Raw genomic sequence first — 114692 nt, forward strand, 5'->3', positions numbered from 1 at the left:
CTCTTGTAGCGCGTGTAGAAGCGCACGCCCTCTTCGCCATAGGCATGGTGGTCGCCGAACAGCGAGCGCTTCCAGCCGCCGAACGAATGCCACGCCATCGGCACCGGGATCGGCACGTTGATGCCGACCATGCCCACCTGGATCTGCCGCGCGAACGCGCGCGCGATGCCGCCGTCGCTGGTGTAGCACGACACGCCGTTGCCGTACTCGTGCGCGTTGATCAGCGCCACCGCCTCGGCAAAGTCATGCACCCGCACCACCGACAGCACCGGGCCGAAGATCTCTTCCTTGTAGATCGTCATCTCCGGCGTCACATGGTCGAACAGCGTGCCGCCGACATAGAAGCCGTTCTCGTGCCCGTCGACGCGGTGGCCGCGGCCATCGGTCACCAGGGTTGCGCCTTCCGCCACACCCTTGGCGATATAGCCTTCGACCTTGGCCTTGTGCGCGCCGGTCACCAGCGGTCCCATCTCGGCATCGGCCTCCATGCCGTTGCGGATCTTCAGCGCACGCGCGCGTTCGGCCAGGCGCGGCACCAGCTGGTCGGCCACCTCGCCGACCGCCACCGCCACCGAGATCGCCATGCAGCGCTCGCCGGCCGAGCCATAGGCCGCGCCGATCAGCGCGTCGACGGCCTGGTCCAGGTCCGCGTCGGGCATCACCACCAGGTGGTTCTTGGCGCCGCCCAGGGCCTGCACGCGCTTGCCGTGCCGGGTCCCTTCCGTATAGATGTACTCGGCGATCGGGGTCGAGCCGACGAACGACAGCGCCTGCACGTCCGGATGCGCAAGCAGCGCGTCGACCGCCTCCTTGTCGCCCTGCACCACGTTGAACACGCCGTCGGGCAGGCCGGCCTGGCGCAGCAAATCCGCAATCAGCAGGCTCGGCGACGGGTCGCGCTCGGACGGCTTGAGCACGAAGGTATTGCCGCACGCCAGCGCCACCGGGAACATCCACATCGGCACCATCACCGGGAAGTTGAACGGCGTGATGCCGGCCACCACGCCCAGCGGCTGGCGCAGGTTCCAGTTGTCGATGCCGCCGCCGATGTTGTCGGTGAAATCGGTCTTGAGCAGGTTGGGGATGCCGCAGGCGAACTCCACCACCTCGATGCCGCGCGTGACCTCGCCCTTGGCGTCCGAGAACACCTTGCCGTGCTCGCGCGTGATCAGCGCGGCGAGGTCGTCGTGGTGCTGGTCCAGCAGTTCCTTGAACTTGAACAGGATGCGCGCGCGGCGCAGCGGCGGAGTGTCGGCCCACGCCGGGAAAGCGGCCTTGGCGGCGGCGACGGCATCGGCCACGTCCTGGGCGGTGCCCAGCGCGACGCGTGAGGCGACTTCGCCGGTGGCGGGGTTGAATACGTCGGCAAGGCGCTGCGAGGCGCCGCGTGTCTGCCGGCCCGCGATGTTATGGCCGATGATGGCCTGCACCGCGCTGGCCTCTGCAAGGATGTCTTCCACTTCCGCTCCTGAATGCTGGTTCTCCGGGCGCTGCGGCCCGCTCGGTCAGCCCGGTCCATCTTTGCGTCCGGTGAAGACGCTGCCGCGCAGCGTCGCGCACCGGCCGCCCCACGTATGCCGTGCGGCACAAGACTTCGGGCCATGGTTGAGCGCAAGCTTGGTGCAGTTGCGCGGCCCCGTCCAATGATTTATCGTCAATCGCAATATAAGCCGCGCAAAATATTGCGGCGCAACACCATACTGCTTCCGCCCCTTGGACCTCCACCACCTGCGCGCCTTCGTCGCCGTCGCGCGCGAAGGCAACCTGACCCGCGCCGCACAGCGCCTGCACCTGACCCAGCCAGCGGTCAGCCTGCAGCTGAAAGCGCTGCAGTCGGCGTGGCGCATCCGGCTGTTCGAGCGCACCGCGGCGGGCCTGACGCTGACCGCCGATGGCGCCGCGCTGTTGCCGCTGGCCGAGCGCATCCTCGATGGCGTGGGCGACCTGCAGCACACCGTCAACGCCATGCATCACACCGTACGCGGGCGGCTGGCGATCGGCACCATCCTCGATCCGGAATTCACGCGGCTGGGCCCGATGCTGCGCACGCTGGTCGAGCGCCATCCGCAGATCGGCACGGAGCTGCGCCACGGCATGTCGGGCTGGGTGCTGCAGCAGATACGCAGCGGCGCGCTCGATGTGGGCTTCTACCTGGGCCAGCCATCCGAAGCAGGCTTCCATGCGCTGACGCTGACGCCGTTCTCGTACTACGTGGTCGCGCCCAAAGGCTGGAAGGAGCGCACCGCGCTGCGCTCGTGGGCGCAACTGGCGACGCTGCCATGGATCTGGACCCCGCCCGAGTCGGCGCACAACCGGCTGCTGTCGGCGCATTTCGCACAGGCAGGCGTGGATCCGGCCACTGTGCCCAAGGTGGCGCACGTCGACCAGGAGGCGTCGATGCGCGACCTGGTACGCTCCGGCGTGGGGCTGTCACTGGTGCGCGATGCGATCGCGCTGCGCGAGTCGCATGCGCACGGGCTGGTGATTGTCGAGGGGGTCTCGGTGCAGACCGAGCTGACGCTGGTCTGCCTGGCCGCGCGCCGCGACGACCCGGTGGTCGCGGCGGTGTTCGGCGTGGCCGAGTCCGTATTCCGTACCTAGCGCTGCGGGCGGTCCAGCCGGCGCTGCAGCCAGCCTGTCAGTGCCGCGAACACTTCGCCGCGCAGCGGCTGCGCTTCATTGAAGATCTCGTGGTAGCCCTGGTCGAACCAGACTTGTTCGCGCAGGTCGGGCGGCGCGCTGTCGAAGAAGGCGCGGCTGCCGGCCGGGTCGACCACGCGATCGGCGCCGCCGACCAGCATCAGCATGGGCGCCTCCAGCAGCGCTGCGTCGGCCTGCGCCTGCGCCATGCCGCGGATAAATCCTTCGAGCACGCCGGCGGTGATGGTGGTCTGCACGAGCGGATCGGCGCGGTAGGCGGCGACCACCGCCGGGTCATGCGACAGGTGCCGCGCATCGATCGGATTGGGCACGCGCAGCCGCGGCGCCAGCGTCAGCAGCACGCGGTGCAGCGCCAGCGCCGGCCGCGACAGCCGCAGTGCCAGCGCCGGCGACGACAGCACCAGCGCGCGCACCGGCCGCACCCGCGCGGTGGCAAAGCGCGCCGCGATCAGCCCGCCCATGCTGTGGCCGAGCAGGATCGGCAATTCATGCCAGCCCGGCACCGCGGCATCGTAGATCTCGGCGAGGTCGTTCAGGTACGCGTCCGGATGGTCCGCGACCATGCGCGCGCCGCCGCTGGCGCCGTGGCCGCGCAGGTCGAAGGCGCGCACGCGCAGCCCCAGGCCGCACAGCAGATCGGCGACATGCTGGTAGCGGCCGGCGTGTTCGGCAAGTCCGTGCACCAGCAGCACCGAGCCGAGCGGTTCGGCAAAGCGTGCCGGGTCGGGTTGCCAGGTACGGAGCAAGAGTTCGGTGCCGTCGCGCATGCGCTGGCGGCTCTGCACCGGCGCATGGGTCCCCGCCGGCCTCGCGGCGGGCTTGCTGGCAACGCCGGCCAGGGCCGGCTCGTCCGTCATCGGCTGTTCCATTTGCACAGGTCTCCTGCGGGCGCGCGCGGGCCAGGCGCAACGCCAGCTATCGTTGTTGTTATGGAGTCCGCTGCGCCGGCGCGTGCCGGCCCTGCCATGGCTACAACCGGGGCTTAAACCCTCGCTTGACCATCGCCTAGCCGTGGCAGGCCGGCACGTCAGGCTGCGCCATGTCGGCCAGGATCGGGCAGTCCGGCCGGTCGTCGCCACTGCAGTGCTGCGCCAGTTCGCGCAGCGTGTCGCGCATCGCCGCCAGTTCGGCGATGCGCTGCTCCAGGTCGGCCACGTGCCGCAGCGTCAGCGCCTTGACGTCGGCGCTGGCGCGGTCGCGGTCGTGCCACAGCGACAGCAGGTTGCGGATCTCGTCGAGCGAAAATCCCAGATTACGGGCCCGCCGCACGAAGCGCAAGGTATGCACCGCGCGTTCGTCGTAGCGGCGGTAGCCGCCTTCGGTACGCGGCGGCGCCGCCACCAGTCCGATCGATTCATAGTGGCGGATCATCTTGGCCGATACGCCCGAGGCCTGTGCCGCTTCGCCGATATTCATTTCTCGGCTCCTTGCGCAGTGCCGGACGTGCCCGCGGCGGCGGTGCCGGCCTGGGCATGCCAGCGGCGCAGCAGCAGCGCATTGCCGACCACGCTGACGCTGGAGAACGCCATCGCCGCGCCCGCCACCACCGGATTGAGCATGCCGGCCGCGGCCAGCGGGATCCCCACCACGTTATAGAAAAAGGCCCAGAACAGGTTCTGGCGGATCTTGCGCACGGTGCGGTGCGAGACCGCCAGCGCATCGGCCACCAGCGCCGGGTCGCCACGCATCAGCGTGATGCCGGCGGCGTGCATGGCGACGTCGGTGCCGGTCGACATGGCAATGCCGACATCGGCCGCGGCCAGCGCCGGCGCATCGTTGATGCCGTCGCCCACCATCGCCACCACCGCGCCATCGCGGCCCAGCGCCTGCACCCGCGCCGCCTTGTCTTCGGGCAGGACCTCGGCCTGCACGTCGTCCAGCCCCAGCGCCTGCGCCACGCGCGCCGCGGCGCCGGCGTTGTCGCCGGTCAGCATCACCGTGCGCACGCCGGCGGCGCGCAGCCTGGCGATCGCCGCCGGTGCGCCCGGCTTGATGGCATCGCCGAACGCAACCAGCCCGGCCACGCGCGGCGGCGTGGTCTGCACCAGCCACGACACGGTGCGGCCTTCCGACTGCAGCTGATCCGCGATCGCGGCCAGGGCGCCGGCCGGCGCGCCCAGCGACTCGCGCAGGCGCTCGCTGCCCAGTTGCAGGGCCTGGCCGTCGACCACGCCGGCAATGCCGCGGCCCGGCAGGGCCTGCACGCCGCTGGCCGGTGGCACGGCGATGCCGCGCGCCTGCGCCGCAGCCAGCACGGCCCGCGCCAGCGGATGCTCGCTGCCGGCCTGCAGCGCGGCCAGCTGCGCCAGCAACGCGCTGCCGTCGGCGTCGGCAGCATCTGCCGCATGCAGCGCCACCACTTCGGGCTTGCCGACCGTCAGCGTGCCGGTCTTGTCGAACGCCACCACCCCCACCCGGTGCGCCACTTCCAGCGCCTCGGCGTCCTTGATCAGGATGCCGGCGCGCGCGCCGGCGCCAGTGCCGGCCATGATCGCGGTGGGCGTGGCCAGCCCCAGCGCGCACGGGCAGGCGATCACCAGCACCGCCACGGCATTGAGCAGCGCCGCCTCCCAGTCGCCGGCAAAGAGGCCCCAGCCCAGCACGGTCATCAGCGCAATCGCCAGCACCACCGGCACGAACACCGCGCTGACCCGGTCGACCAGGCGCTGGATCGGTGCCTTGGCCGCCTGCGCGTGCTCGACCATGCGGATAATGCGCGCGAGCACGGTCTCGGCACCCACCGCCACGGTGCGCGCCACCAGCAGGCCTTCGAAATTGATGGCGCCGCCGGTGATGCGGTCGCCGGGCTGCTTCGGCACCGGCAGGCTTTCGCCGGTCAGCATCGATTCGTCGGCATGGCTGGTGCCTTCGACCACTTCGGCGTCCACCGGGATGCGCTCGCCGGGGCGCACCACGATTTCATCGCCGACGGTCACGACGGACAGCGGCACGCTCTGCTCGACGCCGCCGCGCCGCACCCGCGCGGTGTCGGGACGCAACGCCGCCAGCGCGCGGATGGCATCGGCGGTCTGGCGCTTGGCGCGCGTTTCCAGCCACTTGCCCAGGCGCACCAGCGTGATCACCACGGCCGCGCTCTCGAAGTACAGGTGCGGCATGGCATCGGCCGGCGTGCGCCACATCAGCCACAGCGACAACCCATAGGCGGCCGTGGTGCCCAGCGCCACCAGCAGGTCCATGTTGCCCGCGCCGGCGCGCACTGCCTTCCAGCCGGCCTTGTAGAAGCGCCAGCCGAACACGAACTGCACCGGCGTGGCCAGCAGCCACTGCACCCACGCCGGCAGCATCCAGTGCACGCCGAACCATTCCAGCACCATCGGCGCCACCAGCGGCAACGACAGCGCCGCCGAGATCGCCACCGGCCAGGGGCCATCCCAGAAGGCCGGGCGCGTAGCCTGCCCCGGCTGGCCGGGCCGGGCCCCGGCGCCCGCCTGCGCCGCATCCGCCACCGGCGTCGCGCCATAGCCGGCGCGCACGACCGCGCCCGCCAGCGCCGCGGCATCGGCGGCGCCGCGCAGCAGCGTCACGCTGGCGCGCTCGGTCGCCAGGTTGACGGTGGCCTCGACCACGCCCGGCACGGCGCGCAGCGCCTTTTCGACCCGCGCCACGCACGAGGCGCAGGTCATGTCAGTGATATGCAGTGCGATCGCGTCGTGGGGCACGGCGTAGCCGGCGTCGGCCACGGCCCGCGCGGCGGCCGGCAGCACCGCGGCGGACGCCGCGCGCAGCGTGGCGGCCTCGGTGGCCAGGTTGACGGCCACGTCGCGCACCCCCGGCACCTTGGCCAGGGCCTTTTCGACGCGTCCCACACAGGAGGCGCAGGTCATGCCTTCGACCGGCAGCCGCCACTCCGGCATGGCGTCGGCGGGCGGGTTGCGGTCGGTGCGGACCGGTTGGGAAGCGAGCACAGCGCTGGAATCTGGCATGGTTCTGAGTCATCCACAGTGTCGATGTCAGCATCATGGACCTTACCATCATTGGCAGGTCAAGCCCTCCTGCAAATGCCGCCGGCACCACCTCAACACCACAAATTTCCCCTTGCGCTTCCCATCGTGGCAAGGTTCACACTGTGTCTGTCGCGGCCCGATGCCGCGTTTCCATCCCGTTCAGGAGCGTTCCAACATGATCCAGTTCCAGGTAGAAGGCATGACGTGCAACCACTGCGTCGGCGCCATCACGCGCGCGGTGCTCGCCGTCGACCCCGCCGCGCGCGTCAGCGCGGACGTGCCGGCCCAGGCCGTGCGCGTCGACAGCGGCGTCGACGCGCAGGCGTTGCGCGAGGCGATCGAAGAAGCCGGCTATCCGGTCAGGTCGGTGGCCTGAGCCGTCGCCTCGCCAGCAAAAAGGGCGCCCCCGGGCGCCCTTTTCTTCAGCCTGCCGTATGCCGCGCTCAGAAGCGGTAGCCCACGTTCAGGTACGTCACCACCGGATCGATCTTGATCTTGGTGTGCGACTGGATCGTCACCGGTCCCGCCTGGGTGGTAAACGACGCCCGGGTCGACAGCGGCACGTAGGACACCGACAGCCCGACGAACCAGTTGTCGTTGATGGCATAGTTGGCGCCGATATTGAAAACCGGATTCCACGACGGCTTGGCGCTGGCGGTCATGCGCGCGCCGGGCGCGAACTCGTGGTTGACGAAGTTCTGGTTGGTAATGGTTTCGTCGGTAAACCAGGTGTAGTTCACGCCGATGCCGACATAGGGTCGGAATTTGGTCTTGGCGTCGAAGAAGTGGTACTTGACCACCAGCGCCGGGCTCCACTGCTTGACCGAGCCGAGCTTGCCGTACTGGGCATAGTTGCCGGTGCCCTTGACATCATGCTTGGGCGGAATGCCCGCGACGATCTCGCCGGAAATGTTGTCGGTAAAGAAATGGGTGAAGGCCAGTCCCAGGGTGTCGGCGGACTCGATTTCCGCGCCGGTGTTCGGCCGGGTCATGCCAACCGGGCGGCCGCCGATGCTGTCCACGGTCAGCGGATCGGCGGAGCTGTTCGGCATCACGCGGAACCAGCCCATGCTGACGATATTGCTGCCCGCGGACTGCGCGTGTGCGGCTCCGGTCAGCGCCATCACGGCGCCCGCGGCCAGCATCTTCTTATAGGTCGATTTCATAATCCTCTTACTCCTCTTTCGGTAACTGCCGCGTGCATTATCCGGCGAGCCCGCGCGGGGTTGTTTCATCAATGACACGGATTCGTAGAGGCAGCCCCCTAAAGGAAGGGTTAACCATGAAAAAAAGAGGTGGCAGCGGCTCCCCGGACCACCGTCCGCAGCATCCACGCAACGGTTTATGCCACACGCCGGAAAAAACCCTCACATGGAAGCGGTTTTAGGCGCGAGGCGCGCAACAGCGGCCGCGCGCCTGGCCTGCGCGCAACCCGTCAGGGCGTGACGATGGCGAAGTTCGGCTCAGCCTTGTCCATCAGCCCCGCCCACGCCGCCAGCGCCTGCGGGTCGCCCTCGACGCGCGCGCGGCCGGCCTGGGTCTCGGCCTGCAGCGTGGTCTGGCCGCCCAGCACGCCCATCAGCACGGCGCGCGGCATGGTCAGCATGGCCTGCGGCGCGGCATGCTGCGCGTCGGCCTTGTAGCGGAACACGCCGTTTTCGACGGTCAGCGCGAAACGCTTGCCGGTGTCCGGCTGTACCCAGTTCAGCGCCAGCGTCTTGCCGGCGGCGCGGTCGCCGTTCAGGCTGATCGCCAGGTAGTCCAGGAACATGGTGTCGGTCATCGCGCGCAGCACGTCCGGGCTGCCGGCCCGGCGGCCGGTCCGGGGCGGGCCGCTGCGCAGCTCGGCGGCGCCGCTCAGGTAGGCGTTGCGCCAGGTCGACGATTCCGCCTGGTAGCCGAGCTGCTCCAGCGCATCGGCCTCGAGCTGGCGCGCCGCCTGGTTGGACGGGTCGGCAAAGACCACGTGCTTGACCACCTCGGCCACCCAGCGATACTCGCCGCGCGCGTAGGCGGTGCGGGCCTGCTCCAGCACGCGCGCCGCGCCGCCCATGAATTCGACATAGCGCTTGCCCGCCTCTTCCGGAGGAAGCGGGTTCAGGTTGGCCGGGTTGGCGTCATACCAGCCCAGGTAGCGCTGGTACACCGCCTTGGCGTTGTGGCTGACGGTGCCGTAGTAGTCGCGCAGGTGCCACTCGCTCGCCAGCGACGACGGCAGCTTCACGCGCTCGGCAATCTCGGCCGGCACATAGCCCAGGTTGGCCAGCCGCAGCGACTGGTCGTGGATGTACTTGTAGCCGTCGCGCTGCTTGCCCAGGTAGGTGACGATTTCCTGGCGGCCCCAGGTCGGCCAGTGGTGCTGCGCGAACAGCACCTCGGTGCGGGCGCCGAAGCGGTCGATGGTCTCGTCCAGCGCGCGCCACCACTGGTTGGCGTCGCGCACCTGGGCGCCGCGGATGGTGTAGAGGTTGTGCAGGTTGTGGGTGGCGTCCTCGGCCGCGCACAAGGCCTTCCATTGGGGGAAGTACATCAGCATCTCGGCCGGGGCCTCGGTGCCCGGCGCCATCAGGAACTCGATCTGCACGCCGTCGATGGTGCGGGTCTCGCCGGTCTTGTGGATCAGGTCGGTCGGCGGGATCAGCGTCAGCGTGCCATGCGCGACGGCCTTGCCCAGGCCGGCATCGACCTGGCCGGTGGCCGAGCGCGGCAGGTTGATGCCATACATGTACTGCGCGCGCCGGCTCATGGCGGTGCCGGCGAAGACGTTCTCGCTGACGGCTTCCTCCATGAAGCCATCCGGCGCCAGCACCCTGACCCGGCCGGCCTTGACGTCGTCCTCGCTGATAACGCCCTTGACGCCGCCGAAGTGGTCGCCATGGCTGTGGGTGTAGATCACCGCCACCACCGGCTTCTTCGGCCGGTGCCGGAAGTAAAGCTCGAGGCCGGCGCGCGCGGTTTCCGTCGCGGTCAGCGGGTCGATCACGATCAGTCCGGACTCGCCTTCGATGATGGTCATGTTGGCGATATCGAAGCCGCGCACCTGGTAGATGCGGTCCGTGACCTGGAACAGGCCGTGGTGCAGGTTGAGCCGGGCCTGGCGCCAGAGGCTGGGATTGACCGTGGCCGGCGCGGTTTCCGGCTTGAGGAAATCGTAGGGGGCCAGCGCCCACACCACGTTGCCTTTGGCGTCGCGGATCTCGGTGGTGTCGAGCGTGCCGATAAAGCCGCGGCGCGCCGCGTCGAAGTCGCGCCGGTCCTGGAACGGCAGCTGCTGCAGCACCGCGGCGTTGGCGCGGGCGGTGGCATCGGTGGCGGGCTTGCCGGCGCCGGGCGCGGCGGTGGCGGCAGCGGCGCTCCCGGCAAGGCTGAAGGTGGCGGCGGCCAGCGCGGTGGCGGCGGCGGCAAAGGCGGTCGGATACGGCATCCTGGTCTCCTGGTTCATGCGCCGGGACGCTGTTGTGCGGCCGGCAACACTCACAAATTGTGCTGAACGTTCAGTACAATTCCAGAGTTTGCTGGCAGACCTCGTCTACTGTCAAATAGAGCCCTGCCGCGGATCCCGCCTGCCGTCGTTGGCCGGGTCCCGCTCCACTTGCCGCCCCCGCCCATGCCTTCGATCCGCCAGTCCTCCGAGCTCGCCGCTCCCACCCCTTCCGCGCCGGTCGCCAAGAACCGCCGCGGGCTGGAAACCCGCGAACGGGTACTCGCGGTCACGCGCGGTCTGATCAGCGCGCACGGCTATGCCGAGGTAACGCTCGACCAGATTTCCGCCGAGGCCGGCGTGGCCAAGAGCAGCCTGCTCTGGCATTTCGGCAGCAAGGAGATGCTGCTGGCGGAGGCCGCCACCAGCCTGTTCCGACAGATCGGCGAAGCGCTGGGCGCCGAACCGCACCAGGGCAGGACCGCGGCACGCCGGCTCGAAAACAGCTTCGACCGGGTCGCCGACTACCTCACCGCCAATCCCGAAGCCAAGGGCGTGGTGCTGGCGCTGCTTTTCTCAGGCAGCGTGCCGGCCAGCGTGCGCGAGGAAATCCGCCGCAGCTGGGACAGCCACGTGCAAGACCTGGTGGCGGCGCTGTCGGCCCCCGGCCGACCGCTGCCTGCGTCGATGGCGCGCCTGATGATCGCCACCATCCACGGCTGCTACTGCCACTGGTATGCCAGCGACCGCAGCGAACCGATCGCCGCCTTCCTGGCGCCGGCGCGCGAACTGTTCGGCGACTGGCTGCGCGAGCGCGACCGCGAGCGTTGATCAGGCGCGGCTGGCGAGCACGCACGCGGCCAGGTCCCACAGCGCATAGCCTACGCTCTTGAACACCAGCGGGCTGCCGGTGCGCGCGCGGATCGCGTCGGCCTGGAGGATCGCACTCTCGAACGGCTGCACCTCTGCCCAGTCGATGCCGGCCTGCAGCAGGTCGCCGGCCTCGTCCTCGATGCCAAACAGGGTATCGGCCAGCAAACGGCCATGGTCCGCGGCGGCATGGCAAAGCGCCGGCGGCAGCTCGCACATGTCCGGCCGGAACGCACCAACCGCGGCGATGAAGTGATGGTCACGCCAGAGCCCGCTGTCCAGGTCCGGCAGCACCGGGCTGCGGCTGGACGTCACCGTGACCACCATCGACACGCGCGGCAACACCGCCGCGACCGATTCGGCCACCTGCGCTTCCGCCCCCAGCGTGCGTGCATGCGCGGCCAGTGCCTCGGCCTTGTCGCGCGTGCGCGAATGCAGCCACAGCCGGCGCACGCCCAGCCCGGCGACGAAGGCCTCCAGGTGCGTCAGCGCCTGCACCCCTGCGCCGACGATCAGCAGCTCGCCGTCCGGGCGCGCGGCAAAGCGCTGCGCCGCCAGCAGCGACACCGCCGCGGTGCGCCGCCCCGTCACGGTGGGACCGTCGAGCATGGCGATGCGCGCGCCGCTATGCGCGTCGGCCACCACCACTTCGCCGAGGATGCTGGGCAAGCCGCGCTGCGGGTTGCCGGGATGCACGGTGATGTTCTTGGTCATCACCAGCTCGCGGTTGCGCGCTGGCATCACCAGCAGCGTGCCCGCGCCCTGCTGCGCATCGCCGACCGGCAGCGCGATGCGCGGCGGCGCCATGGCGCTGCCGTCGCGCAGCTCGGCCAGCATGTCGGCGATGGCTTGCGCCAGTTCGGGATACGGCAGGCGCGCCGCGGTGGCGGCGGCATCGAGGGCAACGAGGGACATGCGCGGGCTCCTGCGGGATATAACGAAGCGCCATTATTGCCCACGGCCAGCGGCGTTGGCCGCGGCACCGGGTCCGAACACTTCGATACCGGTCTCAGCGCCTGGCCGCGGGCGCGCGCACCGAAGCGCCGCGCACTTCGATGCCGATGCGGTCCACCACCTTGCCGGCGGCATCGAGCAGCTCCACCTGGTGCCGGCCCGGCCAGGGCAGCCACGCCACCTCGCCGCCACGCCCGAGCGGCTTGCCGTCCATGCGCCAGCTGACCGCGCGCGCCGACTGGCCGGCCACGCCCTGCGCATGGAACCACACCCGCTGCGCGGCCGGCGGCATGTCGGGATCGAGCGCAAACACGGTGCCGTCGGCCGGCGTGGCGATCACGGGCGCGCCCGGGCGCGCGGCGGGCGCCGCCATGCTGACGTGCCGGACCGCGGTGCCTGCCAGGAACACTTCATCGCGCGCGGGCTCCAGCCCGTCGTCGAAGCGCAGCGCCATGCGCTCCACGCCGGCAGGCATGGCCGGCGCCTGGCTTGGTTGCGCGCGGTGCAGGACTTCCATCACGTCGTGCCACACCGGGGCCGCGCCCGACACCCCGGACACGTCGCGCATGCTGGCGCCGCTGGCGTTGCCGACCCACACGCCCACGGTGTAGTGCTGCGACCAGCCGATGCACCAGTTGTCGCGCATGTCCTTGCTGGTGCCGGTCTTGACCGCGGTCCAGAAGCGCGTGGTGAGCGGGCTGTCGAGGCCGAAGGTGCGGGCGCGGGCGTGGCGGTCGGACAGGATGTCGGCGATCAGGTAGCTGGCCCCGGGCTGCATCACGACCTTTGCCGGCACGGCCGGCGCGCCTTGCCGCAAGCGCGGCGGCGCGTAGCTGCCGCCATTGGCGAGCGCGCGGTAGGCATTGGTCAGCGCCAGCAGCGACACATCGGCGCTGCCCAGCGCCAGGCTGTAGCCGTAGTAGTCGCCCGCCTCGGTCAGCGGCAGCCCCAGCGCCACCAGGCGCTTGTGGAAGCGGTGCGGGGTCACCATCACCAGCGTGCGCACCGCCGGCACGTTCAGCGATGCCGCCAGCGACGCGCGCAGGCTGACCCAGCCGGCATAGCGGTGGTCGTAGTTCTGCGGCACGTAGAGCCCGCCGCCGACCGGCAGGTTCACCGGCCGGTCATCGAGCAGCGAGGCCGCGGTCAGCCGCTTCTCTTCGAGCGCCTGCTCGTACAGGAACGGCTTGAGCGTCGATCCCGCCTGGCGCAGCGCCGCCGCGTGGTCCACCTGTGCGGCGCCGGACAGCGTGCCGGACGAGCCCACGTAGGCCAGCACGTCGCCGCTGGCGTTGTCGATCACCACCACCGCGCCGTCCTCGACATTGCGTCCGGCCAGTTCGCGCAGGTGGCGGTCCAGGCTGGCCACGGCAGCGCGCTGCAGGCGGGCGTCGAGCGTCGACGCGATGCGCGCCGGCATGGCGGCGCCGGCCGGCAGCTGGGCGCGGGTCTCGCCGACCAGGTGCCGCGACAGGTGCGGCGCCAGCTGCCGGAACCCCGCCGACGGCGCGGCCGCCGCGGCGCGCTGCGCCACCGGGCCGGTGCGCAGCAGCGCCAGTTGCGCAAAGCCTTCCAGGCCGTCGCACTCGCGCGGCAGGCGCATCTCGCGCAGGATGCCGCAGGCGCGGCTGGCCACCTGCGCGGCGCGCGCATTGGGCGCGCGCACCAGCGCCACCGCCAGCGCCGATTCGCGCGCATCGAGGCCCTCAGGGAATTTGCCGAACAGCACCTGCGACATCGCCGACAGGCCCACCAGTTCGCCGCGGAACGGCACCAGGTTCAGGTAAGCCTCGAGGATCTGGTCCTTGCTCCAGCTGCGTTCCAGCACCGCGGCACCGGCGGCCTGCCCCAGCTTCTGCGTCAGGCTGCGCCCCTGCCCCGGCGCGCCGGGCCGGCGCAGGTCCTCGTCGAGCAGTCCGGCCAGCTGCATCGTCAGCGTGGAAGCCCCGCGCGTGCGCGTGTTCCACAGGTTGGCCCAGGCCGCAGCGGCCACGCCGTGCCAGTCGACGCCGCTGTGCGCATAGAAGCGCCGGTCCTCCGACAGCACGATGGCCGTGCGCAGCGCGGGCGAGGTCTCGGCCAGCGCCACCCAGTCGCCGCGGCGGGCGCGGAAGTCGTCGCGCACACGGCCCACCGGCTCGCCGTCGCGGTCCAGCACCACCACGTCGGCGCTGCGCCAGTCGGCGCGCACCTGCGCGAAGGTGGGCAAGGCCGCGGCCAGCGCCGGCCAGGCCAGCGCCGTCGCCATCGCAACCAGGGCCAGGCGCCGCGTCATGGCTGCGTGCGTCCCGACACCAGCCCGGCCACCAGCAGCACCTGCGCCGCGGCGTAGGTCCACCAGATGCCGAGCTGGAACGATTCGAACGGCACCAAAAAGCGCGCGATGCCGATCATCAGGTCCGACGCGGCAAAGCACAGCGCGCCCAGCGCCGCCAGCGGCGTGGGCAGGCGCGCCACCAGCGCGCTGCACACCATGGCGGCCAGCACGCCCACGTACAGTGTCACCGGCACGGCGAGCGTGCCGAGGTTGGGCCAGAAGCGGCCCAGCATGGTGCCCGCCACGCCGAGCATGGCACCGCAGGCAATCAGCCGGTGCGGGCGGGTGTCGCCCGCCAGCGGCACCAGCAGGCGCAGGTAGGCCAGGTGCGCCAGCAGGAAGGCGCCGAGCCCGCCGACGAACGAAAACGACAGCGTCGGCACCGCCAGCAGGAAATCGCCCAGCGCCGAGCACAGCAGCGCCGTGACCAGCCAGCGGCGCTCGCCGGGCACGCGATGGAACCACGCGGCGCGCGCCAGCAGCACCGCCATCGCCGTCTTCCATGCCGGCTGCATGGCGATATGCCCGGTCAGCGGCGCGCCGTCGGGCAGGTCCAGCGCCACCTGCACCAGCAGCGCACCGTAGATGAGGCCGGCCATTGCGCCCGCGAGCCACCACTCGCGCACGCGCGCCGGCATCATCGCGGAAAGCCAGCTCATGGGCGCGCCCCGACCGCCAGCCGCGCATTGGGCGCCACGCCGAACACGTCGGGCGCGTACATCGCTTCGACCCGCGTTGGCGGCAGCGCGAAGTCGCCGGCGTTGTTCAGCCGCACCGTGTATTCGACCGAGACCTTGCCCTTGGGCAAGTAGCCGAAGTACTCGCGGTAGGCCTGCGGCGTGCGTTCGACATAGGCCGGCCAGGCCGCGCCCTGGCGCCGCTCGCCGCGCGTGGCGATGGCCGAGTCGCGGCCCAGGCCGCTGCCGAGGATGGTGGCGCCGGCGGGTACCGGATCGCTGACCACCACCCAGGTCATGTCGGCCTGCGCATCGATCTCCAGCTTGACGCGATAGACGTCACCGCGCGACCACTTGCCCGGCACCGCCTGCTCCAGCGCCGTCACGGTGCGCTGGATGCGGTAGCCCGCGGCCAGCGGCGCGGTCACCGGCACCGCCGCCATGGCGCGCACCGTGGCCCACGGCTGGCCGGCGCCGGCCTGTTCCACCTGCAGCGTGCCGCCCTCGGCACCAGCCGGCCACGGCAGCTCGACGCTGCCCTGCGCCACGCCGTCGCTGCGCTGTGCGCGCGCCCAATCGAAACTGCGCGCGGCGTCGCCGGCATGGCTGATGCTGGCGCGCGTGGTGCCGGCCACCGGCGTCTTCTCGAACGCCTGCGCAAAGCGCGTCACCGCCAGCATGCCCCAGGCATTGGCGGTGGTGGTGCCCCAGGCGCCATGCACCTGGCGTCCCAGCAGCCCGGTGGCCAGTTGCGGCGCATCGTCCTTCCAGCCCGGCAGTTCCGACGCCAGCGCCAGCAGGCGCGCGGCGTTGACGTCGCCGCCGGCCATCATCCACCACCAGTTGTCGTTGCGCTCGGTGGAGAACGCCAGGCGCGTGCCCTGCACCGTCAGGCGCGAGCGCAGCAGCTGCTGCGCCTCGGCCAGGCGCTGTTCGCGCTGCGGGATGTCCTGCACGCGCGTCAGCAGCAGGGTCCAGTCCAGCAGCGCAGAGGTCGGCCATTGCGCCGGCAGGATCTGGATCGATCCGAGCATGCGCGCCTGCGCGTGGCCGGTGCGCGACAGCGCCTCGAGCGCGGCCAGCTTGCGCACCTCGAGGTACTGCGTGCCGCCTGCCGGCGACCAGCTGTCGCGGCGGATGCGGCCCTCGACGAAGTCGGCCAGGCCGCGCTCCATCTGCGCGCGCTGCGCGTCGGGAATGCGCAGCGCCTGCCCGGCGCGCGCGGCCTCGTCGGTCACCGCCAGCAGGTAGGCGGTCAGCACTTCGCTGCCGTGGTCGCTGTCGCTGTTCAGCGGGAAGTACGAGGCCAGGCCGTTGGCATCGAGGTAGGACGGCAGCTGCGCCATCAGCGCCTCCCAGGCGGCGCCGTCGTTCAGGCCGATGGCTTTCGAGGCGCGCTGCTCCAGGCAGGTGAACGGGTAGTTGCGGAACCACTCGCGCACCCCCGGCATGCCGCCTGCCAGCGACGACTGGAAGTTGACCTGCACCCCGCCGCGCACCTTGCCGGCCGGGTCGGCCAGCGCGCCCGGCGGCGCCTTGACCGGGATCGACAGCGACGGCGCCACCTGTGCCAGCGTGGCCTGCTGCACCGTGACCGGCACCGCCGGCACGATCTGCTGCGATACCTTGATGCGGTCGGAAGCGCCTCCGGCGCCTTGCTCGCTGGCCTGCACCTCCCACATCACGGTGCCGCTGCGCGCGTAGGCCAGCAGCCAGGGCGCGGTCACGTCCCAGCCGATCTCGCGCGCTTCGCCCGCGGGAATCTGCACGGTCTGCGCGGGCAGGCCGGCTTCATTGCCGAGCAGCGTGCCGCGCGCGCTGGCCTGCACCGTCATCGCACGCCTGGTGGTATTGCGCAGCGTAAACATGGCGCGGTAGCGGTCGTCCTCGCGCACCAGCGGCGGCAGGCCTGAGATCACCTGCAGGTCCTGCGTGGCGGCAATGGTGGCGCTGCCGGTGCCGAAGCGGCCCAGGCCCAGGTCCGCCACCGCGACGATGCGGAAGCTGGTGAGCGAATCGTTGAGCGGCACCTCGACGCTGGCCCGGCCCTCGGCATCGAGCTGCACGCGCGGGTTCCACACCAGCAGCGTGTCGAACAGCTCGCGCGTGGGGCTCTTGCCGCCGCCGCCGCCCGCCGGCACCGCCTTGCGCCCATAGTGGCGGCGCCCGATGATTTCCATCTGCGCGGTCGAGGTTTCCACGCCGTAGCCGCGCCGCTGCAGCATCGCGTCGAGCAGGTCCCAGCTGGTGTTGGGCATCAGTTCCAGCAGCGCCTGGTCCACCGCGGCCAGCGCCACTTCGCCGTTGGCGGCGGGCTTGCCGTCGGGCAGCCTGACCTGGATCGCCACGCGCGCCTTGCCGCGCACCGGGTAGCTGGTCTTGTCCGGGGTCACCGCGACGTCGAGCCGGTGGCCGGCATTGCCGACGCGGATCTCGGCCAGCCCCAGCCGGAAGGCCGGCTTGGACAGGTCGACCAGCGCGGTCGGCGCCGCATACTCGCGCCCTTCGCTGCGGAACGCGCGCCACCACTCGCCCGGCTGGCGCCAGCCCCAGCTGAAGAACGAATACCACGGCACCTCGTGCAGGCGCCCGCGCAAGGCCAGCACCGACACGTAGACATTGGGCCCCCACTCCGGCTTGACCTGCACGCGCACGGTCGGATCGCTGCCGTGCAGTTCCACCACCTCGGTCTGGTAGATGCCTTCGCGCTCCACCGCCACCAGCGCGGTGGCGTGGCGGAACGGCATGCGCACCTGGAACACCGCGGTGTCGCCCGGCGCGTAGGACTTCTTCTCTGGCAGCAGGTCGATGCGGTCATGGTTCTCGCCGCCGAACCAGAGCTCGCCCTGGCGCGTGACCCACACCGTGGTGGCGGCCTGCGCGGTGCGGCCATCCTTGTCGCGCGCGTTCGCCACCAGTTCGATCTGGCCGGCCTGCTCCAGCGTCACCTCGCAGCGCGCGCGCCCCTGCGCATCGGTGCGGGTTTCGCACACGGTGCCGAGGTCGCGCGTCTCGGTGCGGTTGTCATAGCGGTAGAAGCCGCCCACCACGCGCTTGCGCGCCGAGGTGGTGATGCGGGCGCGCGCGTTGATCTTGACCGGCGCGTCCGCCACCGGCTTGCCGTTGACGTCCAGCACCACGCCATGCACCGCCAGCTTCTGCTTCACCGACACCCAAGCCTCGGTGCGGATGCCGGCCACCACTGTCGCCGGCCATACCGGCACGCTCTGGCGCAGCGTCTGGATCTCGCCGTTGGGATCGGCAAAGCCAGCCTCGAGCACCAGGTCGCGCGGCGCGTCGGTCTTGGGCAGCTTGCGCAGCGTCACGCTGCCATTGCCGTTCTTGTCCAGCGTCAGCGGCAGCTTGTCGGCGACCAGCTGCTGCCCGTCGGCACTGGCATCGCCTTGCTGGTCTTCGTCCATCTCCTCGTCGCCGCCGCTCTCGCGCTGCGCGCGCGGCGGCGTGAACGAGAACTCGTCGTAGCCGGGGAAGCTCACGTATTTGTCGCGCAGCAGCGCGGACACGCGCACCGGCAGCCCGGCCGCGCCGCCGCCGGACAGATAGTGGATCTCGACCCCGACCGGCAGTTCGGCCGGCGCCACCACCGGGCCGGCCTTGCCCGCTACCTGGAGCGTGCCGGCCAGCACCGGCAGGCGGAAGGCCTCGACCCGGAAGCTGCCGCTGGTGTAGCTGCGGGCGCCGCCGTCGTCGTGCGCGCCCTCGGCCTTCTGCGTCTCCAGCTCGACCGTATAGACCCCGAGCTTGGCCGCCGCGGGCACCTGGAAGGTGCTTTCCGCGCTGCGTCCGCCGGTCGCGGTCTGGCGCCATTGCAGCGGCAGCTCGTAGCTCTGGCCGCTGCCTTCATGGCGGATGGTCACGCGCGTGGGCAGCGGACGGCTCGCCGGCGGCAAGGCAAAGCCCTGCGCGGTCTCGGCGCGGATCAGGTGCTTCATCGACACGGTTTCGCCGGCGCGCAGCAGGGTGCGGTCGAAGATGGTGTGGGCGCGCACGGTGGGCGTGGCGCTGGTGTCGGTCGGCACGTTGAAGCGCCAGCTCTCGATGCCGCGGTTCCAGTCCGACATCACGAAGGCCATGTCGGCCTTGCCGCGTGCCTGCTGGTGCGTCGCGGCGATGCGGGCGGAAACGAAGTAGCCAGACAGCCCGTTCTGGTCGCAGGCGCTCTCCGGCGCCGCGGCGAGCCTGGCAAAGCGCGCCACGCCGCCGGCATCGGTACGGCCTTCACCCAGCAGGCGCCCGCTGCAGTCGCGCACCGCCACCGCGGCGTCGCGCACCGGCTTGCCGTCATCCAGCGCGGTGACCCAGGCCACCCCGCTGCGGCTGCCGTCATCCTCGTTGCCGGTACTGCGGCCCAGCTTGAAATGCACGCCCAGATTGGTGACCAGCGCCGCGGTGCGCACGTACATCGGCGCGCGCTTGCCCAGCAGCGCCTCGCCCAGCATCGGCGAGGCGATCTCGACCACATGGAAGCCGGGCTCCGGCAACGGGATGCCGACCACCTCGAACGGCCGCGGTGCATCGCCCGACGGCTTCGGCACCGCCAGCTTCTGCACGCCGGAGGCCCGCTCGAGCAGCGACACCGAGCGGGTTTCGATCGACACCGCGTTGCGCGGATTGTTGACGCGGTACGGCGAGCGGCCCGCCAGCACGGCGTCGAGCTCGCCGCGCGTATAGCTGGCCTCGTGCAGGCGGCGCACCAGGCCCAGCCACTGCATCACGGCGGCGTCGTCGTCGACGCGCAGCTTCATTACGGTACCAGCCCGGGCCTGCACGCCGCGCACGGCAAGGTCAGCTTCGACATTGCGCAGCGTCACCGGCAGCAGCGGCGGGTAGTCCTGCGCCGACTTGCCGCGCGGCAGCTCGCCGAAGCGCTCCACCACGCCGAACGGCGCCGCGGCAAACTTGGCCAGCGGCGGCATCGAGGCCGTGGCCACCTTGAGCGGGAACAGGTCCGCATTGGCCAGCGCGCGGCCGCTGTCGTCCTGCAGCTTGCGCGGCACCTCGATGGTGAACTGCGCCTTCTCGGCGAACGGCGCGGCAAAGGTGAGCGCGCTGACGCTGGCGTCTGGCGCCAGGTCGGGGTCGAACTGCGGCGCGCGCGGACCGGACGGGGTCTTCAGCACCACACTCTCGGCCAGCTTGCGCGGCACCGGCGCGGAGAAGGTCACCGACATCGGCCGCAGCGGCGTGCAAGGTGACTGCGCGTGTTCGCGCTCGCAGCTGAAGCTGGCGGTAAACGGCTCGCGCACGGTGTAGTCGAAGCGGCGTTCCTCGCGCGTGGCAACGCCCGACGGCGTGGCAATGCCCGCGCCCAGCACCAGCTGCACCCGCGCCGCGGCCGGCAGCCGCTGCTGGCAAGCGAGCAGGTGCACCGCATCGGGCACCGGCTTGGCCAGGCGATCCCAGCGGATGGCCTCGAGCACGGCCTCGCGCTCCTTGCCGGACAGCAGCCGCACCGGAATGCGCTCGCCCAGCCCCTGCGCCTGGCACCAGGCGTGCTCGCGCACCGAGGCCGCGGTGGCGGCGCCGTTGAAGCGCAGGGCGAAGACCTGGTCTTCCTCGATCTCGCCGCCAGAAGGCCGGCTCGAGACCACGGTCGGGCCGCCGGTCTCGAAGCGGTATTCGGCCTTGCCGGCATAGGCATTGCCGGCCTCGCTGCGCAGGCCGGCGCGCATGCGCACGGTGCAGCGCACCCCTGGCGGCAGGTCGCTGGCGAAGTCGTAAACCCAGTTTTTGGCGTCGATCCAGCGGGCCTGGCCGCTGGTGCTGGCGCCGGTACAGGAAACCGCCGCGGGTGCCGTGGCCTGGACATCGCCCATCGGCACCATGGCTTCGTCGAAGCGGATCGCCACCTGGCGCACCTGCCCCACCGTGCCTTCCGGCGAGAACCGGCTCACCTGCGCGGCCAGCGCGCCGCCGGCCAGGCTGGTCAGCGCGGCCACCAGGGCCACCGCCGCGGATGCCCGCGCCAGGTGCGATTGCCGTAGCGAACTGCCAAGACCCCGATCGGCTCGGGCGACGATTCCCTTCATCCTGCCATCCTCCGTTCCCGCCACGTTTGCGGCACCCGGCGAGGGTGACACGCACGCCACAAGAGCGCAAGGCCGCCGCGCACCGGCCAGCGTTTCAACGCAGGTGCGACAGCGGCAGCGGCCCCTCGCACTTGATCGCGGTCAGCACGATGTTCGAACGCACACTCTCCACGCCGGGCACGCGCATCAGCCGCTTCATGGTGAATTCGGCCAGCGTGGGCAGGTCCGGCACCACCACGCGGATGAGGTAGTCGGCCTCGCCGGCGACGGAATAGCACTCCTGCACCTCTTCCAGCAGCAGGATCTCTTCGCGGAAGCGCTCGATGATGGTATCGCCGTGATGCGCCAGCTTGACGCTGACAAAGACCACCACGCCCAAACCAAGCGCCTGCGACGACAGGGTGACGCGGTACCCGGTGATGACCCCGTCGGCTTCCAGCCGCGCCAGCCGGCGCCCAACCTGGCTGGGCGACAGGTGCACGCGCTCGGCCAGCTGCTGGTGCGTGGTGCGGCCGTCGGCCTGCAGCGCGCTCAGCAGGGCGAGGTCATACGCATCGAGGGAAACACTATGGGCCGCCATACACAAATCCCGCATATCTCAATCCATGAATGCGCATTATATGCATGATCCATCGAAATCGAGCGGACTATGCGGACAGTTTGCGGCTTCCGGCGCCTAAACTACGCAGTAAATCCGCATCCATGCTGGCGCCTATGCAGCCAGCGCGCATTCCAGGAGACACCAGCACTATGTCCATCGCCATGGCCAGCGAAGCCCCCGGCGCCTTCCAGGGCACCCTGACCGACAAACTCAAGGAACAGTTCGACGCCGGCCTGCTGTCGGGCCAGGAACTGCGCCCGGACTTCACCATCGCCCAGCCGGTGCACCGCTACACCAGCATCGACCACGCCATCTGGCGCAAGCTGTACGAGCGCCAGGCCGAGATGCTGCGCGGCCGCGTCAGCGACGAATTCCTGCAGGGTCTGGCCACGCTGGGCATGGAAAAGGACCGCGTGCCGGATTTCGACCAGCTCAACGAAACCCTGATGCGCGCCACCGGCTGGCAGGTCGTGGCCGTGCCCGGGCTGGTGCCCGACGAGGTCTTCTTCGACCACCTGGCCAACCGCCGCTTCCCGGCCAGCTGGTGGATGCGCAAGCCCGAGCAGCTCGACTACCTGCAGGAGCCCGACTGCTTCCACGATGTGTTCGGCCATGTGCCGCTGCTGATCAACCCGGTCTTTGCCGACTATATGGAGGCCTACGGCAAGGGCGGCCTGAAGGCGGCCGGCCTGGGCGCGCTCGACATGCTGTCGCGCCTGTACTGGTACACGGTCGAGTTTGGCCTGATCCGCACGGAGCAGGGACTGCGCATCTACGGCGCCGGCATCGTCTCCAGCCAGGGCGAGTCGATCTACAGCCTGGACTCGGCCAGCCCGAACCGGATCGGCTTCGATGTGCGCCGCATCATGCGCACGCGCTACCGCATCGACACCTTCCAGAAGACCTACTTCGTGATCGACAGCTTCGAGCAGTTGTTCGACGCCACGCGCCCGGATTTCGCGCCGCTGTACGAAGCCCTGCGCGCGCAGCCGACGCTGGGCGCGGGCGACATCGCCGAGGGCGACCTCGTGCTCAACGCCGGCACCCGTGAAGGCTGGGCCGATACCGAAGACATCTGATCCGGCGCGCGCGCGCAAACCCCGGGGCGGCCTGCCACACCGCTGCCCCGCCCTGCCCCATTCCCCGCTTTGTGAAACAATGCCGGCATGCCCGCCGCCCAGGCGCGGGCGGGCCGGCTGTCCGCATGGTGCGCATCCGCCGCACTGCGCGGCCTTCGTTTTTTCCCAGAACCAGATCGAGCCCACCATGACCCCTCTGTCCCCGCAAGCCCGTGCCACGCTGCTCGCCGACCTGCCCGGCTGGACCACCGTCGCCGACCGCGATGCGATCTTCAAGCGCTTTACCTTCCACGACTTCAACGCCGCCTTCGGCTTCATGACGCGCGTGGCAATCCAGGCCGAGAAGGCCGACCACCACCCGGAATGGTTCAACGTCTACAACCGGGTCGACATCACGCTGTCCACGCACGACGCCAACGGCCTGACCCAGCGCGACATCGACCTGGCCCACTTCATCGAGCGCGCCGCCGACGCGGTGACCAACTGATGGCGCGGCCGCCCTGGCGGGCGGCTGTAGGCTAACCGTAAGGAAGCGCGGGGCGGCGCCTAGTACAATCTGCGGCAGGCCCGCACCGCCGTGTGTGCCATGGGGCCTTTTCCTGCCTGCCATGCCCAACGTCCTTCCCGAGCTGCCGCCATGCGTATCCTGCTGATCGAGGACGACCGCCAGATTGCCAGCGGCGTCGAAGCCGGCCTGTCCCGCGCCGGCCACCAGGTACGCGTCGTCCACGACGGCGTCTATGCCACCGAACACCTGCTGCGCGAGCAGCACGACCTGGTCATCCTCGACCTGGGCCTGCCCGGTATCGACGGCATGACGCTGCTGGCGCGCTACCGCGCCCGCAACCGCACCACCCCGGTCATTATCCTGACCGCGCGCGACGAGCTCGAAGACAAGCTTTCCGGCCTGAACGCGGGCGCCGACGACTACCTGATCAAACCCTTCGCGCTGCCGGAACTGGAAGCGCGCGTGCGCGTGCTGCTGCGCCGCAGCCAGCATGGCGAGGCCGCGCCCGAGCGCGACGTGCGCCTGGGCCGGCTGCGGCTGTCCGGCAACGATCGCCGCATGTTTATCGACGCGCGCCCGCTGGAGCTGTCGCCGCGCGAGTTCGCGGTGCTGGAGCTGCTGCTGCAACGCCAGGGCCGCGTGGTCAGCAAGGCCCAGCTGCAGGACCACCTGGCCACCTTTGCCCACCCCGCCGGCGAAGGCGGCGATACCGTCGGCGACACCGCGATCGAGGTCTACGTGCACCGCGTGCGCAAGAAGCTCGAGGACAGCGACGTCGAGATCGTGACCGTGCGCGGTTTCGGCTACCTGCTGCAGATCCGCGCCGGACAATGAAAGCGCTCCTGCCGCTTGCGCCGCCCGGCGCACGCTGATCCCCGGCGCTGTCCCAGGCCCAACCGGCAATGTGGCCCCGCTCCCGCACCTCCTCTCGAGTCTCCTGGCGCACCGCCTCGCGCATTGCAACGCGCAATGTGCCTCCCGCTTCCGCTGCGGCTGACACCGGCGGCGCCGCGCCCGCATCGCCGCGCCAGGCCGCCCGCCCCGGCTCCAACATCAGCCTGCGCGTGCACCTGCTGCGCGCACTGGCCACGCCGCTGTTCGCGCTGGTGCTGACCAGCGGCTCGCTGTCTTACTGGCTGGCGGCGCACTACACCACGCAGGTGTTCGACCGCGCGCTGTACGGGGTGGCCAACAATATCGCCCAGCAGATCCGCATCGCCGGCCCGCGGCTGGAACAGGACATCCCGATGATCGCGCAGACGCTGGTCGAGGCCGAGGGCACCGACCGCATCTACTGGCGCATCCACGGTCCCGACGGGTTGATCGGCGGCATGGATACCTGGCTGGGGTACGGCACCGGCCAGACCACGCTGCACGACGCGCGGCTGTTCTACGCCTGGTTCAGCGGACGCCAGGTGCGCGCGGTACGGCTGCCGGTGATGCTGCCCAGCGCCGCAGTCGACGAGCTTGGCACCAGCGAGGCCGGCAAGCCCGCGCGCGGGCCCATCGTGGTGGAAGTGGCGGAACTGCTGGACCGGCGCGAGACCGCCGCCAACGAGATCCTGCTGTCGGTGTCGGTGCCGCTGATCCTGCTGCTGCTGGTCGGCAGCCTGATCCTGTCGCACGTGCTCAAGGAAGAACTGGTGCCGCTGCAGATCCTGGCCGACAAGCTCAACCGCCAGACCGCGCGCTCGCTGGCGGCGCTGGACGAAACCCAGGTCCCGGCCGAGGTGGCGCCGCTGATCCGCGGCCTGAACGCGCTGCTGGCGCGGCTGCGCGACGCGCTCGACGCGCAGCGCAAGTTCATTGCCGATGCCGCGCACCAGCTGCGCACGCCGCTGACCGCGGTCAAGCTGCATGCCGACCGGGCGCAGACCGCCGATTCGCTGGAAGTGGCCCGCCATGCGCTGCGCGAGGTGCAGACCGCAGCCGACCGCGCGGTGCGGCTGTCCAACCAGCTGCTGTCGCTGGCGCGGGCCGAGCCGGGGCTGTCGCTGGAACGGCTGGGGCCGGTGGAACACTTCGACCTGGCCGAGCTGGCCTTTGAAATCGGCGCCGAATGGGTGCCGCAGGCGCTGGCGCGCCGCATCGACCTGGGCTTCGAGATCCTGCCCGGCCCCACCTTCACCGGCAGCGCGCCGGCGGTGGTGCGCGGCAACCGGCTGCTGATGCGCGAGGCGCTGTCCAACCTGATCGACAATGCGGTGAAATACGTGCCGTCGGGCGGGCGCATCACGGTGCGCGCCGGCGGCGAGGCCATGGGCCACCGCGGCATGGCGGTGGTGATGGTGGAAGACAACGGCCCCGGCATCCCGCCGCAGCGGCGCGAGGAGGTGTTCAAGCGCTTCTTCCGCGGCGACCGCGCCCCCGAGCCCGGCGGCGGCCGCGCCGACCAGGCGGGCGGCGCCGGCCTGGGGCTGGCCATCGTGCATGAGATCGTGACCCTGCACCACGGCAGCATCCGCATCGAGGACGTGCCGCCAGCGCCAGGCGCTGCGACACAACCTTCCGTCACGGACAGCACGCCCGAGCGGCGCGCGGTGATGCGCTTCGTGATCCGGATCCCGTGCGAGCCGGCAGGGTCGGTGGCCTGAACCCCTGGCTGCGCGGGTAGCGGCCTTATTTGGCTTTCTTTTTCTTTTCCTTCGGCGCCAGCATGGTGCCGCGGCATTGCGGGCTGCCGCAGCGGCATTCGAATTCCTTCTTCAGCTTGGCGGTATAGCGCGCGTCGATCACCAGGCCGTAGTCATAGAACAGCTCCTCGCCCTGGGCAATGTCGCGCAGCGCGTGGATGAAGACGCGGCCCTTCTTTTCGCGCGCCTCGCAGTTGGGCTCGCAGGCGTGGTTGATCCAGCGCGCGCGGTTGCCGCCGTACTTGGCGTCGATGACGCTGCCGTCGTCCAGGCTGAAGTAGAAGGTGTGGTTGGGATCGCTGGGATCGTGCGGATGGCGCTCCAGCGCCTTCTTCCACGAGATGTGCTCGCCCTTGTATTCGATCACGCGCTCGCCCTCGGCAATCGGGGCGATGGCATAGACGCCCTTGCCGTGCACGCCTGACTGGCGCACCTCGATCCGGTCGCTCGCCGTTTTCTTGCTGCCCTCGCCCGCTGCCTTGCGCTTTGCCTTGTCCGCCATTTGCCTTTCCGTGCTTTCGCCTGTTGTGCCTGGGTGGTGGCCGGTGCCGGCCGCCCGGCGCGATCGGGGATGATACCGGGGCGACCGCGACACGTATACGTGGCAACGCTGACGTGCGTGGCTGCAGCCGGCACGAACGACGTATACATCCCCTCCCCGCCGTGTCGCGCACCCGGTATACGCCGCGCCCGTTTACCACCCCGCATGTGGATAACCCCGCCCCGATCTGTGGACAAGCACGCGGATTGGGTGTGGGCTGCCTGGGGCTGGCATGGGGACGCCTCGGGCATAAGTCGGAGGGGGTTCGGCCCACCCCTCATCCATTGGGCGGAGTCTTCCACTTCGGCCAACATTCGATGAGACCACTTCTCGTTTACGTAAACCCTTGAAGGCAAAGATGTTTACGGGGTTTTCCACAGCGGCTGCGGGTGTTTACCTACTACTACTATCTGTATACATGAAAGAAAAAGGTAAACCGAAAGAACGATCCCAGGCCCGCGGCATCGTTCGAAAGGCGACAGGCGTAAACGGCGGGTTTGCGAGAGACTTTCTGTTTGCCCGTTCGGGCGCCGCGTATACCGCCGATGCCGTATACCGGGCAGCGGGACCGCTATCGCGGTATACGCGGATGCCGGCGGATCTCGGTTCGGTGGGATCGAGGGTCCATGCATGCGCCGAATAACGCCGGGCAAGGCCGGCGGAAACTTGCTTCTGGGCATGCACCATAGTGCAGTTGGATGCGTTGCAGCCCGTATAGCGCCTCCTGCCCGTTCAGGAGCTCGAGGGTGCCCAGACCCTCGGAACGGATCTCCGGGCTGTCAGCGGCCTTCTGAAGGCGCCTGGCATGCGGGTATACCGTGCTACACCGATCGCGGCAGCCAGGTTCCGTGAGGTACGGGATTTGCCGCGCATTTGCCGTTTGCGCCGCTATCCCGCCGACGGCGGACCCCCTTCCAGCGAGTGCGATTTGCCTCCAGCCCCGTACTGGCGCGGCCTTGCGGAAACTGCCAGGTAACAATCTGTTCCCGGTGCGCCTTGTCCGACACGGTATCATGTGGCCCGCGGCGTCTTTGCCGGAGCGGTGCCAGCCTGGCCGCCCGGCCGCGGACGCCTGTGTTTTATCAACTCGATACGGAGTGAAGCATGACGAAAACCGAACTGATCGACGCTATCGCAGCCGGGGTGGACGGTCTGACCAAGGCCAAGGCGGAACAGGCACTGAACGTGACCCTGTCGGCCATCATGGACGCTGTGGCCAAGGGTGACACGCTGAGCCTCATCGGCTTTGGCACGTTCAGCAAGGGCGAGCGTGGCGAGCGCATGGCGCGCAACCCGCGTACCGGTGAAGAAATCAAGGTCGAAGCCGCCAAGACCGTGAAGTTCAAGGCGGGCCAGAAGTTCAAGGACGCTGTCAACCAGTGATCCCGACGGGCTGCACTGCAGAGCCCGGCATTGCCTGACCCCGCCATGCCGCCGCCCCGGTGCCCGAGGGCGCAGGCGCGCGCCAGGCGGGGGACGTTATCCACAGTCGTGACCTGAATATCCTGCAGTATCCGCCGCATCGCCCGCTCCGCGCCTGGGCGATCGCGCGCCAAGTCTTCCAACAGGCGTCCAGCCTTGGCCAGAACTCGCCATGCCGGGCGCCGTGCCATGTGGGGCCAACATGTTTGCCCGTCCGCAGCGCCGCAGATCTCCACAGCGTTATGCACAACGCTTTCCACAGCCGATTCCACAGCGTTCTCCACAGGCGCGTGCGCCGCTGCGCGCCGCCGGCGCGGCCGCGCTGCTGGCGCTGCTGAGCGCCTGCACCACCGTTATCGAACCGGCCCGGCCGCAAGCGCGGGCGCTGCCGGACACCGAGCGGCCGGTGACGAGCCCGGGCGCCACGCCGCGCGAGCGCATCGTCGAGATCGCCACCAAGGAATGGGCCCGCTGGGGCGGACAGGTGGTGCGGCTGGGCCGCGACGACACCTCTTGCGTGACCTACAGTCCGGTGCCGGCGCCGGAATTGCCTCCCGAGCTGCCGCTGGCGTCCCCGACCGACGCCGCAGCGCCCGCCGTGGCCACCACCGATACCGAGTCCAAGACCAACGGCAACCCGCCGCCGGCAGCCAGCTGCCTTTCTTTCCCGGACGGCACCGGCATGGAGGCCACGCCGCTGGGCTGCACGCTGGCGCGCCGCTACTGGGGCATCGTCGGCGAAACGCCCAGCTGCAGGCAGGTCACGCAGGGCGCCTGGGCCTGGTCGGCGGTCTTTGTGTCATGGGTGTTGCGCAAGGCGGGGCTGGACGAGCGCCAGTTCCTGACTGGCCAGTCGCACTCGATGTACGTGGTCGACGCCCGCGACGGCATCCTGCCCCGCCCCGCCTTCCGCATCGAGCCCGTGCCGGCGATGCCCCGCCCCGGCGACATCATCTGCGCCGGTCGCGGCCGTGACCGCTATCTCGAGGACATCGCCGAGATCGGTTTCGGCACTACGCCGATGCATTGCGACATCGTGGTCGCCGTGGATCCGGCGGCGCGCGTGGTGCGGGCCATCGGCGGCAACGTCCAGCAATCGGTATCGATGGAAGAGATCGAGCTGGGCGATTCGGGTCGGCTCGACGGGATCACCAACTCGCATATGCCGTGGTTGCTGGTGATGCGCAACGACCTGCAGTAAGCCGGTTTATCGATGGGAATTATCGACCCGCGCTTAGTTCTTCATTGCTGATAAATCACGTAAATAAACCAGCGATCAATCGAACAACTCCAGCTGCGCGGTATCCCGGTCGCTCGTGCCCACCCCAACCCCCAGCAGCCGCACCGGCAAGCCCCGACGCGCATGGCCCTCGGCCAGCAGCCGTGCATAGACGCCGCGGTCCGGGGCATGGCCGCGGCATTCCACCGTGGTCTGCCGGAAGTCGGAGAAGCGCAGCTTTACCGTGAGCTTGTCGATGGTGTCGTGCGCCTGGGCGCGCGCGATGCGCGCCTCCAGCATGGCGATCAGCGGTTCCAGCTCGGCCAGGCAGGCCTGCAGGTCGGGCAGGTCGTCGGCATAGGTCTCTTCCACGCTGATCGACTTGCGCTCGCGCTCGGGCGTGACCGCGCGCTCGTCGACACCGCGGCACAGCTTGTACAGCCGCGCCCCGAACACGCCGAACTCGCGATGCAGGCGGTCCGGCGACCACGGCCGCAGGTCGCCGCAGGTCTCGGCCCCCAGCCGGCGCAGCTTGGCCGCGGTGACCTTGCCCACGCCATGGATGCGCTCGACCGGCAGCGCGGCGACAAAGGCATCGACCGCGGCGGGCCGGACCACGAACAGGCCGTCGGGCTTGTTCCAGTCGCTGGCGATCTTTGCGACGAACTTGCTGGGGCCGACGCCGGCCGACACGGTCACCCCGACTTCCTCGCGCACGCGCTGGCGGATCTCTTCGGCGATGCGGGTGGCGCTGCCGGCATGGTGCGTGCACAGGCTGACATCGAGGTAGGCCTCGTCCAGCGACAGCGGCTCGACCAGCGCGGTGTATTCGCGGTAGATCGCGAAGATGCGGCGCGAGACCTCGCGGTACTTGTCCATCGCGGGGCGCACGATCAGCAGGTCCGGGCAGCGCTTGAGCGCCTGCGCCGACGCCATCGCCGAGCGCACGCCGTAGGCACGCGCTTCGTAGTTGCAGGTGGCGATCACCCCGCGCCGGTCTGGCGCGCCGCCCACGGCCATCGGCCGGCCGCGCAGCGACGGGTCGTCGCGCATTTCGACCGAGGCGTAGAAGCAGTCGCAGTCGCAATGGATGATCTTGCGCTGGACCGCGGCAGTGGCGTCAGGCGGGGCGGACATTGGGGCCGGGATGCGGAGCGGCTATCTGCGGATTATCAACGGGATAAATGTCTGATATCGATTTTCAGGTCGTCTCATTGATAGATTGGATGCCAGCGGGCTTCTGCCGCGCATTCATCCACAGTCCTTCGGCCGCATACAAGGCCAGCGACAGCCAGATCAGCGCGTAGCCCACCTGCTTCTGCGCCGGGAACGGCTCGTGCCACAGCCACACGCCCAGCAGCAGTTGCAGGGTCGGACCGGTGTACTGCAGCAGCCCCAGCAGCGACAGCGGAATGCGCCGTGCGCCGGCGGCAAAGAACAGCAGCGGCACCGCCGTCACCGGCCCGGCCAGCAACAGCAGCCACTGCGTACCCGGCGCTGCGTGGGTAAAGCTGTCCTGGCCGGTGGCGAACAGCCAGCCCAGCGCCGCCGCGGCCAGCGGGAACAGCAGCAGCGTTTCCAGCGACAGCCCTTCCAGCGCGCCCAGCGCACCGGTCTTGCGCAGCAGCCCGTAGCCGCCAAAGCTGGCGGCCAGGCCCAGCGCGATCCACGGCAGCTGTCCTGCCGCCACCGTCAGCCATGCCACGCCGGCGGCCGCCACCGCGATCGCCAGCCATTGCACCCGGCGCAGGCGCTCATGCAGGAACACCACGCCGAGCAGCACGCTGAACAGCGGATTGATGAAATACCCCAGGCTGGCGTCGACCACGCGGTTGGCCGACACCGCCCAGATATACAGGAACCAGTTGGCGCACAGCAGCGCCGCGCTGGCGGCAAACGACAGCAACAGGCGCCGGTCCCTGACCACCTGGCCCAGCCACGCCCACTGGCGGCGCCAGGCCAGGATCAGCCCCAGGAAGACCAGCGACCACACCATCCGGTGCAGCAGGATCTCCATCGGGGCGATGCCGGGAAGCGACTTGATGTAGAGCGGGAGCAGGCCCCAGATGAGGTACGCCAGCAGGGCGTAGAGAATGCCGAGTTGCATAAGGTTTTCCAATCGATGCCGGCGATTCTACCGGGGCCGCGCCATCCCCGCCGGCGCGCCCCGCGTGCGGGCGCCGCCAACAAAAAACCCCATGCTCCCGGGGGACCATGGGGTTTTGCGGCGGGCCCGGTTGCCCGGGCGCCACGCGGCTTACAGCTTGCGCGCGAAGCTGAACTGGGCGTAGCCCTGCTCGGCCACGTTGAACCAGGCCGCCTGGTTGTTGCGGAACACGCGCCAGTCGTCGTAGATCTTCTTGAACGACGGATTCTTCGCGGTTTCGTCGGCGTAGGACTCCTGGGTCGCCTTGAAGCAGGCTTCCATGATCTCCTTGGAGAACGGGCGCAGCTTGACGCCGTTTTCCAGCAGGCGCGCCAGCGCCTGCGGGTTGACCGTGTCGTACTTGGCCATCATGTTGGTGTGCGCCTCGATGGTGGCGGTTTCAAGCGCGCGCTTGTACAGCGCCGGCAGCTTCTCGAACTCGCTGGCCGAGGCGTAGAACGACAGCTGCGCGCTGCCTTCCCACCAGCCCGGGTAGTAGTAGAACGGCGCCACCTTGTAGAAGCCCAGTTTCTCGTCATCGTACGGGCCCACCCACTCGGCCGCGTCGATGGTGCCCTTCTCCAGCGCGGGGTAGATGTCGCCGCCGGCAATCTGCTGCGGCACCACGCCCAGGCGCGACAGCACCACGCCGGCAAACCCGGCGATGCGGTACTTCAGGCCCTGCAGGTCGGCCACGGTCTTGATTTCCTTGCGGAACCAGCCGCCCATCTGCGCGTTGGTGTTGCCGCCCAGGAAGTTGACGACGTTGTATTCCTTGAAGAACTCGCGCATCAGCTTCATGCCGTTGCCCTGCATCATCCAGGCGTTCTGCTGGCGTGCGGTCAGGCCGAACGGGATGGTGGTGTCAAAGCACAGCGTCGGGTTCTTGCCGAAGTAGTAGTAGCCGGCGGTGTGGCCGATCTGCACGGTGTTGTTCTGCACCGCGTCCAGCACCTGCAGGCCCGGCACGATTTCACCGGCGGCAAAGACCTTGATGTTGAATTTGCCGTCGGTCAGTTCCTTGACACGGGCCGACAGCAGCTCGGCACCGCCGTAGATGGTGTCGAGCGACTTGGGAAAGCTCGAGGCCAGGCGCCATTCCACGGCGGGGTTGCTGCCCACTACGGCCGGCGCGGCCGGGCCGCTGGCGGCGGCAGGCGCTGCCTTCTCTTCACCCTTGCCGCACGCGGCCAGTGCCCCGGTGGCAGCCACGGCCGACGCTTTCAACAGAAAGGAACGACGTTCCATCTCCACTTCTCCTCTTATAGATATTGATTCGGATGCGGGCGCACGGCTTGCATGAGGCCGCGCGCCGGACCGTGACGCACCGGCCGCCGGGGTACGGCAGCCTGCGCAGCGCTGTGCCTGTGGCGAACGGGCACGGCGGCGTGCCCCGCATGCCCGGCGCTGGACCCGCGCGCGCGGCCGAGGGCTGTCTTACCCGAAAGACAAGCCAGCCGATTATAGCGGTGGCCCTTTCGGCACGGGGCCCCGCGCAAGTGCGGGTTTTCGCTAGTCGATTGCGTCATTTCCGCTGTTTTTCGTATTGTGAGACGCCGCACGGTGTGATGGATTTTGTAACCCGGCTTGCGGTCAAATGGTCTCGGCTGATAAAAAACAGTCCCGCCTCCGGAGCCCTGCCTGCCGGATATCGTGGTTGCCCGCTGAATCGCCCCGTTGCCGTACCAATTGCCTGCTTGTTCTCGTCGACCCCCCCTGAAGCCGCCTGGCGCTTGCGCAGGCCGGCGCGTGCCGCTGCGCCGCGTCGGCTTTGCGGTGCTGGCCGCCTGGGGTCTGGTGGCATGCGCGCAAACCAGCGCTCCGGTGACGAGCGCTGACGAATCCGCGGCAGTCTTGCAGCCGCCGCGCATCGCGCCGCGGCCGGCGGTGCCGGCAACCGTCACTGCGTCAGCGGCGGCACCCGCCCCAGCGCTGGCAGCGGCGACCGCCGAAACAGCGCAAGCGCCCGCGCCGGCCACCACCGAGGATCCGCTCGCCGCGCTGATCGCCGGCGAAGCGGCGCCCGCGGCGAGCGTCACCGTACCCGCTTCGGCGGACACCAGCGTCGCCGCGGCCCTGCCGCCGGTCGAACCCGACTTGGTCGGCCCACCCGAACCCCCGGCCCCGCCGCCACCGCCGCTGGTGCTGTTCCCGCCCAGGCTTGGCGAGTTCCAGGCCGAGGCGCGCCCTGCCCCGGCTCAAGGCGCGGCGGACGCCGGCACGCCGTCGGACGCGCCGCCGGTATTGCATTCCCAGCTGCCCGCCGATGACCCGGCGGGCGAGTCCGTGTGGCGCCTGAGCTACAGCGGACGCGCCGCGGTCGAGGATCGCCCGTCCACCATGCGCGCCTGCCCCGGTGGTGCGCTGTCCACCGGCATCGGCAGCGGGCTGGCCTGCCGCAGCACGGGCGAGGTCCGGATCCGCGAGTCGGTGCTGGACCTCGACGGCGGCGCCCAGGTGATGCTGATCGCGCAGGCGCGCGGCACGGATGCCACCACCGTCAATGGCCGCCCGGCGGCGATCGATCCCTATGCGCTGGTGCCGCAGTTCTATACGGCGGTGAGCGGGCTGGCGGTGCTGGACGGCGCCACCATGTGGGCCGGCCGGCGCGACAACGCGCCGTTCCTGATGTCGTCCGGGCTATTGCCGCCCAATTCGACGGCGATGCGCTTCGGCGTGGACAACGCCAGGCTGATCGGCGATATCGGCCTGAGCTACCAGTACACCGCCCGCGCCGACTCGAACGGCCAGAACCTGCCCAGCTACCACTCGCTGCGCACCGCGCCGATCCCCACCAATGAACAGGGTTCGGTCCAGCTCGGCTTCACGCGGGTGGAAGCCCAGCCGCTGGTGGAAGACTCGGGCGGGGCGTGGTGGGCGTCGGCGCTGCACGAGCAGAAAGGCGTGCTGTTCGGCACCAACCGGCTGGGGGTGCAGTTCGGCTCGGGTTCACGCAACGCCATGACCGGCTATACCGGCATGGGACCGTCGCTGTCGCGCACGCGGGTGGCCGATTCGATCGAATGGAAGAGCCGCTGGGGGCTGAGCGGTGCGGTCGAGCAGAGCCTGCAGTTCGACCGTTCGCCGGTCGGCACGCTGCAATGGACCACCACGCGCCTGCGTCCCGCGTACGTCGCCAGCAGCCAGTTCCGGCTGAACTTCGAGGTGTCGCACGACCAGATCTCGTCCGGCTTTGGCGTCAGCGGCCAGCGCACCGCGCTGACGGTGGCGCCGACGCTGACGCTGGGCAAGTCGGCCGGCAATGCCAACCTGCGCGCTTTCTACACCTACAGCCGCGCCAGCGATGTGGATGGCATCGGCTACACCGCGCCGGCCGACGCGTGGGCGTCGCAGCCAAGCGGCTCGATCTTCGGCGTGCAGCTCAATCGGCGCTGGTAGTTGCGCCGCTAGTCACCCTGACCGGAGCCGATGTCACCGCGGCGGGTTTGCGAAACAGCCAGTGGAACAGCAGCGTGGCCGCCAGCCCGCCGCCGATCTGCGCCAGCATGAAACCCGGCACGTCCTGCGGCCGGATCCCGGTGAAGGTATCGGTCAGCGCGCAGGCCAGCGTCAGCGCGGGATTGGCGAACGAGGTCGACGACGTGAACCAGTAGCCCGCGGTGATATACCCGGCCACCACGAACGGCACCAGCTGCGGGCGGCTGCGCAGCGTGCCGATGCCCACGCCGACCAGGCCGAAGGTGGCCACGAACTCGCTCCACCACATCGACGCGCCGGTGCGGCTCTGCGCCGACCATGCCAGTGCCGGCTCGCCGAACATGGCATGCGCCGCGAGCACGCCGCAGACGCCGCCCGTCAGCTGCACCAGCACATAGCGCAGCGCGTCGCGCGGCGCCAGCACGCCCTGCACCAGGGCCGACAGGCTCACCACCGGGTTGAAATGCCCGCCCGAGACCGGCCCCAGCGACACCAGCAAGGCCACCAGCCCGGCGCCGGTGGCGAGCGAGTTAGCCAGCAGCGCGAGCGCGGTATCGCCGGCGGCGAGGCGCTCGGCACGAATGCCCGAGCCGACCACGATCGCCACCAGCAGCGCGGTGCCGAGTCCTTCCGCCACCAGGCGGCGCGCCAGCGTACTCATCGCTGCGCTGCGCCGGTGTAGCGGCGCGAAGCATGGGCGGGAGCAAGGCACGCCCGTGGACTTTTATCAGGACCAGTAGCGGAAACGATGGGGACAGCGCGCAGCAACAAGGTAGACAACGTCGCCTGAGACGACGCCTCGAACGGTGGCAGGTCGTTGCCCTGAGCAGGGCAACGCCGCGGCGCAGCGGCTGCGCGCGCGGTCGCGACAGTGTTCCGCCGCGGCCCGGGCGCGTCAATGCGCGCTGGCGATGTTGTGTGCTGACGCCGGGTTTCGAATCGCGCCGTTCAGCGCCATTCAGCGCAACAGGAAGGCAATATCCTCGACCACGATATTCGCCACCGGGATGCCCTTGCGGCGCTGGAACAGGATGTGCTGCTGCACGCGGCTGCGCTGCTCGGCAAACACAGCCGGATCGATCGGCGTGCCGATGCGCATGTAGTGCTGCACCAGCAGCTTGTAGGCGCGATGGCGCACCTGCATGGCCTCGGCCTCGGCGCGCAGCCGCTTGATCTCCGCCGGGCTGCGGTCGATGGCCTGGTGCAGCTCTTCCACCGTGCGCGCGTGCAGCTCGCGGTAGACATCGCGCTCGGCTTCCATCTGATGCAGCTCGTCGCGCAGCGCGCGGATCTTGTTCTGCAGCTTCAGCGTCTGCGACACCGCCTGCTGCATCCGCCCCGCCGCCCCCAGCGCCTGGCTGGCCGCCGCCACGGTGCTCTTCCACAAGCCACGCTCGCCGGCCGCGGTCTGCGGCGGCCAGTGCTTGTCCGTCCCGATCAGTGTGTCCATCCAACCCCCGGTAAGAAAGTATCGGCGCGGGGCCGGGGTATCCGCGTTATGGCTGCGCGTTGCAATGCGGCTTGGCCGGCCTGGCCCGTCCCGCCTGGTGGCGGTGCGTCTGGGCATCCTAGAGAGACATGGATCGGCTGCCAAGTAGAAGATTTTTACTTCTGGATTGGGTGTTGCGTCGCGTCGGCGCCAGCGCGGGCGGCACGGCAGCCACACTGACTGGCCGCCCAATGCAAAAAGCCCGGCTGCAAGAGCCGGGCTTTTCCTGTTCTGGTGGCCTGGGACGGAATCGAACCGCCGACACAAGGATTTTCAATCCTCTGCTCTACCGACTGAGCTACCGGGCCAAAGAAGCGAAACTATAACTGGTCTTTTTGGGCCAGTCAAGCGTCATGTAGGGCACTGCCTCAGTGTTCGGCCGGCTCCGGCTTGTTGCGGCCCAGCTCAACGCCGAGCTGCTTGAGCTTGCGGTACAGGTGGGTACGCTCCAGGCCGGTCTTCTCGGCGACGCGGGTCATGCTGCCGTGTTCGCGCAGCAGGTGGTATTCGAAATAGGCGCGCTCGAACAGGTCGCGCGCTTCGCGCAGCGGCATGTCGAACGAGAACTGCATCTCGGCTTCGGGCACGCGCGCCGGGTTGCCGTTGGGTGCGGCTTCGGCAGTGGCCTCGGGCGTGGCGGCGGCCGTGCCTGGCTCCGCGGTCGGCGCGGTGGCGGGTGCGGCGGCGGCCGTGGTGGTGCTGCGCGGGCGTTCGATGCCGCGGGCCAGGCCCTGCTCCACCGCGGACAGCAGCTTCTGCAGCGCGATCGGCTTTTCCAGGAAATTGAGCGCGCCGATCTTGGTCGCCTCGACCGCGGTATCGATGGTGGCGTGGCCCGACATCATGATCACGGGCATGGTCAGCTGTCCCTGCGCGGACCACTCCTTGAGCAGCGTGACGCCATCGGTATCGGGCATCCAGATATCGAGCAGCACGAGATCGGGCGTGCCCGCCGCACGGTAATCGCGCGCCTGTTGCGCGTTTTCCGCGAGTTCGACCACATGGCCTTCGTCGCTGAGGATCTCCGAGAGCAGCTCCCGGATTCCCATTTCGTCATCGACTACGAGGATGGTTGCCATACTTCCCCTCTTAACCCCACCGCAGCGTTCCGGGACCGGACGCCAATGTTGACTATGCCAGTTTAACGAACAGGATCGAGATCTGCGCACCGACGATCTCGGCACCTTCCATGCGATTGCGCAGTTCGATGCGCGCGCCGTGTTCGTCAATGATCTTCTTTACCATCGCGAGCCCGAGACCCGTGCCCTTGGCTTTGGTGGTCACATAAGGCTCGAACGCACGGCTCAGGATGCGTGGTGCAAAACCGGGACCATTGTCCGCAATGGTGAGCTTGACGGCCTGCCGGTTCTCGCCGGCAGAATCTTTGTATTCTACAGTCTCGGTGTGCAGAGTGATATGGGGCGCCGCCCTACCGGCCGCGACGTTCTCCGCGGCCGCGTCCTGCGCGTTCTGCAGCAGGTTGTGGATGACCTGGCGCAGCTGCGTCGGATCGCCCTTGATCTCGGGCAGCGCACGGCCCAGCGTCGGATGGATCACCGGGTGCTCGTGCACCGCCGGATCGTCGATGCCGTACAGGTGCAGGACCTCGGCCACCAGGCTGTTGAGCTGCAGCGATTGCAGCACCGCCGGCGGCGTGCGCGCGTAGTCGCGGAAATCATCGACCATGCGCTTCATCGCGGCCACCTGGTTGACGATGGTGGCGGCACCGCGCTTGAGCACGTCGGCATCGGTGCCCTCGAGCTTGGGCGAGAGCTTCATCTGCAGGCGCTCGGCCGAGAGCTGGATCGGCGTGAGCGGATTCTTGATCTCGTGTGCCAGGCGCCGTGCCACCTCGCCCCACGCCACCGAGCGTTGAGCGGAAATCACATCGGAAATATCGTCGAAGACGATCACATAGCCGGGCTCGTCGCGCTCGCCGCCCGGCAGGCGCGCGCCGCGCACCAGCAGCGTCAGCGGCTGCTCTTCGCCCTGCGGCAGCTCGATCTGCTTCTGCCAGTGCTCGGCGCCGCCCAGCACCTCGCTGGTGTTCTGGTCCGAGAAGGCCTGGCGCACGATCTCGCCGAACGAGCCCATGCCGGGGATCTGTTCCATCGGCAGGCCCATCACCGCGCCGAACGGCTGGCGGAAGATGCGCTCGGCGCCAGGGTTGGCGGTAATCAGCACGAAGCGGCGGTCGAACACCAGCACGCCCGCGGTGAGGTTCTGCAGCACGCTTTCGAGGTAGGCCTTCGACTGTTCCAGCGCGGCGCGGTTTTCTTCCACGGCCAGCCGCGCCTCGGCCAGCTGGCGCGTCATCTGGTTGAACTGCTGCGTGAGCATGCCCAGCTCGTCGCGGCTCTTCAGTTCGCGCTTGGGCGACAGATCGCCCTCGGCCACTTCCTTGGTCCCCTGCAGCAGCATCAGCAGCGGGCGCGCCAACTGGCCGCCGAGCAGCAGCGCCAGCATCACCGCGATAAACACCGCCAGGAACAGCGTCAGTGTCAGCGTGCCGATATACATCTTGCGCAGGCCGGTGCGGCCCAGCGCCTTCTCCTGGTATTCCTGGTACGCGCGCTGGACCTCGTCGGCATTGCGCGCGAGCACCGCCGGCACCGGGTGCAGTACCTGCAGGTAGCGCTCTTCGCGCACGGTCTCGCCGACCAGGCCGAAGCCGCTCGACGGCGAATCTTCGGGGCTGCGCTCCACCGACAGGCCCGAGCCGGCCCAGCGCGGCGAGCGGGACAGCGCACGCGGTGCGCTGGCGGCACCGACCGTATCCTGCGCGGGTCCCGGCGCCGCACCCAGCGGAATGATCACGCGCAGGCGATACAGGTGGCTGCTGTCGACACGCTCGGCAGCCTGCCCGATATCGCTCGACGGATCGGTGCCGCCTTCCACCGCGGCATAGCCACCGGCCAGCCGCGCCTGTTCCGCCAGCACGCCGGAAGGCAGGTCCGGCACCAGCGAGGCATAGTTGCTGGAAGCCGATGCCAGCACGCGGCCACTGCCGGTGAAGATCGCGGCTTCCTGCACGCCGTATTGCTCGCGCAGCCGGTTCAGCTGCAGCGAGGTGGCCACGCCGGACGCGCCGGCCAGCTGTTCGGACATCAGCCGTGCCTTGACCTGCAGGTCGGCCAGCGAGCTGTCGATGGTGGAGCGCCCCAGGTTCAGTCCGGCCTCGAGTGCGGTTTCCACGCGCACGTCGAACCAGGATTCGATACTGCGCGAGACAAACTGCAGCGACACCAGGTAGATCAGCACGCCGGGCAGCACGCCCACCACGCCGAAGAACACCGCGAGCTTGGTCATCAGCCGCGTGCCGAACTTGCCGCGGCGATAGCGCAGCCACAGCGTGACCGCGAGCGCGCCGACGGTCAGCACCAGCAGCGCGCCGATCACCAGGTTCACCTTGAACAGCAGGGTGAAATAGCGATCGAAGAATTCGGTATTGGCCGAGGCGCCGGCCAGCAGGCCCACCAGCACCAGCGCCAGGAACACGATGATGCCGGCCACGACGCGGGACAGCACGCGCCGGAACCGGCTGTCCCACAACGGAGTGCTCATGGCTGGCTCGGCGCCGGCTGCGCCAGCATCGCCGGCGACAAGGCGTACGATACGGCCTGCACGTACAGGCCACGCCCTTCCATCGGGCTACGCTCATTGGCCGCGGCGGGTGCCGAGGCCGCAGCCGGGGCAGGCATGGCGGGCGAGGCCGGCAACGCAGGCAATGCCGGTGGCGGTGCCGGCGGCTGAGGCTGAGGCTGCGGCGGTGGCGCGGGCGGCGTGCTCAGGTCGGTCGGCACGGTGTAGGTGAAGCGCCGCCAGTCGGACGCCAGGTTCCAGTCGCGCGTGTTGACGGCGTTGATCTGGAACGGCTTGGGCAATTGCGACAGGTCCAGCCGCATGCGTACTTCGGCGTTGTAGGTCTCGCCGGGCTTGACCGCGTTGCGCTCGAACACGCGCCAGCCGCGCACGCGCTGGATAAACTGCAGCGCGCTCTTCAGCCGCGTGAACGGCAGCTGCAGGCCGCCGGTGGAGATGCGGTACTGGCGCGTCAGCGGCTGGTACGACAGGCGCACGCTGCGGGTGGTGTTGACCGGCTTGTCGTCGAACCAGTACCAGCGCGAGCGCGACAGCTGGAAGTCGACCGCGAAATACAGCGAGATGCCCTTGTGCAGCGCGTCCTCGAGCGCGGGCGGCAGGTCGAAGTCGAAGCTGGCGGCAAGCTCGAAGCCGCCGTCCTGGTATTCGACGCGGGCCTCGGTGGCCTCGATGACCTGGGCCTGCGCGGCGCGCGGCAGCCACAGCACGGCGGCCAGCGCCAGCAGCAGCGCGAGGGCCCAGCGCGCCAGCCGTCTGTGGCGGAGGTCCACTTCAACGCGAAAGCCTGACAGGCGCGGCGTGCTCGGCATCGGATCAGATCAGGCGCGTTTCTGGAAGCGGGCGTAGAAGAAGCCATCGTGATCGGATGGCAGGCTGGTACCGTCGGTGCGGCCGGTGCTGTCAAGGGTGGCCTTGTCACCGTCCGCGCCCGCGGCAAGCGTTGCATGGGTGCCGGGCAGCAGCTGTCCCGGCGCCTGCAATCGTATCGCATCTGCCAGTTGCTCACCAAACCAGCGCGCCTGCTCCTCGCCCTCCGTTGGAAAAATAGAACAGGTGACATAGACCAGGATGCCGCCCGGCTTCAGCAGCGGCCACAGCTGCGAGACGATGCGGCGCTGCTCGGTGATGAGCTTGGCGATATCGGTTTCGCGGCGCAGCCAGCGGATATCGGGATGGCGCCGCACGATGCCCGAGGCCGAGCACGGCACGTCGGCGAGGATGCGGTCGAAGCGTTGCCCGTCCCACCAGTCGGCGGGCCGGCTGGCATCGCCGACCACGATCTTTGCCGACTTGCCCAGGCGCGCTAGGTTCTCGCCGATGCGGGTGGCGCGCTGCGCGTCGCTTTCGACCGCGGTCACTTCGATATCGGCCAGCTCCAGCAAATGTCCGGTCTTGCCGCCGGGCGCGGCGCAGGCATCGAGCACGCGCATGCCGTCGGCCACCTCGAGCAACGGCGCGGCCAGTTGCGCGCCGGCGTCCTGCACCGAGACCGCGCCTTCGGCAAAGCCGGGCAACTGGTTTACCGGCACCGCGCGCACCAGGCGCACCGCCTGCGGACCGACGACGTGCCCGGCCAGGCCGGCGTTGGCGAGGTCGGTGCGGTACTGCTGCACCGACACGCGCGCGGTGTTGACGCGTACCGTCATCGGCGGGCGCACGTTGGCGCTGGCGGCCAGCGCCATCCACTGGTCGGGGTAGGCCTCGCGCAGCATGCGCAGCCACCACGGCGGCAGGTTCCAGCGCGCCTGCTCGTCGCGGTTGACTTCAGCGAGCAGAGCCTTGCGCTCGCGCAGGAAACGGCGCAGCACCGCGTTGACCAGTCCGCGCGCATGCGCGGTCTTGGGTTCGGAGGCGGCCGCGCTGACGGCCTGGTCGACCACCGTGAAGGTGCTGTAGCCCGGACGGCCGGAGTCGGTATCGTGGCGCGCCAGGTCGGCGCCGTCGTGCCGCTCGCGCGGGCCCGGCCCGTGTTCCAGCAACAGCGCCAGCGCTACTGCCAGCAGCGAATCGACCTGCGCGCCGGGCGGCCGCGTCACCAGTTTGGTCACCAGCGCGCGCGCAGTGCCGAACTGGCGCATGGTGCGGTAGGCGATGTCCTGCAGCGCGCCGCGCGTGGCGGCGTCGCGCACGCGGTCCAGCTTCAGTTGCGCGGCGGCGTCTTCGATCGCCTGGGGCAAGGCCGTGCCTTCGCTGACGGCGCGCACCGCGGTGGCGGCACCAAGCATCTGGAAGGCAAGCGAATCGGGAGGCAGGCGCATATCGGTCAGGCGGCGGATCAGGCAGCGGGTAAGGCGTGAATCGGGAAGGCGCGGAGCACGGGCCAAAAAAAAAGCCCGCCGGTCCACGCGGAACAGCGGGCAGTTTACCTTGTGACGGGGCCGCGCCCCGGATTTCCGGGGGTCAGGCGGGGTAGGTGCCGGTCTGTGCCATCTGCATCAGGCGCGCAATGCGTTCCTCGGTGGCCGGATGGGTCGAGAACAGGTTGGCAATGCCGCCGCCGGACAGCGGGTTCATGATCATCATCTGCGCCGTGGCCGGATGCTCCTCGGCTGCCTGGAACGGGATGCCCTGCGCGTAGCGGTGGATCTTGTCCAGCGCGCTGGCCAGCGCCTGCGGGTCGCCGCTGATTTCGGCACCGCCGCGGTCGGCTTCGAATTCGCGCGCGCGCGAGATCGCCATCTGGATCAGCGAGGCCGCCAGCGGCGCCAGGATCGCCACCGCAATGCTGGCGATGGGATTGGTGCGGTTGCCGTTCTCGTCGCGCCCGCCGAAGAACATCGCCATATTGGCCAGCGCGGAAATGGCACCGGCCATGGTCGCGGCGATGGTCGAGGTCAGGATGTCGCGATGGCGCACATGCGCCAGCTCATGCGCCATCACGCCGCGCAGCTCGCGCTCGGACAGCACGTGCAGGATGCCGGTGGTGGCCGCCACCGCGGCGTGTTCCGGGTTGCGGCCGGTGGCAAAGGCGTTGGGCGCGTCTTCATTGATCAGGTAGACGCGCGGCATCGGCAGGCCGGCGCGCTGCGCCAGCTCCTGCACCATGCCGTAGAACTGCGGCGCGCTGCCGGCATCGACTTCCTGCGCGTTGTACATGCGCAAGACCATCTTGTCCGAGAACCAGTAGGAGAAGAAGTTCATGCCGAGCGCGAGCAGCAGCGCCATCATCATGCCGCTGCGTCCGCCGATCATGCCGCCGATGACGATGAACAGCGCCGTGATGGCCGCCATCAGCATGAAGGTCTTGACCCAGTTGAACATTGCGGTGATCTCCGTGAAATCGTGACGCGCCCCGGAAAAGCTGACGCGATGCCCGTTAGATAGGGGCCGATCGCAGAAAATTCAACGGCCGTCCAACGGCCTTTGCAATGTTGCTCAGCTGCAGGCAGGGAGGCGCCGTGCGCGGCACATCAAGCGTCATGTGCGCCAAACGGCTGCCCGATCAAGCCGCCGCTGCGCCGTCGCCTGGCACCACGCAGCGCGTGCCCGGCGGCAGCGGCAAGGCTTGCAGGAACTGCTGCGCCGGCTGCCGGCGGCCACCCGGCTTCTGCAGCTCGGTGACCTGCAGCGCGCTGCCCTCGCCGCACGCGATCAGGATGCCGGCGGCATCGGCCGCCAGCACCGTGCCGGGCGGATGCGGCAGGCTGCTGGCCGCCGCCAGCGGCACGGCCTGCCAGCACTTGATCACGGTGTCGCCCACCTGCACCGTCGCGCCCGGGAACGGGTTGAAGGCGCGCACCTGGTTGGCCAGTTCGGCGGCCGGGCGGCGCAGGTCCAGCGGGGCTTCGTCCTTGGCGATCTTCTCGGCGTAGGTGACGCCTTGTTCCGGTTGCGGCGTGGCCGGCAGCGGCCGGCCGGCATCCAGTTGCCGCAGCGCCTCGACGATCATGCGTGCGCCGAGCGCGGCCAGGGTGTCGTGCAGCGTGCCGGTGGTGTCGTCCGCGCCGATCGGCACCGCCTCGCGCGTGAGCATGTCGCCGGTGTCCAGGCCTTCGTCCATCTGCATCAGCGTGATGCCGGTCTCGGCGTCGCCCGCCTCGATGGCGCGGTGGATCGGCGCCGCGCCACGCCAGCGCGGCAGCAGCGAGCCATGGATATTCAGGCAGCCCAGGCGTGGCAGGGTCAGTACCTCGGCCGGCAGGATCAGGCCGTAGGCCGCCACCACCATCACATCGGGCGCAAGGCCGGCGAGTGTGTCGATCGCCGCGCTGGCCTCTTCCGGATACTTGCCCTGGCGGCGCAGCGAACGCGGCTGCAGCACCGGCGCCAGGCCATGGGTGATGGCGAACTGCTTCACCGGGCTGGCCTGCAGCTGCATGCCGCGGCCGGCGGGCCGATCCGGCTGGGTCAGCACCGCCACCACCGGAAAGCCGGCGGCGTGGATGGCGTCCAGCGCGACGCGCGCAAACTCGGGCGTGCCGGCAAAGGCGACACGCAAGGGGCTGGCTTGGGGCATGGCAGTTTCCGTGGCCGGAAATGGCACCGGCCGCTTTAGCGGCCGGTATCGTGGTTCTTCGGAAGTCATAAAGATAACAGACCCCGCGCCGCTGCCGCACGCGGGTGGCCGGATTCCGGCGCGCTGTTACATCTTTATTGCCGCCGCGGCGGCTTACATGCGGGTGCGTTCGCGCTTCTGCAGCTTGCTCTTGATGCGGTTGAGCTTGAGCGGCGACAGGTACTCGACGAAGACCTTGCCGCGCAGGTGGTCGATCTCGTGCTGGATGCAGACTGCCAGCAGGTCGTCGGCATCGAGCTCGAAGCTTTCGCCTTTCTCGTTGAGCGCGCGCACGCGCACGCGGTCAGGGCGCTCGACCCGGTCATAGACCTCAGGTACCGACAGGCAGCCCTCTTCCCACACCTTGCGGTTGTCGCTGGCCCAGACGATCTCGGGGTTGATGAAGACCTGGAGCTGGTCGCGCGTTTCCGAGACGTCGATCACCACCACCTGCTCGTGCACGTTGACCTGGGTCGCGGCCAGGCCGATGCCGGGCGCTTCGTACATGGTTTCCGCCATGTCCTTGACCAGCTGGCGGATGCGGTCGTCCACCGCGGCCACGGGTTTGGCGACGGTGTGCAGGCGGGGATCGGGGTAGGTCAGGATGTCGAGTTTTGCCATGATGCTGGGGCGCAACGCCGGCTGCTGCCGGCAACCAGGCCGCGTTGCGGCGCCGGATGTTTACATGCAGAATCGGGGCGCAAGTACAAAAATTCAAGGCGCGCCGCAACAGGCACGCTCTCCCGGGTCAATCCGGCCGAACCACCGGCCGGTCAGGAAAATGCGCGATCTTACCAAAGAACACCAGGCGGCGTCGGGCCGCAGGCTGCACGCGTCCATCCCCAGATTTCTTGCTTATCCGTTACTGAGTGCCGCGGCCTTCACCGCCGCGCTGCCGGCGCTGGCGGCGGACCTGACGGTCACGGCGGCCCAGCAGGCCGAAGCCGAGCGTACCTACCGGCACGGAATTCCCGTGGCCGATCTTGCCGCCAACGCGCCATCGCAATATTCGGTGCGCGCCGGCGACACGCTGTGGGGCATCTCGGGCCGCTTCCTGCGCCAGCCGTGGCGCTGGCCCGAGCTGTGGGGCATGAACCGGCAGCAGATCCGCAATCCGCACCTGATCTACCCGGGCCAGATCCTGTATCTGATCCAGCGCGACGGACGTGCCTGGCTGTCGACCACGCCGGGCGGCAGCGATACCGTGCGCCTGTCGCCGCAGATGCGCAGCGGCGCCGCCGACAGTGCCGCTATCCTGAGCATCCCGGCCGCCGAGATCGAGCCCTTCCTGATCCGGCCTCTGGTGGTCGACCAGGGCACGCTGGACACCTCGGCGCGCATCGTGGCGGTGTCGGAATCGCGCGTCATTTTGGGCCGCGACGACACCGGCTATGCGCGCGGCATCCCCGCCGAGGCGCCGCAGGGCAGTGACTGGCAGGCCTACCGCCCCCTCACCCCGGTGCGCGATCCCGTGACCCAGGCCGTACTCGGCTACGAGGCCGAATATGAAGGCAATGTGCGCCTGGCGCGCGGCGCGCAGGGCCCGGACGCGGTCTCGACCATGCAGGTCACGCAGGCCAGGCAAGAGATGGGCGTCGGCACGCTGCTGATGCCGCAGCCCGCGCGCGAAGCCTTGCGCTACGTGCCGCACGCGCCCGATGCCCAGCTCGACGGCCGCGTCGCCAAGGTCTATGGCGGGGTGGAATTCGGTGGCGCCAGGCAGGTGGTGGTGCTCAACCTCGGCAGCCAGGCCGGGGTGGAACCGGGCCATGTGCTGGCCCTGTCGCGCACCGGCGAAACCGTGACCGACAAGACCGACAGCAACCGCGCCATCCGGCTGCCGGACGAGCGCTACGGGCTGGCCTTTGTCTTCCGCGTGTTTTCCGGCGTCTCGTATGCGCTGGTCACCGACGCTTCCAACGTGATCGCGGTCGGCGACCGCGCCACCTCGCCGCGCTGAGTCGCTCTTGGTGTCATCTCCGGCGGCGCCTGTCGGCGCCGCATCCCCTTGCCATGCCGGCGCCGGCGCGCCAGCCGCCATCCGCGATGCCGACGACCTGCAGGCATGGCTGCAACTGGCCTGTGCCCCCGGCGTCGGCCCGGTCGCGGTGCGGCTGCTGCTGGCGGCGTTCGGGCTGCCGCGGCAGGTGTTGTCGCAGAGCGTGACGGCGCTGTCCGCGGTGGTCCCGGTCAAGCTGGCCCGCGCGGTTTTGGCCAAGCCGGGGGCCGGCCTGCCGGCGCTGGTCGAACGCACGCTGGCGTGGCTGCGCACGCCCGGCAACCATCTGCTGACGCTGGCCGATGAGGCCTACCCTCGCCGCCTGTTCGATCTGCACGACCCGCCGCCGCTGCTATATATCAGAGGCGATCCCGCGCTGCTGGGCCGCCCCGCGGTGGCCATCGTCGGCGCGCGCAACGCCACCGCGCAGGGCAAGCGCGATGCGCAGGCGTTCGGGCGCGAGCTGTCCGAGTCGGGCCTCACGGTGATCTCCGGCCTGGCGCTGGGTATCGACGCCGCCGCCCATGCCGGCGGGCTGCTCGGTTGCGGCGGCACCGTCGCGGTCACGGGTACCGGAGCCGATCGGGTCTATCCCGCCGACAACCTGGCCCTGGCTCACGAGGTCGCCGAGCGCGGCGCTGTCGTCACCGAATTCCCGCTCGGCATGCAGGGCCTGCCGGCCAACTTCCCGCGGCGTAACCGCATCATCGCGGCGCTGGCGCACGGCGTGCTGGTGGTGGAGGCCGCGGCGCGCTCGGGCTCGCTGATCACCGCACGGCTGGCCGCGGAACTCGGGCGCGAAGTGTTCGCGGTGCCGGGATCGATCCACGCGCCGCTGTCACAGGGTTGCCACCTGCTGCTCCGCCAGGGCGCCAAGCTGGTCGAGCACACCGGGGACGTGCTCGAGGAGATCAACCTGGGGCCAGCCGCACCGGTGCTCGGCCAGCCGTCAGCACAGGCCGTGGCTTCGCCGCCGGCTTCGGATCAGTCTGAATTTGCCAATGCCGCCGACCCCCTGCTGGCCGCCCTCGGCTACGATCCGGTTACGCTGGATGCGCTGTGCGAGCGCAGCGGCCAGCCCCCGGACGCCGCCGCGGCACGCCTGCTGGAGCTGGAACTGGCCGGGCATGTCGAGCGTCTACCGGGAAACCTGTTCCGACGCCTTGCGTGAAGGCCGTGCCGGGCAGCGCGCGCAATACCGATACAATCGCCGCTGTCCGTGTGTCGCGGGCACCTCATGTTTCCGATGCCATGACCGTTTACTTTCCTGAGCGTGATGCAGGCGCCATCGCCGAGTGCCTGGCGGCGCGGCCGCAGGGCCGCCTGGTGGCCTGCCTGTGCGCGCAGTGGTGCGGCACGTGCCGGGATTACCTGGTGGCGTTGACGGCGCTGGCCGCGCGCCATCCGGACCATTGCTTTGTCTGGATCGATATCGAGACCCATGCGGATGCGCTCGGCGATATCGATATCGAGAATTTCCCGACCGTGCTGGTGCAGCCTGCCGCGGGCGGCGCGCCGCAGTTCTATGGCACCCTGCTGCCGCATATCGAGGTGCTCGAGCGCATGCTCACGCGTGGCGCGGCCATGCCGGCGCCGGCGGAAGAGGTGCCCGAGGTGCTGGACTGGTTGCTTGGCGGGGGGCGCGGCGGCGCTTGAGCGGCGCGCGCGACGGCAGGCGAGCCGCCATCAGGCTGGCTTGCACCGCCGTCGAAACCGCGCTTATTATTGGCGCCTCATAGCCCCCCGGCGTTCTGATTACTACGTTTGCAGTGCATTAGCGGGTTGCCGGATGCAGCCCGCAAGGACCCTTCCCATGTCAAAAGCCCTCATCATCGCGGAAAAGCCGTCGGTCGCGGCGGATATCGCCCGTGCCCTCGGGGGGTTTACCAAGCACGACGAGTATTTCGAGAGCGACGACTACGTGCTGTCCTCCGCCGTCGGCCACCTGGTCGAGATCGCCGCGCCAGACGAATACGAGGTCAAGCGCGGCAAGTGGAGCTTCGCCAATCTGCCGGTGATCCCGCCGCACTTCGACCTGCGCCCGATCGCCAAGACCGAGTCGCGCCTGAAGGTGCTGAACCGGCTGATCAAGCGCAAGGACGTGACCGCCCTGATCAACGCCTGTGACGCGGGGCGCGAAGGCGAACTGATCTTCCGGCTGATCGCGCAACAGGCCAAGGCCAAGCAGCCGGTGCGCCGGCTGTGGCTGCAGTCGATGACGCAGCAGGCGATCCGCGACGGCTTCGCCAGCCTGCGCGAAGACGAAGACATGCTGCCGCTGGCCGACGCCGCGCGCTGCCGCTCCGAGGCCGACTGGCTGGTCGGCATCAACGGCACCCGCGCCATGACTGCCTTCAACAGCAAGGGCGGCGGCTTCTTCCTGACCACCGTGGGCCGTGTGCAGACGCCGACGCTGTCGATCGTGGTGGAGCGCGAAGAGAAGATCAAGCACTTCGTGCCGCGCGACTACTGGGAAGTGCGCGCCGAGTTCATCGCCGCCGCCGGCCTGTACGAAGGCCGCTGGTTCGACCCCAAGTTCAAGAAGAGCGAGTTCGATCCCGAGGCGCGCGAATCGCGCCTGTGGAGCGAGGCCGAGGCCAAGAGCATCGTCGCCGCCTGCCGCGACAAGCCGGGCACCGTCACGGAAGAATCCAAGCCGTCGACGCAGCAGTCGCCGGCGCTGTTCGATCTGACCACGCTGCAGCGCGAGGCCAACTCGCGCTTCGGCTTCTCGGCCAAGAACACCCTCGGCCTGGCGCAGGCCCTGTATGAGAAGCACAAGGTCCTGACCTACCCGCGTACCGATGCGCGCGCACTGCCCGAGGACTACCTGGACACGGTCAAGCAGACCATGGACATGCTGGCCGACAGTTCGCCCAACTACCTGCCGCACGCCAAGAAGATCCTGGCGCAGGGCTGGGTCAAGCCGAACAAGAAGATCTTCGACAACAGCAAGATCAGCGACCACTTCGCCATCATCCCGACGCTGCAGGCGCCCAAGAACCTGTCGGAACCGGAGCAGAAGCTGTACGACCTGGTGGTGCGCCGCTTCCTGGCGGTGTTCTTCCCGGCGGCCGAGTTCCAGGTCACCACCCGCATCACGGAAGTCGCCGGCCACCACTTCAAGACCGAAGGCAAGGTGCTGGTCAACCCGGGCTGGCTGGTGATCTACGGCCGCGAGGCGCAGGGCAAGGATGGGAAGGAGGACGCAGCCAACCTGGTGCCGGTGGCCAAGGACGAGAAGGTCAAGACCGACAAGGTCGAGGCCGTCGGCCTGACCACCAAGCCGCCCGCCCGCTACAACGAAGCCACGCTGCTGTCGGCGATGGAAGGCGCCGGCAAGCTGGTCGACGACGACGCGTTGCGCGAAGCCATGGCCGGCAAGGGCCTGGGCACGCCGGCCACGCGCGCGGCCATCATCGAAGGGCTGCTGACCGAGAAATACCTGGTGCGCGAAGGCCGCGAGCTGATTCCGACCGCCAAGGCGTTCCAGCTGATGACGCTGCTGCGCGGCCTGGGCGTGCAGGAACTGACGCAGGCGGAACTGACTGGCGAGTGGGAGCACAAGCTCTCGCAGATCGAGCGCGGCCGTCTCAAGCGCGACGAGTTCATGCGCGAGATCGCGCAGATGACCCAGCAGATCGTCAAGCGCGCCAAGGAATACGACAGCGATACCATCCCCGGCGACTACGCCACGCTGGACACGCCGTGCCCGCAGTGCGGCGGACAGGTCAAGGAGAACTACCGCCGCTTTGCCTGCACCGCGTGCGAATTCTCGATCAGCAAGATCCCGGGCGGCCGCCAGTTCGAGATCGACGAAGTCGAGGAACTGCTGCTGAAGAAGGAGATCGGCCCGCTGCAGGGTTTCCGCAGCAAGATGGGCCGCCCGTTCGCCGCCATCCTCAAGCTGGGCAAGGACGACGAAGGCCATTACAAGATGGAATTCGACTTTGGCCAGAATGACGACGACAACGACGGCGAGCCGGTCGACTTCAGCGGCCAGCAGCCGGTGGGAACCTGCCCGAAGTGCGGCGGCTCGGTGTTCGAGCACGGCATGAAGTACGTCTGCGAGAACAGCACCACCAGCCCCAAGAGCTGCGACTTCACTACCGGCAAGATCATCCTGCAGCAGGAAATCAGCCGCGAGCAGATCGGCAAGCTGCTCAACGAAGGCAAGACCGACCTGCTGACCGGCTTCAAGTCGTCGCGCACCGGCCGCAACTTCAAGGCCTTCCTGGTCAAGCAGCCGGACGGCAAGATCGGCTTCGAGTTCGAGGCGCGCGAGCCCAAGGCGGGCGCCAAGACCGCGGCCAAGGCGGCATCGCGGGGCACGGCGGAAGCCGAGGCGGCGCCGGCAACCAAGGCTGCAACCAAGACCGCCGCCAAGACTGCGACCAAGACCGCCGCCACCAAGGCGCCGGCGAAGAAGGCCGCGGCAAAGAAGGCACCCGCCAAGACCGCCGCGGCCAAGAAGACGCGCGCAGCCGCGGCCGGCGAGTAAGCCAGCCAGCCACAAAAAACGCCCGGCATGGCCGGGCGTTTTTGTTTGTTGCGGCGCGCGGCGCAGCCGCGGCCGTTCAGGTGCGCACGGCGTGGGCGCCCAGGCTGGCGGCCGGATGGTCATCCTTGCCCCGCACATGCCCTTCTTCCAGCAGGAAGTCGATAAAGGCGCGAACCTTGGTGGGCAGGAACTTGCGGCTCGGATAGACCACGCTGACATCGCGCCGGGGCAACTGGTATTGGGGCAGCACGCGCACCAGCCGGCCCGCGTCGATATTGGGCCGCGCCAGGTAGGACGAGAGCATGGCCACGCCCATGTCGGCCAGCGCGGCCTGGTGCGCCAGCTCGGCGTTGCTGCACAGCAGCCCAGGGCGGATCGGCACGGTCACCTCGCCTTCCGGTCCGAGCAGCGTCCATTCGTGCTCGGCATTGGGCAGGCGCATGGCGATGCAGCGATGGTGGCTCAGTTCATGGGCATGGCGGATGGGCGCATGCGCCGCGACATAGCCGGGCGAAGCGCACAGGATGACTTCGGCCGACAGCAGCGGGCGCGCCACCAGGTGCGAGCCCAGTCCCAGGTCGGACAGCATCACGGCCACGTCGCGGCCTTCCTCGACGATATCGACATTGCGGTCCGACAGGATCACGTCGAAGACCACGTCCGGGTAGAGCTGCTGGAAGCGCGACAGCAGTTCCGGCAGCAGGTGCAGGCCGAACATCACCGGCGTCACCAGGCGCAGCGTGCCGGACAGCGACTGGCTGCGCGCCGTGACCACGCTCTCGGCTTCCTCGACGTCTTCCAGGATTTGCTGGCAGCGCTGCAGGTAGGTCTCGCCGGCATCGGTCAGCGACAGGCTGCGCGTAGTCCGGTTGAGCAGGCGCGTGCCGAGGTGGCTTTCCAGGTCGGCCACATAGCGCGTGACCACCGCGTTGGACATTTCCAGCTGCTGCGCTGCACGCGCGAAGCTGCCGAGCTCCACCACTTTGGAAAACACACGCATCGACTGCAGGCGATCCATGACATAGTCTCCGGTTTCTTTGCTGAATTCTTACGCAATCAGCTTATTTTATTGTCCGAATCAAAACTAATCATTGTGGATCCTGATATTTATTGATATGAGGGAAATGCCTAATATCTAGCCATCGGATGCCGCAATGCAACATGCCCTTCCCCGGAAGGTGCCGGATCAGGCATCCACGCTACAAGAAAGGCCTGAATCATGAAAACCAACCGTTACACCCTGATCGCTGTCGCCACCGTCGCTGCCGCCCTGTCCGCCGCGCCGGCCTTTGCCAAGAATGGAAAGTTCGACGTCTACACCGACGGCGCCAAGGTGGCCAGCTTCGACGTCTATGCCGACGGCGCCCGGGCCGGCAAGTTCGACCCGTACACGGACGGTGCTAAGGCCGGCAAGTTCGACACCTTCACCGACGGTGCCCGCACCGGCAAGTTCGATACCTTCTCGGAAGGCGCGAAGTACGACACCACGACCGATCGCGCGCCGCTCTGAGCCGGCACGGTCCACCGCTTCAACCTGGTCTCCACAGGTCTTTAGGAGAGCGCCCCGCGTCTCTCCCGCTTTATTGGAGAAGAAGCCCGCACCGGGACCGGTGCGGGCTTCTTTGTTTCAGGCGCCGGCAGATCCGGGCCGAACTCTGGTCGATTATGCCAGACGCCGCAACGCAACAAGGGCTGGTGAATACCCGGCGGTGGCGGCGCCAAAGAAAAACGGGCCATCACGGCCCGTTTTGCTGACCCCGCTGCGACTTAATCGTCGTAGTGGTGGCGATGATGGTGCTTGTGCTTCTTGCGCTTGTAATGGCTCTTGTTGTAGTAGCGGCGATCGTCGTCGTACGAGTTGTTGCGCGAGATATTGCCGCCCAGCGCCGCGCCCGCGCCGCCGCCCAGGCCGGCGCCGATCAGGCCGCCGGTGCGCCCGCCCATGGCATTGCCTGCCGCGGTACCCGCACCGCCGCCCAGGGCGCCGCCGATGATGGCGCCGGTGCGCTCGCGACGGTTCGACGTGACCGCGCCACCCGCGCCGCCGCCTACCGCACCGCCGATCACGGCGCCGGTGCTGCCGCCCAGCGCGCCACCGACCGCGGCACCGGCGACACCGCCGAGCGCGCCGCCGAGGGCGTTGTTCATGTCGCCCGCGACGGCCGGCAGCGCGCAGGCCGCCAGGGCAAGGGCAACGGTCAGGTTGCGAATGGGATGGCGAGTCATATGTTTTTTCCTCGAATTGCCATGATGTGTCGCAAGTGTAGATAAGGTGCCGCGGCCTTGCTGTAACCACCTGTAAAGCCCTGTAACCCCCTGCAGAAACGGTATCGGGCCATTACAAAGGCGCGGTGAAAATACAACACTTAATAAAAAGACAGGCGATCATGTGATCGCCTGTCTGCTTTGTCGGCCGCCGAACCAAAGTCGGCGGCGTAGCTCAACGTGTCGTTAGCAGCACTTGCCTTGCCCGCCGCCGTAGCGCGCCTCCTGGCGCTCGCGGAAAAACTCCTCGTAGCTCATCGGCGCACGGTCAGGGTGCGTGCTTTCCATATGCGCCACATAGGTCTGGTAGTCGGGCAGGCCGACCATCAGCCGCAGCGACTGCCCGAGGTACCGGCCCATGGTGCCAAGTTGTTCCAGCATGGCGGCTCCTTGTTGATATCAGGGTCAGGACTGGGCCGAAGCGGCGCCCGGCAGCGGCTCGAACGGCGTTTCCTTGTCGGTCGGGCGGTTCGCTGCACGGGCCTGCAGCGCGGTCTTGAAGCCGTAGAACACGATCGACAGCACCACCACCATGAACAGCGCGCACAGCCCGGCGTCCAGGTAATCGTTGAAGACGATGCGGTGCATCTGCTCCATCGACTTGGCCGGCGCCAGCACCTTGCCTTCGGCGATGGCGGCGCTGAACTTGGCGGCGTGGGTCAGGAAGCTGACCTTCGGGTCGGCATGGAACAGCTTCTGCCAGCCGGCGGTCAGCGTGCAGATCAGCAGCCAGACCGTGGGTACCAGCGTGACCCAGGCGTACTGGCCGCGCTTCATCTTGACCAGCACGCAGGTGCCCAGCACCAGCGCCACCGCGGCCAGCATCTGGTTGGAGATGCCGAACAGCGGCCACAGCGTATTGATGCCGCCCAGCGGATCGACCACGCCCTGGTACAGGAAGTAGCCCCAGGCCGCCACCGTCAGCGCGGTCGCGATCAGGTTGGCCGGCAGCGAGTCGGTGCGCTTCATCGACGGCACGAAGCTGCCCAGCAGGTCTTGCAGCATGAAGCGGCCCGCGCGGGTGCCCGCGTCGACGGCGGTCAGGATGAAGAGCGCCTCGAACAGGATGGCGAAGTGGTACCAGAACGCCATCATGGCCTGGCCGCCGACCACCTGGTGCAGGATGTGCGCGATGCCCACGGCCAGCGTCGGTGCGCCACCGGCGCGCGAGATGATGGTGTTCTCGCCGACGTCCTTGGCGGTCTGCACCAGCACGTCCGGCGTGATCACGAAGCCCCAGGTCGACACTGCCTGCGCCACCGCCTCGGGCGTGGTGCCGATCACCGCGGCCGGGCTGTTCATGGCGAAGTACACGCCGGGCTCGATCACCGCGGCGGCAACCAGCGCCATGATGGCGACGAAGGACTCGGCCAGCATTGCGCCGTAGCCGATGAAGCGCGCGTGGGTTTCGTTCTCGAGCAGCTTGGGCGTGGTGCCCGACGAGATCAGCGCGTGGAAACCGGACACCGCGCCGCAGGCGATGGTGATGAACAGGAACGGGAACAGGTTGCCCGACCAAACCGGCCCGCCGCCCGCGGCGAACTGCGTGAAGGCCGGCATCTTCAGTTCCGGCGCGACGATCAGGATGCCCACCGCCAGCGCGATGATGGTGCCGATCTTCAGGAAGGTCGACAGGTAGTCGCGCGGGGCCAGCAGCAGCCACACCGGCAGCACCGCGGCGACAAAGCCGTAGATGATCAGCATCCAGGTCAGCGCCTTGCCGTCGTAGGTGAACAGCGGCGCCAGGGTCGCGCTTTCATGCACGTACTGGCCGCCGATGATGGCCAGCATCAGCAGCACGAAGCCGATCACCGAGACCTCGCCGATGCGGCCCGGGCGGATGTAGCGGGTGTAGATGCCCATGAAGATGGCGATGGGGATGGTTACCGCCACGGTGAAGGTGCCCCACGGCGAGTCCGCCAGCGCCTTCACCACGATCAGTGCCAGCACCGCCAGGATGATGATCATGATCATGAAGCAGCCGAACAGCGCGATCATCCCAGGCACCGTGCCCATCTCGGACTTGACCAGGTCGCCCAGCGAGCGGCCGTCGCGGCGCGTCGAGATGAACAGCACCATGAAGTCCTGCACCGCGCCGGCGAACACCACGCCGGCCAGCAGCCACAGCATGCCGGGCATATAGCCCATCTGCGCGGCCAGCACCGGGCCCACCAGCGGGCCGGCGCCGGCAATCGCGGCGAAGTGGTGGCCGAACAGCACCGCCTTGTTGGTCGGCACGTAGTCCAGGCCATCGTTATGGCGCCACGCGGGCGTCATCCGTTTGGGATCGAGCTGCATCACCTTGTCGGCGATGAAGCGGCTGTAGTACCGATAGGCGATCAGGTAGATGCAGAGCGCGGCCACCACGATCCACAGCGCGCTGACGGCTTCGCCGCGCGCGAGCGCGACGGTGCCGAAGGCAAACGCGCCAAGGATGGCGACGGCCAGCCACACCAGGTGTTCTCCGATGCGATTCATAGTGTAGGGTCTCCTCAGACCGGGATTTGGGAAGCCTGCGGCGGCGAAGGACTGGCAACTGGCAACGGGCGGGTCGGCGGCGGGCGCGCCTGGGGCGGGCAGCGAGGGCAATCCGGCGGTGAGGGGTCTCCTGGGCTGCTGGAATGAATTGCTGCGCGCCCGGTTCGTGTCGTTTCCGGATCTCGTCTTGCAGGCAGGCGATGCACCAGCCGGGTAGGCGGTGCACCAACTGCGTGGACCCGCGCCGCATGTTGGGGCGGCTTGCGCGTCCGGCGTGTAGTATTGACAGCCGCCAAACCCGGCACAAGCGCGTAACTACGCAGCACTTCTGCGTAGTACTACGCAAGTCGACGGTGGCATGCCGCCTGCGCGGCATCGGTGTTTACCCCCGCTTCCCCGGTCTTGTATGAAACTCCGCCAGAAAATCCTGTTGCTCGCCGTGGCGCCGCTCGCGGTGGCGATGCTGGGCATCGCGCTGGCGGTGCGCTACCAGGCCACCCAACTGGCACAGCATGAGCGCGCGCTGGTCGAGGCCGCCTACCTCCAGAGCAAGGAGACCGAGCTGCGCCACTACGTGGAACTGGCGCAGAGCGCGATCGCGCCGCTGGTGCGCTCCGGCCGCAACGACGAAGCCACGCGCCAGGCGGCGATGGAAGCGCTGGCGCGGCTGGACTATGGCCCCGACGGCTACTTCTTCCTGTACGACCTGCAGGGCCGCAACCTGATGCATCCGCGCCAGCCCGAGCTGGTGGGCCAGGATCTGTGGACACTGCGCGACCCGCAGGGCGCGCCCACCATCCAGCAGCTGATCGCCGCGGCCAGGGGCGGCGGCGGCGCGGTGCGCTACCAGTGGCGCAAGCCCTCGACGCAGCAACTGGCACCCAAGCTCGGCTACGTGGTGGCGGTGCCCGAATGGGGCTGGATGCTCGGCACCGGCATCTACCTGGATGACGTCGAAAGCACGCTGCGCCAGCTCGACGCGCGCGCCGAGACCGATATCCGCGAGACCATGGGGTGGATCGGCGTGATCGCCGGCATCAGCATCCTGCTGGTGGCTGCCAGCGGTTTGGCGTTGAACGTCAGCGAGCACCGCGAGGCCGACGCCAAGCTGCGCCAGCTGGCGCAGCGCGTGGTGCAGTCGCAGGAAGAAGAGCGCGCGCGGCTGTCGCGCGAACTGCACGACGGCATCAGCCAGCTGCTGGTCTCGGTCAAGCTGGTGCTGGAAACCGCCGCCAACCGGCTGCGCCTGGCACCGGCCGACGGCGCGGCGGTGGCGCCGGTGCTGGGCATGGCGCTGAACCGGCTCGACACGGTCTTCAATGAAGTGCGTCGGGTGGCGCGCAACCTGCGGCCGGCGTTGCTCGATGACCTGGGGCTGTACGCCGCGCTGCAGCACCTGGGGCGCGAGATGCAGGGCGGCAGCGGCCTCCAGATCACGGTGACGCAAATCGGCACCCCGCGCGAACTGCCCGACGAGCAGGCCACGGCGCTGTTCCGCATCGCCCAGGAAGCGCTGACCAACGTCGAGCGCCACGCTGGTGCCCGGCGCGTTGCCGTGTCGCTCGCCTTCGATCCCGATGCCACGCGCCTGGCCGTGCGCGACGACGGCCATGGCTTCGACGTCGCGCGCATGCAGGCCGACCCGCAGCGCGGCATTGGCCTGCGCAACCTGCGCGAGCGCATCGCCGCGCTGTGCGGGCAGTTCGACATCCTTTCCGGCCTGGGCGGCACCCAGATCATCGCCTCGCTGCCGCTGGCCAGCCCCGCGGCCGCCGCGCGCGACGCCATTACCGCAGGACCCTCGCAGTCATGATCCAGTTTCTTGCCGAAGATCGCGAAGAAGATAACGAAGCGCCCGCGCGCGTGCTGCTGATCGACGACCACGCGCTGGTGCGCGACGGCATGCGCATGCACCTGGCGCTGCAGCCCGGGCTGCGCGTGGTGGGCGAAGCCGATGACGGCGAAGCCGCGCTGGCGTGGCTGGACCGCGCCGGCGCGGCCGACATGCCGGACCTGGTGATCACCGATATCGGCATGCGCGGCATGGGCGGCATTGCGCTGGCGGCGGCGCTGCACGACCGCTATCCCGAGCTGGCGGTGCTGATCGTATCGATGCACGACAACCTGGAGTACGTGCGCCAGGCCGTGCGCGCCGGCGCGCGCGGCTATGTGCTCAAGGACGCCCCGGCCGACGAGCTGATCGCGGCGATCCGCTCGGTGCTGGCCGGGCGCGTGTTCTACAGCGCCCGCATTGCGCGCGGCATCGCCGAGCAGAGCCCCGCTGCCGGCCCGCTCGATGCGCTCACGCCGCGCGAGCGCGATATCCTGCGCGGCATCGGGCGCGGCCTGGCCAACAAGGAGATCGCGGCGCAGCTCGGGGTGTCGGTGCGCACCGTCGAAACCCATCGGCTGAACCTGAAGCGCAAGCTGGGGATAGAGGGGCGGGCCGGACTGGTGAAGTATGCGGTGGAGACGCTGGGGGACAGCGAGGGCGCATAAAAAACGCCCGCCTGGGACAGGCGGGCGTTGGCTGGCTCAGGACTTGCGCGCTCAGCCGTCCAGTCGCTTGCCGAGTGCCGCGCGCGTCTGCGCCAGCGCCTGCGGCAGGTGGTGCTTCAGCTGCGTGAACAGCTCGTCGTGCAGCGTCAGTTCCTTCTGCCAGGCGTCACGGTCGATCGAGGTCACCTGCTCGAACTGCGCCGGCGAGAACTCGACGCCGTTCCAGTTCAGGTCCTGGTAGCGCGGCGAGGTGCCGAACACATGCTCGGCGCCCTGCCCCCTGCCTTCGACGCGGTCGATCATCCACGACAGCACGCGCATGTTCTCGCCAAAGCCCGGCCACACGAAGTTGCCGTCGGCATCCTTGCGGAACCAGTTTACGCAGTAGATCTTCGGCAGCCTTGCGCCCGCGGCTTCGAGCTTCTTGCCCAGTTCGAGCCAGTGGCCGAAGTAGTCGCTCATGTTATAGCCGCAGAACGGCAGCATGGCGAACGGGTCGCGGCGCACCACGCCTTGCTGGCCGGCGGCCGCCGCGGTGGTTTCCGAGCCCATGGTGGCGGCCATGTAGACGCCTTCGGTCCAGTCGCGCGCCTCGGTCACCAGCGGCACCGTGGTCGAGCGGCGGCCACCGAAGATGAACGCATCGATGGGTACGCCGGCCGGGTTGTCCCAGTTGTCGTCGATCGACGGGCATTGCGACGCGGGCGCGGTGAAGCGCGCGTTCGGGTGCGCGGCCTTGGCGCCGGTGGCCCTGGCAATCTCCGGGGTCCAGTCCTTGCCCTGCCAGTCGATCAGGTGCGCGGGCGCTTCCTTGGTCATGCCTTCCCACCACACGTCGCCGTCGTCGGTCAGCGCCACGTTGGTGAAGATGACGTTTTCCTTCAGCGTCGCCATCGCGTTGTAGTTGGTCTTCTCGCTGGTGCCCGGCGCCACGCCGAAGTAGCCGGCTTCCGGGTTGATCGCGTACAGGCGGCCGTCCTTGCCCGGCTTGATCCAGGCGATGTCGTCGCCGATGGTGGTGACCTTCCAGCCCTCGAAGCCCTTGGGCGGGATCAGCATGGCGAAATTGGTCTTGCCGCAGGCCGACGGGAAGGCGGCGGCGACATGGAATTTCTTGCCTTCGGGCGAGGTCACGCCGAGGATCAGCATGTGCTCGGCGAGCCAGCCTTCGTCGCGGCCCATGGTCGAGGCAATACGCAGCGCGAAGCACTTCTTGCCGAGCAGCGCATTGCCGCCGTAGCCCGAGCCGAACGACCAGATCTCGCGCGTTTCCGGGAAATGGACGATGTACTTGGTGGGATTGCACGGCCACGCCACGTCTTTCTCGCCGGCGGCCAGCGGCTTGCCCACCGTGTGCACGCACGGCACGAAGGCGCCGTCGCTGCCCAGCACCTCGTACACGGCCTTGCCCATGCGGGTCATGATGCGCATGTTGACCGCCACGTACGGCGAATCCGACAGTTCCACGCCGATATGGGCGATCGGCGAACCCAGCGGCCCCATCGAGAACGGCACCACATACAGGGTGCGGCCGCGCATGCAGCCGTCGAACAGGCCGGCCAGGGTCTGGCGCATCTCGGCCGGCGGGGTCCAGTTGTTGGTCGGGCCGGCATCTTCCTGCTGCTCGGAGCAGATGAAGGTACGGTCTTCGACGCGGGCCACGTCCGACGGGTCCGACAGGGCCAGGAAGGAGTTCTTGCGCTTGGCCGGGTTCAGCCGCTTCATGGTGCCGGCGGCGACCATCTGTTCGCACAGGCGGTCATATTCTTCCTGCGAGCCGTCGCACCAGTAGATATTGTCGGGCTTGGTCAGCGCGGCGATTTCCGCGACCCAGGCGATCAGCTTGGGGTGCTTGACCCAGGCCGGCGCATTGACGGCTGCCGTACCTTGCATCGTGGGGTGGTTCATACTGCAAACTCCAGGTTTGTAAAGGGAAGGAAGGGAGGGAATCCTTGCAAAGCCTGGCCGGCGGGTTCTCATGTGTGCCGGGGGCGGAACCGTCACTGCTGCTGTGTCCCTGCAGTGTCCTGCAAGGGCCGCATCGGGAGCGTCACATCCCGTTACAACTCCGCGGCGGCCCGGTTTGCGCAAAAGGTCGCGGCGGCCACGGCGGCTGCGCTACAGTGGCGCTTCGCCCGCGCAGCGGGGCCTGCAGTTGCCGGCCGGGCTTTGTCCGGAGGCAGCGGCGTGACGGGAGCAACGCTCGACCGACAATCCGCGGCGGCACCGGAGCGGGCAAGGATACCACTGGCGCACCCCCCTGTTTTTTGCTGCGCAACAATTGCCGGCGTCGGCCGGCGCGGTATTTGGCCGCGCCTGCCACCAGGGTTGCGGCGCGCCGGTGCGGGTTCGCAAACGTTTCACAACAATACTGTTGGCCGGCGCGCGCCTCGGTGGGCGCGCGCACCAATTGGCACAACGTCCCGAAGATAACCAGGGTTGCCGATGAAGATTGCCGTACTCGACGATTACCAGGATGCCGTGCGCAAGCTGCCTTGCTTCAGCCTGCTGGAGGGGCACGACGTCAAGGTGTTCAACAACACCGTCAAGGGCGTAGGCCAGCTGGCGGCGCGCCTGTCAGACGTGGAAGCCGTGGTGCTGATCCGCGAACGCACACGCATCACCCGCCAACTGCTTGAAAAACTGCCAAAACTCAAGCTGATCAGCCAGACTGGCCGGGTCGGCGCCGGGCCTGGCAGCCATATTGACCTGGATGCCGCCACCGACCGCGGCGTGGCGGTGCTGGAAGGCGTGGGCTCGCCGGTGGCGCCGGCCGAACTGACCTGGGCCCTGATCATGGCCGCCCAGCGCCGCATTCCGCAGTACGTGGCCAGCCTGAAGCATGGTGCGTGGCAGCAGTCGGGGCTGAAATCGACCACGATGCCGCCTAATTTCGGCCTGGGCCAGGTACTGCGCGGCCAGACGCTGGGAATCTGGGGCTACGGCAAGATCGGCCGGCTGCTGGCCGGCTATGGCCGCGCTTTCGGCATGAAGGTGCTGGTCTGGGGCCGCGAGGCATCCCAGCAAGCCGCGCGTGCCGACGGCCTTGACGTGGCGCCATCCAAGGAGCAATTGTTCGCCGACAGCGATGTGCTGTCACTGCACCTGCGCCTGAATGACGACACCCGCGGCATCGTCAAGCAGGCCGACCTGACCGCCATGAAGCCGACCGCGCTGTTCGTCAATACCAGCCGCGCCGAACTGCTCGAAGAGAACGCGCTGGTCACCGCGCTGAACCGGGGCCGCCCGGGCATGGCGGCGATCGATGTCTTCGAATCCGAGCCGATCCTGCAGGGCCACGCGCTGCTGCGCATGGAAAACTGCATCTGCACGCCGCACCTGGGCTACGTGGAGCGCGACAGCTACGAGCTGTATTTCCGCACGGCCTTCCAGAACATCCTGGATGTGCTCGGTGGCAAGCACGACTGCATCGTCAACCCAAAGGCGCTGGCGCCGGTGTTGACGCGCTGAGGCGCTTCGGCGCGCGCCGGTTTTCTCCCCCTCTCCCGCAAGCGGGCGAGGGGAGCCTGCTTCGGGCGGTGTTGGCTGCGGCCGGAGCCTGCCTGTCCCTCCGCGAACGCGAATATCCCGAAACCGCTACACTCGGGACTTCCCTTACCGCCCGGCCTGCCATGGCCCGCGGCAGCCCTGACAACAACAAGGCGCCCTCCGCGCCGATCCCTCTCCCAAGGCCGGCATGGACCCCAGGCTCGTGACGCTCTGCGTCGGCAATTTTGTCATCGGCACTGGTGCGATGATCGTCACCGGCATGTTGAACGACATTGCCGGCGACTTCGGGCTGGGCGCGGCCAGTGCCGGGCAGTTGATATCGGTGTTCGCGCTGGCCACCTGCGTGGGAGCGCCGCTGTTCGCCACGCTGGGGTCGCGCATCGACCGCCGGCTGCTGCTGGCGGGCTCGCTGCTGGTCTATGGGGTGATGCACGTGGCTGCGGCCCTGGCGCCGAGCTTTGCGGCGCTGATGGCGATCCGCTTCCTGACCGCGATCGGGGCGGCCATCTATACGCCGCAGACCGCGGCCACGCTGCCGCTGCTGGTCAATGCGCAGACCCGCGGGCGCGCCATCAGCTTCGTGTTCCTTGGCTGGAGCATTGCCAGCGTGGTGGGCGTGCCGCTGGGGACGTGGATTGCCAGCACGCTGGGGTGGCGCGTCAGCATGGCGCTGGTGGGGGTGATGGCGCTGCTGGCGGCGGCGGCGGTGTGGCGCGCGCTGCCGCGCGGGCTGATGGTGCCGCCGGCCGGGCGCGAGGCCTGGAGCGCGGTGCTGCGCCACAAGCCGGTCATGCTGGTGGTGCTGACTACCATGATTTCGTCGGCGGGCATGTTCACGCTGTTTACCTATATCGCGCCGCTGATGCGCGACGTCCATGGCATCAGCGGCGGCGCGCTCAGCCTGATGTTCCTCGCCTACGGTGCCTGCGGGGTGTTCGGCAATGCCATGGCGGCGTCGCGCATGGACCGGGTCACGCCCAGCCGGATCGTGCAGGTGACGCTGCTGACCTCGATCACGGCGATGGTGCTGTGGCCGCTGGCCGGGCTGGGCAGCGTCGCGCTGGTGGCGCTGTTCATGCTGTGGGGCGTGGGCGGCTTTGCCACCAACAGCGCCCAGCAGGCGCGGCTGGTGCTGCTGGCGCCGGAGCGGGCCTCGGTGTCGATCTCGCTGAATTCCTCTTCGATCTACCTGGGTCAGGCCGCCGGCGCCATGGCGGGCGCGGCGATCTATACCCTGGCCGGGCCCGACACGCTGCACTGGGGCGCGGCGGCGCTGATGCTGGCGGCGCTGGCGGTGTCGCAGCGCGCGCGCCTGCTGGGCTGCCGCTGGCAGCCCGCGCAAGCGGCAGCCCGGCAGCTCTGATTCCAGTCTGAAACACGCGCCACGCCCCCCCGCCGGCGCCTTGTGAGGAACCGCACCAAGCACTTGTCCACAGCGTTATCCGCCCCGTTATCCTCAGGGATATCCGCAGCTTATCCACATCCCTTTCCACAACCACGAAGCGGGGGCGCACGTGAGCGATTCGAGACCTTGGCCGGGCCTTGCACGCGTGCTGGCAGTCAGCCTGGGCAAGGCCATCCCGCTGGTGGTGGCGGGTGCGGGCACCGAGGCGGTGGTGCTGTCGGGCATTCGCAAGCATCCGGTCAGCACGCTGCTGCACCCGCTGCGGGTCCAGGTGCAGCAACAGGGCCTGGCGGGCGACGAGCAGGGCGACCTGACGGTGCACGGCGGCCTCGACAAGGCGGTCTACGCCTACCCCTCTGAGCACTACGCCTGGTGGAATGCCCGCCGCCGCGCCTGCGCCCAGCCCGACTCGGGGCCGCCGCTGCCCTACGGCGCGATGGGGGAAAACCTGACGCTGGAGGGCTTGCTGGAGTCCGCGCTATGGATCGGCGACCTGGTGCGGGTCGGCACCGCCCTGCTGCGCGTGGAAGCCCCGCGCCAGCCCTGCTACAAGTTCAACGCCGCGCTGGGGTATCGCCATGCGGTGCGGGACATGGTGCAGAGCGGCTACTCCGGGGTCTATCTCAGCGTGGTGCTGAAGGGCGAAGTGCGTGCCGGCGACGCCGTGATTGTGCAGGCCGGACCACGGGAATTGTCGGTGGACAGCGTAAATGAGTGGCGCCGCGATGGCCGCCGGCAGCTTTTCTGATAATGTTTGTCTAACCATACAAGCGCCCCGCTACACACATCTCCGGCCTCCCCTGTGGCCCGGACGGCGTTTGCCGGCGCCGGGCATTACCAGACCCTTGCACCCCTGTAACGGACTGTAATACGCGGCGCTGGCTCCGGCGGGCGAAGCGCGGTACTAGTAGAGTCTTTGCGCGACACGCACCGGCAGCAATCGGGCACAACATGCCGGGCGGTACACGGGGAGTGGCGCTGAAGACGCGGGGCAGAGGGTCCACACAATATGAAATCTGACAGGATCGACCAGCCCAAGGGCTTCGTCGACAGCAACTGGAGGGCGGCCGCCGGGACCGGGCGCGGCCGCGTGTCGCCGTGGCTGGCAGTGGTGGTGGTGCTCGCCGTCGCGGGCATGGGCTGGTTCGCATGGCGTACCTGGCTGGCGCCGAAGCCCGCGCCCAAGCCGCCTGCGGCGGCGGTGGTGTCGACCGCGCCGGTGCAGCAGGGCGACGTGCCGCTGCAGGTCTCGGCCAACGGCAATGTCACCGCGCTGTCCACGGTGGAGGTGCGGCCGCAGGTGTCGAGCACCGTGCGCACCGTCCATATCAAGGAAGGTCAGACCGTCAAGCCCGGCGAGCTGCTGTTCTCGCTCGATACCCGCATGGACGAGGCCAACCTGGCCAAGGCGCAGGCGCAGTTGCTGCGCGACCAGGCCGACCTGGCCGATGCCCGCCGCGCGCTGGCGCGCAGCCAGGAGCTGCTGCAGCGCAATTTCATCTCCAAGAGCGCGGTCGATACCGCGCAGGCGCGGGCCGACGGCCTTGCCGCCACCGTGCGCGCCGACCAGGCCGCGATCGAAGCCAGCCGCGTGGCGGTCAGCTACGGCGCCATCCGCGCCACCATCAGCGGCCGCACCGGCGTGATCAACGCCTTCCCGGGCTCGCTGGTGCTGCCCAACAGCACCCAGCCGATGGTCACGATCGCCCAGGTGCAGCCCATTGCCGTCACCTTCAGCCTGCCCGAACGCCAGCTGGCGGCGCTGCGCGAGGCGCTGCGCGCCGGCCCGGTGCAGGTCACCGCGCAGCCCAACGACGGCAACCAGGCGCCGGTGACCGGCCGCATCAGCTTTGTGGATAACACGGTCGATCCGCAGTACGGCACCATCCGCGTCAAGGCCCAGTTCGACAATGACGAGCAGCGGCTGTGGCCCGGCACCTATGCCACCGTCAGCGCCGTGGTGCAGACGCTGAAGGACGCGCTGTCGGTGCCGCCGCAGGCGGTGGTGACCGGGCCCGAGGGCCGCTTCGTCTATGTGGTGCAGCCCGACAGCAAGGTGGCGCGCGTGCCGGTGCGGGTGGTGACCACCACCGCCGCCGCGGCCGTGGTCGAGGGCGTGCAGCCCGGCGCGCGCGTGGTGGTGGAGGGTACGCAGAACCTGCGCCCCGGCGCGCTGGTGCGCGAGGCCGCCGCCCGCGGCGCTTCCGGCGCCGACGCCGCCCGCCCTGCCAGCGCGGGGCACTGAGCCATGACGCTCTCGGAACTCTGCATCCGCCGTCCGGTGATGACGGTGCTGCTGTGCCTGGCGGTGATCGTCACCGGCATCGTGCTGTATCCGACCATCCCGATCGCCGCGCTGCCCAGCTTCAACTCGCCGGTGATCCAGGTCACCGCGACGCTGCCGGGCGCGAGCCCGGAAACCATGGCGGCATCGGTGGCGACGCAGCTGGAAAAGCAGTTCGCGACCATCCCCGGCGTGTCGGTGATCAGCTCGTCGAACACGCTCGGCAATTCCAGCATCACCATCGAATTCAACAGCGACCGCGATATCGACGACGCGGCCGTGGACGTGCAGGCGGCGCTGTTCCGCGCGCAGCGTTCGCTGCCGATCGAGATGACGACGCCGCCGTCGTACCGCAAGGTCAACCCGGCCGACGCGCCGGTGCTGCTGCTGGCGATCAACTCGCCGGCGATGAGCCTGGCGGACCTGAATGCCTTCGGCGACAACCTGATCTCGCCAACGCTGGCGACGCTGCCGGGCGTGGCGCAGGTGCAGATCTTCGGCCAGAAGCGCTTTGCGGTGCGCGTGCGCGCGCACCCCGACGCGCTGGCCGCGCGCGGCCTGACGCTGGACGAGCTGGCCACCGCGCTGAACCGCGCCAACGCCAACACCCCGGTGGGTACGCTCGACAGCGCGCGCCAGACCCTGACGATCCAGGCCAACCGGCAGATGACCAATGCGGATGCCTTCCGCAACATCATCGTCGCCAGCCAGCCCAACGGCGCGCTGGTGCGGCTGTCCGACGTGGCCGAGGTCGAGGACAGCGTCGAGACCATCAAGACCGGCAGCTGGCTCAACAACGAACGCTCGATCGTGCTGGCCGTGCTGCGCCAGCCCGACGCCAACACCGTGGCGGTGGTCGATGCGATCAAGGCCGCCCTGCCCCGCCTGATCGCGCAGATGCCGGGTTCGGTCAACGTGGCGGTGGTCAACGACCGCTCCAACTCGATCCGCGAATCGATCCACGACGTGCAGTTCACGCTGGCGCTGACGGTGGCGCTGGTGGTGATGGTGATCTTCCTGTTCCTGCGCCGCGCCGCCGCCACGCTGATCCCCACCGTGTCGCTGCCGATCTCGCTGATCGGCACGGTGGCGCTGATGAAGGCGTTCGGCTACAGCCTGGACAACGTCTCGCTGCTGGCGATCACGCTGGCGGTCGGGCTGGTGGTGGACGATGCCATCGTCATGCTCGAGAACATCGTGCGCCATATCGAGGAAGGCGTGCCGCCGCTGAAGGCCGCGCTGGTGGGATCGCGCGAGATGGGTTTCACCATCCTGTCGATCTCGATCTCGCTGGTGGCGGTGTTCATCCCGATCTTCTTCATGCCGGGCGTGATCGGGCTGCTGTTCCACGAATTCGCCGCGGTGGTGTCGCTGTCGATCCTGGTGTCGGCGCTGGTGTCGCTGACGCTGATCCCGATGCTGTGCGCGCGCTTCCTGTCGGCCGAGAACGTGCCAGTGGATGAGTCGCACCACGCCTATGGCGACCACGCGGTGGCGCAGCCCGCGGCGCCGCAGAAGCCGACCCTGGGCATGCGCTCGACGCAGTGGTTCGAGAACCTGTTCGAGTTCACGCTGCACCGTTATGCGCGCGGGCTGGACTGGTGCCTGGCGCACCGGCGCACCGTGCTGGCGGCGGCGGGTTTGACCTTCGTGCTGACCGCGGTGCTGTTCGTGGCCATCCCCAAGGGCTTCTTCCCTGAAGAGGACATCGGCCAGATCCGCGTCAACGCCGAAGGACCGCAGGATATTTCCTTCGACGCCATGTCGGAGCGGTTGCGCGACGCGGCCGAGCGCATGCGCGCCAACCCGGCGGTCAAGAGCATCGTGGTCGCCATCGGCGGCGGTCCGTCGCCGGCGATCAACACCGGGCGCATGTTCGTCGAACTGAAGCCGCGCGGCGAGCGCGGGGCCATGCCGAAGGTGATCGAGTCATTGCGCCGCGACGTCGCCGGGGTACCCGGACTGGCGGTGTATTTCGCGCCGGTGCAGAACCTGCAGCTGGGCGGGCGCCAGAGCAAGAGCCGCTACCAGTACACGCTGCAGAGCGTGAAGGCTGGCCAGCTGCAGGACTACTCCGACCAGCTGATGGCGAAGATGCGCGCCGACAGCCTGTTCCGCGACGTCACCAGCGACTCGCAGCAGTCCGGGCTCGAGGCGCACCTGACCATCGACCGCGACAAGGCCAATGCGCTCGGCGTGCAGATGCAGGACGTGCGCACCGCGCTGTACTCGGCCTTCGGCGAGCGCCAGGTATCGACCATCTACACGCCGATCGACAACTACTACGTGATCCTGCAGGCGGCCGATGTCGACCGCACCGACGAAAGCGCGTTCTCCAAGCTCTATGTGCGCAGCAAGACCGGGCAAATGGTGCCGGTGTCGGCCTTCGCCACCACCGAGCGCCGGGTCGGCCCGATCGCGGTCAACCACCAGGGGCAGCTGCCGTCGGTGACGGTGTCGTTCAACCTGGCCCCGGGCGCGGCGCTGGGGGACGCTTCCGCGCGCATCGACCGCTACAAGCAGGAGATCGCCATGCCGACCTCGATCTTCACCAGCTGGGGCGGCGACGCGGCGGTGTTCCAGTCGTCGCAGGCGACGCAGATCGTGCTGCTGGTGGCGGCCATCGCGGTGATCTACACGCTGCTGGGGGTGCTGTACGAGAGCTACATCCACCCGCTGACCATCCTGGCTGGCCTGCCCTCGGCGGCGGTGGGGGCGTTGCTGACGCTGTTTATCTTCAACGTCGAGCTGTCGCTGATCGCGGTGATCGGCGTGCTGATGCTGATCGGCATCGTCAAGAAGAACGCGATCATGATGATTGACTTCGCGCTGGCGGCGCAGCGCGAGCAGGGCATGACCCCGGCCAGGGCGATCCGGCAGGCATGCCTGCTGCGCTTCCGGCCGATCATGATGACCACCTTCGCCGCGGTGATGGGCGCGCTGCCGCTGGCACTGGGCCTGGGCGCCGGCGCCGAGCTGCGCCAGCCGCTGGGCCTGGCGGTGGTGGGCGGGCTGCTGTTCTCGCAGGTGATCACGCTGTTCATCACGCCGGTGATCTACCTGGCGCTGGACCGGTTCTCCGGCACCGGGCCGCTGCAGATCGATGCGGACGGCAACCGGTTGCCGGAGAAGGTGAGCGGGGAGACGGTGCGGCAGCACTGAGCGCGATGGCTGGAAAGCCGGCTATGCGCCCGATTCCGCGAGGATGTCGCCGGGTACGTCCAGGGCCTGCGCCAGCCGGCGCAGCGCTTCGGCACTGCCAGCGCGCGCGCGATTTTCGATCTGGCTGAGATACGGCTTGCTCAGGCCCGCGGCCCGGGCCAGGGCATCCTGCGTCAGCCGGCGATAGTTGCGCCACGCCTTGACCGGATGATCGCCGGCCAGTTCGGCGTCGAGCACGGCGGCCGGCACGCGGAAGCCGTCGTCCTGTTCCGTGGCGGCGTCAAACAGGATGACGTCATCGCTCGCTTCGATCAGATGCTTGACGCGATCCCAGACCTCGATGGGCACCACGGCAAACTCGCGACGGCCATCGCGCTGGATGAATTGGATGTTGGTCATTGGTAGGCACTTCCTCGCGGACAGATCGCCACCACGAGGATGACAAGCCGGCCGTCTTCAATCTGGTACAGCACGCGCCAATCTCCCACCCGCAGCCGGTAGCCGGGCCGCCCCGCGAGCCGGGTCGCATTCGGATTGGGTGCGTAGGGATTCGTGGCGAGCACGTCGATCTTTGCCCGGATCGTTGCTGCGACATTCCTCGGCATTGCCTTCAACGCTTGCGCGGCCTGCCTGGTGAATTCGATGGCATGCATGCATGTTAGTAGGTTGCTAACCTCTCTGCAAACAAAGTTTGCATGGCACCGGGAGCTACTCCGAGGACGGCTATCCAGCCGACAACATGCCGTCTATGTGGTAGAGCCACCACATCCTATGCGTGAAGCGCTTTACCGCGCTCGCAGTAAACGATAATAATTCTCGTTAACAAAAACGAGGCGCCAGTTGCGATGGCATTCCGCCGTCAGGTAGCGCCTCCACGCGAGCCAGCCATACGCCCCCGTTTCCAGCCAGCCAGCGTCCGCTTTCATTTGGGGAGAATCCATGGAACGTCGCTGCCTGGCGCGCCTGCGCGCCACCGTCCGGGTCACGCCTGTTGCCGCCGTGTGCGCGGCGCTGTGCGCGCCTGCCATCGCCAACGCCACCACGCTCGCTGCGCTCAATGAGGTGGTGGTCACCGCCACCCGCACCGCAGAGCGCGCCGACGCGGTCGCTTCCACCATCACCACGCGCGATGCGCGCCAGGTCGAGCGGGCACAACCGGTCGACGAGGCCGGCCTGTTCGCCGACGAGCCGGATATCGACGTGCCGCGCGACCGCCGCCGCTTCGGCGCCGGCAGCATCAATATCCGCGGCATCGAGGACAACCGCGTGCTGCAGATGGTCGACGGCGTGCGGCTGCCCGATTTCTTCAATGGCGGCGGGCCGTCGAACATCTCCAGCGCGACGCGCGATGCGCCGGAGTTCTCGTTCCTGAAGCGCGTCGAAGTGCTGCGCGGGCCGGCGTCGAGCCTGTATGGCTCGGATGCGATCGGCGGCGTGGTGGCGTACGCGACCAAGGATCCGTCGGACCTGATGCAGGGCCGCAAGGTCGGCGGCGAGCTGGGGCTCAACTGGAACGGCATCGACAACGGCTTCGGCCAGACTGCGGGCGTGGCCGGCGGCAGCGACACGCTGCAGGGCCTGTTCATGTACGCGAACCGCAACGCGCATGAAATGAAGAACATGGGCAGCGACGATTCCAGCTCGGTCAACCGCACCCGGCCCAACCCGCAGGACGTGCGCACGCAGGCGTGGCTGGGCAAGATCCTGCTCAACGCCAGCCCGGCGCACAAGTTCGGGTTCACCTACGAGCATCGCGACGGCAACACCGACACCGAGCTGCTGCGCCTGTCCACGGCCTTGCCGCGCGTCACCGCCGCCAATGGCAATGAAGACCTGAGCCGCGACCGCGTCAGCCTCGACTACGAGTGGAAGCCGGCCAGCGGCGTGCTCGACCGCCTGGCCGCGCAGGTCTACTACCAGGAGTCCGAGACCACCACGCTGACCAACCAGGTGCGCAGCAATACCAGCACCGGCTGCTCGGCCACCACGCGCGGCACCAGCCTGTGCAACGTCTCGCTGGGCTTCGGCTTCAAGCAGGAGCAGACCGGCTTCAACCTGCAGGGGGACAAGTCGTTTGCCACCGGCGGCGTCGAGCACCGGCTGATCGGCGGCGTGGACTTCATGCGCGTGCGCTCGTCGGAGTCGCGCGACGGCACCGTGCGCAACCTGACCACCGGCACCACCACCAAGACGCTGGCCGGCGAGACTTTCCCGATCCACGACTTCCCCACCGGCGAGACCCGCCAGACCGGCCTGTTCGCGCAGGACGAGATGCGCTTTTTCGATGGCCGCTTCACGCTCACGCCCGGGCTGCGCTTCGACCATTACTCGCTCTCGCCCGATGGCGATGACCTGGTCTACAGCAATGCCGGCGGCCGCCCGGCAGTGAGCAAGAGCGATTCGCACCTGTCGCCCAAGCTGTCGGCGCTGTGGCAGGCGACCGACCGCGTCAACCTGTGGGCGCAGTATGTGTTCGGCTACCGCGCGCCCAACTACCAGGAAGTCAACGGCAGCTTCCGCAACCCCGTGCAGGGCTATGGCGCGGCGCCAAACGCGAACCTGGATCCGGAGAAAAGCCGCTCGTTCGAAATCGGCGCGCGTTATACCAGCGACAACGTGCAGACCAGCGTGGCGCTGTTCGACAACCGCTACCGCGACTTCATCGAACAGGTGCAGCTGACCTGCCCGTCCGACCCCGCATGCCTGCCCGGCCTGCGCGCGACCTACCAGTACCGCAACCAGACCAGCGTGCGCATCTACGGCGCCGAGTGGCGCGGCGTGTGGCGCTTCCTGCCGCAATGGCGCATCGACGGCGCGGTGGCGTACGCGCATGGCAACAACGAGCAGACCGGCCAGCCGCTGAACAGCGTCTCGCCGCTGCGCGCCAGCGCCGGGCTGACGTGGGAGCGTGTGCAAGGACAAGGTGCTGCGATCCGCTGGCGCGGCGCGCGCCCGGTGACGCGCACCGACGATTCGTCGTTCACCTACTTCAAGCCCGCCGGCTACGGCGTGGTCGATCTGCAGGCGTGGTGGCGCTTCAACCGCCATGTCAGCCTGGCGCTGTCGGTGAACAACCTGTTCGACAAGAAGTACTGGCTGTGGGGCGACGTGCGCCAGACCGGCGTCTCGGCGACCGAGCCCGGCGTGGACTTCTACACGCAGCCGGGCCGCACCTTCGCCGCCAGCCTGAAGCTGTCGTTCTGAGTCACGCCGGCTCAAGGAGGTAACGCATGTCCTCACAAACGATAACTTCGCGCTGGCTCTGGGCGCTGCTGTGCCTGCTGATGTGGACCGGCGCGGCGCAGGCTGCCGCGCCGCGCATCGCCATCCTGACCAGCTCGCCGGTGCCGGCGGGCAAGTTCGGCCCGCTGCGCGAACTGGCGCAGGCCCAGGGCATGTCGCTGGAGGCGCAGTACCTGGAGCGCATGCCGGCGCAGGAGGTCGCGCCGTTTATCCACAACGCCGACCTGCTGATCGTCGATGCGCCGCGCGACCACATCGTGACCGCGATGCTGCAGCGCCTCGGTCCGCTGTGGAGCGAGGCGCGCGTGCCGCGCGTGCTGATCGCCACCGACCGCCATGAGGCGCACGGTGTCGACGACGAGCTCGCCGCCCGGCTGCAGGCGTACTACGTCAACGGCGGCCGCGGCAACTTCGGCGCGATGATGCGCACGATCGCGGCCCGCCAGTTCCACCTGCGCAGCGCCGATGGCATCCCGGCGCCCGTGGTGTTCCCGAAGGCCGCCTACTACCATCCCAGGCTCGCCGGCGTGATCACTACCTCGCCGCAGGAAGCGCTGGCCGCCTCCGGCAGCAGCGGCCCGGTGATTGGCATCGCCATCCACCAGGCCTATGTGTCCGGCCTCGACAGCGCCTTCATTGACGACCTCATCGCCCGCCTCGAAGCCCGCCACGCGCGCGTGCTCACGTTCTACGGCCCGGTGATGGATGCGGACGGCATCACGCGCATGGCGATGCCCGGCGGCAAGCGCCTGGTCGACGTGCTGGTCAACGGCCAGATCATGCTGAACCCGCATGGCCGCAAGGCCGAGTTCGAGCAGCTCGATGTGCCGGTGCTGCAGGTCATGCCCTACCGCAAGGGCGACGCGCAGGCGTGGCAGGACGACCCGCACGGCATCAGCCTGACCGACACGCCGTTCTATCTGGTGCAGCCCGAACTGGCCGGCGTGATCGATCCCATGCTGGCCGCCGCCACGGCCAAGGGCGACGGCGCTATCGTCGGCCTGCCGGCGCAGCTCGATGCGGTGGCCGACAAGGCACTGGCGCTGGCGCGGCTGCGCCACCTGCCCAACGCCGACAAGCGCGTGGCGATCCTGTACTACAACTATCCCGCCGGCGAGAAGAACCTGTCGGCGTCGTTCCTGAACCTGCCGAAGAGCCTGGCCAGCACGCTGGCGGCGCTGCGCGCGGCGGGCTACACCACCGAGGCCGCCGACGAAGCGCGGCTGCAGCGCGACCTGGGCGCGCTGCTGGCACCCTTCTATCGCAGCGGCAGGCTGGAGCCCTTGCTCGATGCCGGCCTCGCGGTGTGGATGCCGATGTCGCAGTACCGCCGCTGGTACGACGCGCAGCCCGCGCCGTTCCGCGCCGCGGTCGCGCAGCGCTGGGGCAATCCCGAGCAATCGGCGATGGCGACCATGCGCCGTGGCGAGGCCGGCTTCGTGATCCCGCGGCTGCAGCTCGGCAACGTCGTGCTGATGCCGGTGCCGCCGCGCGGCGAGCGCAATGAGTCGGACGAGAAGGCGCTCTACCACTCCACCACCACGCCGCTGAACCACTTCTACATGGCGGCCTACCTGTGGGCGCGCCAGGACCGCGAGGCGCTGGTGCACTACGGCACCCACGGCACGCAGGAATGGACCCCGGGCAAGGAGCGCGGCCTGTCGGTCACCGACCAGCCCTACCTGGTGCTGGGCAACGTGCCGGTGATCTATCCGTATATCGTCGACGATGTCGGCGAAGCGATCCAGGCCAAGCGCCGCGGCCGCGCCGTGATCGTCAGCCACCAGACGCCGCCGTTCCGGCCGGCCGGGCTGCATACCGACCTGGTCGCGCTGCACGACCAGTTGCACGCGTACCTGCAGCAGGACGAAGGCGCGGTGAAGGACACCATCCGCCAGCAGATCCTGTCGCGCAGCGCGTCGATGCATCTGTTCGAAGACATGGGCTGGAGCGCGGCACGGGCGCGCGCGGATTTCAGCGGCTATCTCGATGCGCTGCACATCCACCTGCATGAACTCGGCGGCGCGCTGCAGCCCTATGGCCTGCACACCTTCGGCCAGTCGCAGGACCCGGGGCTGCGGCTGTACACAACCATGGCGATGCTCGGCAAAGACTGGCTCAGGCGCGTGTTCCCCGACGAGCCGGAAGAACTGTTCGCGGTCGACTACGCGCAGCTGGCGCAGACGCCGCCCTATGCGATGGTGCGGCGCTATGTGGCCGAGGGCGCGCCGCTGGAGGAACTGCGCGATGCGCGCCAGCGCGAAGACATGCAGCGCGCGCGGCAACTCTATGCCAGCCTGGATGCCACGCCGGAAAACGCCGGGCTGCTGACCGCGCTGGCGGGCCGCCACCTGCACTCGGGCACCGGCGGCGATCCGGTGCGCAACCCCGACACCTTGCCGACCGGGCGCAACCTGTACGGCTTCGATCCCTCCAAGGTCCCTAGCCGCGAAGCCTGGAAGGCTGGCCAGGCCGCCGCCGAGGCGATGATCGCCGACTGGCGCAAGCGCCATGGCCGTTATCCCGACAAGCTGGCGTTCTCGCTGTGGAGCGTCGAGACCATGCGCCACCAGGGCATGCTGGAAGCGCAGGCGATGGCGGCGCTGGGCGTGCGGCCGAAGTGGGACGACGGCGGCCGTGTGGTCGGTGTCGAGCCGATTGCCGCCGCGGAACTGGGGCGTCCGCGCGTGGATGTGGTGCTGTCGGCGACGGGTCTCTATCGCGACCACTTCCCCAACCTGATGAAGTGGCTGGCCGAGGCCGTCAAGGTGGCCGCCGCGCAGCCGGAGCCCGGCAACGTGGTCGCCGCCAATACGCGCGCGGTGCGCGAGCGCCTGGCCCGGCTCAAGGTCCCCGCTGATCGCCTGGACGGGCTCGCGGTGACGCGCATCTTTGCCAGCGAATCGGGCAACTACGGCACCGGCCTGAACGATGCGGCGCTGGCGACCGACACCTTCGGCAGCGGCCGCCTGGCCGATGACAAGCTGGCGAGGCTGTATCTGGCGCGCATGCAGTACGCCTACGGCCCGGACGAGCAGCACTGGGGCGAGGCGTTGCCGCAGGTCAACCTGTATGCCGAGAACCTCAAGGGCGTCGACGGCGCGCTGCTGGCGCGCAGCTCCAACCTGTACGGCATGCTCACCACCGACGATCCGTTCCAGTACCTCGGCGGCATCGGCCTGGCGGTGCGCCACCTGACCGGCAAGGCGCCGGAGCTGCTGATCTCCAACCTGCGCGATGCCAGCCAGGCGCGCACAGAGACCGCCGCCGGCTTCCTTGCCAGCGAGCTGCGCACGCGCTACTTCCATCCCGGCTGGATCGAGGGCATGAAGGCCGAGGGCTACAGCGGCGCGCTGAACGTGCTCGACACCGTCAACAACTTCTGGGGCTGGACCGCGGTCTCGCCCGAGATCGTGCGCGACGACCAGTGGACCGAGTTTGCCGAGGTCTATGTCAACGACAAGCACAAGCTCGGCCTCAACGACTGGTTCGAACAGCACGCGCCGCAGGCCCAGGCACAGGTGATCGAGCGCATGCTCGAGGCCGCGCGCAAGGGCTACTGGAAAGCCGACAGCAAGTTGCTGCAGACGCTGGCGCAGCGCTATCAGGACCTGGCGCAGCGGCACGACATCGTCAGCCACAACCGCGCGTTCAACCAGTATCGCGAGCAGCAGGCCCGCGCCGCCGCGCCGGGCTATGGCCTGCAGCCGCGCGCTGCGGCGCCGCGTCCGGCGCCGGCGCCAACGCCGCCGCAGCCTGCCGCCGCGGCACCCGCTCCGGCACCCGTACCCGCGCCGAACCCGCCGCAGCCCGTGCAAGGCATGGAGCTGGTGGAGCGCAAGCCGCCCGCGGCCGAGATCGTGCCGGTGCTGTCGTGGCTGGCCGGCGGCATCGCGCTGGCGGCGGCGATCGCGGGCGGCGCGCTCAGCGCGCGGCGGCGCCCGGTCGCTGCATCCGGCAGCTGGCTGCCGGAACGGCGCTGAGGCCACCAGGATATCCATCGCATTCAACGAGACCAGACATGACACCCACCCTGCTCGAAACCCTGATGTACGACGTCGGCCAGCTGTTCCTGATCCCGACGCTGGCGCTGATCGCGCTGCTGTTTCTCTATGCCTTCTGGGCCCTCGGCGAATTCGCCATGCAGGCCTGGCTGCGCGCGCGCCATCCGGTCGCCAGCGGGCGCGGCTACGTGCTGGTGGCCTGGGCGCGCAGGCACAAGGTGGCCGATGCCGACGCGCTCGACGTCGCCGCGCACCGCCTGCTGGAGCGCCCGCGCATTGCCACGCGCGTGGCGCCGATGCTGGGGCTGGTGGCGACCATGATCCCGATGGGCCCGGCGCTGAAGGGGCTGTCGGGTGGCAACCTGGCCAATGTGGGCGAGAATCTCACCATCGCCTTCTCCGCGGTGATCCTGGCGCTGATCGCGGCCAGCATCACGTTCTGGGTGGTCAATGTGCGCCGGCGCTGGCTGGCTGAGGAACTGGTGTGGCTGGCGCAGTCGCGGCCGCAGTGGGAGGTGGACGAATGAAGTTCCTGGAAGAGAGCGAGGCCGACGACCCGATCCTGTCGGTGGTGAACCTGATCGACGTGTTCCTGGTGGTGATCGCCGCGCTGCTGGTGGCGATCGCGCAGAACCCGGCCAACCCGTTCACCCATGATGACGTCACCATCATCAAGAATCCCGGCAAGCCGAACATGGAGATCGTGTCGCGCCAGGGCGAGAAGGTGGTGCGCTACCAGGCCAGCGGCCAGGTCGGCAGCGGCGACGGCATCAAGGCCGGCGTGGCGTACCGGATGCAGGACGGATCGATGGTGTACGTGCCGGAGCAGCCGCCGCCGCAGGCGTCGGTGCCGGCGACTGAAACGAGATAAGGGAGACCGCGTGATCTCATTCCGTTTGTGCGCGGCCGCCACGCTGGCCGCTGCCGTTGCCGTGCTGAGCGCCGGCTGTGCGGCCCCGGGGCCGGCGCCATCCGCGCTCGGCGCTGACTTCGCCGGCAAGCCCTACGTGCTGCTGGGCGAGGTCCACGACAACGCCATCGGCCAGCAGCAGCGGCTGGAGGCGCTGACCCGCGCGATCGAGCAAGGCTGGCGCCCGGCCATCGCCATGGAGCAGTTCGACCGCGAGCGCCAGGCCGACATCGACCGGGCCCGCCGCGAGCGCCCGCGCGATGCCGACTACCTGATCGCGCAGGCCGGCGGGGGCGCGTGGCAGTGGCCGTTGTACAAGCCGGTGGTGGCGCTGGCGCTGCAGTATGACTTGCCGCTGGTCGCCGCCAACCTGTCGCGCGCCGATGCGGGCAAGATCGTGCGCGGCGGGCTCGACGGGCTGTTTTCCGCGGCCGAGAGGCAGCGCCTTGGCCTGACCGGCGCGCTGCCGCCGGACCTGGTGGCGGCGCAGACCGCGGTGCTCGACCACGGGCATTGCGGCAATTTCCCCAAGGCGATGCTGCCCGGCATGCTGGCGGCACAGGCCGCGCGCGACGCGGTGATGGCGCAGGCGTTGCGGCCTTATGCGGCTCGCGGCGCGGTGCTGATCGCGGGGAACGGGCATGTGCGGCGCGATGTGGGGGTGCCGCGCTGGCTGGGCGGTGACGCAGCGCAGGCGCTCAGCATCGGCTATGTGGAAAACGCGCCGGAAGAGGGTAAGTTCGATAGGGCGGTGGTGGTGCCGGCGGTCGGGCGCAAGGATCCTTGCCTGCAGGCGAAGCCGGCGGGGTGAGGTGGTGTTTCAGTGCCGGCGTCTCCACGAAGTGCCGCCCTTCCACCCGTCCACTCTCCTCCATCCACGTAAACCCCACCCCCCTCTCCCCCGATTTGACAGCCTTTTGACAGTTTCCCCCGCCTAGAATCCGCCCCAAGGCCGGAAGTTCCGGCCTGACGTTCACCAAAATCCAAGAACAGTCCCGGCCAGCCCCCGCCGCGCCGGACAGGAGACAAGCCCGAAGCCGCGCTGATGCGCACGCCCCGGGCGCACATCCCGTCCCGCAACGCCGTGGCCGCCGGAACCCCCGGGTCGGATCGCGGCCGCCATTGACTGGCAAGCGATCACCGGTATTACCAAGGAGACCGCCATGCGCCGTACCTATTTCCGCTTCGCCCATGCCGTGATGGCATCCGCCACCCTTGCCGCCGCTGCCGTGGCCGCACCCGCCTTCGCCATGGACAACGTCAAGGTCATGATCGGCGCCAATCCCGGCGGCGGCTTCGACCAGACCGGCCGCTCGCTGGGCGCGGCGATGATCGCCGCGGGCCAGGCCAAGGCCGCTTCGTACGACAACAAGGGCGGCGCCGGCGGCACCATCGCGCTGACGCAGTTCGTCAACACCGACAAGGGCAATCCCAACGCGCTGATGGTGGTGGGTGCCGTGATGGTCGGCGCGATCGAGACCAACAAGCCGCCGGTCACGCTGAAGAACGCCACGCCGATCGCGCGCCTGTTCGCCGACACCATGGTCATCACCGTGCCGGCCAGCTCGCCGATCAAGTCGATCAAGGACCTGACCACGCAACTGAAGGCCAACCCGGGCAGCGTCAGCTGGGGCGGCGGCTCCAAGGGCTCGATCGACCATATCCTGGCCGGCCTGGTCGCCAAGGAAAGCGGCGTGGATCCGAAGAAGGTCAACTACGTGCCGTTCCAGGGCGGCGGCGAAGCCTCGGCCTCGATCATGGGCGGGCACGTGACGGTGGGCATCGCCGGCGTGTCGGAGTTCCTGCCCTTTATCAAGAGCGGCAAGATGCGCGCGCTGGCGGTCACGTCCAAGGACCGCGTTGCCGATATCCCGACGCTGAAGGAGCAAGGCGTCAATGTCGAGATCTACAACTGGCGCGGCGTGTACGGCGCGCCGGGCACCACGCCCGAGCAGCGCAAGGCCATGATCGACGCGGTGGTCAAGGCCACCGAGAGCAAGGCCTGGAAGGACACGCTGCAGAAGAACGACTGGACCCCGTTCCTGCTGACCGGGGACGAGTTCGGCAAGTTCGTCGACAGCGAATCGACCCGCCTGGGTGGCACGCTGCGTGAACTGGGCGTGGCCAAGTAACACAGCGCCAGGCGCGCGGACTGCCGCGCCCTGCCTGCCGCCCTAACTACTCTCGCTTTACCTGTCGTGCCTGCCGACGCCGCCGGTGATCCCGGCGGCCGGAAACACGGCGCGGGGCCCGGTGTCCACCTGCGATACCGAAGACAACAACACATGTCACTGGGCCCTGCCGCCGCGCGGGCAGCATCCGCCAGCGTCGCGCACGCCCGCCCCCGCGGCCCGGCGACCATGGCCAAGGAGTCTCCATGAAACCCTCGCACCTCGCCATCGGCATCGCCGTGCTGGCGATCTCGCTGTTCTTCTTCCTCGGCCTGTCCGGCATCACCGGCGACGAGGGCTATGCGGGCCTGTCGCCGCGCTTCGTGCCTACGCTGGTGGCGATCGGCCTGGCGGTGTGCGGCGCGCTGCTGACCTGGCAGGGCGTGCGCGGCGGTTTCCGCAACATGCCGGAAGAAGACGCCGAGCTGCCCAACGCGCCACACAACTTCGTCGGCTTCGTCTGGGTCGCCGCGGGCCTGGTGCTGAACATGGCGCTGATCGGCACGCTCGGCTTTGTCTTGTCGTCGACGCTGCTGATGGTCTGCGTGGCGCGCGGCTACGGCAGCCGCCGCATCGTGCGCGACGCGATCATCGGGCTGTGCATCACGGTGCCGATGTGGGCGCTGTTCGAATTCCTGCTCGGCATCAACCTGCCGCTGCTGCCCATCGCCGGCTTCTGAGCCCGCCCGTCACGCAAGGAGTCTTCGCATGGATACCCTGAACCAGCTGATGCACGGCTTTGCCGTCGCGATCACGCCGATCAACCTGATGTGGGCCCTGGTGGGCTGCTTCCTCGGCACCGCCATCGGCGTGCTGCCCGGCATCGGCCCCGCGCTGACGGTGGCGATGCTGCTGCCGCTGACCGCCAAGGTCGAGCCCACCGCGGCGCTGATCATGTTCGCCGGCATCTACTACGGCGCGATGTACGGCGGCTCGACCACCTCGATCCTGATGAACACGCCGGGCGAGTCTTCCACCATGGTCACCGCCATGGAAGGCAACCTGATGGCCAAGAACGGCCGCGCCGGCCCGGCGCTGGCGACCGCGGCGATCGGCTCGTTCGTGGCCGGCACCATCGCCACCGTGATGCTGTCGCTGTTCGCGCCGGTGGCGGCCGACGTGGCGCTGCAGTTCGGCCCGGGCGAGTACTTCATGATCATGCTGCTGGCCTTCACCACGGTCTCGGCGGTGCTGGGCTCGTCGCTGCTGCGCGGCATGACCGCGCTGTTCCTGGGCCTGGGCATCGGCCTGATCGGCATGGACTCGCTGTCGGGGCAGACGCGCTATTCGATGAACGTGCAGGAGCTGTACGACGGCATCGACATCGTGGTGGTCGCCGTCGGCCTGTTCGCGGTGGGCGAGGCCCTGTTCAACGCCTTCTTCCCGCAGCCGCCCAGCACCTACAACAAGCTCAGCTCGACCCATATGAACCGGTCGGACTGGAAGCGATCGCTGCCGGCGTGGATCCGCGGCACCTTCATCGGCTTTCCGTTCGGCCTGATCCCGGCGGGCGGCGCCGAGATCCCGACCTTTCTGTCGTATGCGACCGAGAAGAAGCTGTCGGACCACAAGGAAGAGTTCGGCAAGGTCGGTGCGATCGAAGGCGTGGCCGGCCCCGAGGCCGCCAACAACTCGGCCGTGACGGCGACGCTGGCACCGCTGCTGACGCTGGGCATCCCCACCTCCAACACCACCGCGATCCTGCTGGCGGCGTTCCAGAACTACAACCTGCAGCCGGGGCCGATGCTGTTCCAGACCTCGGGCGACCTGGTGTGGGGCCTGCTGGCGTCGCTGTATATCGGCAACGTGATGCTGCTGGTGCTGAACCTGCCCGCGATCGGCCTGTGGGTGCGCATGCTGCGCGTGCCGACGCCGCTGCTGTACGGCGGCATCCTGATCTTCGCCGGCCTGGGCGCGTACGGCATCCGCCAGTCGTGGTTCGACCTGCTGCTGCTGTTCGTGATCGGCCTGCTGGGCATGGTGATGCGCCGCTTCGACTTCCCCACCGCACCCGTGATCGTCGGCATGATCCTCGGGCCGATGGCGGAGAAGCAGCTGCGCAACGCGCTGTCGATCGGCCAGGGCGACTGGAGCCTGTTCCTGCGCCAGCCGATCTCGGCCTCGATCTTGGCCCTGACGGTGGCGGTGGTGGTGATCCCGCGCCTGCTGCGCTGGCACGCCGGGCGCGGCAGCGCGCATGCGCAGGCAGACAACGCCGCGTGATTCGCGTTAGCATGCGATAGTCTCTCGGGGGGCCCGGCGCCATGGCGCGCGGGCCTCTTTGCTTTCCTTCGTCACAACAACAAGCGCCGGCGCCACGCGCCAGGCCGCTGACCAATGCCGCTTGCCGCCAACCGCTGGCTGTCCGCGCTGCCCACGCTGGCGCTCGGGCTGGCCGCCGCCCTGCTCTGCACCCTCCTGCATACGCCGCTGCCGTGGATGATCGGGCCGCTGCTGGCGGTGGCGGCCGCGCGCATGGCCGGCGCCGACCTGCGCGCGCCGGCGCAGGCGCGCAATGCCGGCCAATGGGTCATCGGCGCTTCGCTTGGGCTGTACTTCACGCCGGACGTGGTGGCGCGGCTGGTGGAATACCTGCCGTACATCGTCGCCGGCTCGCTGTTCGCGCTGGCGCTGGGCGCGGGCGGCGCGCTGCTGCTGCGGCGGACCACCGGCGTCGCCTTCAAGACCGCGTTCTTCTCCACCGCGATTGGCGGTGCCTCGGAGATGGCCAACCTGGCCGAGCGCAACGGCGCGCGCATCGACCAGGTGGCGGCCGCGCATTCGCTGCGGGTGCTGATGGTGGTGGTGACGGTGCCGGCGATCTTCCAGTACGGCGGCATCCACGGGCTCGATCCGTATATCCCGGGCCCGCGCGTGGTCAGCGCGCCGGGTCTGCTGGCGCTGGTGGCGATCACGCTGGGTGTGGCTTTGCTGGTGAAGCGGCTGAACATGCCCAACCCGTTCGTGATCGGCACGCTGCTGGCAGCCGCGGTGCTGACCGCCTGCGGCATCGAGCTGTCGGCGATTCCCACCTGGATGAGCCGGGCCGGACAGTTGCTGATCGGGGTGTCGCTGGGGGTGCGTTTCTCGCGCGAGTTCCTGCATACCGCGCCGCGCTTCCTGTCGGGGGTGGCGCTTTACACCGTGCTGGCGCTGGTGGTGTCGGCGCTGTTCGGCTGGGGGCTGGCGGCGCTGTCGGGCGCGCATCCGGCCACGGTGATCCTGGGCACCACGCCGGGCGGCATCGCCGAGATGTGCATCACCGCCAAGGTGCTGGAGGTGGGTGTGCCGCTGGTGACGGCCTTCCACGTGATCCGGATGGCGTTCGTGGTGCTGGCCACCGGGCCCCTGTATCATTGCCTCAAACATCGCGTCGCGCCGGAGGAGACGGAATAGCGGTCCGCCACAGGATCGCCATGGCGCGGCCAGACAGAACAAGGAGCCTCATGCCCGAAGCCCTGACCCTTGCCGACATCGACGCCACGCTCGAGCGCGTGCTGGCGCCGTGGGTACGCCAGCTTGGCCTGCGCGCCGAAGCCGTCGATGAGCGCGGCGTGACGCTGCGCCTGCCGTTCAGCGAGTCGTTCCGCCATGCGGGCGGCGTGGTCTGCGGCCAGGTGCTGATGTCCGCCGCGGATACCGCCATGATCGTTGCCGTGGCCAGCGCGCTGGGCGCGTTCCGGCCGATGACCACGGTCACGCTGACCACCAACTTCATGCGCCCCGTGATCGACGGCGACGTGCTGGTGCGCGCCAATGTGCTGCGGCTGGGCAAGACCGTGGTGTTCGGCGAGATCGAGCTGACCGGCACCGACGGCAAGCTCGCGGTGCAGGCCACCACCACCTACGCCCTGCTCTGACGCGCTCCGGATCTTCCATGGCTTGCGGTGACGCCAATCCCTTCGACCAGGTCGTCTTTGCCGGCGGCGGCAACCGCTGCTGGTGGCAGGCGGGCTGGTGGGACACGGTCGCGCCGGAACTGCAACTGCGTCCGCGCGTGATCGCCGCGATCTCGGCCGGCGCGGCCACCGCCTGCATGGTCTATGCGCACGACTCGCACCAGACCATGGACTATTACCGCGCGGTGCTGGCCGACAACCGGCGCAATGCCTACTGGGGCAACCTGCTGCGCAACGAGCGCGTGTTCCCGCATTACGGCATCTACCGCACCGCGCTGCTGACCATCTTTGCCGATGGGCGCCTCGCGCACCTGCAGCAGGCGCCCGAGATCCGCATCGGCGTGGCGCATATCCCGCGCTGGAGCGGCCCGCGCCTGGCGGTGGCGGCCGGGCTGCTGGCCTACAACATCGACAAGCACGTGCTCAAGACGCTGCACCCGCGGCTGGGGCGCAAGCTGGGCTTCCGGCCCGAGTTCGTGCGCGCGCAGGACTGCGCCTCGCCCGAGCAGTTGGCCGACCTGCTGCTGCAGTCGGCGTCGACGCCGCCGTTCACGCCCGTGCTGCGCCGCGACGGGCGCCCGGTGCTGGACGGCGGACTGGTCGACAACGTGCCGGTCGACGCGCTCGACGCCGCGCCCGGCAATGTGCTGGTGCTGGTCACGCGGCTGTACCCGCGCCCGCGCCGTTTCGTGCTCGAGCAAGGCGGCCAGCGCCGCCTGTACCTGCAGCCCTCGCAGCGCGTGCCGATCTCGAGCTGGGACTACACCCGGCCCGACGCCATGACGCACGCCTACGAACTCGGCCGCCGCGACGGGGAAACTTTCCTGCGCGAGTGGCCGTCGATCCTGAATACCGAACTGCGGCCCGCTGCCTAGTTTCCGTGTTGCCGGCGCTGGCCTGATGATTGTCGATGCGGCCCGCGTGCCGCGACAGGAGGCATGGATGACCAAACGCCAGACACCGCTTTCCACAGCGCCAGGGGCCAGCGCGGCCAGCGCGCCGCGGCGCGCCCGCGAAGTCAGCGCGGCGCCGCCGGTGCAGCAGGTGCCGCGCGCGCGCAGCGGCCGCAGCCGTCGCAACGACAAGTCGCGCGAGGCCGACCTGGTGGTGATCGGCGGCGGCTCGGCCGGCGTGGCGTGCGCGCGGCGCGCGGCCGCGCATGGCGCGCGCGTGATCCTGGTCGAGCGCGACGCCATTGGCGGCACCTGCGTCAACCGCGGCTGCGTGCCCAAGAAGATGCTGTCCTACGGGGCCTCGTGGTCGGCCATCCTGTCGGGCTGCCTGTCCCACACCGGCGGACACGAGGACTGGCGCGATGCCATCGTGCGCGTCAACGCCGAGGTCGCGCGTCTGAACGTGGGCTACACCCAGCGCCTGACCGATTCCGGCGTCGAAGTCCTGCACGGCGAGGCACGCGTCACCGGGCCGGAGGAAGTCTGCGTCGGCGACGAGACCATCCGTGCGCGCCGCATCCTGATCGCCACCGGCGCGCGCCCGCGCACGCTCGAGGTGCCGGGGGGCGACCTGGCCGCAAGCTCCGACGACGTCTTCACCTGGCAGAGCCTGCCCGCGTCAGTCGCCGTCATCGGCGGCGGCTATATCGGCGTGGAACAGGCCTCGATCCTGTCGCGCTACGGCGTGAAGGTAGACCTGATCGTCGCCGGCGAGCGGCTGCTGCCGCATTTCGACCACGACATCGGCGCGGCGCTGGCCGACGCGCTCACCGCGCGCGGCGTGCGGCTGCACCTGAACGCGCGCGTGCACCTGCTGAGCCAGGCCAACGGCGCCGTCGAAGTCTGCTACCAGCCTACCAACGACCCGGCCCGCGCCGGCCAGACCGAGTCCGTGCGCGCGCAGGCCGCGCTGGCGGCGATCGGGCGCGTTTCCAACGTGCAGGGCCTGGGGCTGGAAGCGCTGGGCGTGGCCTTCGGCGAACGGGGCGGCATCCGCGTGGACCGCCAGTTCCGCAGCAGCGTGCGTAGCGTCTATGCGCTGGGCGATGCTATCGACGGCCTGCACCTTACCCCTGTGGCCACCGCGCAGGGCCGCTGGCTCGCCGACCGCCTGTTCGGGCGGCGCGGCGAACGCGCCGATTTCGATTTCGTGCCGACCGCGGTGTTCTGCGAGCCCGCCATCGGTGCGGTGGGATTGACCGAAGCCCAGGCCATCGAGGCCGCCGGCAAGCCCGAGCGTATCCGTACCGTGATCAAGCGCTTTGTCTCGCTGGAGCATCGCTTTGCCGGCACGCCGCATCAGTCGGTGTTCAAGCTGGTGCTCAATGCGCGCAGCGGGCGCGTGCTGGGGGTGCACCTGATGGATAACGCGGCGCCGGAGATTGTGCAGGCGCTGGCGGTGGCGTTAAGGCTGGGGGTAAGGGAGTCGCATTTGCAGACGACGGTGCAGGTGCATCCTACGGTGGCGGAGGAGTTGTTTGGATAGGTTTCGGCATGCCTGATAGGGCTGGCGGTCTTGGTTATTGGGGGCGTCGATGTTGGTGACATGCTTTTGGCTGTTGAACCGCGTGGTTCCGCCCTGCTGGGCGGGTCACTTTTTGGCCGAGCGCCAAAAAGTAACCAAAAAGCGCGTTTACTGCCCTGCGGGCGGCATGTCTTATCGTAGTGTGCCTGGGGGTTTTCGTACGGGGCTTTGCTTCCTCACATAGCTAGACTGCCTGCCGCGGTGGTGCACCACGGTGGCAGGGGCGTTGAAGTGCAGGTTGAACGAGCCCAGAGCGCGGAGTGGTCCCTGCTGCGAGTCTTACCGTAGGAACGCCTTCGGCTGCTGCGCCGGCCCTATCGCGGGGCGTGGGCCCTGGCACGGAACGCGTCGCTGCGCTCGCTTGGCGCTCGAACGCGTCCGCTGCCGCCGGTTTTCTCCCCTCTCCCGCCTGCGGGAGAGGGGCGGGGGTGAGGGCGGGTGCCTCCACGGAGTCGGATGTCCAGATCCATGGACCCGGTCGTAAACCTAGCTACCTTCCACCGGCAATCTCAACACCGCACGCACCCCAGTCCCCTGCTCCCCTTCCCCCAATTCCACCGTCCCGCCAAACCGCGCCGCCATCTCCCGCGAAATCGCCAGCCCCAGCCCGGAGCCGGGCTCCGCGTTGCCCACGCGCCGGTAGAACCGTGCGAACACTTTCTCGCGTTCCTCGGCCGGAATGCCGGGACCATCGTCCTCTACCACCAGGCAGGCGTGATCGCCCGAGCGCGTTGCCGACAGCGTGATGCGGCTGCCGCGGGGGGAGTACTGGATCGCGTTGTGGACCAGGTTGGCCAGCGCCTCGCGCAGCAGCGCGGCGTCGGCGCGCACCGGCAGCGCCAGCCCCGGCACCGGCTCCCAGCCGAAGTCCTGCTGCTTGCCGCGCGCCAGCGGCAGGTAGTCCAGCGCCACCTGCTCGGCGACGGTGACGGCATCGATGACGTCGATGCCTTCGCCTGGCTCGCTTTGCTGTGCGGCGTCGCCGCGGTGCTGGCGTACCCGCGCCAGCGCCAGCAGCTGGTTGGTCAGGCGCGCGGCCTGCTCCAGCTGCGTGACGATGCCGCCCACGGCTTCGCCGGCGGCGGCGCGCGCGGCGGCGGGGTCGGCGGCAGGGTCGGCGGCAGGGGCGGCGGCGTTGAGCTGGCGCTGGGCGTACTCGGCCTGGGTCTTGAGGATGGCCAGCGGGGTGCGCAGCTGGTGCGCGGCATCGGCGATGAACTGCGCCTGCGACTGCGCCATCGCGGCCGAGCGCGATACGTGCAGGTTGACCGCATCGACCAGCGGGCGCACCTCGGCCGGCACGCGCTCGAACACGAGCGGGGCCAGGTCCTCGGGCGAGCGCGCCTCGACGTCGTCGCGCACGCGCGCCAGCGGGCGCAGCACGTAGGTGACCCCGCCCACCAGGATCGCGGCGCTCAGCAGGATCAGCAGCAGGTCGCGCGCGAGCGCGCTGCGCCACACCGAGCCGATCAGCGCGCTGCGCGGCTCGGCGGTCTCGGCCACCTGGATGATCACGCGCATGCGCGCATCGGGCCGGTACACCGGGCGCGCCATCGCGGCGATGCGCACCGCCTCGCCCAGGTATTCGGCGTCGTAGAAGCGCGGCTGATTGTTGACCAGCGGGCCGCGCGGCAGCGGCAGGTCGCTGTAGCCGGTCACGGTCTCGACCTGGCCGGCGCGCTCGGTCGAGACGCGGTAGAACACATGGGTCTGCGCCGCGGTCTCGAAGATCTCCATGGCGGCGTCGGGCAGCGTCAGCTGGACGTTGTCGCCGGCCATGCCGATGGCATTGTCGATGGCGCGGATCGAGCCGTAGAGCGAACGGTCGTAGGCGGTGTTGGCGGCGTCGCGCAGGGTGCCGTAGGTCAGCCAGGTGTCGATCGCCATCATCGCCGCCAGCGCCGGCAGCAGCAGCAACAGCAATTGCCGGCGCAGGCTGCCGCGGCGCCACAGCAGCACCGGGTGCCGCATCTCAGCCCTTCGCCTCCGGCTCCAGCAGGTAGCCGAAGCCGCGCAGCGTGACGATGGTGACCCCGTGCCCGGCCAGCTTCTTGCGCAGCCGGTAGACCAGCACCTCGATCGCGTCGGGCGAGACGTCGGCGTCGAGCGAGAACACCTTGTCGAGCAGCTGCGCCTTGGTCAGCGGCTGGCCGCTGCGTGCCAGCAGCGCGCCCAGCAGGGTCGATTCGCGCGGCGTCAGCGCCAGCGGCGCGCCGCCCAGCGTGAAGCTGCGGGTCTCGCCGTCGAATACCAGCGTGCCGCACTGCAGGCGCGGATGCGCGCGCCCGCGGCTGCGGCGGATCAGCGCCAGCAGCCGCGCTTCCAGCTCGGCAATGGCGAAGGGCTTGGGCAGGTAGTCGTCGGCGCCCAGGTTCAGGCCGCGCACGCGCTCGTCGAGCGTGTCCTGCGCGGTCAGGATCAGCACCGGGGTGCGGTCGTCGCGCCCGCGCATGGACTTGAGCACGGCCAGCCCGTCCTTGCCCGGCAGCCGCAGGTCCAGCAGCACGGCGTCGTATTCCTCGGCCTGCAGGCGGGCCTCGGCCTGCAGGCCGTCGGCGACGTGCTCGATCACGAAGCCGCCCTGCTCCAGCGCGCGGGCGACCCAGCGTGCCAGTTCGACTTCATCCTCCACCAGCAGGATGCGCATGCCGGTCTCCTCCTGTGCCGGTTGGTTCTATGTTAGTTGCGGCGCGCACACGCGGGAACAAGGCATGGCAAGCGCCCGCAAAACCGGGGGCAGCACCGATGGAGCGCGCCCGCCGCGGGCGCCTATAATACCCTCGCCCCGCCGGTCCCGGCGCGCTCGCCGCTTTCCCCGGCACCACCGGCAGTCCCTCCGTCCCGTGCACCGTGTCCCCGCGTTCGTCCCAGCCGTTCCAACCTTCCCCGCCTTGTCTGACCGACTGCGCTTCGCCCCCTTCGGGACAGCGCCGCCGCCTGCTGGGCGCCGCGCTATTGGGTGGCGCCGCATGGCCCCTTCATGCCCAGTCCAGGCCGCCGGCGCCGCCGCCGGGATACCCGTCAGGGTATGACGCCACCATTGCCGGCGCGCTGCGCGAAGGCATGGTCACGGTGTACGCGTCGACCGACCTGGAGGTGGCGCGCCCGCTGATTGCCGCGTTCGAGGCGCGCTATCCCGGCATCCGCGTGCATTACCAGGATCTCAACACGGTCCAGCTCAACCAGCGCTTCCTGGCCGAGACCGCGGCGCTGTCCGGCCAGCCGCCCGGGCCGCGGGCCGTCTTTGCCGATGTGCTGTGGAGCACCGCCATGGACCTGCAGATCAAGCTGGTCAACGACGGCCACGCGCAGCGCTACGCCTCGCCCGAGCGCGGCGGCCTGCCGGGCTGGGCGGTGTGGCGCGACGAGGCCTGGGGCACCACCTTCGAGCCCGCGGTGATCGTCTACAACCGCCACCACCTGGCCGGCATGCGCCCGCCGCGCAGCCGCAGCGGGCTGGCGCGGCTGCTGCAGGAGCACGCGCCGCGCTGGCACGGCAAGGTGGTGACGTATGACGTGGAGCGTTCGGGGGTGGGCTACCTGCTGGCGCAGCAGGACGCGCGCATGGGCAGCGAGTTCTGGTACCTGGCGCAGGCGCTGGGCCGTGCCGGGGTGCAGCTGTCGGCGTCCACCGCGGAGATGATCGAGCGCATTGCCGGCGGCGAGCTGGTGATGGGCTACAACCTGCTGGGGTCCTATGCTCTGTCGCTGATGCAGCGCGGCGCGGCCATCGATGTGATCGCCCCGAGCGACTACACGCTGGTGATGTCGCGCGTGGCCTTTATCGCGCGGCGCGCGCCGCGGCCCAATGCGGCGCGGCTGTGGCTGGACTACCTGCTGTCGCGCGAGGGCCAGGCGCTGCTGGCCAAGTCCACTTCGCAGCTCTATACCATCCGCACCGATACCGACAGCGTGCACACGGCCGCGGCGCTGTCGGAGCGGCTCGGCTACGCGCTCAAGCCGATCAGCGTCGGCCCGGGGCTGCTGGCGGCGCAGGACGCCATGCGCAAGCGCGCGTTCCTGGCGCGCTGGCGCGAGGCCATGCGCGGCTAGCGCGACGCCCGCGATCGACAGCAGCGGGGCTCAGGGCACCAGGTCGGGGGTATCGAGGCTGCCGTTCTGCGCGCCGGCGCAGGCCTGCCGGCACAGCGTGGACAGCTCCTGGTCCAGCTCGGCCATCGGGCGCGGCACGTAGCCGTGGCGCAGCGCCGGCGAAAACTTCAGGGTATCGATGAAGGCGTCGGACAGGCGCTCGGCATTGGCGTCGAGGTTGAAGTCCTGCGGCGAGAACAGCCAGTGCGCCAGCACCCCGCCCACCGCGGCATGGAAGGCATTGACGGCCAGGTCCAGGTCCAGGTCGGCGGGCAGCTGGCCGCGCTCCACGGCCAGGCGCAGGTGCTCGCGCATCTTGACCAGGCCATCCTGGTGGGACTGGCGCTGGCGCTCGAAGATGGCGCCGTTGTCCTGCACCATTTCGCACTTGTGGAAGATGATCTCGAAGACCCGGCGCCAGCGCGGATTGATCACGGTCTGGCGCATTACATAGGCGCAGATGTCGCGGATGCCGCCGAGCGGGTCTTCCTGGCGCGCCAGCCGCTCCGGCTCGATCAGCGCCTCCACCGGCAGGTGGACGCGGTCGCACATGGCGGCGAACACGTCGCTCTTGTTCTTGAAGTGCCAGTAGATCGCGCCGCGCGTGACCCCGGCCGCCTCGGCAATGTCGGCCAGCGACGGGCGGGCCACGCCGCGGGCGTGAAACACGGCCTCGGCCGCGTCGAGTATCCGGTGGCGCGTCTCAAGCGCCTCTTCCTTGGTGCGTCTGACCATGATTGTCTCTGCTGCCGGCGGCATGTCGCAATCGCGCGATCATGGCCGGTCTGGTTGATTCTCCCTGGTGCGGCTGCCTCGGCAGGCACACCTGCCGGCAGCGTGGCTCCGGTGGGTCGTTGTCATCACATGATGGGCATTGCCACGCTTGCGAGCCGACACGACGGCGCGCATCCTAACCCGGGCCGGCGGTTCGCGCCCTGATCCCGGGGGTAGATTCCACGCATTTCGTACCGATCCGGTCCAGGGAGCTGTAGGGACGTGCGTGTTGCCATGGCTTTCCGGTCATGTTGTGCGCCGAAAGCCCCATCGCGACATCAACTTAACATACATGCTTGAATGTATATATAATACGCGCTTGCCCGGCATTCGGCCAGCCGCCCACTGTGACCTACCCAGCACGGCGGGCAATCCTGCCGCAGGCCAGCCGGACAAATTATCCAGTCGTTACACAAAAGCCACCGTTCGTCGCAATCGTCACCGCGACGCCGCGATTTGTGGCTAGCATCACGCTTTTGCCCGCCGCAAAGCCTTGCGGCGCGCCATGTCGTTCCCGTTTGTCCGATGACAGGCCGGGGCGGCACGGCGGATCTCAAATTGCCATCATGGGGTTATCGATGAGGAAGTCCCAACCTATCCGTTGCGTTGCAGCCTACGCACTAGCGGCCCTGTCGGCCGTGGCGCTGTCCGCCTGCGGCGACAAGAAGGCCGAGGGCGGCGCCCCGCCGCCGCCTGAAGTGGGCGTGGTCACCGTGACGCCGTCGTCGGTCGCCGTCGTCAATGAACTGCCGGGCCGCCTTGAAGGCGTGCGCACGGCCGAAGTGCGCGCGCGCGTCGAAGGCATCGTGCTGTCGCGCAACTACACCGAAGGCGGCGAAGTGAAGGCCGGCCAGGTCATGTTCCGCATCGACCCCGCCTCCTACCAGGCCGAGCTGGCCTCGGCCCAGGCCGCGCTGCAGCGCGCCGAAGCCAACGCCGTGTCGGCGCGCCTGAAGGCCGACCGCTACAAGCCGCTGGTGGCGGTCAACGCGGTCAGCAAGCAGGAGTACGACGACGCCGTCGCCGCCGCCGGCCAGGCCAACGCCGACGTGGCGTCGGCCAAGGCGGCGGTGCGCACCGCCCAGATCAACCTGGGCTACACCACCGTGACCGCGCCGATCAGCGGCCGGGCCGGCCGCGCGCTGGTGACCGAAGGCGCGCTGGTGGGCAAGGGCGAGGCGACCAAGCTGGCGCTGGTGGAGCAGGTCGACCCGATGTGGGTCACCTTTACCCAGCCGGCCTCCGAAGTCACGCGCCTGCGCCGCGCCATCGAGTCCGGCGCGGTCAAGGGCGTCAACGGCGGTGCCAACGTGCACCTGTTCGTCGAAGACGGCCGCGAGTATGCGCACACCGGCAAGCTGCTGTTCTCCGACATGACGGTCGACCCGACCACCGGCGCGATCACGCTGCGCGCGCAGTTCCCCAACCCGAACCGCGAACTGCTGTCGGGCACCTTCGTGCGCGTGAAGATCGAGCAGGGCGTGGATGAGAACGCACTGACCGTGCCGCAGCGCGCGCTGATCCGCGGCGCCCAGGGTGCCAGCGTGATGGTGGTGGGTGCCGACGGCAACGTCGCGGCGGTGCCGGTCAAGGCGCCGCAGGCGATCGGTGACCGCTGGATCGTGACCGAAGGCCTGAAGGGCGGCGAGAAGGTGATCGTCGAGGGCCTGCAGAAGGTCAAGGTCGGCGCGCCGGCCAAGCCGGTGCCGTTCGTGCAGGCGGACGCCTCGGCGCCGGCCGCCACGCCGACCGCGGCTTCCGCTGCCCCGGCCTCGGCCCCCAAGGCCGAAGCGAAGCAGGAAGCGAAGGCCGAGGGCAAGCAAGGCTGAAACCGCCGGGCCGCGACGGCTGACGCCAGCCGCCGCGGCACACAGGGCTAGACAAAGAGGGAGCCAGTCTTATGGCCAAGTTTTTTATCGACCGGCCGGTGTTCGCGTGGGTGCTCGCGCTGATCATCGTGCTGGGCGGCATATTGTCGATCCTGCAACTGCCGATCGCGCAATATCCGAACATCGCCCCGCCGACGATCTCGGTCACTGCCACCTATCCGGGTGCGTCGGCCAAGACGCTGGAGGATTCCGTCACTTCGGTGATCGAGCAGGAGCTTAACGGCGCCCCCAACCTGCTCTACTACAGCTCCACCAGCGAGTCGTCCGGCCTGGCCAGCATCACCATCGCCTTTGCGCCGGGCTCGAACGTCGACCTAAACTCGGTCGAGGTGCAGAACCGCCTCAAGCGCGTGGAAGCGCGCCTGCCGGCGGAGGTGCGCCAGCAGGGCGTGCGCGTCGACAAGGCCGGGAACAACTACATGATGTTCCTGACGGTGTCGTCCAAGTCCGGCACGGCCAGCGCGATCCAGCTCGGCAACTACGTCTCGGCGCAGGTGATCGACTCGATCCGGCGCGTGCCCGGCGTGGGCCAGGCCGACCTGTTCGGCACCGAGTACGCGATGCGGATCTGGCTGGACCCGGCCAAGCTGACCGGCTTCAACCTGACCCCGACCGACGTCACCGCCGCGGTCGGCGAGCAGAACATCCAGGTCGCCGTGGGCGAGCTGGGCGGCACGCCGTCGCCCAAGGGCACCGAACTCAATGCCACCGTCACCACCGAAAGCCGGCTGACCACGCCCGAGCAGTTCGGCAACATCCTGCTGCGCACCAACCCGGACGGGTCGTCGGTGCGCATCAAGGACGTCGGCCGCGTGGAACTGGGCGGTGCCGACTACTCGACCCAGGCCCGCACCAACGGCAAGCCGTCGGCGGCCATCGCCATCAAGCTGGCCCCGACCGGCAACGCGCTCGCCACTGCCACCGCGGTGCGCGCCAAGATGGAAGAGCTGTCGAAGAACTTCCCGGGAGACTACGAGTACTCGGTGCCGTACGACACCTCGGCCTTCGTCAAGATCTCGATCGAGGAAGTGATCAAGACCCTGCTCGAAGCCGTGGTGCTGGTGTTCCTGGTGATGTACCTGTTCCTGCAGAACTTCCGCGCCACGCTGATCCCGACGCTGGTGGTGCCGATCGCGCTTCTGGGCACCTTCGGCGCGCTGCTGGCGTTCGGCTTCTCGATCAACGTGCTGACCATGTTCGGCATGGTGCTGGCGATCGGTATCCTGGTGGACGATGCCATCGTGGTGGTCGAGAACGTCGAGCGGATCATGAGCGAGGAAGGACTCTCGCCACGTGAAGCCACACGCAAGGCCATGGGCCAGATCACCGGCGCCATCGTCGGCATCACGCTGGTGCTGACCGCGGTGTTCATCCCGATGGCGTTCTTCTCGGGCTCGGTGGGCAACATCTACCGCCAGTTCTCGCTGTCGCTGATCGCTTCGATGGCGTTCTCGGCGCTGCTGGCGCTGACGCTGACCCCGGCGCTGTGCGCGACCATGCTCAAGCCGGTCGAAGCGGGCCATCATCATGAGAAGAAGGGTTTCTTCGGCTGGTTCAACCGCACCTTCGCCACGGCCTCGACCGGCTACCAGGGCGTGGTCGCGCGCATCCTCAAGCGCACCGGCCGCTACCTGATCATCTACGCGCTGATCATCGCCGGCGTGGTGGTGCTGTTCAAGCGCCTGCCGTCGTCGTTCCTGCCCGATGAAGACCAGGGCTACATGATCACCGTGGTGCAGCTGCCCAACGGCGCGACCCAGGACCGTACCATCGGCGTGCTCAAGCAGATCGAGGACTACTACCTGCAGAAGGAAAGCAAGGTGGTGGACCAGATGATCACGGTGGCGGGCTTCTCGTTCTTCGGCCGCGGCCAGAACGGCGGTATCGCGTTCGTGCGCCTGAAGGACTGGAAGGAACGCACCGGCGAGGGCGAGACCGCGCAGGCGCTGGTCGGCCGTGCCTTCGGCGCGCTCTCGTTCATCAAGGACGCGATCATCTTCCCGCTCAATCCGCCGGCGATTTCCGAGCTGGGCAACTCCTCGGGCTTTGACTTCCGCCTGCAGGACCGCACCGGCCAGGGCCACGCCAAGCTGATGGAAGCGCGCAACATGATGCTCGGCATGGCCGCGCAGAGCCCGGTGCTGATGGGCGTGCGTCCGGAAGGCCAGGAAGACGCGCCGCAGCTGCAGATCGACATCGACCGCGAGAAGGCCAAGGCGCTCGGCGTCTCGGTGGCGAGCATCAACTCGACGCTGTCGATCGCCTTCGGCTCCAACTACGTCAACGACTTCATCTACGAAGGCCGCGTGCGCAAGGTGATCGTGCAGGCCGAAGGCGCCGACCGCCGGCTGCCGGACGACCTGACCAAGCTGCGCGTGCGCAACAGCAACGGCGACATGGTGGCGTTCGCGGCGTTCGCGACCTCGAAGTGGGTGATGGGCTCGCCGCGCCTGGAGCGCTACAACGGCATGCCGGCGGTGAAGCTGGCGGGCCAGGCCGCGCCGGGCCGCAGTACCGGCGAAGCCATGCGCGTGATGGAGGAGAACTTCGCCAAGCTGCCGCCGGGCTTCGGCTTCGAGTGGTCCGGACAGTCGTACGAAGAACGCCTGGCCGGCTCGCAGGAACCGATCCTGTACACGCTGTCGCTGATCATCGTGTTCCTGTGCCTGGCCGCGCTGTATGAAAGCTGGTCGATCCCGTTCTCGGTGCTGCTGGTGGTGCCGCTGGGCGTGCTGGGCGCGCTGCTGGGCGTGACGCTGCGCGGCATGCCCAACGATGTGTACTTCAAGGTGGGCCTGATCGCCACCATCGGCCTGTCGGCGAAGAACGCCATCCTGATCGTGGAATTCGCCAAGGACCTGCAGGCGCAGGGCAAGGGCCTGATCGAAGCCACGCTGGAAGCGGTGCACCTGCGCTTCCGCCCGATCCTGATGACGTCGATGGCGTTCATCCTGGGCGTGCTGCCGCTGGCGATCGCCACCGGCGCGGGCTCGGGCAGCCAGCGCGCCATCGGTACCGGCGTGATGGGCGGGATGATCACGGCCACGGTGCTGGCGATCTTCCTGGTGCCGGTCTTCTTCGTCGTGGTGCGCAAGCGCTTCAAGGGCAGTGCTCGCCAGCGCATGCTGGACCAGAAGTGGCACGACCCCCAAGAGGAAATCTGAACATGACCAAGACTCTGACCACACTGCTGCTGGTGGCCGGCGTTCTGACGGGGTGCACGCTGGCGCCCCACTATGACCGCCCTGCCCCGCCGGTGGCAGACAGCTTCCCGACGGCGCCCGAAGGCTATGCCACCGCCGAGGTGAAGAGCGGCGAAACCCGCCGCGCCGCCGACATCGGCTGGCGCGAGTTCTTCCGCGACCCGCGCCTGCAGGCGCTGATCGCGACCTCGCTGGAAAACAACCGCGACCTGCGCACCGCGGCGCTGCGCATCGAGGAAGCGCGCGCGCTGTACCAGGTGCAGCGCGCCGACCTGCTGCCCACGGTCAACGTCAACGGCGGCTACACCCGGGCCCGCACCACCGCCGCCGAGGCGGCGACGGTGCTCGGGCAGCCGGGCGTGACCGAGGTGTACCAGGTCGGCCTGGGCATCTCGTCGTACGAGCTCGATTTCTTCGGGCGCGTGCGCAGCCTGTCCAATGCCGCGCTGGCGCAGTATTTCGCCACCGAAGAGGCGCGCCGCTCGGCGCATATCTCGCTGGTCTCGGAAGTCGCCAAGGCCTACCTGGCCGAGCGCGCCTACGCCGAGCAGTACGAGCTGGCGCGCGACTCCCTGAAGGCGCGCGAAAGCACCTACGGGCTGGCCAAGCAGCGCTTCGAAGCCGGCGCCACCTCGGCGCTGGACCTGCGTGACAACGAGTCGCTGGTGGCGCAGGCACGCGTCGCCGCGGCGCAGCTGGCACGCCAGCGCGCGCAGGCGCATAACGCGCTCGAAGTGCTGGTGGGCAAGCCCATCGGCACCATCGAGAACCTGCCCGAGCCGATGCGCCTGTCGGACGAGCGCATCATCAGCGATATTCCGCCGGGGCTGCCGTCGGACCTGCTCGAGCAGCGTCCCGACATCCGCCAGGCCGAGCAGCAGCTGCTGTCGGCCAACGCCAATATCGGCGCGGCGCGCGCGGCGTTCTTTCCGCGCATCACGCTGACCGCCAGCGGCGGCACCATCAGCCCGACGTTCTCCGGGCTGTTCGATGCCGGCACGCGCGCCTGGTCGTTCGCGCCGCAGCTGGTGCTGCCGATCTTCGACTTCGGCCGCAACCTGTCCAACCTGGACCTGGCCAACGTGCGCAAGAACATCCAGATCGCCAACTACGAGAAGACCATCCAGACGGCCTTCGCGGAAGTGGCGGACGCACTGGTGGCGCGCGGCACGCTGGAAGACCAGGTCGCGGGCCAGGAACAGGCGCGCAATGCCGAGGCCGCCCGCTACGAGCTGTCGCGCCTGCGCTTCCGCAGCGGCGTGGCCAGCTACCTGGACGAACTCGATGCGCAGCGCCAGTTGTTCACCGCGGAACAGGCGCTGGTGCAGGCCCGGCAGCTGCGGCTGAACAATGCGATCGACCTGTACCGGTCGCTGGGCGGCGGGTTGCAGGAGAGCAGTGCGGTGGCGCAGCAGGGTACGCCGGCGCAGCAGGGGACGGTGACGCAGTAACACTTGCCGAGGGTTTGCTCCCCTCTCCCGCTTGCGGGAGAGGGAGTACCCCGGCAGCGGTTCATGCGACAAAAGCCAGTGGCTTGCCACTGGCTTTTTTTCGTCCTCAGAACTTGTAAGAAGCCGCCAGGAAAAACACCAGCGGATGCGGCTCCAGCTTGGTCTTCGACGTCGACAGCACCGTGCCGTTGGCTGCCTTGATCGTCATCGTCGAGGTGGTCTTCAGCGGGATGTAGGTGACCGCCGCCGTCAGTCCCCAGTGCTCGTCGAAGTTGTAGGTGCCGCCGATATTGAAGACCGGCGCCCACGACGACGACGCATCGGCGCTGACCGAGGTCGGCCCCGGAATGCCTGCGCCCGCCGCCAGGATGGCGCCGAGGTTGTTGTTGACCGAGCTGGCGAAGGCCGGATTGACTTCGATGTTGGTAAAGAAGTTGTACGAGACGCCGAGCCCCAGGAACGGCCGGAAGCGCGTGCCCGGTTCCAGGAAGTGGTACTGCACCATCGCCGCCGGACTCCACTGGCGCGCCTTGGTGATGATCGGGTTCAGCGCCGGGTCGCCCAGGCTCTGGCGGCCGAGCGCGCCGGCCGGGCCGGGCGGGATCAGTTCGCCGTGGCCATAGAGCTTGAACTCGGGCGGGATGCCGCCCACCGCGGTGATGGCGATATGGTCGGTGACGAAGTGGCTGAAGGTCAGCCCCAGCGTATTGGCGTTGGACGACGAGATGCTGCTGCCCGGCGCGGTGAAGGTCGACGGCAGCCCGAGCGGGTAGTTGATCGGCACGTCCAGCAGCGAGGTGGTGAGCGGGTCGCTCTGGCCATGGGTCCGGATATGGAACCAGCCGGCCGAGACCACGTTGTCGCCCTTCTTCTGGGCATGGGCAGGCACGGCGATGCTGGCCAGCGCGGCCAGCACCAGCGCGAGCGTCAGAGGCAAGGTCTTCATGTTGTATCCCCGGGCAGTGAAGTCACTGGTGATGCATCGATGGAGGGCGCCGGGGCTGCGGTGGCCCCGGGCCTGGGCCGGCTTATTGCACGAAGGCGCCGACGGTGAAGTACGGGCCGCTGTCGCGCTGCTCCAGGAAGCCGAACACGCCCCCGGTGAACATCAGCTTGCCGGTCGGCGCCGAGCCGGCGGGCGCCTCGCGGCGCGAGGTGCGGACCACGCCCGGCACCTGCTGCGCGAAGTCCAGCCGGTAGGGGATCGCCAGCGACGCATCGGACGGCCGGAACGGATCCATCATGGTCGCGGCGGCGCCAACCAGCGCCGTCACGCGGTAGTTGAAGTTGCTGTCGACGCCGACGTATTCGCCATTGACCGTGCCCTCGGAGACCGCCACGGCGGGGGCCATCATGCCGATGCCGATTTCGTCGTCGGCGCCCAGGGGCCCATTGGCGAGCGAGTCATTGGCATAGCCCACGCGGATCATGATCGGCACCAGCTGGCCGCGCAGCTTGCCCACGATCAGGTAGGCCTTGCCCAGCGTGCTGCCCAGCGTGGGCGGCTGGCTCTCGGCCTTGTAGCGGGTCGACAGCAGTGCGCCGCTGGGCTGGGGCACGAAGTTGTCGCCCTTGCGCTCGCACGTGCTGGTGGCGTTGTCGCAGACCGTGAACGAGCCGTCGGCGGCGAGCGCCATGCGGTAGTCCTGCGCCACCAATTGGAACTGCTTGGACGGCACCTCGTGGAAGCCGGTGCCGTGGTATTGCCCGGCGATCTTCGACAGGTCGGTCTCGGTCTGCGCGAAGCCGATGAACTGGAAGTACGGGAAGGTGGTATCGGGCACCGCGCCGGCGCCGAGCACGCCGTTGAACTGGATGCGCGCGCCGGGTATGGTGCCGCCCGCCACGCCTTCGCCGACGAAGAGCTTGGCCGGGCGGGCGGGATCGAGGCTGGCGCCGCTCAGCTCGAACGCGCACTGGTTCAGCTTCTCGGTGGGCAGGCCGGTCTCGGCCTTGAGCGTTCCGCGCACCACGTTCAGGCCGTTGGTGGGATCGCTGCGGGTGGGCTGCACGGTGCCGGTCTGGCGCGGCACCGAGGAGTCCAGGAAGGTCACCTGCCAGGTCATGCGGGTGGTGTCGATCTGCACCTTGACCAGCTCGCCCGAGCCGGTGCCGCCGGTGAAGGTGGTGTTGTAGTCCAGCGCAGCCGGACACAGCCGCGTCTGCGCGGCCGCCGGCGTGGCCGGGGCGTCGTCGCCGCCGCCGCCACCGCCGCAGGCGGCAAGCATGGCGGTGGCGGCCGCGGCCAGTGCGCGCGCCGGTACGGTCGATGGGCGCGGCAGGACAATTTGATGGGGCTGCATGGCTTGGTCTCCTCGTTGTTTTCTCTGCGCTGCGATCAGGGTGCCGCGAGCACGCCCACGCGGAAGGTCGGGCTGCTGCCGCCGGTGCCGGACAAGTGGCCGAACACACGGCCGCTGGCGATCAGCGCGCCGGTGGTGCCGCTGTTGTCGGTGGTGGTCACCATGCCCGCCGCGGCCTGCGTGAAGTCGAGCTGGAAGCCGCCGGTCTGGTTCATCGTCATCGGGTCGAGCAGGTCGACGCGCGCGCCCTTGATCAGCGACGCGGTGTAGGCAAAGTCGCTGCCCGAGCCGATATAGCCGCCGTCGAGCCGGCCGCTGGCGACGGTGGTGGCAGGTGCCATCAGCGCGAGCCCCGATTCATCGTCGACATTGACCGTCAGCGGCAGCAGCGAGATCTGCGCATAGCCGGTGCGCACCAGCAGCGGCACCAGCGCGCCGTCGAGCTTGCCCACCACCATCAGCCCCTTGGCGCGGCTGGCGTTGTTGGCGGTGATGGCCTGGCTGTGGAACGACGGATAGCGGCGGCTGCCATCGGCATTGCTGCTTTCGAAGGCGCCGTCGGCGCTGCGCAGCTTCCAGCTGTTGCCGGTGCTGCGGCAGCTGCCGCTTGCCGTGGTGCAGCTGCCGTCGGCGTTGAGCGTCTCGGTGGTCTGCGCGGTGGCGGGCGTGAAATGGCTTTGGGCGGTCAGCGCGCCGCCGGACGGCACCTGGTGGTAGCCCAGCAGGTTGTAGGTGCCGGCCACCCTGGTGAAGTCGGTCTCGGTCTGCGCAAACGCCAGCACCGGGTAGAACGGGAAGGTGGTGGCCGGGATCGCGCCGAGGCCGAGCACGCCCGCATAGGAGATGGTGGCACCCGGAATCCCGCCGCCGGCGACGCCGTTGCCGAGGAAGATCACCGGCGGTTTGGCGCTGTCGATATTCGCCTGCGAGACGCCGTCCGATGCCGTGGCGGTCTGCAGCGCCACCGCGCAGCGGTTCTGCTCGGCGGTGGGCAGCGAGCTCAGGTTGGCGAAGGTGCCGGTGAAGGTCACGCCCGCGCGCGTCGGGCTGACGCTGCCGGGCTGCTTCGGCACCGGCGACTCGATGATTTCGAGCTGGTAGGTGCGCGCCGCGGTATCGAAGCGCAGCTTCACCAGTTCGCCCGCGCCGGAGCCGCCGGTGAAGGTGGTGCCGTAGTCCAGCGCCGCCGGGCACAGCGATCCGGGCGGGCCGCCGATGGTGACCGGCCCCTGCGCCGGGCACGTGCCCGTGTCCGCGCATTGCGGCGGCGCCTGCGTGCCGGCGCGCGGCGTGTCCTCGTCGCCGCCGCCGCCACCGCAGCCGGCCAGCGCCGCGGCCACACTCACCCCTGTCACCACCAAAGTGCTGCGCCAAAGCCTCGACATGGTCATTGCCTGTCTCCTGATTTTCCTGCGACCCCTGTTGCCGGATCGGTGGTCCGGCTCTGCGTCCGGATCCTGTCGTGAGCGGCGACTGTCGCCGCGCGCGGGTTTCAGCGTCAATAGAGCGGCCGTTCCAAACGGGCGCGGCCGCGCGCGGCGCGTGCCGCGTCAGAAGCGATACTCGGGATTGGCCGGGTCGAACGCCGCGGCCTCGAAGGTCTTGCGCACCAGCTTGTCGAACACGATCTTCTCGACCATGTTGCCGTCGGCATCCCACGCGGTTTCCACGCGGATATACGGATGCTTCAGGTCCAGCATCAGCTGCACGCGCTTGGCGTAGTACTGCGGCGCGCCGGCCGGCAAGTCCCAGGTCAGTGCCACCATGCGCACGCCCTGCTCCTGCACGATCTCGGCCTTGCCGTATTTCTCGGACAGCCCGGCGGCGCGCAGCGATTTCGCGTCACGCTCGAGCATCGACAGCACGTACTGGAAGCCCAGGTCGCGCACGGTATGGTTGGACTGCGAACGCGCCAGCGAGCCGTCCAGCGCGATCCACATCGAGGTAAAACCCAGCACGCCGCCCAGGTGGCCGTACATCTCGTCCTTGCGGCGGGTCTCGTCATACAGGATTTCCTGGCCCGCCTGCGCGCCGCCGGGCAGCCACCTGGCGTAGAGCTGGCGCGGCGCATGGCGGTAGCGGATCTGCATCTTCGCCGGCTGTTCCTGCCACTGGCCGTTGAGCCGCTCCTGGCGCGACATCCAGTACTCGTATTCGGGGTAGCGGTTCATCTCGGCGCGCGCCCATTTCAGCAGCGCATCGGGCTGCAGCGCCTGGAACACGGCCAGCACCTGCGCGTCGGACAGGCGCGCGAGCTCGCCGCTGGCGACCTGGCGCGAGAACAGCGCGGCCTGCTGTGCCGACGGCAGGTCGTCATAGGCGGTGCCTGTGGCGGCGGCAGCGCTGGCCGGCTGGGCCATGGCCACGGGCGGATACGCCAGCGGCGCGGCCAGCAGGCCGATGACGGCGCCGCTGATAACGGCAAGGCGCAGTGTGTTCGATGGTCGGATCGGTGCAGGGATTGGCACGGCAACTTCCTCCTCAAGACGGGCAAAGCGAACAGGTCACCGCAACGCCGGCGGCAAGCGGCCGCGCGCACGGGGTCCACAGGGCCGCGGCGCGGCCCCGCTGGGGTGGATCGACGGTTCAGGTTGCGTGAGCGCGGCGGCGCCGTGCCGGCGGTAATCGGCGGCGGCGCATGCCGCTACGTCCGGCTGCGCATGCGCATCCAGTCATCCAGCGGGTTGCTGGGGAAGCTCACGGTGTGCTCGCGCGCGCGCACTGGCACGCTGGTCACGGCGGCACGCTTGGTGCCCGCATGGCGCACGGTGCGTGCGCCGGAGCGGGCCTTGTCGAGGGCGTTGGCGGCATGGCTGGCCGCCTCGCCCGCCGCGATCGCGGCCACGCTGGCATCCGGATCATTGGCGGCACTGCCGGCGCGCTGGCCGCTGTGCTGGCCGCCGTGCTGCTGCTCCTCGCCCAGCCCGAACACCGACTGCAGCGCCGAGAGCTGGTCCGCGCCGGGCTGCGCCACGTTGAGCACGGCCTCGACCATCGCGGTGAGCTGGGCCAGCACGTGCGCATCGCTCATCTGCCGGCCTTGCGTGAAGGCAGGCAGCAGGCTGGTCAGTTCCTCGCCGGCGAGCACGCCTGCCAGTGCCTTGAGCGCGAACTGCAGGCGCCAGCCCAGCTCGTGCCGCGGCAGCGCCGGGATGGCGCGCGCGAAGGCATCGAAGAAGCGGCCGTACACCGGCGCGTAGTGCTCCAGCAGGTATTGCTGGATAAACGGCGAGGTATCCGAATACACGCGTCCCAGCAGCCGCAGGAACGACGGCCCGCCCACCGACGGGTCGCGCGCCATCTGCAGCGCGGGCACGAACAGCGCGCCCATCACGTGCTCGCAGCGGATGGCGTGGCCGGGCCAGCGCGCTTCGCATGCATCGAGCAGCGCCAGGCGCCGCGCGTTGAGCGGGTCCAGGCGCCGGCTCAGCACGGCGTGCATCATGATGTCCTTGCTGCGGAAGTGGTAGTTCACGGCGGCCAGGTTGACGATGGCGCGCGAGGTGACTTGCCTGAGGGAGGTGGCTTCGTAGCCTACCTCGGTGAACAGCTTTTCCGTGGCGTCGAGAATCCGGGCCTTGGTGTCTCCTGCCGAGCTTTTGCCGGTCTTCATGGGGGCGCTTCTCTCTTCTGTACCGCGATAAACCCCTGTGCAAGTTGCTGCGCTGTCCGCTCCCTGCTCTGGCGGCATACGGATGCTTGAAACAGCTGTACGAAGCCTATCCACGGCTTCGGGCGTTTCACAAGCGCTGAATTGGAATGGACATTCTAAAAACCGATGTTGTGTGGGCCATCGCACGGCATGATCCGACGCGCCATGCAGCGGGCATGCTGGCCACATGCCCGCACAGCCAGACCAGGTCGTGCCGGTCTCGCGCAAATGCATCATGACGTGAGGTTTTGCGCCAGCGCGTCGGCGTTCTGCGCGCTCAGCGCGAACACCGACAACTGCGGATTCGCGCCCACGCTGGTCGGGAACACCGAGCCGTCGAACACCGACAGGTTGGCCAGCTGGTGATGGCGGCCGCGGCTGTCGACCACCCCGCCGCGCGGGTCGTCGCTCATGCCGCAGCCGCCCATCAGATGCGCGGTGAACAGCGCGGTGCGGAACGGCTTGAGCGGCAGCCGCGCGATGGCTTCGCGTGCTTCGGGCCAGCTGCGGTACTCGGCGGCGTCGAGGTGCGCGGGCCGCACGCGTTCGGCACCGGCGGCGAACTGCGCCTGCGCCATGCTCAGCCACGCGCGCCGTACGCCGTCCCAGGCGTATTCAGTCATCTCATAGTCCAGCAGCGGGCTGCCGTCGGATGCCAGGCGCACCCTGCCGCCCGGGCTTTCCGGCACGAAGCCGTCGCGCAGCAGCGCCAGCATTGCTTGGGTATGCGGCAGCTGTGCCATGTCGCGGCGCAGCGCCTCGCCCACGCCGTTGACCACGCCCGCGCTGATGCCGGGGAACATCGGCGGCACCTCCAGCTTGTAGCCCATCGGCCCGGTCGCGCCGTGCTGCCACTGGAAGTGGTCGGAGGCGACGGATTGCGGCGCGCCATAATAGGGATCAATGCGTCCCGGCATTTTGGCGATGCTGATATTCACCGGATGGATAAAAGTTCGTGCCCCCAGCCGCTGATGCGGGTCCGGTACGCGCGAGCGCAGCAGCAATGCCGGCGTGTTGATGGCGCCGCCGGCGGCAACCACGTGCCGCGCGCGCACGACCACGCTGATGCCCGTCGGCGTATAGCCATCGGCGCCCAGCGCTTCGCCGGTGACGGACCGCACCCGCTTGCCGTCATGGTCCAGCGTGCGCACCCGCACGCGGTGCACCAGCGTGGCGCCGCTGGCCAGCGCGGCGGGAATGGTCGACACCAGCATCGACTGCTTGGCGTTGACCGGGCAGCCAAAGCCGCAATAGCCCGAGTTCCAGCAGCCCTTCACGTTGCGCGGGATCACGTGCCATTCCCAGCCGAGCGTCTGGCAGCCGCGCCGCAGCACGTCGTTGTTGGGATTGGGCGCCATCGCCCACGGCGCGATACCCAGGCGTGCCTCCACCTGCCGGAACCAAGGCGCCATCTCGGCCTCGCCGTGGCCGGTAACGGCGTGGTGCGTGGCCCAGTGCGCCAGCGTCTGCGGCGGCGTGCGGAAGCTGGACGACCAGTTGACCGTGGTGCTGCCGCCGACCGCGCGGCCCTGCAGGATGGCGATGGCGCCGTCGGCGGTGGTGCGCGCCGCGGCCTCCTGGTACAGCTCGCGGTAGGCGCGGTTCTCGTCCATGTCGCGGAAGCTGTCCGAGGTGCGCAGCGCGCCTTCCTCCAGCAGCACCACGCGCAGGCCGGCGCGGCTGAGGGCCTCGGCGCTGATGCCGCCGCCCGCGCCGCTGCCGACGATGACGACGTCGGCGTCGAGCGTGCGCGGGGCGGTGAAGGTGCCGGCGTCGAGCACCTTCCAGCCGGCGGCGATGCCGGCATCGTAGAGATTGTCGATGGCCATGTCGGGTTCAGGCGTGCAGCGCCCGGTAGACGGCCGCGTCGGGGCCGGGATAGCCGCAGCCGGCCCAGGCGGCCGGCAGCGCGTAGTAGCCCACGCTGCCGAGCTTGACCAGCACCACCGCGCCGGCATTGAGCGTGGCCAGCCGGCTGGCGCGCCAGCGCGCCAGGAAGGCCTGCACCTGCGCCGGCGTGGCGACGCTCCAGTCCTGGCGGATGCCGGCCAGGGCCCAGCGCAGCGGCGTGCTGGCCAGCAGGCCGAACAGCTTGCGCAGCTCGGCCCGCGCGCCCGCGCCCATGGCGGCGCAGGTGGCGTCGATATTGCGCAGCGCGTCGTGCGCCAGCGCGGCCTGGCGCGGTGGCGGGGCCTCGGCCAGTTCGGTGACGATGGCCGGCAGCAGCGCGCGGAACATCGCCACGTCGTCCGGGCGCAGGAACGACATGCCCGCCTGCGGGGCGGGATCGGCGGACGAGCAGCCGGCCAGCGACGGCACCAGCGCGGTACACGCCAGCGCGGCCGAGAAGCCAAGGGCCACCTTGAGGAAGCCGCGTCGCGTCAGCGCGTGCAGCGCATCGGCAGCGGCCGCGTCGCGGCGGTGATGAGGGTTGGGGCGCATCGGGTCTCCTTGCGTCGGTCTCTTGTCTTTGCTCTACGGTGCGGGCGGGCAGGCCCGCATTGACGCTGTCCGGAGTTTGGATAAAGATCGGTGCCCGGTCTTGATCCCGCATGACAGGTTTTTTGATGCCACGCGCCAACCCGTCCGATGGCGGTGCCGGTGGTATGCAGGCCGGCACCGGGCCTGATCCCGCATCCGGCACCGTCTCGCTTGCTTACCTTCGCGCCGTGCTCGACCACGGCGAGCGCCAGGGCATTGCCCCGGCCGAGCAGCTGCGCGCCGTCGGCGTGCCGCCGGCGTTGCTGGACGCGGGGGCGCAGGCGCAGACCGCCACGCGCATTGCCGGCGCGGCTTACCTCGCGCTGCTGGACTGGCTGGAGCAGGCCACCGGCGACGCCGATGTCGGCCTGCGCGCCGGCGCCGCCTTCGCGCCGCGCCACTATGCCGAGATGGGCTACGTGGTACTGACCACGCCTACGGTGCGCGACGCCATCCTGCAGGGCATCCGCTATGAAGTGCTGGCCAACGACATCGGCGGCACCCGCCTGATCGAAACGCCGCAGTCCGCGTGCATGACGTGGCAAGCGCGGCATGGCCCGCTGTCGCGCCATGCGCATGAGCTGCATATGGCCACGTGGGTGGTGTTCGCGCGCTGGCTGATCGGCAGCCAGCATGTGGCGACGCAGGTCGAATTCCCGCACGCCGCGCCCGCGGATACCCGGCTGCATGCCGAGGTGTTCGGCTGTCCCGTGGTCTTCAACGCCGGGCGCCATGCCATGCATATCGACCGAGCCCTGCTGGACCTGCCCTCGCTGCAGGCCGATGCCGGCATGCAGGCGCAGATGACGCGCCTCGCCGACACCCAGCTGCAGCAGATCGTTCCCGCGGGCGCCGACGCGCTGGCGCAGGCGCGTGCCTGCATCCGCGCGCGGCTGCCGCAGGGGGACGTGCCGATCGCCGACATCGCCGCGCACCTGGGCCTGCCGGTGCGCACGCTGCAGCGGCGCCTGCAGGCGCAGGGCATCAGTTATTCACAGCTTGTGGATAACGTGCGGCAGGCGCTGGCCCGGCAGTACCTGGCCGAACCCGGCCTGAGCCTGGCGCAGTGCGCGATGCGGCTCGGCTATTCCGAACAGAGCGCCTTCACCCATGCGTTCAAGCGCTGGACCGGTGAAACGCCGCAGGGCTGGCGCCGCAAGGGCCGGGCCGCCTAGCGCCCCTTTGTTGCGGCCACGCCTTCGTCAGCGGCGAAGCCCTGAAAAAATCCTGCGGTTTCAAACGCACGCAGCCATGTCCCGGTGCAAGGGGCGATGCCGCCTTGTGGCCTCGTTTGATGTGCTCCAGGCGCCGCTGGCACACCGCAAAAATTAGAACCATCCTTCGATTCACGGCATTGACCACCCGCGCCGCGCTTCCTACGATGACATCCATCAATGTCACAATAAACACTGTCGTAAAGGTGAGGAGCGCGCATGAATGCACCCGCGGAGTTGCCGCCGGCGTTGTCGCAGCAATGGCCACAACAGGCACCCCCTGCCCCCGAGCACACCGACATCGCCATCATCGGCAGCGGCTTTGCCGGCCTGGGCATGGCGATCCGGCTGCGCGAGCGCGGCGAGCGCGATTTCCTGGTGTTCGAGAAGGCCGGCTCGGTCGGCGGCACCTGGCGCGACAACCATTACCCCGGCTGCGCCTGCGATGTGCAGTCGCACCTGTATTCCTTTTCCTTTGCGCCGAACCCGGACTGGTCGCGCATGTTCTCGACCCAGCCGGAAATCCGCGCCTACCTGGAAGACTGCACCGACCGCTTCGGCCTGCGTCCGCATCTGCGGTTGCACCATGAGCTGCGCCACGCGGCCTGGGACGAGTCCGCGCAGCTGTGGCGGCTGCAGATGGCCGACGGCAAGGTGGTGCGGGCGCGCGTGCTGGTGTCGGGCATGGGCGGGCTGAGCCGGCCGTCGTATCCCGACATCCCGGGGCTGGACACGTTCGAAGGCGAGTGCTTCCACTCGCAGCACTGGAACCACGCCTATGCGCTGTGCGGCAAGCGCGTCACCGTGATCGGCACCGGCGCCAGCGCGATCCAGTTCGTGCCGCAGATCGCCCCGCAGGTGGCGCAGCTGGACCTGTACCAGCGCACCCCGCCGTGGATCATGCCCAAGCCCGACCGCGAGGTCAGCGCCGCCGAGCGCTGGCTGTTCCGCCGCCTGCCGTTCACGCAGACGCTGGTGCGCACCGGCATCTACTGGATGCTGGAGTCGCGCGTGCTGGGCTTCGTGCTGCATCCGAAGATCATGAAGGTGGTCGAGCGCGTCGCGCGCCGCCACCTGGCGCGGCAGGTGCGCGACCCGGCGCTGCGCGCAACGCTGACGCCGGACTACACCATCGGCTGCAAGCGCGTGCTGATCTCCAACGACTACTACCCGGCGCTCACGCGTGACAACGTCGACGTGGTCACCACCGGCATCGCCCGCGTAGAGCGCGATGCGGTGGTGCTGCGCGACGGCACGCGCCGGCCGGCGGACTGCATCATCCTCGGCACCGGCTTCCACGCCACCGACCCGCTGCCGCGGGGCGTGATCGCCGGCATCGGCGGCGTCGACCTGGTCGATGCCTGGCGCGACGGCGCGCAGGCCTACCTTGGCACCACGGTCGCGGGCTTTCCCAACCTGTTCTTCGTGGTCGGGCCCAACACCGGCCTGGGCCACAGCTCGATGGTGTTCATGATCGAGTCGCAGGTGGCCTATATCGCCGACGCGCTGCGCCAGATGCGCCGCGACGGCGTGCAGGCGGTGGACGTGCGCGAGCCGGTGCAGCGCCGCTTCAACGAACGGCTGCAGGCGCGCCTGGGCCATGCGATCTGGTCGGCCGGCGGGTGCGCCAGCTGGTACATCGACCCGCGCAGCGGCCGCAACACCACGCTGTGGCCGGGCTTCACCTGGCAGTTCCGCCGCGCCACCGCCAGCTTCCGCATGACCGACTACGACCTCTACCCGGTGCGCCGCGCCGTGCCGGACGAGGCCGCGAGGCAGCCGGCGGCCGATATCGCCACTGCCGCGGGTGCGTGACGCATGCACCTTTCCCCGATTTCACCCAGAACAACGACACACACCGGAAGGAGACCGGACATGAAGGACTTCCGCAACAAGGTTGCCGCGATCACCGGCGCCGGCTCGGGCATCGGCCGCGCACTGGCCCTGGCGCTGGCGCGCGAGGGCTGCCAGCTGGCGCTGTCGGACCGCAACGAGGCCGGGCTGGCGCAGACCGCGGCGCAGGCCATGGCCGCGGCACCGCACGCCCGCATCAGTCAGCACACCGTCGACGTGGCCGACCGCGCCGCGGTCTATGCGTGGGCCGCGGCCGCCGCCGACGCGCACGGCCGCATCAACCTGATCTTCAACAACGCCGGCGTGGCGCTGTCCAGCACGGTCGAGGGCATGAGCTACGACGACCTGGAATGGATCATCGGCATCAACTTCTGGGGCGTGGTGTATGGCACCAAGGCGTTCCTGCCCTACCTGAAGGCCAGCGGCGACGGCCACGTGGTCAATACCTCGAGCATCTTCGGCATCTTCGCCCAGCCCGGCATGGGCGCCTACAACGCCAGCAAGTACGCGGTGCGCGGCTTCACCGAATCGCTGCGGCAGGAGCTGGACCTGATGCACTGCGGCGTGTCGGCCACCACCGTGCACCCCGGCGGCATCAAGACCAATATCGCGCAGGCCAGCCGGGTCTCCGCCAGCGTCAACGGTTTCCTGGTGCGCGACGCGCAGCACGGCAAGGACGAGTTCGAGAAATTCTTCATCACCTCGCCCGACAAGGCCGCGCGCGTGATCCTGGAGGGCGTGCGGCGCAACCGCCGGCGCGTGCTGATCGGTCCGGACGCCTACGCCGCCGACGCCATGGCGCGGCTGCTGCCCGCCGCCTACCAGTCGCTGGTGGTGCGCGAGACGCGCCGCAAGCGCGATCTCGGCAACGTGGTGGCGCCCGCACCGGTGGGCCAGGGAGAGCGTCCGTGAGCCGCCTGGCGATGGAAGCGGACGCCGCACTGCTGGCGCCGCCGGGCGCGCTGACGCGCTGGTTCGGGCAGGGCCGCGTGGGGCTGTTCAGCCTGTCGCGCGCGACGCTGGCGCAGCGCCATGCGCTGCCGGCCTCGCGCTGGGTGCGCGTGCTCGATGCGATGGTGCACTACACCGACGAAGGCCCCGCCGACGGCGACACCGTGGTGCTGATCCACGGCTTCGGCGCGTCGCTGCATACGTGGCAGGGCATCGTGCCGGCGCTGGCGCAACGCTATCGCGTGCTGCGGCTGGACCTGGCCCCGTTCGGGCTGACCGGGCCGCTGCGCGATGGGCGCGGGCGCATCGAGACCATGGACGTGCACCGCTACCGCGACTTCATCGATGCCTTCCTGGCGGCGCTTCAGGTGCGCCGCGCCAGCGTCATCGGCAACTCGCTGGGCGGGCTGATCGCGTGGGACCTCGCGGTGCGCCGGCCCGGTGCGGTCGACAAGCTGGTGCTGATCGATGCCGCCGGCTTCCCGATGAAGCTGCCGGTCTATATCGACCTGTTCCGCCATGCGCCGGTGCGGTGGTCGGCGCCGTGGCTGCTGCCCGAGTGCATCATCCGCGCCGCCACGCGCGACGTCTACGGCGACGCCGCGCGCGTGCCCGAAGCCACCTTCCGACGCTACGTGGACTTCTTCTATGCCGAAGGCAGCCGCGAGGCGGTCGGCAAGATGGTGCCGAAGCTGGACTTCGCCCAGCTCGACACCCACCTGCTCGGCAGCGTGCGGGCGCCCACGCTGGTGCTGTGGGGCGAGCGCGACCGCTGGATCCCGCCGGCGCACGCACAGGCCTTCGCCGAGCGCATCCCCGGCGCGCAGCTGCGCCGCTACGCGGGGCTGGGCCACGTGCCGATGGAAGAAGACCCGCACCGCGTGGCCGCAGACCTGCTGCCATTCCTGGACCGCCAATGAATCGCGCCGGCGCCGCGCGCGCCGGCTGTCACCCAAGGAGACCGCCATGATGCCAGTCCGCCGCGACGTGCATCCCCACCTGCCGCCGGAGCGCATCAGCGACTGGCACGAGCGGGGCCGCCACGTCACCCATTTCCTCAACACGCTGTCGATCTTCTTCCCGGCCGGCGAGCGCTTCTTCATGGACAGCGTGCGCAACTACCGCGACCAGGTGAAGGATCCCGAGCTGAGCCGCGCCATCGCCGGCTTTATCGGCCAGGAAGCGATGCACACGCGCGAGCACATCCTCTACAACCGGCTGATGGAAGATGCCGGGCTGCCCGCCGCAGCGCTGGACCGCGCGGTGTGGAAGCTGCTGGACCTGCTGCGCAAAATCCTGCCCAGGTCATGGCAGCTGGCGCACACCATCGCGCTGGAGCACTACACCGCGATGCTGGCCGGCGGCGTGCTGAAGGACGTGCGCCACCTCGGCGCGAACTCGCAGGCCGGTTACCGGCAGGTGTGGACCTGGCACGCGCTGGAGGAAACCGAGCACAAGGCGGTGGCCTACGACGTCTGGAACACGGTGATGAAGCCTGGCCCGTACCGCTACTTCGTGCGCACCTTCACCATGCTGACCACCACGGTGACGTTCTGGGCCATGGTGTTCGTGTTCCATATCGCGCTGGTGCTGGGCGACAAGGGCTGCCGCAACAAGCTGAGCGGGTTTGGCACCGCGCTGCGTTTTTTGTGGGCATCGCCCGGCGCGCTGCCGCGCATGATCCCGGAGTGGCTCAGCTATTTCCGCCCCGGCTTCCATCCCTGGGACGACGACAACCGCGCCGAGCTGGCCCGCATCGATCCGCTGGTCCAGGAGATCGAAGACACCGCGCGCGCCGCCGGCGTCTCCACGCGGGCACCTTCGCTGCGGGGGGCGGCATGACGATCTGGCAGTGCCGCATCTGTGGATTCGTCTATGAAGAAGCGCTTGGCATGCCCCAGCATGGCATCGCGCCCGGCACACCGTGGGGCGCGGTCCCGCCGGAATGGAGCTGCCCGGACTGCGGCATGGCGAAAGCGGATTTCGACATGGTTGCGGTATAGGCGGCAATGGGTGGATGAGGGCTAAGGCTTGGCGCCCCCGCCCTCCTCATCATGCAGATGCTCGATGATCGCCGCCACCCGGTCCCCCAGGTACTTGTTGGCCGAGATCTCCAGCGCCCGCATCATCTCGGTCTCGGCCATCACCAGCGCCAGCGGGCGGATGCGCCACAGGATATCGACCAGCCGCGGCACGTCCTGCGGCGGCGGCAGCTTGCCAACGCCAAAGCGGTCCAGCTCGCGCACCACGGTGGCGACGATCTGGTCCGACACCGCCTGGAAATGCCCGCGTGACTGCGCGATGATTTCCAGCACGTCTTCCAGCGCAAAGCCCGCGTGGGCGATCTCGGCCCCGGCGGCCAGCGCGCGCGGGCTGCGTGCCAGGTAGCCCAGCCCGTCCGGTTCCAGCAGCCCCAGCGAGATCGCCTTGGCCAGCGCCGGGCGCGAGATCGCCCGGCCGAACAGCCGCGCCAGCGCCAGGTAGGAATAGTGGCGCGGGGTCTCGTTGGTCCACGGGCTGCTGATCGCGGTTTCCAGCCCAAGGATGGAGCGCAGGTCATGCCCTTCGACGATGGCCTTGAGCAGTTCGGTGATATTGGCCAGCGTGTAGCCGCGCGCCAGCAGGTGGTGGATCAGCTTGAGCCGTCCCAGGTGCGCCTGCGTGTAGATGCCCACGCGCCCGCGCCGCTGCGGCGGGTCGATCAGGCCGCGGTCCTGGTACGAGCGCACGTTGCGCACCGTGGTGCCGGCCACGCGCGCCAGCTCGTCGATGGTGTATTCCGGGGCGGGCGGCGGTCCGGCTGCGGCGGACCCCGGGCGGGACGGAGGCGAGGGTTGGCGGCGCCGGGTCAGTGTCATGCCAAAAATTCTAACCGAGGAACGCGGCCGCCAAAGTGGCGGCGGGTTTTGCCGATAATGAAGGCATTGCCCCCAACCCTGACCGCCGTTTCCATGCATATCCGCTGGCTCGAAGACTTCGTCTGCCTGGCCCAGGCCGGCAGCCTCGCGCGCGCCGCCGAGCTGCGCAACGTGACCCCGCCCGCCTTTGGCCGGCGCATGCAGGCGCTGGAGGTCTGGGCCGGCGCCCCGCTGATCGACCGCAGCGCCTTCCCGGTGCGGCTGACCGCCGAAGGGCGCCAGTTCCTGGAAGCGGCGCAGAGCGCGCTGCGCACCCTCGATGACACCCGCCTGGCGCTGCGCGCCGCCCACCGCGCCGACGCCAGCACCGTGACCATTGCCACCGGCAAGACGCTGGCGCGCTCGATGGTGCCGGCCTGGCTCGCGGGCCTGCGCGAGGCGCTGCGCCAGGATCCCGCCGCGGCGGGCTTCCGCACCCGCCTGTCGACCTTCCCGATGCACGACGCGCTGGCGATGTTCGCCGAGGGCGATGCCGACTTCCTGCTGTGCTACAGCCCGCCCGACCTGCCGGTGATGCTGGACGACGCGCGCTACCAGTTCCACCTGGCCGGCGTGGAGCGGCTGGTGTGCGTCAGCGCGGCCGACGCGCGCGGCGCGCCGCTGCACCGGCTGGGGACGGGCAAGGTCGCCGGCAAGACCGCGCCCGCGCCGGTGCCGATGATCGCCTACGCCGAGACCCTGACGCTGGGCCGCATGGTCAACCAGGAGATCGCGCGCCGCAAGCTGGCGCCGCGCCTGGACGTGATCGCGGTCAGCGACTTTGCCGAGTCGGTGCACGAGATGGTGCGCCAGCGCATGGGCCTGGCCTGGCTGCCCGCGCGGCTGATTGCCGACGACCTGCGCGATGGCCGGCTGGTGCGCGCCATCGCCGCCGCGCGCGGGCACGACGGTGGCGACGGCGGCGACCTGGCGCTCGATATCCGCCTGTACCGCCCGCGCGCGCCGATGCGGCCGCTGGCCGAGGCGTTCTGGCAGGCGGCGGTGCAGGCGCCCCGCTGAACCGTCCCCCGCGCTGGTATTGCCGCCATTGCCAAATCGGCAACCGGGGTTGCCAAAGCCGCACGCCGCGCCGGTCCCGCGCTTCTAACATCGGTCCACAACCACGATTCCGGGACCCCGAGCCAATACCATGAAGACCACCCTGCGCGCGGCCGCTGCCGCACTCTGCCTTGCCGCTTGTGCCGGCGCCGTTTCCACTGCCGCCGCCGCGACCGATGCCTGGCCAAGCAAGCCGATCACGCTGGTGGTGGGCTACACCGCCGGCGGCAGCGTCGACCTGGTGGCCCGCACCATCGCCCCGGAACTGGGCAAGCGCCTGGGCCAGAGCGTGGTGATCGAAAACCTGGGCGGCGCCGGCGGCACTATCGGCGCGTCCAAGGTGGTCAAGGCCGAGGCCGATGGCTACACGCTGCTGATGGGCTCGGGCAGTGAAGTGTCGATCGCGCGCCTGACCAACCCGGCGGTGCGCTATGACGGCGAGAAGGACCTGGCGCCGGTGACCTTTGTCGGCACCCAGCCGATGGTGCTGGTCGGCAAGCCCGGCCTGCCGGCCAAGAACGCCGCCGAGCTGATCGCGCTGGCCAAGGCCCAGCCGGGCAAGCTGGCCTACGCCTCGTCCGGCGTCGGCACCCCGCTGAACCTGGCGGGCGAGCTGATCAAGCAGCAGGGCCAGGTCAATATCACCCATGTGCCCTACAAGGGCGCTTCGGCCATGGCGACCGACCTGCTCGGCGGTCAGATCGACCTGGCGGTGATGGTGCTGTCGTCGGCGCTGCCGCATATCCAGGCCAACCGCGTGCAGGCCTACGGCGTGACCGGCGCCAAGCGCTCGCCGGTGGCGCCGAACGTGCCGGCGCTGGCCGAGACGCCGGCGCTCAAGGGCGTGGACATGGGCGTCTGGTTCGGCCTGATGGGCCCGGCCAAGCTGCCGCAGCCGGTGGTGGCGCGCCTGAACACCGAGATGCAGGCCGTGCTGGCGATGCCGGACGTGAAGAAGAAGCTGGCCGAGGCCGGCGTGGAAGTGGCGCCCGCCAATCCGGCGCAGTTCGGCAGCTTTATCAAGCGCGAGACCGGGCGCTATCGCACCATCGTGCAGACGGCGGGGATCCAGCAGTAAGGGGGATGGCGAGGCGGCACCGCTCCTTGCCGCCTGCACACTCCCTGTCCCTATCACATGACCCGGCAGGCACCGACCTGCCAGGCACCCTGAACGCACCGACTCCATGACCCGCCAGCCCACCGCACCCTTCGAAGCCTACCCCGTCGACGTCGCCTTCCCCGACATCCGCCCCTACGCCGCCGGCAACACCGGCATCCCCTACCTCTACACCTTCGACAGCGGCCAGCCCGGCCCGCACGTGATGGTCAACGCGCTGACCCACGGCAACGAGGTCTGCGGCGCCATCGCCGTCAAGGCGCTGCTGGACCACGGCCTGCGCCCGCGCCGCGGCCGCCTGACGCTGGCCTTTGCCAACGTCGATGCGTACCATCGCTTCGATCCCGCCAGCCCGGATGCCTCGCGCTTCGTCGACCAGGACTTCAACCGGGTCTGGACCGCCAAGGTGCTCGATGACGCCAGGCTCGATTCCTCGGAACTGCGCCGCGCGCGCGCGATGCGGCCGGTGATCGATACCGTCGACCTGTTGCTGGACCTGCATTCGATGCATGAGAAGAGCCGGCCGCTGATCGTCTCCGGCCCGCTGGACAAGGGCATCGCCCTGTCGCGCGCGCTGGGTGCGCCGGCCGATGTGATCGTCGACGAAGGCCACCCGGAAGGCCGCCGCATGCGCGACTACGATGGCTTTGGCGATGCCGCCAGCCCGCGCAACGCGCTGCTGATCGAATGCGGCCAGCACTGGGAGCCCGCCGCCGTGACGGTGGCGCAGGACAGTACCGCGCGCTTCCTGCTGCATGCCGGCATCGTCGACGCAAGCGACCTGCCGGCCGGGTGGCTGCAGCCGCTGACCGCCGCGCAGCGCGTGGTGCGCGTGACCGAGCCGGTGGTGGCCACCAG

General features: G+C 69.2%; 89 protein-coding genes and 1 tRNA gene (1 of these 90 running past the window's edge). 47 read left to right on the forward strand and 43 right to left on the reverse strand.

Annotation, left to right across the window (positions count from 1 at the left end; translation table 11 throughout):
- On the reverse strand, nt 1–1430 hold a 1430-nt coding region (locus AC3FMM_RS21170), incomplete at its 3' end, for a CoA-acylating methylmalonate-semialdehyde dehydrogenase (RefSeq protein ID WP_488687503.1).
- A gap of 283 nt (nt 1431–1713) precedes the next feature.
- On the opposite strand from AC3FMM_RS21170, the gene AC3FMM_RS21175 reads away from it, so the two are divergent.
- Nucleotides 1714–2601 (forward strand): LysR family transcriptional regulator, encoded by an 888-nt coding sequence (locus AC3FMM_RS21175; protein ID WP_115711363.1) that lies wholly within the window; start codon nt 1714–1716, stop codon nt 2599–2601.
- Here the strand turns inward: AC3FMM_RS21175 and AC3FMM_RS21180 are convergent.
- The 3 genes from AC3FMM_RS21180 to AC3FMM_RS21190 form a co-directional block, all read right to left on the reverse strand.
- Nucleotides 2598–3530, reverse strand: coding sequence for an alpha/beta fold hydrolase (locus tag AC3FMM_RS21180; RefSeq protein WP_116311913.1), 933 nt, complete (start codon nt 3528–3530; stop codon nt 2598–2600). The genes AC3FMM_RS21175 and AC3FMM_RS21180 overlap by 4 nt on opposite strands.
- A gap of 136 nt (nt 3531–3666) precedes the next feature.
- The gene (gene cueR / locus AC3FMM_RS21185; protein WP_115678941.1) at nt 3667–4077 is read right to left on the reverse strand and encodes a Cu(I)-responsive transcriptional regulator; all 411 of its coding nucleotides are present in this window, start codon (nt 4075–4077) and stop codon (nt 3667–3669) included.
- Nucleotides 4074–6605, reverse strand: a complete 2532-nt coding sequence (locus AC3FMM_RS21190) for a heavy metal translocating P-type ATPase (protein ID WP_488687416.1) — start codon at nt 6603–6605, stop codon at nt 4074–4076. Before AC3FMM_RS21190 ends, cueR begins: the two co-directional genes overlap by 4 nt.
- 196 nt (nt 6606–6801) lie before the next feature.
- Between AC3FMM_RS21190 and AC3FMM_RS21195 the strand changes: the two genes are divergently transcribed.
- Complete coding sequence (locus AC3FMM_RS21195; protein ID WP_115711368.1) at nt 6802–7002, forward strand: heavy-metal-associated domain-containing protein; 201 nt, start codon at nt 6802–6804, stop codon at nt 7000–7002.
- Nucleotides 7003–7069: 67 nt separating this feature from the next.
- Here AC3FMM_RS21195 and AC3FMM_RS21200 read toward each other — a convergent pair whose 3' ends face one another.
- Both AC3FMM_RS21200 and AC3FMM_RS21205 read right to left on the reverse strand, forming a co-directional pair.
- Nucleotides 7070–7792, reverse strand: a complete 723-nt coding sequence (locus AC3FMM_RS21200) for an OmpW/AlkL family protein (protein ID WP_115711370.1) — start codon at nt 7790–7792, stop codon at nt 7070–7072.
- Between the two features lie 269 nt (nt 7793–8061).
- Entirely contained in the window at nt 8062–10050 is a 1989-nt protein-coding gene (locus tag AC3FMM_RS21205) for an alkyl/aryl-sulfatase (RefSeq protein ID WP_488687417.1), read from the reverse strand.
- 183 nt (nt 10051–10233) lie between these two features.
- Here AC3FMM_RS21205 and AC3FMM_RS21210 point away from each other — a divergent pair, with 183 nt between their 5' ends.
- Nucleotides 10234–10878 (forward strand): TetR/AcrR family transcriptional regulator, encoded by a 645-nt coding sequence (locus AC3FMM_RS21210; RefSeq protein WP_116311916.1) that lies wholly within the window; start codon nt 10234–10236, stop codon nt 10876–10878.
- On the opposite strand, the gene AC3FMM_RS21215 is transcribed toward AC3FMM_RS21210, so the two are convergent.
- The 5 genes from AC3FMM_RS21215 to AC3FMM_RS21235 all read right to left on the reverse strand — a co-directional run bounded on the left by AC3FMM_RS21215 (nt 10879) and on the right by AC3FMM_RS21235 (nt 21495).
- Entirely contained in the window at nt 10879–11832 is a 954-nt protein-coding gene (locus AC3FMM_RS21215) for a delta(1)-pyrroline-2-carboxylate reductase family protein (protein ID WP_488687419.1), read from the reverse strand.
- 94 nt (nt 11833–11926) lie between these two features.
- The gene (gene pbpC / locus AC3FMM_RS21220; protein WP_488687420.1) at nt 11927–14146 is read right to left on the reverse strand and encodes a penicillin-binding protein 1C; all 2220 of its coding nucleotides are present in this window, start codon (nt 14144–14146) and stop codon (nt 11927–11929) included.
- Nucleotides 14143–14847 carry a lysoplasmalogenase gene (locus AC3FMM_RS21225; RefSeq protein ID WP_488687421.1) on the reverse strand — a complete coding sequence of 235 codons (705 nt, stop codon included), beginning with the start codon at nt 14845–14847 and terminating at the stop codon, nt 14143–14145. The genes pbpC and AC3FMM_RS21225 overlap by 4 nt, the downstream gene beginning before the upstream one ends.
- Nucleotides 14844–20915 (reverse strand): alpha-2-macroglobulin family protein, encoded by a 6072-nt coding sequence (locus AC3FMM_RS21230; RefSeq protein WP_488687422.1) that lies wholly within the window; start codon nt 20913–20915, stop codon nt 14844–14846. Before AC3FMM_RS21230 ends, AC3FMM_RS21225 begins: the two co-directional genes overlap by 4 nt.
- A 94-nt stretch (nt 20916–21009) precedes the next feature.
- Complete coding sequence (locus AC3FMM_RS21235) at nt 21010–21495, reverse strand: Lrp/AsnC family transcriptional regulator (RefSeq protein WP_115711382.1); 486 nt, start codon at nt 21493–21495, stop codon at nt 21010–21012.
- A gap of 170 nt (nt 21496–21665) precedes the next feature.
- Between AC3FMM_RS21235 and phhA the strand changes: the two genes are divergently transcribed.
- The 4 genes from phhA to AC3FMM_RS21255 all read left to right on the forward strand — a co-directional run bounded on the left by phhA (nt 21666) and on the right by AC3FMM_RS21255 (nt 25697).
- Nucleotides 21666–22595 (forward strand): phenylalanine 4-monooxygenase, encoded by a 930-nt coding sequence (phhA, locus tag AC3FMM_RS21240; protein ID WP_326347639.1) that lies wholly within the window; start codon nt 21666–21668, stop codon nt 22593–22595.
- A gap of 187 nt (nt 22596–22782) precedes the next feature.
- Nucleotides 22783–23082 carry a 4a-hydroxytetrahydrobiopterin dehydratase gene (locus AC3FMM_RS21245; RefSeq protein ID WP_240987632.1) on the forward strand — a complete coding sequence of 100 codons (300 nt, stop codon included), beginning with the start codon at nt 22783–22785 and terminating at the stop codon, nt 23080–23082.
- 150 nt (nt 23083–23232) lie between these two features.
- Nucleotides 23233–23937, forward strand: a complete 705-nt coding sequence (locus AC3FMM_RS21250; protein WP_012354320.1) for a response regulator transcription factor — start codon at nt 23233–23235, stop codon at nt 23935–23937.
- Nucleotides 23938–24005: 68 nt separating this feature from the next.
- Nucleotides 24006–25697 (forward strand): sensor histidine kinase, encoded by a 1692-nt coding sequence (locus tag AC3FMM_RS21255; RefSeq protein ID WP_115711388.1) that lies wholly within the window; start codon nt 24006–24008, stop codon nt 25695–25697.
- Nucleotides 25698–25722: 25 nt separating this feature from the next.
- On the opposite strand, the gene AC3FMM_RS21260 is transcribed toward AC3FMM_RS21255, so the two are convergent.
- Nucleotides 25723–26238: an SET domain-containing protein gene (locus tag AC3FMM_RS21260; RefSeq protein WP_012354323.1), complete on the reverse strand. Its 516-nt coding sequence runs from the start codon at nt 26236–26238 to the stop codon at nt 25723–25725.
- Between the two features lie 1143 nt (nt 26239–27381).
- Between AC3FMM_RS21260 and AC3FMM_RS21265 the strand changes: the two genes are divergently transcribed.
- Nucleotides 27382–27660: an HU family DNA-binding protein gene (locus tag AC3FMM_RS21265; protein WP_012354324.1), complete on the forward strand. Its 279-nt coding sequence runs from the start codon at nt 27382–27384 to the stop codon at nt 27658–27660.
- Nucleotides 27661–27901: 241 nt separating this feature from the next.
- Complete coding sequence (locus AC3FMM_RS21270) at nt 27902–28900, forward strand: DUF2272 domain-containing protein (RefSeq protein ID WP_115681346.1); 999 nt, start codon at nt 27902–27904, stop codon at nt 28898–28900.
- Nucleotides 28901–28975: 75 nt separating this feature from the next.
- Here AC3FMM_RS21270 and dinB read toward each other — a convergent pair whose 3' ends face one another.
- The 3 genes from dinB to AC3FMM_RS21285 all read right to left on the reverse strand — a co-directional run bounded on the left by dinB (nt 28976) and on the right by AC3FMM_RS21285 (nt 32312).
- Nucleotides 28976–30055 (reverse strand): DNA polymerase IV, encoded by a 1080-nt coding sequence (gene dinB, locus AC3FMM_RS21275; protein ID WP_115678955.1) that lies wholly within the window; start codon nt 30053–30055, stop codon nt 28976–28978.
- 64 nt (nt 30056–30119) lie between these two features.
- The gene (gene rarD / locus AC3FMM_RS21280; protein WP_115678956.1) at nt 30120–31025 is read right to left on the reverse strand and encodes an EamA family transporter RarD; all 906 of its coding nucleotides are present in this window, start codon (nt 31023–31025) and stop codon (nt 30120–30122) included.
- Nucleotides 31026–31175: 150 nt separating this feature from the next.
- On the reverse strand, nt 31176–32312 hold the full coding sequence (locus AC3FMM_RS21285; protein ID WP_115678957.1) for a TRAP transporter substrate-binding protein: 1137 nt from the start codon (nt 32310–32312) through the stop codon (nt 31176–31178).
- 501 nt (nt 32313–32813) lie between these two features.
- Between AC3FMM_RS21285 and AC3FMM_RS21290 the strand changes: the two genes are divergently transcribed.
- Entirely contained in the window at nt 32814–34463 is a 1650-nt protein-coding gene (locus AC3FMM_RS21290; protein WP_488687423.1) for a carbohydrate porin, read from the forward strand.
- Here AC3FMM_RS21290 and AC3FMM_RS21295 read toward each other — a convergent pair.
- From AC3FMM_RS21295 to def, 10 genes are all read right to left on the reverse strand, one after another.
- A complete protein-coding gene (locus AC3FMM_RS21295) occupies nt 34447–35163 on the reverse strand; it encodes an aquaporin (protein ID WP_115711392.1) in 717 nt (238 codons plus the stop codon). The two genes, AC3FMM_RS21290 and AC3FMM_RS21295, sit on opposite strands and share 17 nt — an antisense overlap.
- A 297-nt stretch (nt 35164–35460) precedes the next feature.
- The gene (locus AC3FMM_RS21300; RefSeq protein WP_115678962.1) at nt 35461–35952 is read right to left on the reverse strand and encodes a hypothetical protein; all 492 of its coding nucleotides are present in this window, start codon (nt 35950–35952) and stop codon (nt 35461–35463) included.
- A 271-nt stretch (nt 35953–36223) separates the two neighbouring features.
- Nucleotides 36224–36299: transfer RNA gene (locus AC3FMM_RS21305), tRNA-Phe, on the reverse strand.
- Nucleotides 36300–36359: 60 nt separating this feature from the next.
- Nucleotides 36360–37070: a response regulator gene (locus tag AC3FMM_RS21310; protein WP_115678963.1), complete on the reverse strand. Its 711-nt coding sequence runs from the start codon at nt 37068–37070 to the stop codon at nt 36360–36362.
- A 52-nt stretch (nt 37071–37122) separates the two neighbouring features.
- Complete coding sequence (locus AC3FMM_RS21315; protein WP_116311923.1) at nt 37123–39555, reverse strand: sensor histidine kinase; 2433 nt, start codon at nt 39553–39555, stop codon at nt 37123–37125.
- On the reverse strand, nt 39552–40403 hold the full coding sequence (locus tag AC3FMM_RS21320) for a DUF4390 domain-containing protein (RefSeq protein ID WP_488687424.1): 852 nt from the start codon (nt 40401–40403) through the stop codon (nt 39552–39554). Before AC3FMM_RS21320 ends, AC3FMM_RS21315 begins: the two co-directional genes overlap by 4 nt.
- Before the next feature lie 9 nt (nt 40404–40412).
- The gene (gene rsmB / locus AC3FMM_RS21325) at nt 40413–41852 is read right to left on the reverse strand and encodes a 16S rRNA (cytosine(967)-C(5))-methyltransferase RsmB (protein WP_115711398.1); all 1440 of its coding nucleotides are present in this window, start codon (nt 41850–41852) and stop codon (nt 40413–40415) included.
- A 142-nt stretch (nt 41853–41994) separates the two neighbouring features.
- Nucleotides 41995–42855, reverse strand: coding sequence for a zinc metalloprotease HtpX (htpX, locus tag AC3FMM_RS21330; RefSeq protein WP_115711400.1), 861 nt, complete (start codon nt 42853–42855; stop codon nt 41995–41997).
- Between the two features lie 181 nt (nt 42856–43036).
- Entirely contained in the window at nt 43037–44050 is a 1014-nt protein-coding gene (gene fmt / locus AC3FMM_RS21335) for a methionyl-tRNA formyltransferase (protein ID WP_116311926.1), read from the reverse strand.
- A 153-nt stretch (nt 44051–44203) separates the two neighbouring features.
- Nucleotides 44204–44710, reverse strand: coding sequence for a peptide deformylase (def, locus tag AC3FMM_RS21340; protein WP_018005004.1), 507 nt, complete (start codon nt 44708–44710; stop codon nt 44204–44206).
- A 160-nt stretch (nt 44711–44870) separates the two neighbouring features.
- Here def and AC3FMM_RS21345 point away from each other — a divergent pair, with 160 nt between their 5' ends.
- The 4 genes from AC3FMM_RS21345 to AC3FMM_RS21360 all read left to right on the forward strand — a co-directional run bounded on the left by AC3FMM_RS21345 (nt 44871) and on the right by AC3FMM_RS21360 (nt 50589).
- Complete coding sequence (locus AC3FMM_RS21345) at nt 44871–46049, forward strand: LysM peptidoglycan-binding domain-containing protein (protein ID WP_488687425.1); 1179 nt, start codon at nt 44871–44873, stop codon at nt 46047–46049.
- Nucleotides 46050–46056: 7 nt separating this feature from the next.
- The gene (gene dprA / locus AC3FMM_RS21350; protein WP_488687426.1) at nt 46057–47259 is read left to right on the forward strand and encodes a DNA-processing protein DprA; all 1203 of its coding nucleotides are present in this window, start codon (nt 46057–46059) and stop codon (nt 47257–47259) included.
- Between the two features lie 80 nt (nt 47260–47339).
- Nucleotides 47340–47744: a thioredoxin family protein gene (locus AC3FMM_RS21355; protein WP_115678971.1), complete on the forward strand. Its 405-nt coding sequence runs from the start codon at nt 47340–47342 to the stop codon at nt 47742–47744.
- Nucleotides 47745–47901: 157 nt separating this feature from the next.
- Nucleotides 47902–50589 carry a DNA topoisomerase III gene (locus tag AC3FMM_RS21360; RefSeq protein WP_488687427.1) on the forward strand — a complete coding sequence of 896 codons (2688 nt, stop codon included), beginning with the start codon at nt 47902–47904 and terminating at the stop codon, nt 50587–50589.
- Nucleotides 50590–50665: 76 nt separating this feature from the next.
- Here AC3FMM_RS21360 and AC3FMM_RS21365 read toward each other — a convergent pair whose 3' ends face one another.
- On the reverse strand, nt 50666–51607 hold the full coding sequence (locus tag AC3FMM_RS21365) for a LysR family transcriptional regulator (RefSeq protein WP_115711410.1): 942 nt from the start codon (nt 51605–51607) through the stop codon (nt 50666–50668).
- Nucleotides 51608–51808: 201 nt separating this feature from the next.
- Between AC3FMM_RS21365 and AC3FMM_RS21370 the strand changes: the two genes are divergently transcribed.
- Nucleotides 51809–52099, forward strand: a complete 291-nt coding sequence (locus tag AC3FMM_RS21370; protein WP_115678974.1) for a hypothetical protein — start codon at nt 51809–51811, stop codon at nt 52097–52099.
- A gap of 257 nt (nt 52100–52356) precedes the next feature.
- Here AC3FMM_RS21370 and AC3FMM_RS21375 read toward each other — a convergent pair whose 3' ends face one another.
- The 3 genes from AC3FMM_RS21375 to AC3FMM_RS21385 form a co-directional block, all read right to left on the reverse strand.
- On the reverse strand, nt 52357–52815 hold the full coding sequence (locus AC3FMM_RS21375) for a hypothetical protein (protein WP_062795941.1): 459 nt from the start codon (nt 52813–52815) through the stop codon (nt 52357–52359).
- 225 nt (nt 52816–53040) lie between these two features.
- Complete coding sequence (locus AC3FMM_RS21380; protein ID WP_012354346.1) at nt 53041–53235, reverse strand: YbdD/YjiX family protein; 195 nt, start codon at nt 53233–53235, stop codon at nt 53041–53043.
- A 24-nt stretch (nt 53236–53259) separates the two neighbouring features.
- On the reverse strand, nt 53260–55332 hold the full coding sequence (locus AC3FMM_RS21385) for a carbon starvation CstA family protein (protein WP_116311931.1): 2073 nt from the start codon (nt 55330–55332) through the stop codon (nt 53260–53262).
- Nucleotides 55333–55738: 406 nt separating this feature from the next.
- Between AC3FMM_RS21385 and AC3FMM_RS21390 the strand changes: the two genes are divergently transcribed.
- A complete protein-coding gene (locus AC3FMM_RS21390; protein WP_488687428.1) occupies nt 55739–57145 on the forward strand; it encodes a cache domain-containing protein in 1407 nt (468 codons plus the stop codon).
- Nucleotides 57142–57831, forward strand: a complete 690-nt coding sequence (locus tag AC3FMM_RS21395; protein WP_115711417.1) for a response regulator — start codon at nt 57142–57144, stop codon at nt 57829–57831. Before AC3FMM_RS21390 ends, AC3FMM_RS21395 begins: the two co-directional genes overlap by 4 nt.
- A 51-nt stretch (nt 57832–57882) precedes the next feature.
- Here AC3FMM_RS21395 and AC3FMM_RS21400 read toward each other — a convergent pair whose 3' ends face one another.
- The gene (locus tag AC3FMM_RS21400; RefSeq protein WP_488687429.1) at nt 57883–59739 is read right to left on the reverse strand and encodes a phosphoenolpyruvate carboxykinase (GTP); all 1857 of its coding nucleotides are present in this window, start codon (nt 59737–59739) and stop codon (nt 57883–57885) included.
- A 537-nt stretch (nt 59740–60276) separates the two neighbouring features.
- Between AC3FMM_RS21400 and AC3FMM_RS21405 the strand changes: the two genes are divergently transcribed.
- The 5 genes from AC3FMM_RS21405 to AC3FMM_RS21425 all read left to right on the forward strand — a co-directional run bounded on the left by AC3FMM_RS21405 (nt 60277) and on the right by AC3FMM_RS21425 (nt 68192).
- Nucleotides 60277–61302, forward strand: coding sequence for a D-2-hydroxyacid dehydrogenase family protein (locus AC3FMM_RS21405; protein WP_326347627.1), 1026 nt, complete (start codon nt 60277–60279; stop codon nt 61300–61302).
- A gap of 226 nt (nt 61303–61528) precedes the next feature.
- The gene (locus AC3FMM_RS21410) at nt 61529–62704 is read left to right on the forward strand and encodes an MFS transporter (RefSeq protein ID WP_488687430.1); all 1176 of its coding nucleotides are present in this window, start codon (nt 61529–61531) and stop codon (nt 62702–62704) included.
- 151 nt (nt 62705–62855) lie between these two features.
- Nucleotides 62856–63494, forward strand: coding sequence for an MOSC domain-containing protein (locus AC3FMM_RS21415; RefSeq protein WP_414249412.1), 639 nt, complete (start codon nt 62856–62858; stop codon nt 63492–63494).
- 261 nt (nt 63495–63755) lie between these two features.
- Complete coding sequence (locus AC3FMM_RS21420) at nt 63756–64991, forward strand: efflux RND transporter periplasmic adaptor subunit (protein ID WP_488687431.1); 1236 nt, start codon at nt 63756–63758, stop codon at nt 64989–64991.
- A gap of 3 nt (nt 64992–64994) precedes the next feature.
- On the forward strand, nt 64995–68192 hold the full coding sequence (locus AC3FMM_RS21425; protein WP_116311937.1) for an efflux RND transporter permease subunit: 3198 nt from the start codon (nt 64995–64997) through the stop codon (nt 68190–68192).
- 21 nt (nt 68193–68213) lie between these two features.
- Here the strand turns inward: AC3FMM_RS21425 and AC3FMM_RS21430 are convergent, their stop codons facing one another.
- Nucleotides 68214–68591 (reverse strand): helix-turn-helix domain-containing protein, encoded by a 378-nt coding sequence (locus AC3FMM_RS21430; RefSeq protein WP_116311938.1) that lies wholly within the window; start codon nt 68589–68591, stop codon nt 68214–68216.
- On the reverse strand, nt 68588–68845 hold the full coding sequence (locus AC3FMM_RS21435) for a type II toxin-antitoxin system RelE family toxin (protein WP_473703095.1): 258 nt from the start codon (nt 68843–68845) through the stop codon (nt 68588–68590). Before AC3FMM_RS21435 ends, AC3FMM_RS21430 begins: the two co-directional genes overlap by 4 nt.
- Nucleotides 68846–69131: 286 nt before the next feature.
- Between AC3FMM_RS21435 and AC3FMM_RS21440 the strand changes: the two genes are divergently transcribed.
- The 12 genes from AC3FMM_RS21440 (at nt 69132) to AC3FMM_RS21495 (ending at nt 84858) form a co-directional block, all read left to right on the forward strand.
- Entirely contained in the window at nt 69132–71396 is a 2265-nt protein-coding gene (locus AC3FMM_RS21440) for a TonB-dependent hemoglobin/transferrin/lactoferrin family receptor (RefSeq protein WP_488687432.1), read from the forward strand.
- Between the two features lie 26 nt (nt 71397–71422).
- Nucleotides 71423–75418 carry a cobaltochelatase subunit CobN gene (gene cobN, locus AC3FMM_RS21445; RefSeq protein ID WP_488687433.1) on the forward strand — a complete coding sequence of 1332 codons (3996 nt, stop codon included), beginning with the start codon at nt 71423–71425 and terminating at the stop codon, nt 75416–75418.
- A 38-nt stretch (nt 75419–75456) separates the two neighbouring features.
- Complete coding sequence (locus AC3FMM_RS21450) at nt 75457–75966, forward strand: MotA/TolQ/ExbB proton channel family protein (protein WP_115678988.1); 510 nt, start codon at nt 75457–75459, stop codon at nt 75964–75966.
- Complete coding sequence (locus AC3FMM_RS21455) at nt 75963–76310, forward strand: DUF2149 domain-containing protein (protein WP_326347621.1); 348 nt, start codon at nt 75963–75965, stop codon at nt 76308–76310. Before AC3FMM_RS21450 ends, AC3FMM_RS21455 begins: the two co-directional genes overlap by 4 nt.
- A 13-nt stretch (nt 76311–76323) precedes the next feature.
- Nucleotides 76324–77160 (forward strand): ChaN family lipoprotein, encoded by an 837-nt coding sequence (locus tag AC3FMM_RS21460; RefSeq protein ID WP_373429544.1) that lies wholly within the window; start codon nt 76324–76326, stop codon nt 77158–77160.
- 352 nt (nt 77161–77512) lie between these two features.
- Nucleotides 77513–78481 (forward strand): tripartite tricarboxylate transporter substrate binding protein, encoded by a 969-nt coding sequence (locus tag AC3FMM_RS21465; protein ID WP_115711439.1) that lies wholly within the window; start codon nt 77513–77515, stop codon nt 78479–78481.
- Nucleotides 78482–78726: 245 nt separating this feature from the next.
- Nucleotides 78727–79200 (forward strand): tripartite tricarboxylate transporter TctB family protein, encoded by a 474-nt coding sequence (locus AC3FMM_RS21470; RefSeq protein ID WP_115678991.1) that lies wholly within the window; start codon nt 78727–78729, stop codon nt 79198–79200.
- 28 nt (nt 79201–79228) lie between these two features.
- A complete protein-coding gene (locus AC3FMM_RS21475; protein WP_115678992.1) occupies nt 79229–80743 on the forward strand; it encodes a tripartite tricarboxylate transporter permease in 1515 nt (504 codons plus the stop codon).
- A gap of 114 nt (nt 80744–80857) precedes the next feature.
- Complete coding sequence (locus AC3FMM_RS21480; protein WP_116311942.1) at nt 80858–81916, forward strand: AbrB family transcriptional regulator; 1059 nt, start codon at nt 80858–80860, stop codon at nt 81914–81916.
- A gap of 50 nt (nt 81917–81966) precedes the next feature.
- On the forward strand, nt 81967–82380 hold the full coding sequence (locus tag AC3FMM_RS21485; protein WP_115711443.1) for a PaaI family thioesterase: 414 nt from the start codon (nt 81967–81969) through the stop codon (nt 82378–82380).
- Between the two features lie 17 nt (nt 82381–82397).
- Entirely contained in the window at nt 82398–83294 is an 897-nt protein-coding gene (locus tag AC3FMM_RS21490; RefSeq protein ID WP_115711445.1) for a patatin-like phospholipase family protein, read from the forward strand.
- 67 nt (nt 83295–83361) lie between these two features.
- Complete coding sequence (locus AC3FMM_RS21495; protein WP_116313205.1) at nt 83362–84858, forward strand: dihydrolipoyl dehydrogenase family protein; 1497 nt, start codon at nt 83362–83364, stop codon at nt 84856–84858.
- A 525-nt stretch (nt 84859–85383) separates the two neighbouring features.
- On the opposite strand, the gene AC3FMM_RS21500 is transcribed toward AC3FMM_RS21495, so the two are convergent.
- Nucleotides 85384–86868, reverse strand: coding sequence for a sensor histidine kinase (locus tag AC3FMM_RS21500; protein ID WP_488687434.1), 1485 nt, complete (start codon nt 86866–86868; stop codon nt 85384–85386).
- A 1-nt stretch (nt 86869) separates the two neighbouring features.
- Nucleotides 86870–87544 (reverse strand): response regulator, encoded by a 675-nt coding sequence (locus AC3FMM_RS21505; protein ID WP_012354366.1) that lies wholly within the window; start codon nt 87542–87544, stop codon nt 86870–86872.
- Between the two features lie 416 nt (nt 87545–87960).
- On the opposite strand from AC3FMM_RS21505, the gene AC3FMM_RS21510 reads away from it, so the two are divergent.
- Complete coding sequence (locus AC3FMM_RS21510) at nt 87961–88950, forward strand: ABC transporter substrate-binding protein (RefSeq protein ID WP_240987633.1); 990 nt, start codon at nt 87961–87963, stop codon at nt 88948–88950.
- Between the two features lie 30 nt (nt 88951–88980).
- On the opposite strand, the gene AC3FMM_RS21515 is transcribed toward AC3FMM_RS21510, so the two are convergent.
- On the reverse strand, nt 88981–89724 hold the full coding sequence (locus tag AC3FMM_RS21515) for a TetR family transcriptional regulator (RefSeq protein WP_414249402.1): 744 nt from the start codon (nt 89722–89724) through the stop codon (nt 88981–88983).
- A gap of 617 nt (nt 89725–90341) precedes the next feature.
- On the opposite strand from AC3FMM_RS21515, the gene AC3FMM_RS21520 reads away from it, so the two are divergent.
- From AC3FMM_RS21520 to AC3FMM_RS21530, 3 genes are all read left to right on the forward strand, one after another.
- On the forward strand, nt 90342–91592 hold the full coding sequence (locus tag AC3FMM_RS21520) for an efflux RND transporter periplasmic adaptor subunit (protein ID WP_488687435.1): 1251 nt from the start codon (nt 90342–90344) through the stop codon (nt 91590–91592).
- A 71-nt stretch (nt 91593–91663) separates the two neighbouring features.
- The gene (locus tag AC3FMM_RS21525; protein ID WP_111520647.1) at nt 91664–94816 is read left to right on the forward strand and encodes an efflux RND transporter permease subunit; all 3153 of its coding nucleotides are present in this window, start codon (nt 91664–91666) and stop codon (nt 94814–94816) included.
- A gap of 2 nt (nt 94817–94818) precedes the next feature.
- Nucleotides 94819–96306 carry an efflux transporter outer membrane subunit gene (locus AC3FMM_RS21530; protein WP_115711450.1) on the forward strand — a complete coding sequence of 496 codons (1488 nt, stop codon included), beginning with the start codon at nt 94819–94821 and terminating at the stop codon, nt 96304–96306.
- Nucleotides 96307–96412: 106 nt separating this feature from the next.
- On the opposite strand, the gene AC3FMM_RS21535 is transcribed toward AC3FMM_RS21530, so the two are convergent.
- From AC3FMM_RS21535 to AC3FMM_RS21565, 7 genes are all read right to left on the reverse strand, one after another.
- Complete coding sequence (locus tag AC3FMM_RS21535) at nt 96413–97252, reverse strand: OmpW/AlkL family protein (RefSeq protein ID WP_116311946.1); 840 nt, start codon at nt 97250–97252, stop codon at nt 96413–96415.
- 82 nt (nt 97253–97334) lie between these two features.
- A complete protein-coding gene (locus AC3FMM_RS21540; RefSeq protein ID WP_116311947.1) occupies nt 97335–98609 on the reverse strand; it encodes a DUF2957 domain-containing protein in 1275 nt (424 codons plus the stop codon).
- Nucleotides 98610–98644: 35 nt separating this feature from the next.
- Nucleotides 98645–100000, reverse strand: coding sequence for a DUF2957 domain-containing protein (locus tag AC3FMM_RS21545; RefSeq protein ID WP_488687436.1), 1356 nt, complete (start codon nt 99998–100000; stop codon nt 98645–98647).
- A 159-nt stretch (nt 100001–100159) separates the two neighbouring features.
- A complete protein-coding gene (locus AC3FMM_RS21550) occupies nt 100160–101077 on the reverse strand; it encodes a DUF1571 domain-containing protein (protein WP_488687437.1) in 918 nt (305 codons plus the stop codon).
- A gap of 176 nt (nt 101078–101253) precedes the next feature.
- Nucleotides 101254–102222, reverse strand: a complete 969-nt coding sequence (locus tag AC3FMM_RS21555; protein ID WP_115711454.1) for a TetR/AcrR family transcriptional regulator — start codon at nt 102220–102222, stop codon at nt 101254–101256.
- 272 nt (nt 102223–102494) lie between these two features.
- A complete protein-coding gene (locus AC3FMM_RS21560; protein WP_488687438.1) occupies nt 102495–104090 on the reverse strand; it encodes a GMC family oxidoreductase N-terminal domain-containing protein in 1596 nt (531 codons plus the stop codon).
- A gap of 7 nt (nt 104091–104097) precedes the next feature.
- Complete coding sequence (locus AC3FMM_RS21565) at nt 104098–104703, reverse strand: hypothetical protein (protein WP_326347610.1); 606 nt, start codon at nt 104701–104703, stop codon at nt 104098–104100.
- A gap of 125 nt (nt 104704–104828) precedes the next feature.
- On the opposite strand from AC3FMM_RS21565, the gene AC3FMM_RS21570 reads away from it, so the two are divergent.
- The 6 genes from AC3FMM_RS21570 to AC3FMM_RS21595 all read left to right on the forward strand — a co-directional run bounded on the left by AC3FMM_RS21570 (nt 104829) and on the right by AC3FMM_RS21595 (nt 110764).
- Complete coding sequence (locus tag AC3FMM_RS21570) at nt 104829–105917, forward strand: AraC family transcriptional regulator (protein WP_488687439.1); 1089 nt, start codon at nt 104829–104831, stop codon at nt 105915–105917.
- A gap of 258 nt (nt 105918–106175) precedes the next feature.
- A complete protein-coding gene (locus AC3FMM_RS21575) occupies nt 106176–107771 on the forward strand; it encodes a flavin-containing monooxygenase (RefSeq protein ID WP_488687440.1) in 1596 nt (531 codons plus the stop codon).
- A gap of 60 nt (nt 107772–107831) precedes the next feature.
- A complete protein-coding gene (locus tag AC3FMM_RS21580) occupies nt 107832–108722 on the forward strand; it encodes an SDR family NAD(P)-dependent oxidoreductase (protein ID WP_488687441.1) in 891 nt (296 codons plus the stop codon).
- On the forward strand, nt 108719–109681 hold the full coding sequence (locus AC3FMM_RS21585; RefSeq protein ID WP_488687442.1) for an alpha/beta fold hydrolase: 963 nt from the start codon (nt 108719–108721) through the stop codon (nt 109679–109681). The genes AC3FMM_RS21580 and AC3FMM_RS21585 overlap by 4 nt, the downstream gene beginning before the upstream one ends.
- A gap of 46 nt (nt 109682–109727) precedes the next feature.
- The gene (locus AC3FMM_RS21590; protein WP_488687443.1) at nt 109728–110603 is read left to right on the forward strand and encodes a metal-dependent hydrolase; all 876 of its coding nucleotides are present in this window, start codon (nt 109728–109730) and stop codon (nt 110601–110603) included.
- On the forward strand, nt 110600–110764 hold the full coding sequence (locus AC3FMM_RS21595) for a rubredoxin (RefSeq protein ID WP_488687444.1): 165 nt from the start codon (nt 110600–110602) through the stop codon (nt 110762–110764). The genes AC3FMM_RS21590 and AC3FMM_RS21595 overlap by 4 nt, the downstream gene beginning before the upstream one ends.
- Nucleotides 110765–110785: 21 nt before the next feature.
- Here AC3FMM_RS21595 and AC3FMM_RS21600 read toward each other — a convergent pair whose 3' ends face one another.
- Nucleotides 110786–111619 (reverse strand): MerR family transcriptional regulator, encoded by an 834-nt coding sequence (locus tag AC3FMM_RS21600; RefSeq protein WP_115711470.1) that lies wholly within the window; start codon nt 111617–111619, stop codon nt 110786–110788.
- A gap of 93 nt (nt 111620–111712) precedes the next feature.
- Between AC3FMM_RS21600 and AC3FMM_RS21605 the strand changes: the two genes are divergently transcribed.
- The 3 genes from AC3FMM_RS21605 to AC3FMM_RS21615 form a co-directional block, all read left to right on the forward strand.
- On the forward strand, nt 111713–112678 hold the full coding sequence (locus tag AC3FMM_RS21605; RefSeq protein ID WP_116311956.1) for a LysR family transcriptional regulator: 966 nt from the start codon (nt 111713–111715) through the stop codon (nt 112676–112678).
- A 130-nt stretch (nt 112679–112808) separates the two neighbouring features.
- The gene (locus AC3FMM_RS21610; RefSeq protein WP_115711474.1) at nt 112809–113795 is read left to right on the forward strand and encodes a Bug family tripartite tricarboxylate transporter substrate binding protein; all 987 of its coding nucleotides are present in this window, start codon (nt 112809–112811) and stop codon (nt 113793–113795) included.
- Between the two features lie 106 nt (nt 113796–113901).
- A protein-coding gene (locus tag AC3FMM_RS21615; protein WP_488687445.1) for a M14 family metallopeptidase crosses the window boundary here: on the forward strand, nt 113902–114692 show its 5' portion. The gene runs 187 nt beyond the window's last position; the window shows 791 of its 978 coding nt (coding positions 1–791); the start codon lies at nt 113902–113904; its stop codon lies off the right edge, out of view.

Source organism: Cupriavidus sp. 207A1 (assembly GCF_057798955.1).

Bases quoted from the DNA above. Each gene is read 5' to 3' on its own strand.
- AC3FMM_RS21180 (WP_116311913.1), bottom strand. From the start codon at position 3,530: ATGGAACAGCCGATGACGGACGAGCCGGCCCTGGCCGGCGTTGCCAGC.
- cueR (WP_115678941.1), bottom strand. From the start codon at position 4,077: ATGAATATCGGCGAAGCGGCACAGGCCTCGGGCGTATCGGCCAAGATG.
- AC3FMM_RS21190 (WP_488687416.1), bottom strand. From the start codon at position 6,605: ATGCCAGATTCCAGCGCTGTGCTCGCTTCCCAACCGGTCCGCACCGAC.
- AC3FMM_RS21195 (WP_115711368.1), top strand. From the start codon at position 6,802: ATGATCCAGTTCCAGGTAGAAGGCATGACGTGCAACCACTGCGTCGGC.
- AC3FMM_RS21200 (WP_115711370.1), bottom strand. From the start codon at position 7,792: ATGAAATCGACCTATAAGAAGATGCTGGCCGCGGGCGCCGTGATGGCG.
- AC3FMM_RS21205 (WP_488687417.1), bottom strand. From the start codon at position 10,050: ATGCCGTATCCGACCGCCTTTGCCGCCGCCGCCACCGCGCTGGCCGCC.
- AC3FMM_RS21210 (WP_116311916.1), top strand. From the start codon at position 10,234: ATGCCTTCGATCCGCCAGTCCTCCGAGCTCGCCGCTCCCACCCCTTCC.
- AC3FMM_RS21215 (WP_488687419.1), bottom strand. From the start codon at position 11,832: ATGTCCCTCGTTGCCCTCGATGCCGCCGCCACCGCGGCGCGCCTGCCG.
- pbpC (WP_488687420.1), bottom strand. From the start codon at position 14,146: ATGACGCGGCGCCTGGCCCTGGTTGCGATGGCGACGGCGCTGGCCTGG.
- AC3FMM_RS21225 (WP_488687421.1), bottom strand. From the start codon at position 14,847: ATGAGCTGGCTTTCCGCGATGATGCCGGCGCGCGTGCGCGAGTGGTGG.
- AC3FMM_RS21230 (WP_488687422.1), bottom strand. From the start codon at position 20,915: ATGAAGGGAATCGTCGCCCGAGCCGATCGGGGTCTTGGCAGTTCGCTA.
- AC3FMM_RS21235 (WP_115711382.1), bottom strand. From the start codon at position 21,495: ATGGCGGCCCATAGTGTTTCCCTCGATGCGTATGACCTCGCCCTGCTG.
- phhA (WP_326347639.1), top strand. From the start codon at position 21,666: ATGTCCATCGCCATGGCCAGCGAAGCCCCCGGCGCCTTCCAGGGCACC.
- AC3FMM_RS21245 (WP_240987632.1), top strand. From the start codon at position 22,783: ATGACCCCTCTGTCCCCGCAAGCCCGTGCCACGCTGCTCGCCGACCTG.
- AC3FMM_RS21250 (WP_012354320.1), top strand. From the start codon at position 23,233: ATGCGTATCCTGCTGATCGAGGACGACCGCCAGATTGCCAGCGGCGTC.
- AC3FMM_RS21255 (WP_115711388.1), top strand. From the start codon at position 24,006: ATGTGGCCCCGCTCCCGCACCTCCTCTCGAGTCTCCTGGCGCACCGCC.
- AC3FMM_RS21260 (WP_012354323.1), bottom strand. From the start codon at position 26,238: ATGGCGGACAAGGCAAAGCGCAAGGCAGCGGGCGAGGGCAGCAAGAAA.
- AC3FMM_RS21265 (WP_012354324.1), top strand. From the start codon at position 27,382: ATGACGAAAACCGAACTGATCGACGCTATCGCAGCCGGGGTGGACGGT.
- AC3FMM_RS21270 (WP_115681346.1), top strand. From the start codon at position 27,902: ATGTTTGCCCGTCCGCAGCGCCGCAGATCTCCACAGCGTTATGCACAA.
- dinB (WP_115678955.1), bottom strand. From the start codon at position 30,055: ATGTCCGCCCCGCCTGACGCCACTGCCGCGGTCCAGCGCAAGATCATC.
- rarD (WP_115678956.1), bottom strand. From the start codon at position 31,025: ATGCAACTCGGCATTCTCTACGCCCTGCTGGCGTACCTCATCTGGGGC.
- AC3FMM_RS21285 (WP_115678957.1), bottom strand. From the start codon at position 32,312: ATGGAACGTCGTTCCTTTCTGTTGAAAGCGTCGGCCGTGGCTGCCACC.
- AC3FMM_RS21295 (WP_115711392.1), bottom strand. From the start codon at position 35,163: ATGAGTACGCTGGCGCGCCGCCTGGTGGCGGAAGGACTCGGCACCGCG.
- AC3FMM_RS21300 (WP_115678962.1), bottom strand. From the start codon at position 35,952: ATGGACACACTGATCGGGACGGACAAGCACTGGCCGCCGCAGACCGCG.
- AC3FMM_RS21310 (WP_115678963.1), bottom strand. From the start codon at position 37,070: ATGGCAACCATCCTCGTAGTCGATGACGAAATGGGAATCCGGGAGCTG.
- AC3FMM_RS21315 (WP_116311923.1), bottom strand. From the start codon at position 39,555: ATGAGCACTCCGTTGTGGGACAGCCGGTTCCGGCGCGTGCTGTCCCGC.
- AC3FMM_RS21320 (WP_488687424.1), bottom strand. From the start codon at position 40,403: ATGCCGAGCACGCCGCGCCTGTCAGGCTTTCGCGTTGAAGTGGACCTC.
- rsmB (WP_115711398.1), bottom strand. From the start codon at position 41,852: ATGCGCCTGCCTCCCGATTCGCTTGCCTTCCAGATGCTTGGTGCCGCC.
- htpX (WP_115711400.1), bottom strand. From the start codon at position 42,855: ATGTTCAACTGGGTCAAGACCTTCATGCTGATGGCGGCCATCACGGCG.
- fmt (WP_116311926.1), bottom strand. From the start codon at position 44,050: ATGCCCCAAGCCAGCCCCTTGCGTGTCGCCTTTGCCGGCACGCCCGAG.
- def (WP_018005004.1), bottom strand. From the start codon at position 44,710: ATGGCAAAACTCGACATCCTGACCTACCCCGATCCCCGCCTGCACACC.
- AC3FMM_RS21345 (WP_488687425.1), top strand. From the start codon at position 44,871: ATGCGCGATCTTACCAAAGAACACCAGGCGGCGTCGGGCCGCAGGCTG.
- AC3FMM_RS21355 (WP_115678971.1), top strand. From the start codon at position 47,340: ATGACCGTTTACTTTCCTGAGCGTGATGCAGGCGCCATCGCCGAGTGC.
- AC3FMM_RS21360 (WP_488687427.1), top strand. From the start codon at position 47,902: ATGTCAAAAGCCCTCATCATCGCGGAAAAGCCGTCGGTCGCGGCGGAT.
- AC3FMM_RS21365 (WP_115711410.1), bottom strand. From the start codon at position 51,607: ATGGATCGCCTGCAGTCGATGCGTGTGTTTTCCAAAGTGGTGGAGCTC.
- AC3FMM_RS21370 (WP_115678974.1), top strand. From the start codon at position 51,809: ATGAAAACCAACCGTTACACCCTGATCGCTGTCGCCACCGTCGCTGCC.
- AC3FMM_RS21375 (WP_062795941.1), bottom strand. From the start codon at position 52,815: ATGACTCGCCATCCCATTCGCAACCTGACCGTTGCCCTTGCCCTGGCG.
- AC3FMM_RS21380 (WP_012354346.1), bottom strand. From the start codon at position 53,235: ATGCTGGAACAACTTGGCACCATGGGCCGGTACCTCGGGCAGTCGCTG.
- AC3FMM_RS21385 (WP_116311931.1), bottom strand. From the start codon at position 55,332: ATGAATCGCATCGGAGAACACCTGGTGTGGCTGGCCGTCGCCATCCTT.
- AC3FMM_RS21390 (WP_488687428.1), top strand. From the start codon at position 55,739: ATGAAACTCCGCCAGAAAATCCTGTTGCTCGCCGTGGCGCCGCTCGCG.
- AC3FMM_RS21395 (WP_115711417.1), top strand. From the start codon at position 57,142: ATGATCCAGTTTCTTGCCGAAGATCGCGAAGAAGATAACGAAGCGCCC.
- AC3FMM_RS21400 (WP_488687429.1), bottom strand. From the start codon at position 59,739: ATGAACCACCCCACGATGCAAGGTACGGCAGCCGTCAATGCGCCGGCC.
- AC3FMM_RS21405 (WP_326347627.1), top strand. From the start codon at position 60,277: ATGAAGATTGCCGTACTCGACGATTACCAGGATGCCGTGCGCAAGCTG.
- AC3FMM_RS21410 (WP_488687430.1), top strand. From the start codon at position 61,529: ATGGACCCCAGGCTCGTGACGCTCTGCGTCGGCAATTTTGTCATCGGC.
- AC3FMM_RS21420 (WP_488687431.1), top strand. From the start codon at position 63,756: ATGAAATCTGACAGGATCGACCAGCCCAAGGGCTTCGTCGACAGCAAC.
- AC3FMM_RS21425 (WP_116311937.1), top strand. From the start codon at position 64,995: ATGACGCTCTCGGAACTCTGCATCCGCCGTCCGGTGATGACGGTGCTG.
- AC3FMM_RS21430 (WP_116311938.1), bottom strand. From the start codon at position 68,591: ATGACCAACATCCAATTCATCCAGCGCGATGGCCGTCGCGAGTTTGCC.
- AC3FMM_RS21435 (WP_473703095.1), bottom strand. From the start codon at position 68,845: ATGCATGCCATCGAATTCACCAGGCAGGCCGCGCAAGCGTTGAAGGCA.
- AC3FMM_RS21440 (WP_488687432.1), top strand. From the start codon at position 69,132: ATGGAACGTCGCTGCCTGGCGCGCCTGCGCGCCACCGTCCGGGTCACG.
- cobN (WP_488687433.1), top strand. From the start codon at position 71,423: ATGTCCTCACAAACGATAACTTCGCGCTGGCTCTGGGCGCTGCTGTGC.
- AC3FMM_RS21450 (WP_115678988.1), top strand. From the start codon at position 75,457: ATGACACCCACCCTGCTCGAAACCCTGATGTACGACGTCGGCCAGCTG.
- AC3FMM_RS21455 (WP_326347621.1), top strand. From the start codon at position 75,963: ATGAAGTTCCTGGAAGAGAGCGAGGCCGACGACCCGATCCTGTCGGTG.
- AC3FMM_RS21465 (WP_115711439.1), top strand. From the start codon at position 77,513: ATGCGCCGTACCTATTTCCGCTTCGCCCATGCCGTGATGGCATCCGCC.
- AC3FMM_RS21470 (WP_115678991.1), top strand. From the start codon at position 78,727: ATGAAACCCTCGCACCTCGCCATCGGCATCGCCGTGCTGGCGATCTCG.
- AC3FMM_RS21475 (WP_115678992.1), top strand. From the start codon at position 79,229: ATGGATACCCTGAACCAGCTGATGCACGGCTTTGCCGTCGCGATCACG.
- AC3FMM_RS21480 (WP_116311942.1), top strand. From the start codon at position 80,858: ATGCCGCTTGCCGCCAACCGCTGGCTGTCCGCGCTGCCCACGCTGGCG.
- AC3FMM_RS21485 (WP_115711443.1), top strand. From the start codon at position 81,967: ATGCCCGAAGCCCTGACCCTTGCCGACATCGACGCCACGCTCGAGCGC.
- AC3FMM_RS21490 (WP_115711445.1), top strand. From the start codon at position 82,398: ATGGCTTGCGGTGACGCCAATCCCTTCGACCAGGTCGTCTTTGCCGGC.
- AC3FMM_RS21495 (WP_116313205.1), top strand. From the start codon at position 83,362: ATGACCAAACGCCAGACACCGCTTTCCACAGCGCCAGGGGCCAGCGCG.
- AC3FMM_RS21500 (WP_488687434.1), bottom strand. From the start codon at position 86,868: ATGCGGCACCCGGTGCTGCTGTGGCGCCGCGGCAGCCTGCGCCGGCAA.
- AC3FMM_RS21505 (WP_012354366.1), bottom strand. From the start codon at position 87,544: ATGCGCATCCTGCTGGTGGAGGATGAAGTCGAACTGGCACGCTGGGTC.
- AC3FMM_RS21510 (WP_240987633.1), top strand. From the start codon at position 87,961: ATGGTCACGGTGTACGCGTCGACCGACCTGGAGGTGGCGCGCCCGCTG.
- AC3FMM_RS21515 (WP_414249402.1), bottom strand. From the start codon at position 89,724: ATGGTCAGACGCACCAAGGAAGAGGCGCTTGAGACGCGCCACCGGATA.
- AC3FMM_RS21520 (WP_488687435.1), top strand. From the start codon at position 90,342: ATGAGGAAGTCCCAACCTATCCGTTGCGTTGCAGCCTACGCACTAGCG.
- AC3FMM_RS21525 (WP_111520647.1), top strand. From the start codon at position 91,664: ATGGCCAAGTTTTTTATCGACCGGCCGGTGTTCGCGTGGGTGCTCGCG.
- AC3FMM_RS21530 (WP_115711450.1), top strand. From the start codon at position 94,819: ATGACCAAGACTCTGACCACACTGCTGCTGGTGGCCGGCGTTCTGACG.
- AC3FMM_RS21535 (WP_116311946.1), bottom strand. From the start codon at position 97,252: ATGAAGACCTTGCCTCTGACGCTCGCGCTGGTGCTGGCCGCGCTGGCC.
- AC3FMM_RS21540 (WP_116311947.1), bottom strand. From the start codon at position 98,609: ATGCAGCCCCATCAAATTGTCCTGCCGCGCCCATCGACCGTACCGGCG.
- AC3FMM_RS21545 (WP_488687436.1), bottom strand. From the start codon at position 100,000: ATGACCATGTCGAGGCTTTGGCGCAGCACTTTGGTGGTGACAGGGGTG.
- AC3FMM_RS21555 (WP_115711454.1), bottom strand. From the start codon at position 102,222: ATGAAGACCGGCAAAAGCTCGGCAGGAGACACCAAGGCCCGGATTCTC.
- AC3FMM_RS21560 (WP_488687438.1), bottom strand. From the start codon at position 104,090: ATGGCCATCGACAATCTCTACGATGCCGGCATCGCCGCCGGCTGGAAG.
- AC3FMM_RS21565 (WP_326347610.1), bottom strand. From the start codon at position 104,703: ATGCGCCCCAACCCTCATCACCGCCGCGACGCGGCCGCTGCCGATGCG.
- AC3FMM_RS21570 (WP_488687439.1), top strand. From the start codon at position 104,829: ATGCCACGCGCCAACCCGTCCGATGGCGGTGCCGGTGGTATGCAGGCC.
- AC3FMM_RS21575 (WP_488687440.1), top strand. From the start codon at position 106,176: ATGAATGCACCCGCGGAGTTGCCGCCGGCGTTGTCGCAGCAATGGCCA.
- AC3FMM_RS21580 (WP_488687441.1), top strand. From the start codon at position 107,832: ATGAAGGACTTCCGCAACAAGGTTGCCGCGATCACCGGCGCCGGCTCG.
- AC3FMM_RS21590 (WP_488687443.1), top strand. From the start codon at position 109,728: ATGATGCCAGTCCGCCGCGACGTGCATCCCCACCTGCCGCCGGAGCGC.
- AC3FMM_RS21595 (WP_488687444.1), top strand. From the start codon at position 110,600: ATGACGATCTGGCAGTGCCGCATCTGTGGATTCGTCTATGAAGAAGCG.
- AC3FMM_RS21600 (WP_115711470.1), bottom strand. From the start codon at position 111,619: ATGACACTGACCCGGCGCCGCCAACCCTCGCCTCCGTCCCGCCCGGGG.
- AC3FMM_RS21605 (WP_116311956.1), top strand. From the start codon at position 111,713: ATGCATATCCGCTGGCTCGAAGACTTCGTCTGCCTGGCCCAGGCCGGC.
- AC3FMM_RS21610 (WP_115711474.1), top strand. From the start codon at position 112,809: ATGAAGACCACCCTGCGCGCGGCCGCTGCCGCACTCTGCCTTGCCGCT.